This is a genomic window from Oligoflexia bacterium (assembly GCA_034439615.1).
Classification (GTDB): Bacteria; Bdellovibrionota; Bdellovibrionia; order JABDDW01; family JABDDW01; genus JAWXAT01.
In genome coordinates, this window is record JAWXAT010000031.1 from 57,672 (window position 1) to 173,014 (window position 115,343).

Below are 115,343 nucleotides of genomic sequence, written 5' to 3' on the forward strand. Positions count from 1 at the left end.
CAACTATGCTCCCATTAGTGATGCGGTAGCCGCATCGATTAGCTTACCTCCCGTATTTACTCCGTATCCCATTAAAGATCTGACGGGTGACCCGATTTATTATTTTGACGGAGAAATTAGAGACACTCTTTCAACACATGTTGCAAGTGATGTGGGTGCTGATCTTGTTATTTCAAGTTATTCTATTCAACCTTATCACTACACACCTGAAGTCGGCTCACTGAGTAATTTTGGTCTTCCGATTATTATCAACCAAGCATTGTATCAAGTCGTAGAGCAAAAAATAATTAAGAGCATCCAGGCTCGTGAAAATGTGCGCAGCATGATTAATACTGTTGCAGGGTATTTTAAAGAAAATGGGTTGCCGCCAGAACATGCTGAGCGTTTAGTTGAAATACTTGCTAAAAAAGCCAACTTTCGTAGAGAGGTGGATTATATTTATATTCATCCTCAATCACAAAACTACGAAATGTTTTTTGTAGATCATTTCTCACTTAACCCAGAGATATTAAGTCGTATCGTAAAAATTGGCTTTAAAAGCGCTATAAACGCCCTTCGCAAATACGATGTATAAACCCCTATATTTGAATTAGCCCCTAAATCCACCTCAATTGACCGACCAGAAAGTTCCGTACAAGCGTCTATTTCTTAGACGGTTTTAATACCGTTCAAACTAATTAAGTATTTGTAATTGCTGTGTATTTTATTATAACCAATGGCACTGCCCTTGCTCTAATAGGGGGTAACAATGGGGAGTGATTTAATGAGAATTATAAGAGAGTTATTAACAGGTATAATCCTCTACATAGCGATTCCAGCAACCATTCTTTATGGCGCTTTTGTTGTTAGCGATAAAGAGGGTGATCGTATTGCAAATGCATTCACTTTTTTGCAGAGTGATCTCGTTAAGCCCGCACTAGAAAGCGCTCCTATTGCTGAAGCACAAATTGACGCTCGTGAAGTTAAAATTGTTGAGACTGTAAATAAAATTGATATTCAAAAGAAGCTTGATCTTGAAGATGACATTAATAAAATTCCTCTTGAATTTGTTGATCACGCTTTAAATACTGATGACGTTTTAAGTGATAGACTTAATCGCTTATCCCCAGAATTTAAAGTGCCCGCTGTATTACGCGATCGCGTTAAATTCTGGTTTGATATTTACACAAAATATTCTTCAAGATTTTCAGTAATCCATCATCAACAATATCCATGGATCATCTTCGCCGTTGTTGATGCGCGCAATATCTACGCACAACCCACAAGCAGATTCACCAAAGACGCAAACGAAAGAAATTCAATAGCAAACGCAAAAAATAATATTAGAAATCTTTTAACAAACTTAGCGAGCAAAAAGAAATACACAAAACTCTCAGCAGAAGAATTTCGACTTTATAAACTCTTAGAAAGTGTTCCTGGAAAAAGACAACAAGTGTTTAAAACCGCAGCTTATAATGTGCGTGATCAACGTGGTCAGAAAAATTATTACAGAAGTGGCATTGTCCACAGCTCTAAATATATAAATGAAATGGAAGAAATATTTGCCCGCTACGATCTTCCCGTTGAACTCGTTAGATTACCACTTGTTGAGTCAAGCTTTAATGAAGCAGCACAAAGCAAAGTTGGAGCAAGTGGAATTTGGCAATTTATGGTGGGCACTGGCACTTATTACTTAAAAGTTGGCGATCAAATTGATGAAAGAAACTCACCCATTAAAGCAACCGAAGCTGCCGCAAAATTAATGCTCAGTAACTTTAAAATTCTTCGATCCTGGCCGCTCGCCGTTACAGCTTATAACCATGGCCCCGGTGGACTCTTTCGCGCTAAGAAACAACTTCGCACCACAGCGCTCTCTGAGATCATTAAAAAATATAAATCTCCTTCATTTGGCTTTGCATCAATGAATTTTTATTGCGAATTTTTAGCAGCACTTCATGGCGAAAAGTATCAAGATGAAATTTTTGGAACAATGGATAAACATCTCCCCTTAGAGGCAGATACAATTGATCTTAAATACAGCATGCGTGCGCGCACTTTGACAGACATCGTAGGCATCACAATGGAAGAGCTTAAGCTTTATAATCCTGATCTTAAGAACAAAACAATAGCCGCCAATACTTATTTGCCAGTGGGTTACCATATTCGATTACCTGTTGGCCGAAAAGCGCGAATGGAATTGTTTCATCAACAAGCTGAAGACGCACACAGTATTGTTAATGATTTGGATCGCAAGAACCGAAGCTAAGATCTATTTGAATCGCAAAACAGCAATTAAGGTCTAAGCGGCATAGATAGTACGTTTAAAACTCCAGCCTCAGATACAAATATACGTGAAGCGACTATTTCACCTTCAGCTGACGTGATCACCAAGGTGTGAACTCCAGGCTTTAGATTCGTGATGATGAATCCACCACCGCCAGCAACACCCTCAATACTATCAGGTTGAATTTTACCTGTATTATCAAAGTAGAGCGTATTTTCATTTACAGAGTCACTGCTCTTGCTATCTAAGGCGACATGAAATGCCGGGCCATTTACATAGCCAAGGATTATACCTTTTTGTTCATCATATTTTAAACCCATATTTCTAAACTGATCTGAGAGCCAAGATTTTTTAAACATGTACATATCGATTTTTTTACTTTGGGTGCGCGCCACGGCTTCTCGTGAAATAAAATATTCAGGTCCCGCATTAGCATCTACAAATAAAACCGGATCTGTACTTGGAATCTTTAAATTAAATCCATTTTGACCTGAAACCGCTGTCTTTGAAGTACCAACGACACTTACCTGGGCTTGAACTGTTTGTTGTTTTACGGGGTCATAAACACGTCCCTGAATTTGCATTACCTTCATATTTATTTCAGCATACGAAACCATCGTTGGCGCAACACTCACCACTGTTGATGGTAACTCTTGATTTTGAATTTGTGACATCACAACGTGAAGACCAGGTTTTACCTTTATGAATGCATAAAGTCCGTTATCGGATGTTGCTCTCATGTTTTTATCAGGAATGTGTAATGCATTAAAATATATTGGACCAATGGCATCAGGCGATGACAATCCCACTGAAACACCGGCGATTGGTTTGCCCTTACGCTTAACCTTGCCCCAGATTACACCAAGCTCTGTGTTATTTGCTGAATGGCCGGTAATATCAAAAAAGCTTTGAAGCATTTTTTCTGAAAATACAGGAACTCGTGGTTTTTGGTTTCCTTCAACCATGACTCTTGTTCCCCAATGGTCTGGCGCATATCCATCAAGAAAGAATGTCGAATCAGAGCTGAGTCCACCGAGCCTGAAGTTTCCTTTAGCGTCTGCAACTTCTCTTACAGCCGCTGGGGCAAAAAGTTCTGCCTCTTTTACCGGAATGAAATTCTCATCAACACTATACGCGCTAAAGATTTGGCCCTTAATGAGTGAGTTTTGCGGTTCAATGATAATTTTTACGCCCTCAAGCATTCTCTGCCCAGGCTGACCAACATCTGTTAAATCAAAATCACCCCGACCCAAAACTCGCGTTGTATCATCTATTAATGTGGCAATAATTTTACCGGCCTGAAGAGTGGGGGTTTCAATAACGAACTCGCCCGTTGAATAGTCAACCAATGCAGGTCTGGTATGATTACCAGTTTTCCATTGAATATCCAGTTTTGTGCTATTACCAGTTGCCGCTAATCCACCCATAAGTTCTACGCGTCCAACAATTTTATGACTAATCTCTTGAGTAGTCTCTACAGCGGGGGTTGGGGCCTCATCTACTTTTTTTGCGAAGAGTTGGTCATTAACCTTTTCATCGGTTAAAAAACTTGTGTCAGATTTTTTTCCACCATCATTTGATGACGCATCATTTGTTTTATGAATTTCAGGGGCTTTGGGCTGGTTTAACGCTGCAATCCTCCAAACATCTTTTTTGCTAGGCCCATCTATAATGATTTGATCGCTAGAACTTTCAGGTTCTGAAACTTTTGATTTTTTAGTATCAGCGATCTTCTCTGATGTTGTATTTGGAATAATTACTTTAAGTTGTGGATCCACAATCTTCGGTGGCGCCTCTTCACCTGTGGGCAGTGAACGCATCACTGCTGGTGCTTTAAGAGGTTCTTCAACTTCATCGCGAATGGTACGCACTGAGTTTTGTGCATCATTCACAATAGTGGGATTTGCTTGCGCCAATTGAATCTTCTTAATGTCAGCTTTTGGCTCAGACATAATTTCTGTTAAGGCTCTTACTTGCAATAATCTCATTGGCCCCTTAGGCCTAACAACCAATTCTTTTTGTGCAGGTACTGCAACAACCAGTTTGGTGAGATCATTGATGCTTGTGATATTTGTGTCATTAGCGTTTGCTGAATAAGATTTATGGGAAATAGATTTTTGAGAGATGTGCGCAAAAAATCTCGCATAGCGCTTAAGCTTCGGCCAAGCAGCATTTACTCCGGCTATGAGCGCAATGGATCCTTTTTCTACAATAAACTCTTGTGTTGGTTCTGTTTGTACAACGGGGAGTCTTTCATCTTCAAGTGCAGCTAGTGGAGGTGCACTCTTTGAAAATGAAATAGTGAGGCCTTCATCAACATTGAAATGTCTAAAATCATAATTTGCAGTTTTAACAGGAATAGAAAGAAGAACAGAAATGCTCAAGCCAAGCAAAACCGCTGAGCTGTTAAAAGATTTACTTCTTTGATGTACGAGCACTGTTTGCAATCTCTTAACCTTCCATAGTCAGAGAGAAGCTTTGAATATCTATCTATTAATCTTGCTAGAAAGGACGGAAATCGTCAATGAAGTTTTTGTATTGTCCGCGACGTTCAAGAGTAGCCGAGATATTACTTAATAGCTTTTTGGCTAGTCCATTGTCAGAACGAATTCTTGAATAGTCACTATCACTAGGTTGTTCTTTTCCAACTACCTGAGCGCCCTCAATGTCCACAGACACATCTATAGTATAAGGCCTACGATCACCGGAAACCTCGACTTTAGCGCGACCACGCTGACGCACAATATTCCCATCAGATTCATTTTCTTGCTTAACCACAAATGGTCGAGAAAAAAATGTTCGTCCATTTTCACTTTTACGCTGAATACCCATAGTTAATTGCGACTCAACAGCACTATTTATAGCCGCCAAAGAATAGTCTAGTTCTGCTTTTTGTGAAGAGCTACAGGCACATAAGACCAGCATGAACACTGGAGCGAAAAACCTTAAGGTTTTTAACATTTTACTTAGGAACCTTTTCCCAATCTTTTAAGAATAATTGAATGCCTTTGTCAGTTAATGGATGACTTGAAAGTGATTTAATTACAGAGAGAGGCATGGTGGCAATATCTGCTCCTGTGAGAGCTGCATCAAGCACATGAATAGGGCCGCGAACACTGGCAACGAGGATCTCTGTTGAATAGTCATAATTATCAAAAATCTTTCTAATTTGACTAATCAACTGCATACCCACAGCGCCAACATCATCTAATCTGCCAACGAATGGACTTACATAGCTTGCACCCGCTTTTGCACAAAGAAGCGCTTGAAGTGGGCTAAATATCAAGGTGACGTTAGTCTTTATACGATCAGCCGCAAATTGCTTTACCGCTTTTACGCCCTCAATACCCATGGGAATTTTAACTACAATATTGTCATGAATTTTTGCGAGCTCACGGCCTTCGGCTATAATTTTATCTGCTTCAAGACTAATTACTTCCGCAGAAATGGGGCCATTTACCGCATTGCAAATATCTTTAAGCACTTCACGAAAGTCGCGTCCTGTTTTTGCTACAAGTGTAGGATTTGTTGTAACCCCATCACATAGCCCCATGGATAGAGCTTCTTTAATGTCTTTAATGTCTGCACTGTCTATATAGATTTTCATGGCGCCTCCGGCTCAAGCTTTTCGAAGACTTAGATGTAGATTGGCTGGGCTTAAAAATCAAGTAGGGTCTTGCCGTGAGCAAAGAAAGTTCCCCATCCTGGCCAATAAACATCATGAGCTAGGTCTTTGGCATTTTTATTCAAAATCGGGTGATTCCAATCGGGTTTAATTTCAGACAGTGGAATCATAACAAAAGCCCGACTATAAGCGTCGGGGTGGGGGAGAGTTAGTTGGGGCGTCATGATGACCTCTAATTCAAAAGCAATAAGGTCACAATCAATGGAGCTATAGTTAAACCGTTCATTATCTTGGGTATCGGTAAGTTGTCTTTCCGTCTCTTTTAAAAACTGCATAAGCTGAAAGCTATTCATGTCGGTTTCAAGTTCGATGCAACAATTAAGATACGGGTCTCGGCCATCGCCGGCACGTGGATAAGTCTCATAGATTTCACTGATTGATAAAATTTTATTAGAAAAAGAAATGCGCTCTAAAGCTTGCTTAAGCATGTCTTTTCGATCGCCTAAATTTGAACCTAGACTGACGATTGCCCTACCCATTAAAAAGCATATCTTTCATTGAGTACATTCCTGGTTTTTTACCCTTAATCCATTGAGCAGCTTTAAGTGCACCTCGAGCAAAAATCGATCTATCAGTGGCAGTATGTTCAAAACTGAGCCATTCGCCGTCTGCATAAAAATTAACTTTATGAACACCAAAAATTTCACCACCACGCAGACTTACGGGCTCACCAATTTTAATTTTGCGGCCCTTAGGAATACTGGCTTTGACTTCATTTAATAAAAATTTTGCCGTACCACTGGGCCGGTCTTTTTTATGACGATGATGGGTCTCTTCAATTTCTATTTCTGTAGCTGAGAATGTTTTTAAAAATTCTTTAAATACTCCCGCTAGTGCATTGATACCCAAACCCATATTTGCACTTTTAAAAATCGCTGTTTTTTTAGATGCCTTTTGAATTGATTTTTCTTGAGACTCTTTTAGGCCCGTGGTGCCAGTAATAAGGGCTACTTTGTTTTGCGCGCACCATTTGGCGATTTGAACGGTTCCCTCGGGGCTTGAAAAATCGATAACGACATCGGGAAAATATTTTTTAAGATTCCCAAGTGTGACAGCGGATTTTGCATCTATACTGGCGCATAAATTTAATTTTGTTTCTTTACAGATTAGGTTTACGAGTTCTTTACCCATGCGACCTGATCCGCCAAAAACAGCCACCTGTATTTGGGCACTTGTTTTCACAATGACCCCATTTTTCTTAATACATCTAGCATTGGCTTATGAAACTTTTTATCAAGCTCCACTAACGGCAACCGCAGTTCACCTGATTCAATAATTCCCATTTCTTTCATAGCCCATTTCACAGGAATTGGATTTGCCTCACAAAAAAGAAGATCACACACTTCTTTTATCTCACTGGTTAGTTTATCAACCACTTCACTTTTTTTACCCAACTTAAAACTCTCACGCCCAGCTTCTGCAGCCTTCACACACCAGCTGGGTACAACATGCGAAAGAACACTAATTACACCTTGAGCACCGTAAGCCATCGCTTCAGTGAAGGTTCCATCATCGCCAGATAAAATCATAAAATCTTTTGGGCATATTTTTTTCAATTTTTTAATCACCTCTATATCCCCAGCAGCCTCTTTAACACCCACGACATTCTCATTGGCCATTGCAATTTCTAAAACCGTTTCGGGTTCCATCTTAAGCGATGTGCGAGAGGGTACGTTGTATAAAATGATCGGAAGTTTTGTGGATTGAGCAATTGCCGCATAATGTTTCACAAGCCCACGTTGTGGAGGCTTATTGTAATAGGGTGTCACGGTCAGTAGACCACCGGGTTTTATTTTTTCAAATACACTGGCAAGATAAATGCTCTCTTGTGTGCTAAATGTGCCGTTTCCTACAATGACCGGAACTTGGCCTGAAATTTCAGTAATAACAAAATTTAAAAGTTTTGTTTTTTCTTCTAAACTCAAGGTTGTTGATTCGCCGGTGGTTCCGCAAACAACAAAACCTTCAATGCCATTATCAATTTGAAAACGTAAAAGTGTTTTTAGTGAATTAAAATCTATTTCCCCATTCTTAAAGGGTGTAATAAGTGCCGTTGTAACACCTTCAAAAAAATGACTTAAAACACCGCTCACAAAAGTGCCTCCGGCTTAATTTCACCTTCACAAATAAAACGCGCCTCACCGGCTAGTGTGGCAAAACTTAAATCTGAATCTGTATCAACGTGAAGCATGCCACCAGGCACTTTCACTTCTACCGAGCCCTTCATTCCGCCAAGCACGGCCGCAGCAACTGCCGCAACGGCACCGGTGCCACAAGCTAGCGTTATACCCTCTACACCGCGTTCATAAGTTGCAGATTGAATTGTTTTTTCACCGATGACTTCGTAAAAGGTAACGTTGGCTCCATTTGTTTTTTCAAAGAGCTCATGATTACGCAGATAACTACCCATTTCTTTTAGATAGTCTCCCTCCCAATCATCTGTTTGCTTAACGACATGTGGTACACCTGTGTTTACATAAAAAATATCAAGGGAAGCACTTCCTACCGGTACTTGCAAAAATTTTTCTAATATCGCAGGCTTTGGCATTTCAACCTCTACCATTCCGTTGGGCTTCACACGTGCGTTTACTACCCCAGCTACTGTCTCAAAACTTGTTGTACGATCGCTGATGTTTTTTTCAAGTGCGTAGCGAGCAACACATCGAGCGGCGTTGCCACACATGTCAGCCGGGCTTCCATCTGCATTGTAAAAATCCCATTTAAATGCGACGTGCGCTTTTTTAGATTTTTCAATAAATATAATTCCGTCTGCACCAACGCTAAAATGTCTTCGACATAAAGATTGCGCCAGTAATTTACGATCAAATTTGGGGAATGTTTTTTCGCGAGCATCGAAAATAATAAAATCATTTCCCGTACCCGTCATTTTAGTAAAATGAAGTCCGGGGCTAGATTCAGTTTTAGTTTTACTCGTTGTCGTTTTCTTGTTCATCTTTTTGCTCAATTGCTGGCGCTTTGCGCTTTGGAACAATAGACGAATCAACCTCTTCGCCCTTAAACAATGGTTTACCACGCCCAATTTCCGCTGGTGTTGCGGGAGGGACTGGATCACCCTTAACGCCGCATCCGACCAGTGCCGCAACGCAAACACAGATCAAAAATAATTTTTGAATTAACTTCATGGAGCTAACCTCTTCTCAGCCTCTAGCTGCTTCGAACAAAGATTGAGTTCTCGCTCGTACTTCATTGAGCTTTTATCTTTGCAGAGATTCACATATTTCGTCAAAAGTTTCTGCGCCTCGATTTTCTCTTTAATCAGAGATAGATAGTAATACGGCTCAGGAAAGCGTGGATCTTTATGAACGGCCCCTTCAAATGCTTTTTTGGCATCATGTTTAAGCGTTAGCTCGTAAAGTGCATGGCCACGATCTTTTTGAGTCTGGGTTGATGTGTCATTATATTCCTTAGCTAACAAGTCAGCTTGCTCTATGGCTTCTTTCCACTTTTCTTGCGCCACAAGAATCATCAAATAATCTTTTTGTAATTCAATATCAATGGGACACATTTGAATTGCGCGCTTATGTTCAACTAATGCAAGAGCTGTTTTTTTTAATTGTACCTGCGATATTATTAACATGTGCAAAACATCGGTATTTCCTTTTTCAAGTTCATCGGCTTCTTGAAATTTTTCAAGTGCGTCTGCGTATTTTTGTTGAGCGAATAACTCCTTGCCCGATAAATGAGCTCGAAACCCTTCGTCTGTATAAAAGAGTTTTGATAGCTGAAGAAGTTTTTCGCGTAAAACGGGGGTATCTGCTGTTGACGCTTTTTTCAAATTTCTTTGAAGTACGTTACTGGCCAATATTCGATCATGATTAAGCGAAAGATTTTCAGCCTCTCGCAAAATCCGCTGAAGTGGCATTGCCGAATTAGCGCTTGATGACAGAGCCAACACAAGTGCGAAATTAAAAATAAGCATGGCGATTATTTTTTTCATATGACTTATTGTCTTATCACAGTGTGAGAAAAAGATTAGCTAATTTTATTTGCAAGTACTGAGCGTGGCTTACTGCCATTTGAAGGTCCAACAACACCTTCATTTTCAAGAATTTCAATAAGTCTTGCAGCCTTAGGATAACCAAATCTAAATCGCCGCTGGATAAGACTTGCACTGACTTCTCTTTGACTCGTCACAAAAGCTACAACTTCATCATAACCCTCTTCACGATCAGGGTTCATATATTCGTCATCGCTGCCAGCGTTCTCAGCCTCTTCCATTGATAATACCGCCGTAGAATTAAACTGCGGTGTACCCTGTTTCATCCAAAATTCACTAACAGCCGTCATCTCTTCATCACGCAAAAATGCACCGTGATAACGCTGTGGCTGAGATAAACCAGGCGCTAAGTAAAGCATATCTCCAACAGATAAGAGTCTTTCAGCGCCACGTTGATCAAGAACAATGCTTGAATCTACTTTGCTCGCCACTTTAAAACTAATGCGTCCGGGGAAGTTTGTTTTAATCAAACCCGTTAGAACTTCACGTCTCGGACTCTGCATAGCAATTACTAAATGAATACCCGAAGCTCGAGCCATTTGCGCCAAGCGAACAACTGCGGGCTCAACACCACTTCTATCTACCGACATAAGATCTGCAAACTCTTCAATAACAGCAACTATGTAAGGTTGTTGCTCACAATAATATGACTGCATAGCGGTTTGTGGATTATCTTCAAAAGCTTTAATTCTTTCGCGATGTGTTTCAAGCTCATCAGATTTTATTGCGGTGACGGCATCATTGTAAGCTTCAATACTTTTACTGTTAAACCTGCTCATTGATCTGTAACGCTTTTCCATTTCACGAATGAGCCATTTTAATGTGTTCACTGCGGGCTTTGCATCTTTTACCGGTGGCATAAGTAAATGTGGAATTTGATGAAATACAGCCAAATCAACTTGCTTTGGGTCAACAATTATAAGTCTTAGGGTTTTTGGTGAATGGCGCATGATGAGACTTGTAACAAGCGACATTATAAAAACGCTTTTTCCTGAGCCCGTTGTTCCTGCGACCAAGAGATGTGGAATTTTTCTTAGATCAATAATTTTTGGTTCACCACTGACATTTTTACCAAGCGCTACAGGGAGCTTTATATCTTCAGACCAAAAATCTCGCGACTCAAGAAGCTCTTTCATGTAAATCGTATCGCGCTTACTATTTGATGTTTCAATTCCCACCACATCACGCCCGGGTATGGGGGCAATGATTCTGAGTGATTCAGCAGAAAGCGCCAAAGACAGATCATCTGTTAATTTTGTAATGTCATTAATCTTAATACTCGCTGCCGGTCTAAACTCATACATGGTGACTGCGGGCCCGGGTTTTACCTCTACAACTTGCCCGAGCACATCAAACTCTGCGAGCTTTTGCTCAACTAAACGAGCGTTGCGAGAAATTTCTCTTTCATCAATTTTCTTTTGGCCACCGGGAGGGTCGTTTAAAAGATTAAGGTTTGGAAGTTCCCAATTTTCTACGAGCCTTGGCGCTTGGTTAAAAACAGCTTTTAGCTTGTTAGCAATTTTTTCTTTTTTAGCAGCCATGGGATTTCTAATGACTGAGGCAAATGAGCCCGTTTCTTCAGAGTCATCAGCACCACTTGCTTGTGAGTCTAATGAAAATTTCACTGGATTATTATGTATGAGGCCATCTCGCATACCACTTTGCGTAATGACAAGTGCGGGCTTTTCTTTTCGTTTAAATAATTTCAGGGCGGAAATTTTAAATTTTGCTTTCCATGCTACTAAAATAGAAAACGGATTAAACATATTGCGCGGCAATATCTCAGTAAGTCGTTTTTCAGTGTAAAAAATCACAAGCACAACAGCTGACGTCCATAAAATGATGCCAACACCGGCTCGATTAAAAATATTCACAAGGCCCTGACTAACAATAACTCCTACAGCACCGCCCAAAGAAACATGGTTTTGAAATATTCTTGTTTCAGGTAAATAGAGTCCAAAGAGACTTGCAAATACCAAGAGAAGTAACACGCCCCAAAGCATGCGCAGTTTTCCCGCGGGCATGGGCTTACCTTGAAATGCGTGAGCTGATCTTCGAAGTGTGCCGACAATGATTAGCCAAGAAGAAATTCCTAATACTTGATAAAAAATATCACTTAAAAAACTTCCGAAGTATCCGCACAAATTATGAACGGCGAGACCCGCTTTATAATTTTGAGAAACTTTTAAAGCCGAATTAAATGAAGGATCCGCGGGGTTAAAACTTAGGAGTGCTAGAGCTAAAAAAAGCCCAAGTGCGGCCCAAAGAGTGCCCACAATATCACGACGAAACTTTTCAAGTAGAGGAGCCATGATTTAATTGTATATGAAGCCAGCTTTTGGAACCACTCTAACCCTACCTCTAAGTATTTAAAAATATTAGGCTAAAGTCATATATGCTGCGAATTTATCTCGACAAAAGGCCCTGTCGCAGTGCATAAATGGTGCTTTTGATGTATGAAGGGCTCCATGCTTGAAACGAATCACACAGAAAAACAGAATCAAGATCTCTCGTTAAAAATTAATGAGATTTTTTATAGCATTCAAGGGGAGTCAACACTTGCTGGATGGCCCACTGTTTTTGTGCGCACAACGGGCTGTAATATTCGCTGTAATTATTGTGATACAAAATATAGTTATTATGAAGGCACTGAGTTTTTACTTTCACAATTAGAAACAAAAATAAAATCATACAAAGCTCAACACGTTTGCATCACTGGTGGTGAACCTATGGCGCAGAAAAACATTTTACCTTTAATGAAAAATCTTTGTGATCAAGGTTATACCGTTTCTTTAGAAACAAATGGTTATTATGACACAACTCAAGTTGATTCACGCGTTATAAAGGTTATCGATATTAAGACCCCCGATAGTGACGCAGGGAATAGTTTTAATTTCAAAAATCTTGAAGCACTGAATCCACAAGATCAAATTAAGTTTGTTCTGTGCAGCGAAAATGATTATGAATGGGCAAAGCAACTAATATCTGAAAAATCGTTAGAAAAAAAATGCACCGTGTTTATGAGTCCCGCATTTGAAACCATGTCTAATAAAAGCTTAGCTGAAAAAATATTAAGTGATTCTTTACATGTCCGCTTGCAACTTCAACTGCATAAATATATATGGAACCCCAACACTCGAGGAGTTTAGGGGGAATAACACGTGACGCCATCACACGGACAATCAAACAATTTATTTGTTGCTAATTTAAATAAGGTCAGTCTAGAAAAACTTGTTCGCAGCAAACTCGAAGTTATTTTAAAACAAATCGAAGAAGGTGGCCGCGTAAAAAATCTCTATAGCCAAGTTATGGAGCAAGTTGAACGGCCCATGATCGAATTGGCCCTACGCTTACAAGGTGGCAACCAAATTAAAACCGCAGAACTTCTTGGAATCAACAGAAACACTCTCAGAAAAAAAATCACTACCTATAAAATCAAAGTACCAACAGCTTCCAGCAAACAATAGTATTGGGTATGGCACTCAAACCAACAACCTGGATCGCAACATTTATCGCCTTCATCACCCTTGATGCATTGTGGTTTAAACTAGTCGTTGGAGATTTTTTCCACCAACGGCTTTTGCCACTCATTGATTCAGAAAATGGCTCAATTAAATTAAAATATTTTGAAGCAGGTTTTGTTTATTTTTTTCTAACACTGGGCTTATTAACACTCGTAGCAACTCCCAAGAAGGCGACTCTCACTGAAGCGCTCATATACGGAGCAATCTATGGGTTAGTGGTCTACGGCGTATATGACTTTACAAATCGCGCCGTTTTAAAACACTGGCCATGGGATTTCATGCTCGTAGATATAGCCTGGGGCAGTGTCTCATGTGCGCTAGTAAGTGGATTAGCCTTTTATCTTGAGAAACAATCCTAAATTTAACCAATAGTCCACCAGCGGACATAGTCATGAAGTGCATATGATTCAAATCAAGTTTTGCTATTCAATCTAGTGTTTGAAGCCTACAGCTCAAAGAGCCTCGAACAGTTCCATCTAGAGCGCTGTTACTGGTAGATATTCACTAGCTCAAGCTTTAACGAAATACCAGTTTGAAATCGTGCCCTTAAGTGGGGCAATTAACATTTGAGTATTGCCCATTATATGTGTATAATATACCCATGTCGCCGGTTATTTTTGTCTTTGAATCGCTGAAGTTTAAAATCAACGTGAACGATCACAACCCTCCGCATGTACATGTCGAGGGATGTGGAACAGGGGTGCGGATCAACTTACTGACCCTGGTTTTCATGGATGACAAAACGGATTTTTCGCAAGGCACTTTGGACAGGATTATGACTGAAGTCAAAAAACGCAGGGATGAGTTAATAGAAGAATGGGAGAAATATCATGAAAAAAATTAAAACTGGAAAAATAGAAATTGGATCTGATGAATTCAATCCTAAAAAGGGAAAATTTCGCGTGAATATGTTCGTTGACCTTGACGTAGTTGATGAAATTCGCAAGATCGCAGCAAAGCGACATGTTCCTTATCAGACCCTCATTAACCAAAAGCTTAGAGAAGTTTTCATGAATGAGCAAAGCCTTGAAGACAGACTGGCTCGTATGGAGGAAATCGTCCTCAAGAAACGTTCAGGAACCTAATAGTTTCTGACCGATGTTTGTTTCGAAATACAAAGCGAAATAAGTACTACAAGATTACACCTATAGAGTTAGGCTTCTATTAGATACCTAACTTCATAGGGCGATGATTTCTGACTTAAGAAAATGAAGTCCGCAAGCGCGACATAGTCATGAGGTGCATATGATTCAAATCAAGTTTTGCTATTCAATCTAGTGGCGGGTGGTAAGGAGTTAGGCTCGTTTCTTTTTAAGCTCTTCTTTAACAATTTTACGGACAGCTTCCTCAGTAAGTCCTTCTTTTTTTCCGTAGGGAGTGCTCACGTCATGGACGTAGCTTCTGACGATCTTATTTAAAAGAGTCTGATACTTAACTCCTTTTTTCTGAGCAATTTCTTTAAGCCCAGTCAAAGCATCCTCATCAAGCATGGTTGTCACTCGAATTTTGGTATGATTTGGAGGCCTGAATGATTACAAGTTATTTTTTAAATTATTCTTTGCCTAAATCTTCGGGAGAAATTACTTCTTCAATGACAATGCCGCCCTCTTCATCAAATTTATCTTTGGCGTGAATAATTACTTCTCTTAAATATTCGGCAAGGGCAAGGCGTAATTCTTCGAGCGTTACTTCGTCTCGTGCGATGCCTACATTTGATAGTACTTTTGAAAGTTCATTTGCGACTAAATCACTGGGCAGTCCCGTGGCGCCTGTGACAGCTTTAAACAGCTCGTTCCCCATAAATTTCTTCCCCCTATTTATTCGACAGCCTCATTTGAACAAGAGGTTAGTTTTCCATCAACGGTTTTTTGCTAAACCACTTGAATCTGGACCATCAAATTTACAATAAAGTATTTAGGCGTTTGGGAAGGTATGGGTCGTAGGGCCGGGGGCTTCTGCTGTGGGCTGTAAATTAGCAAACGTACCGTATTGAGAAAGCCAAGCCATCTTCACCGCACCCGTTGGGCCGTTTCGTTGCTTGCCTATAATGAGTTCTGCTTGGCCCTTAATTTCAGAATTTTCACGATCGTAATATTCGTCGCGATAGATCATCGCGACCACGTCAGCATCCTGCTCGATTGAGCCGGACTCCCTTAAGTCGGAAAGCATTGGCCTTCGATCTGTTCGACCTTCAACGCCTCGATTAATTTGGGACAATACAATTACCGGAATTTTTAATTCTTTAGCTAACGCCTTCATATTACGTGAAATTTCTGAGATCGCGCGCTCACGACTTTCTACTTTTGTTTTTAGATCCATGATTTGTAGGTAATCAACAATTACTATATCAAGACCTTTTTGAGCCTTTAACCTTCGACACTTTGCGCGAATCTCATAGGGGCTAGAACCAGATGTGTCATCGATATAAAGTGGAGCTTCACTAAACTTACTTGCAACACTTATAAGTTTTGGCCAAACGCTATCTGATACACGTCCAACGCGAAGATCAGAAAGATTAACTCGGGCCTCTGAACCCAACATACGCATCATGACTTGATCTTGACTCATCTCAAGAGAGAAAAACGCTACAGATTTTTTCTCTCTTAAAGCTATGTGTTGAGCAATATTTAAACAAAGAGCTGTTTTACCCATTGAAGGACGAGCGGCGATGATGATGAGCTCGCCAGGCTGAAATCCGCTGGTCATTTTATCAAGATCAGTAATACCTGAAGCCACACCCGTCATTGAACTTTTTTGATTATAAAGATATTCAATGCGATCAAGGCTTGATTTAATTATTAGCCCAGCATGAGTAAGGCCCATGCCTTTTGCTTTTTCAGCAATAGAGAAAATACTTGATTCTGCTTCGTTGAGGAATGCATCAAGATCACTATAACTTTGTTCGTAGGTTTTTTCGATAATGCTATTGCAACTCTCAAGGAGTTTTCGAAGCGTTGACTTCTCTTTTACAATCTCTGCATACGACATGATATTTGCTGATGAAGGAGTTTGATCAATTACAGTTGCAAGGTACGACGTACCACCAACAGCATCTAGAATACCTTCATCGCGAAGCGCAGACGTGACTGTAAGCAAATCCACGGGCTGGTTACGTTGTCGAAGCCCAAGAACTGCATTATATATTTTTCTGTTTGCGGCCTTGTAGAAGTCGTTTTCACTAATGATGTCTATCACGCGATCAAGGGCATTGGGATCAATCATGACCCCACCCATAACCGACTGCTCGGCCTCCAGATTTTGTGGAGGAAGCCTTGTCATATACCCTTACCAGTTCTTAAGCGCGTGTTAGTTAGTAAGCGCTTACTTTTCTCGCTCTACGTTTACTTTAACTTCAGCTTCTACACCAGTAGCAATCCTAACTTTCACTCGGTATTGGCCTAAAACCTTTATAACCTCATCGAGTTGAATGTCGCGGCGCTCAACGTTGAACCCAGCCTTGGTGAGTTCGTTAGCAATGTCACCTGATGTTATAGAACCAAAGAGTTTATCTTGTTCGCCCGCTTGAGCGCGCAATGTAACAGTTTGACCCGAGAGTTTCTCAGCGACTTTCTTTGCAGAGGCTGATGCTTTCTTTTTCTTTGCATCTGCCATTGTTTGTAAGTGCTTGAATTCTTTTACGCGGTCTTCTGTTGCTTCCATCGCGAGTTTGCGAGGAACTAAAAAGTTGCGCGCATAACCATCAGCTACTCTTACGAGATCGCCAACTTTACCTAGGGAACGAACATCTTGTGCTAAAATAACTTTCATTTTTACTCTCCAAAATTACGTGCTGCACTTTTATCTGATTTTTGCCTGTTACGAAATCCCATCCAGAGATCTACGAAACCTAAAAAGGCGACCATCAAAAAGAGCTGCGAAAATATGAAAAAATAAGCCATAGCTCTCCAGAAAACGGAGACCTGCTTCACAATAAAAAAATCGACAATTACTGCTAAACCTTGGAAGAAATAAAGCATAACGGCAACGTTAAAAACATTTGTTGCAAGCCAGTGAACACTTTCAGGTTCAACCTTATTAAAAAAAGTGCCGGCAGCTGCTGCTAGTGCAATCCAAACAAAACTATCTGGCAGCTTCCAATTTCTTAGCTCACTACTTGCAAAAATATGTTTTTGTTTCGTGGGAACCCAACCTAAAAGTTTTTCAACGCGCGAAACAAGAATTGAACTCAGCCAAATTGAGAAAATCACCATTATCAAAAGGGCTGAAGGAATTTGTTTCACCAACGCATCTTTATCAATCTTAATGCCCGCTGGAAGCTTTAGCTGAGCCAACGCGCCATCGATTTGCGCTGTAAAAAAACTTGCAGGTTCAAAACCATTATTTTGAATCACAACGCCAAGTGCAATAGTTCCTAATCCGCTGACGACCAAAAGACTTACAAATGCTGCAGTAGAATAACCAATGTTTTGGTTTTCACACTCACAGAAAACAAAAGTCAAAATGACGGCTGCAGAAAAAAGAACCATTATAGAAGGCGTTCCAAACCAGGCGATAAAGCCTAATCCTAAAAGCGACGCAATAAAGAAGTTTAAACGCCCCCCATTACGACGCACTAGCATGAGCGGTAGTGGCGTCAAGATAACCGTTGTCACCGTGAGCACCAGCGCTATTGCAGAAAGGATAATGGTTGAAAGAATCCCACGAAGATTCATCAGTCGCTCGAAGCTGTAAATCCGACGAGGGCCAATGAACGTGCGCGTTTAACTGCTGTGGTCAAATATCTTTGATGATACGCACAGTTTCCGCTGATGCGACGAGGAACAATCTTCGCGCGCTCAGTGAGAAACATGTTCAAAGTTTTATAGTCTTTGTAATCAATAGACATTTCTTTATCAGTGCAAAACTTGCAGGCTTTTTTTCTGTTAAAATTTTTCTTCGGTAAATTAGCCATTTTTTACTCCTCATCACCTTGAATATCAGCATCTACTTCATGCGCTGATTCGGGTTTTACACGCTCGGAACGATCGCCTCTTTCAGGTCGGTCGCCTCGATCGCTGCGTTCTGGACGATCACCTCTGTCATGAAATCGTCCGCCACCTTCACGAGGGCCGCCTTTGAAACTACCACGATCGGAATTACGTTCAGCGTCTCTTTCGGCGCGTTCTTTTTCTCTTTTTGCATGAGATTCAAGGCGCACTTTATAAGCAGCGATTGCTGCCATTGGATCTACTTTGTCATCAATCTTTACAGTTAAAAAACGAAAGATCTCTTCGTTGATACGCATATTGCGTTCAATTTCTGCGACACATTCATTATTTGCGCTGTAGGTTAGACAAAAGTAGTGCCCTTTGGGCTCTTTGTTAATGGCATACGCCATTTTTTTCTTACCCCAATCATCGAGATTCAAAATTTTACCATTATGATTCTCGATAATTTGTTGATTGCGGTTTTTGATGTCCTGAACTTTTGTTTCAGCCGCGTTGGGGTTGGTAATGAAAACGGTTTCGTAGTTACGGGTCTCCATAATACTATATCCTTTCGGTTAAAGCCCCCATCTCGACCCTCGAGATTAGGAGCAAGGAATTAAAACAATTATTAAAATGTCTGGGGAAGCTAACATAGTGAACGGGACTTTTCAATTGTTGTTCTAAATCTTATACTTAAGGTCAATATGAACCGCCGTTAGGTCTTTCATCAAGGATTACACAGGCCATGTTTATCAAAATCTTGGTAATGAGCGGTCCTCGCAAGGACGATGAATTCGTAATCAAAGATGAAACCCTCATTGGACGCTCTACGGGTGATTTGGCGCTCAGAGATCAAAAAGCTTCTAACCCACATGCTAAAATTTTCAGCCCCTCGATAGGTATCATTGAAGTTGAAGACCTGGGTTCATCTAATGGGATTTTAGTTAATAATGTAAAAGTTGAAAAAATCGCACTCAAAGCTGGAGATACGATAACTATCGGAAAAACCGAGCTTTTAATAAAAGAGCTTGGCGTCACAGCTCAACCAGCAGCCCTTTCTTCCCCTGAAATTGATAAGGGAACTTGGCAAGAAACGGTAGATGCCGTCTTAGCCGTGGCTTCAGATATATTAGAGAAAAAAGGACCCGTGGTTACGCGAATAGCGGTTTTTAATCCCCCATTTAATTTAGAATTTATAGAGGGCATTCAAGTGGGGACATCCCTTACATACGGATTTGGACCTCGGCTTATCGGGGCGCATTGTGTGGAGGGATTACTCTTTGAACCTTCAGCTCCACCCATTGCTTTTGCATTGCTGCCCAATAAAGATGGCTCAGCACAATTTAAATCAAGACACGATACCGTTTTACTCAATGGAAAATCTGTTAAGAATCAAAAACTTCAAGACGGCGACCGCATTTCTGTGGGACAAACAATTATCGTTTTTAGGGACAATAAAGAAACATGAACATCATTAAAAAAACCACAGGATTTGCTACAAGCTTTGATGGAACCCCCATTTTTTATGAAGTGCGCGGGGAGGGGCCACCACTGATTTTGTGTTACGGCATAGCGTGCCTCACCAATCATTGGCATCACCAAGTAAAATATTTTTCAAGCCAATATCAAGTCATCATGCTTGATTACCGCGGCCATCATCAAAGCCCCATACCGCAACAACATGATCAACTAACTATTGATGCTTGTGTGAATGATATTAAAGCTGTTGTTGATCATCTCAAATTAGAAAAAGCTTCATTTTGGGGTCACAGCTGGGGAACTCAACTTCTGGTTCGAGCTTATGATTTATACCCTGAGATGTTTAACAATATTGTAATGATCAATGGCTTTGCGAGTAACCCCATCACGGGAATGTTTGGAACAAATCTTCCCGTCGCAGCATTTGAATTGATGAAAAAAACTTATGAACAATTGCCAGAGACAAGTAATTATCTCTGGAAAAAAATGGTGTACAACCCCATTTCACTTTGGTTTATGCAAGTTTCCGGAGGCTTTAATCCTCACCTAACTGCTGTAAAAGATATTGAAGTGTATTTAAAAGGTGTGGCTTCAATTGATATAAAAGTTTTTCTCACCTTGTTTGAAGCAATGATGAATTATGATGGCCGCTCAGTGCTTGATCGATTTGATGTTCCAACACTTATAATCGCAGGTGAAAAAGACACGGTAACTCCCTTTAAATATCAAGAGGCCCTTCATAAAAGAATTAAAGGTTCAGAACTAACAAAGGTTGCTTTTGGATCACACTGCACGATGCTCGATATGCCTGAGTTCGTAAATCTTAGAATCGAAAAATTTCTTAAAGAGAATAAACTCGGTTCCACAAAATCTGAAAAATAATACCTCACTGTCTGAAACGTCGACAACCTCAACCATTCATTCAGACCCCAGATTCATCCGCAGACGAAGTAACGTGGCACAAAGAATGCTAATGAATTGAAATGCAAAATTTAATTATGGGGTCTGTTTGTTATGAAGAGCTTTTTGTTTTTGCTACTTACGTTGAGTTCTATGATTACATTTGCTGAAGGAATCGATGGATATAGCCCAAGTTTATCTGCAGATCAAAAACGCAGTATGCTTTGGCAACAAATTCAACGAACAGCTTACTCAAATGGACTGCTTCCGAATAAAACACCAAATCTACTCAAACTTTTAGACTGCAAGTCATTACTTGAAACTTTCACTGCGAGTTCAGATTTTTTGCCGAGCAGAAAAGGTAAAGAAAAAGCGATTCACACTTACGGGGCAACAGCGCTCGTCACCTTTGAAGTAAATCCAGAACTCAAGAGATGGACGGGTATGTATGAAACAGGGGGAGGTGGCCTGTTAAGATTTTCATTAGCAAAAGCTGGCTTACCCTATACACCTGGTATCGGATTAAAACTTTTAGTGGATGGTCAAGAGTCAGTAGATTTTCAAGCTATGTATAGCTTAAATGGCCAAGGTGAAAATCAAAATCCATTCGCAAATGATTTTAGAAATATTGTGGATCCGCCCGAGGGGATTGCATTAAAAGGTTTGGGCTTGGTTTTTAAACATTCAATCAGAGCAGTCGTTGCTGCGGGGCTTATTTCCAGCGAAAGAGAGCTGCCGATTTCAAAAGCTGCAACAGTTAATACTGATGGCTCTACCGTACAACTCCCAAGATACCCCTATGAAATTACTTTTGTACCTAATCCAGAACTCACTAAAAGCTTAAGTGCAAATGATCCCACTGACACGCGCATTAAGCTTCAATCCATATCACCAGGTGTCGTTCTCTATTCTGTATTCGGAAGAGAAAGTGCTGCGTCTACTGGTAAGTTTTTTATTGGCGTCATTAAACTTGAGAGTAACTTTATAGCCTCAGCATTTGGTGATCAGGAATTATTTTTTCAACATCACCTTTTAGAAAAAGCCTTAGCTAAATAAATTTATTTTCCTGGGCGAAAACTTTTTAGCATCAACACTTGTCGATCACCGGTTAGCTCCAAAGTGACTTCGTCTTTAACTACGCCAAATGGAATTTTTCCATACCAAATTGTTCGCTGATTCATGATGTCGTTCATAGGAAGGGCACATGTACTAATATTTCCTGCAGGTGTTGGCAGATTTACCGTTTTGCCACCGTAGCTTCGACAGCGACTCAAAATATCGCCAAGTTCTTTGTCGTCCATTAAAACTTCCAAAGAATTTTCTCGCTCAGAAGTTTGAATGCGGCCATCTACCAAACGAACAGAAGTTTTTTCGCGAAATTTTTTGGTAATGGTATTATATGATATTATTTCTTGAGTTACTGTTTCTGAAATTGTTCGATCGCCCTGAATGGTTTGGCGATCGTACTCAATAAAATCACCCACCGTCGGCATGGCAAAAACAACTGAGCTTACCAGCATTGATAATATTACGATGAATTTGTTCATTTTATCTCCCAGCTTATTCCAACGACTCTTCGTATGGGAAGCTAGGTGATTAACGGTGATTGTATCAACTAAAATTTAAAAGAGAGTTGGCCCTCTTTATCTATTAATATTCCTTCATCGCCTGTAATTTCAGTGAGCTTTTGATACTTTAGTGGCAAAGCCACATCGACACCGTAAGCTTGTTTAATAAGATTTTTAATAAACGCTGCTTTAACAGAGTCTTGCGCATCTTTGTTAAAGCCCATCTCTTCCATGAGATCCCCAACGCGTTCCATGGATCCCCCCATTTGGGGCTTTTTATGAACTTAGGATGTGGATCGGTAGCAAAATGAAGCCAGTGTTGCGTTCTATAGAAGTTGTAAAAGCCCTACTCTTCTTAAAGACACCACAGGTAAGGCTTTTAGGTTAGACCAGTTTTATTTTTCTGTTAACAAAACTGTTCCTTTTTTAATTCCAAGAACATCTAAAACAACACAACTAACGGAATAGTCTCGAGAAGGTATAAATCCAAAAATCTTTTTATGTACTACTTGCGCCTTACATTGAAGTTGTAAGCTCATAACTGGTTTTTGATTATCAATAACCACTTGTGCGCCGTCATCAAAATGGTATGTGGCGTTATAAAGCCCGGCCAAACCTAGAAACTTTCCGTCTTGAAGATCGCCCAAGGATTGTATTTGAAGAAGTGTTACTGGTTCTTTGTAATTAAACTCTCTTGAAGTAATTGAGCAGTTATCGAAAAGAAATACGGCGGGTGTTCGATGGGGGCGAAATTGATCATACCCGTTTTTTGGTCTCGAACAACCAGGGCTTGCCTGACCCAGCTCACTGGATAATTCAAAGTGGGTAAGCCCAAGATTAAAGTCGCTAATTCGTTTTGCAATATCTTGAGGGGTTTCATCTTTAAAGGAATTCGTGACGCGGTAGCCGCTCAAGAGGCCCGCAATTAATGCCGCCACAAAAAGTACTACATATGTTTTTTTCACCCTTTCAGAGTTATGGTGCTATAAGGCTTGTGTCAAGGTCCGTTGACAAGACGTTAAAAAAACCTCAATAATAGTCAGATTTTTAAAAAGCGGAGAACACATGAATATTATTGTTTGCGTAAAACAAGTCCCCGATACAGAAACAAAAATTCGAGTGAAGTCAGATGGTTCTGGAATCGAAACTAATGACATTAAATGGGTATTAAATCCCTATGATGAATTTGCCGTTGAAGAATCTCTAAAACTTCGCGACAAACTTGCAGACGGATCAACCGTTACGGTTATTACTCTCGGGCCAAAAACACGGGCCACAGAAGTTTTACGTACCGCACTTGCCATGGGTGCTGACAATGCAACACTCATTGATGGTCCTGAAAATCTTGATTCAAATGCTGTTGCAAAAGCTTTAGCTGAGACAATTAAAAAAGATCCATTTGGAGTTGTTTTCACCGGCAAGCAAGCCATCGATGATGATTGCGCACAAGTCAGTCAACTCCTTGCAGGTTATCTCAACGCTCCTCATTCAACTGTTGTAATTAAATTTGAAATCAGCGGCGATAAATCAAATGTCGTTGTTGAAAGAGAAGTTGAAGGCGGATCAAAAGAAGTTATTGAATTAAAAGTTCCCGCTGTTGTGGGTGCAAATAAAGGGCTTAATACTCCGCGCTATGCAAGTTTACCTGGCATTATGAAAGCTAAGAAAAAAGAAATTAAAGAAATCGCTTACGCAAGTCTTGGCCTTGCAGCCACTGAAGTAAAAATTTCTTATAAAGGTTTTCAACTTCCACCGGGGCGCCAAGCGGGAAAAATGCTTGAAGGCACTGCAAGTGAACAAGCTGTAAAACTCGTACAACTTCTACGTGAAGAATCGAAGGTGATCTAATGGCTAACATTTTAGTTTTTGTTGAGCATAAAGAAGGAAAAATCAAAAAAAGTTCAGCAGAGTTATTAGCTGCAGCCAAAAAAGCCGGAGCAACAGTTCAAGCACTTGCACTCGGCCCCGGCAGTAAAGCATTGTCACTTGAAGCTGGAAGTTTTGGCGCCACAACATTATTTGCATGTGAAGCTGATGTATTAAAAAACTATAACCCCGAGGCCTATGCTGCCGTTGTAAGCCAAGTGATAAAAGAAAAAACTCCGGCAATTGTTTTAGCTTCAGCTACTGTTTTGGGAAAAGACTTATTTCCAAGTGTTGGGGGCCGCGTGGGTTGTGGTGTTGCTAGTGATTGTGTGACACTTACAATTAACGGAGCAGACGTTAGTGCAAAACGCCCCATGTATGCTGGTAAAGTCACAGCTGATGTTGTTTTTAGTAACAGCCCCACAAAGATTTTACTCATGCGACCAAATGCACTTGAAGCCGGAAAACCTGAAGCAGGTAAATCTGCTGAAGTTATTGAAGTTCCAGCGCCTCCAACTGATCTAAAAACAATTATTAAAGAAGTTGTTAAGGGAACATCAAACAAACTTGATCTTACAGAGGCAAATATCATTGTCTCTGGTGGCCGAGGTCTAAAAGGCCCAGAGAATTTTAAGTTGTTAGAAGAATTAGCGAGCACTTTAGGCGCCACTGTTGGCGCTTCACGCGCCGTAGTAGATGCTGGTTGGGTTCCCCATGATATGCAAGTTGGGCAAACAGGCAAAACGGTTTCTCCCACACTTTATATAGCGGTTGGAATTAGCGGCGCTATTCAACATTTGGCAGGAATGAGTTCTAGTAAAGTCATCGTAGCAATTAATAAAGATAAAGAAGCTCCGATATTTCAAAAAGCCACTTACGGAATCGTGGGAGATCTTTTTGAAATTTTACCGGCTTTGACTGCTGAATTTAAAAAACTTCTTAAGGATAATTAAATACCGTGATGCGCACACTTTTTTTGCCGCCATTGATCTCAGCTTTTTATTGGCTGTGGTCAAGCACTTGGCGATTTGAAGTTATTGAGCATCCAGATTTCACAACACTTAGAAAAAAAGGCTCCGTTAGTTTTGCTCATTGGCATGGTGATGAAATGGTCGTCTTACGCCTTGGGCCTCGCTACAAGTGCGCCGCCATGACAAGCACCTCTAAAGATGGCGAGCTCATGACAAGGGTTCTAAAATATTTTGGTTTTGGAATCAGTCGCGGCTCAAGTACTCGAGGCGGTGCGCGAGCACTTCTTGGAATGGTGAAACTTGTAGAGAGTGGCTACAATGCCACTGTTGCAGTCGATGGGCCCAAAGGGCCGCGTCATAAAGTGAAGCCTGGTGTTTGGTATTTAGCCAAACATGCTCAAACGCCAGTTGTACCCACCGGTGTTGCTCGTCAAGGTGCATTGGTATTTCATAAATCATGGAATAAAACTTATCTTCCTTGGCCTTTTGCCAAGGTCATTGTTTACTTTGATAAGCCCTTAGATTTTCCAGAAGCAGTGAGTGAGAATAACATTGCGCAGCTCGAAGGGGATTTAGAATATAAACTTCATATCGCTCGAGGTAAAGCGCAAGCACTTTTGTTGGGGAGACCACTTGATGAAATCTAAATTATTTCGAATGATTTTTATTTTAAGCGCGAGCTTGAGCATCGCTGCATGTACTACAAATCAGAAATCTTCTTCATCAGATGATTTTGTTTCGCAATCAGAAATTGATAGTCCCGCAGCGCATACACCATCTGTTCCGCTCATTCCTGTTGCACGCTCGTATTCTGGCGACAACACGCCTATAGTTAAACATTTTTTACTTAAGAGCGTTGCTGAAAAATCTGGCGTTAGGGTTGGCGATAAAGTTTTGAGTCTTAATGGTTACCCCATAATAACTGCTGCAGAGTTTGATAAAAAAATTAAAAGAGCGCCAAAAAATTCAACTATAGTTGTTTTAAGAGGAAATAATAAAATCAAATTAAATATCGTTCTTTCAGATAAAAAACCAAGATTTGGCGCAGGCTTTGAACCTTCAGGAGTTGTTTTCACAAAAAAAAATTCTCCCTATATTGGAGTTATTCATTTAAAAAATATGACCGTATATGCGCAGGCTTCTGCGACCACAACAAATGAGTTGCGTTTTAATTTCATTATTGAAAGTCATGTAATCGAGGTTGCAGCACCTGTGAAGTTTTCAATCCATGAAAAGGGCGATAAAAAACCCTTAATCTCAGGTAGCGAAACAATTGACGCGCTGGGTGCAGAGCCTCATGTTTTTTCAAAAGTGATCCCAAATGACGGCGATTTAAAACTTCCGATTAGGGCTTCGTTGAATATCTCAAAGAATAACTTTCTTTTTGAGTTTCAATAAGCTGCATGCTAGCGTCAAATGTATATAACATGGAGGTTTTATGCGCTCATTGATGCTCATTTTATGTCTCGTCGCACTGTCTTTCTCGGCCTTTGCACAATCAAACGTTGTGGCAACGGTGGGTGGCAAATCAATTACACTTGATGAATTTAATCGCCGCTACGAAGACGTTCGTAAAAAAGCAGCGAATCCTCCAACTAAAAAAATATTTCTCGACGATCTCATCCGTTATGAAATGGGTGTTCAAGAAGCAGAAAAACGTAATATGGCAAAAGACCCGATCATTGCTGAGCGCATTCGCCAACAGCTTTACGCGGGCCTTATCGAAAAAGATCTCAAAGACAAGTTAGACAATATTGTCGTCTCAGAAGATGAGATGAAATCTTACTACGCATCAAACCCTGAAGTACGAACAAGTCACATTCTCATTGAAATAAAGCCCAGCGCTAATGAAGCCGAACGCGCGGCTGCTCGAAAACGTACTGAAGAAATTAATGCTGAAGTTAAAAAGAGTAAGCGTCCTTTTGAAGAACTTGTAAAACTTTATACAGATGATTTGGCTACAAAAAATACTGGCGGTGATGTTGGTTATCAAGCGCGCCTTTCATTAGTGCCCGGATTTTCACTTGCTACAAGCTACTACGAATCAGCTATTAGACTTAAAAATGGTGAGATTTCAGGAGTTGTTGAAACACCTTTTGGATTTCATATTATTAAAAAAACAGGTCAACACACTTTCGCCGAAGCAAACAAGAGGCTCATTCGTGGCGCTGTTTTTGAGAAAAAGAAAATGACTCTTTTTAATGAATATTTTGACAAAATGAGAAAGAGCTACAAAATCTCCGTCAATAATGACGCCGTTAAGTAAAACTCTTCGGTTATTTTCAGCTCTACTTTTAACTACCGCCATTCTTAGTGGATGCACTAAAAAAGCTCCGCCTGCGGCAAAATCCCCTGTACTTATTGTAAATGGCGAGGCTCTTATAGCCACTGATTTTGCAAAATCACTAGCTCGACAATTAAAAAAATTTGATGCTCTAGCTGCAAAAGACCCAGCAATTATTCGAAAAGCAAAGGAAGCTGTAATTCGAGAGTTTATTGTTTCTACTTTGCTACGGCAGTATGCAACGAGCAAAGACCTTGTTGTCACCCAACAAGATATTGATATTGAGATTGATCGCGTAAGAAAAACTTACCCAGATGATTTTACATTTAAAACAGCCCTGGCCACTGAAGGCTTAAGTATAGATGAGTGGCGTGAGCGCATTACAAAATCTCTGTTAGAGAAAAAAGTTTTTAAAGTAATTGATAACTCCACTGGGACCCAACAAAAAGATTTAGAAGCCGACGCTCAAAAATTTTATGAAGAGCATAAAAGTGAATTTATTCGCCCAGCGCAAGTTCATCTTCAACAAATAGTAGTGACCAAAGAAGACGACGCACAAAGATTAATGAAAAAAATCCGAGAAGGCACGCCGATGTCTGATCTTGCAAAAAGATTTAGCATTTCACCTGACGGAGCAGAGGGTGGTGATATTGGTTATGTCAGTAAAGGTACAACTCCAGCTTTTGATACCGCCTTTAATATGCGCAAAGGCCAACTAAGTGGTGTGATAAAAAGTAATTACGGTTTTCACGTTATAAAGGTCCTTGACAAGAGAGACCAGACGCGTCAGAGCTTTGATCAGGTTAAGAAGCGCCTAATGATGCGACTAGCTATGGAAAGACAGCAAGAAGGCTTTCAAAAATGGCTGGAAACAGAAATTAAAAAAGCTAAAGTAGAGCGAAATGACTCTTTATTAGAGACCATGAAAATACACACTGAGGATGCTCAAAAATGAAGCCTTTATTGATCACATTAGTTTTTCTATTTTCTCTGGCTACGCACGCAGAAATCGTGGAATCAATCGTAGCTATTGTTAATAGCACCATTGTCACGAAATCAGATATTTGGAAATACAAGGAGCGTTTACGCTCAGGCACAATTATCGATGATCTTTTGGGTAACAGCGCCGAAGCTCTCCTCAAAGATGAAAAGGCTTTATTAAAGCATATTATTGATGAGCGCATCGTTGACGATGAAGTTAAAAAACAAAATCTAAGCATCACCTTTGAAAGAGTCGAGCAAGAAGTAAATCAAATACAAGGTCGCAATGGCATTTCGCGCGAACAGCTTAAAGCCGCTCTTAAAAAAGAGGGGACAAATTTTTCAGATTACCAAGAATTTATTAAAAAGCGTATCGAGCGACAAAGTGTAATTGAAAAAGCCATCACATCAAAAATTAAAATCAGCGATGAAGACGTAGCTTCTGCGTATGAAGTAAAAAATAAATCTTCAAGCGCTACAAGTTTTGAATACAAAGTTTCCCATATTTTATTTCGCGAAGGTAAACGCTCTGATTCTGAACAACAAAAAAAAGCACAAGAAGTTTATGAAAAAATAAAAAACGCAGGCAACTTCGAAGCACTTGCCAGTCAATACAGCGAAGACCCAGGTTTTAACGAAGGTGGTTTTTTAGGTACTTTTAGAGCCGGGGAAACACTACCACCCCTTGAAGATTCTTTTAAAACATTGAGTCCCGGCGAAGTGGCAAAACCAGTAAAGACAAAGCTTGGTTATCACATCGTAAAACTTCTTGAGAGACATGTTGTGTCTGACGCTGAGTTTGAAAAGAAAAAAGATGTTATTCGCAACGAACTTTATCAAAAAGCTTTTGTAAAACAATTTCAATTTTGGCTTGATCAAAAAAGGCAAGAGGCCTTCATCAAGATTAATTAGGCGGTCTTCATGTTGCGCCCTTTACGAATCGCAATCACCAGCGGCGACGCCCACGGCATCGGCCCTGAGGTAGTAGCAAAAGCATTAAATAAAATTGGGCCACGAAAAAATGTACAGTTTTTATTGTGGCGAAATTCTGAGTTTCCAAAACGAGATCTTCAGCGAATAAAAAAAGAATTCAAACTTATTTCAACAAATAGTTGGGCTGAAGCACTAACTAAAATGCCAAGCTCAAACAAAGAACTTGTCGACATTTGTTTAAATTCTAATCCCGCAACTTGGGTTGAAGAAGCCGCCTCTGCATGTTTTTTTAAACACCTTGATGGTTTAGCAACCGCACCACTTTCAAAACCAACAATAAAAGCTAGCGGCCTTAAAGACATTGGACATACTGATATTTTAAAACGTATTTCAAAAACACAGAATGTCTATATGACTTTTTTAGGCAGTGAGTTTAATGTCATGCTGGCGACGGGGCATTGCCCAATTAGCCAAGTGAGCTCTAAACTTTCAGCACACAGTATTGAAACAGCGGTTCTCTCTGCCACACGATTTATAAAAACCCTTCATCACCTAGGTGTGAAAAACATAATTAAAAAGCCACTCGGTGTACTTGGGTTAAATCCCCATGCTGGCGATGCAGGACTTATTGGAAATGAAGAATTCGAATTTATTCAGCCGGTTTTAGAGCGACTAAAAGAACAAAAAGTTGCTCTCGAAGGACCCCTTGTACCAGATTCGGCCTTTACTCCAAATCATTGGGCACGATATAGTCTTTATCTTGCTCTCTACCATGATCAAGGGCTTATTCCCTTTAAGACTGTACATGGGCAAAAGGGAGTACACGTAACATGGGGACTTCCCTTTGTTCGAACAAGCGTTGATCACGGAACGGCATTCGATATCGCCGGCCTTGATAAGGCAGATGCTACAAGTATGCGCCTTGCCATAGAGTGGGCGCTAAAACTAAGCTCCGGTCTTGCCCGCGAAGTTATCGAATAAAAATAAAGAGGTTTAATATGATGAATGAAGAAATTTTTAGAGAATATGACATTCGCGGTGTGGTGGATAAAGATTTTGACCCGCAATTTGCAGCGATCTTAGGAAAAGCTTACGCCACATACTTGAAACAAAACAATGTCAAAGCACCTTCCCAAATTTCTGTTGGTTACGATGCTAGACTTTCTTCAACGAATATTTGTGAGTTTCTTTGTAAGGGCCTTACAAGTTCTGGTGTGAATGTTTTAAATCTCGGACTCATCACAACACCCCTTTCATATTTCAGTACGTTTACACTTCCTATTAGTGGCGCAATTATGATTACAGGCAGTCATAACCCACCTGATTATAATGGTTTTAAAATCAGCCTAGGTAAGTCCACAATTTTTGGCGACGAAATTCAAAAGCTTAAAAAAATAATATTAGAAAAAGATTTTATCAAACCCGCTACAGAGGGCACTGTAAAAATTCAACCTATCTTTACTTCGTATGTCGAGCGCTACAGTAATGATTTTAAAATGGGAAACCCCGTAAAAGTTGTTGTTGATTGCGGTAACGGTGCTGCGGGAGTTATTACCAGAAAACTTTTTGATAAACTCGGCATCACTTGTGAAATTTTATTTGAAGAGCCTGACGGAAGATTTCCTAACCATCACCCCGACCCAACTATCGAAGCTAATCTCACGCATTTAAAAAAACGCGTTATTGAAACGGGCGCTGTGTGTGGAATAGGCTTTGACGGTGATGCTGATCGCATTGGCGTTATGGATCACACCGGCCGCCTTCTATATGGTGATGAGCTCATGGTTATTTTCTCACGGTCTGTGCTTGCGAAGTTTCCGGGAACAGCGATCATCGGTGATGTGAAATGCTCTGATCGACTTTATAAAGATATTGAAGCTCACAAAGGTAAGGCTGTGATGTATAAAACAGGTCACAGCTTAATTAAAAGTAAGATGAAAGAAATGGGCTCATTGTTTTCTGGCGAAATGAGTGGGCATGTATTTTTTGCTGATCGCAATTATGGCTATGATGACGCCATCTATGCTGGCGCAAGACTAATCGAGATACTTTCTCAAACGGGCAAAAACATACCTCAACTTTTAGAAGGTTTGCCACCCGCGTTTTCTACTCCTGAAATTAGAATCGATACAACCGAAGTAAAAAAACGCTCAATTGTTGAAGAAATGCGAAAGCAGTTTTGTAGACCGCCGTACATTGTTAATGAAATTGACGGTATCCGCATTTCATTTGATGACGGGTTTGCACTTGTTCGCTCAAGTAATACTCAACCAGTAATTGTTTGTCGCTTTGAAGCAACGTCTCCAACAAGACTTAAAGAAATTCGACAACTTGTTGAGGGAGCCCTAAAGAGTCTTTTGTGATACAGCCCGAAGACGACTTTGTTACTGATTCAGATATTTTAGTTCGTGGAGCGCGCGAGCACAATCTTAAAAACATCAACGTAGATATTCCGCGAAATAAAATTACAGTAATTACAGGGCTCAGCGGTAGCGGAAAATCATCGCTCGCTTTTGACACCATCTATGCCGAAGGTCAAAGGCGTTATGTTGAGAGTCTTTCAAGTTATGCGCGACAATTTTTAGAACAACTTAAAAAACCTGATGTTGATTCAATTACAGGCCTTTCTCCTGCGATTAGTATTGAGCAAAAAACAACAAGTACAAACCCGCGCTCAACAGTAGGTACGGTCACTGAAATTTATGATTATCTTCGTTTGCTCTTTGCTCGCGTTGGTCAGCCTCACTGTTATAATTGCAATCGATTAATCTCAAGTCAAACCGTTGACCAAATGGTCGCACGAATCAAAGAACTTCCTGACAATACAAAGATTCATATTTTAGCTCCTATGATCCGCGGTAAAAAAGGTGAGTACTTAGCAGAATTTAAAAAATGGATGAAGCTTGGCTTTGTTCGTGTACGTATTGACGGCACTGTACTTGAGCTTGCCAATGCCAAGAAGCTTGAAAAAAACAAAGTGCATGACATTGATCTTTTTATTGATCGTCTTATTTTAAAAGACACAGCCCTTTCAAGATTGAGTGAGGGCCTTGAAACAGCTCTTAGAATGACTGAGGGGCTTGCTAAAGTTGAAGTTGTTGATAAAAAAGAATTTATAAACCTTAGCTCAATGAATGCCTGTGTAAATTGTGGCGTAAGTTATCCAGAAATTGAACCGAGAATTTTTAGCTTCAATAATCCTAGGGGTGCTTGTGCAAGTTGTAATGGCCTTGGAATCAAACAACCTCAGTATGACTGGGAATGGAAAGAAGAAGACTACGAAGAGGCAAAGCCGTGCACTGAATGCCACGGGGATCGTCTTAAAAAAGAGCCCCTACATGTTTTACTAGGGGGGAAAAACATAGTTCACCTCAGCCGGCTTACATCAAAAGATTTAAAAGAATTTTTATTGTCTTTAAAGTTTTCTTCTCGAGAAAAAGAAATTGCAGAGAAAGTAAGAAAAGAAATTTTAGAGAGACTTGATTTTTTATCTCACGTTGGAGTTGATTATCTCTCACTTGATAGACCCAGTCGCACACTCAGTGGTGGCGAAAGCCAGCGTATTAGACTTGCAACTCAAATCGGGTCCTCACTCATTGGAGTGCTTTATGTTCTTGATGAACCAAGCATTGGCCTTCACCCCAGAGATCACGCAAGACTTCTGAGAACACTAAGAGATCTTTGTGAACTGGGGAACACCGTCTTACTTGTTGAACATGATGATGAAACTATCAGATCTGCTGATCACATTATTGATCTTGGCCCTGGTGCTGGTAAAAATGGTGGGGCCCTCATTGCAAATGGCACACTTAAAGACATTATTAAAAACAAAGAAAGCCTCACGGGCGCATTTTTAAGTGGCAGAGAGAAGATTGAAATACCAAAGTCTCGAAGACTTGGTATTGGGAAGTCTATTGTTTTAAAAGGTGCCACAGGAAATAATCTTAAAAAAGTCGATCTTACAATTAATTTAGGAACACTAAATGTCATAACAGGTGTTAGTGGTAGCGGAAAATCAACACTCATCATTGACACTTTTTATAAAGCGCTAAGCAAACATTTTTACAACAGCTCAGCCACGCCATCTGCGTATGATTCTTTAACTGGCATTGATCAACTCGATAAAGTGATTGATATTGATCAAAGCCCGATTGGTCGCACACCCAGATCAAACCCCGCAACTTACACCGGCCTATTCACACTTGTTCGCGATTTATTTGCTCAGCTTCCTGATTCAAAAATGAGAGGTTACAAGGCTGGCCGCTATAGCTTTAATGTCAAAGGCGGGCGTTGCGAGGCCTGTGAGGGTGATGGTCTTATTAAAATTGAAATGCATTTTTTGCCAAATGTTTACGTTCAGTGTGATACTTGCCAAGGTCGTCGATATAATCGCGAAACTTTAGAGGTAAAATATAAAAATAAAAATATCGCCGAAGTATTAGCAATGGATGTTGACGAAGCACTTCCTTTCTTTGATAAAATTCCTTCGATAAAACAAAAACTCGCCACACTTTATAGTGTTGGTTTGGGTTACATTGGCCTTGGTCAAAGCTCCACAACATTAAGTGGTGGTGAAGCGCAAAGAATAAAGTTGAGTAAAGAACTCTCAAAACGAAGCACAGGTCGCACTCTCTATATACTTGATGAACCAACTACCGGGCTTCACTTTGATGATGTAAGAAAATTATTAGATATTCTTCAAGCACTTGTTGATCAAGGAAACACTGTAATTGTAATTGAGCATAATTTAGATGTAGCAAAAGTTGCTGATCACATTATTGATCTTGGGCCAGACGGGGGAAGCGGCGGGGGTTATGTCGTCGCAACTGGTACACCTGAAGAAGTCGCCAGCAATAAAGATAGTTATACAGGGCATTTCTTGAAAAAAGTTTTACTCCCAACGTCTAACAAATCAACACCACTTAGCACGGCCACCAAAACCCTCTAGACCTACTTAGGACTAGTTTAATTTTGGATATTTCGTACAACTTCTAATCACCACCATAAGTTAGCCACTTGAAATCAAAGATGTTTTCAATATCTCCCTTCGTCATACCGACAAAAGTAATAGCAAGACCTTGGACTTGTATTAAGGGAGATGCGTGTTTCGATCGTTGTTACTTTTTTTATTCTGCACACTATCAAGCCTTCAATTAAAGGCTCAGTGTCTTCCTGCGGATCAAATTCCAAATCAATACATCATTCGCCTTAAAAAAGTATCAACCATTGTACCCAATCAAAGCCTTAGCGCTAAGAGTCTACAAAACATTCAAATAAGCCGTATAGAAAATGATCTTAAAAATCGCACTCTTTCTTTTCAAAATATTTTTAGCCCCAAGAATATAAAAATTCAAAATTCCTTTGTGGATAATAAGTCCGTAAATCCATCATCACCACCACACACCTTAGTGATTAAAACAAAAAATATTTTTGATTTAGCTTTTCTTCAATCACACCTTGATATTGAAACCGTAGAACAAGACTGTCGTTTGCATTTATTTAATGTAAATTCCCCAGCGAGCACACCACCGAACGACCCCATGTATTTACAGCAGTGGGCATTAGAAAAAATCAAAGCCCCTCAAGCTTGGCAAATCACCAAGGGTAAAAACGATGTCATCGTCGGCATTTCAGACACAGGCGTTGATTATCTTCACGAAGATCTCAATGTGAATATGTGGATAAATCCCGATGAAACTCCCAACAACGGCATTGATGATGATCGAAATGGTTGTATTGATGACATTCATGGTTGCGACTTAGCTGAAGATAACGGCCAACCTATGCCCCCACCAACAAGTCGAAGCCACAGTCATGGCACACATGTCGCTGGCATTGTCGGGGCCGCAACCTCTAATTTCACAGGTATTGCAGGAACTGCTCCCGGTATTAAACTCATGGCCTTAAAAGGATTTAAAAATAATTTAGATGGAATAACTGATGGGTCAGATCTTTTAAAAACAATTTACTATGCTGTTAATAATGGTGCGCGCGTTATTAATTGTAGTTGGGGCCGTAAAGGAACACCAACTTCCGCTGAATTAGATGCCATCAAATACGCAATTGATAATGGCGTTACTATTGTAGCGGCCGCAGGAAACAGCAATCTTGACAGCAGTTCATTCACACCCGCATCAATTCCAGGTGTTATTACAGTGGGCGCTAGTGATTCAAACGATCAAATTGCAAGCTTTAGTAACTGGGGCACTCGCGTTGATATTATTGCCCCTGGCGGAAAAGGATTTGATGCCTTCGGAAATATGGAAGACCCCATTTTATCAACGCTTCCAAGATCACAGGGAATGTACGGAAATTTTATTGGAACAAGCATGTCAGCACCTTATGTCGCAGGAGCCGCAGCACTTATATTAAGCATAAACTCTAACTTAACTCCGGCCGATGTACTTTCTATTCTAAAACTCTCAGGCGACATGGTTCATGTTCGTACATCTGGTGGTAAAGAGTTCGATTACCCCCGGCTTAATTTATATAACGCCGTAAGATTAGCACAAACAACAACACCGAGTTCTAGTTCTAATAATGGTTCATCTGGAAATAATGGCGGGTCAAATTCGCAATCATCATCACAACTAACTCAACCCACAAGTTCAGCACCTGCTACAAATAAAAACGGTGGATGCAACCTCTCTAGCTCACGCCAAATAGATTACCCCACCGGATCATTATTACTTTTATTACTACCGCTGGGACTTATCACTTTACTTAAAAAGTACCGCCCCAACTAAGTTTTAAGCTTTACCTGATAAGTTAAACGCGATGATGAGCGCGTAAATTACTAATGACTCGATAAGAGCCAAACCAATGATCATGGGAACAAAAATTTTCCCTTGAGCCGCTGGATTGCGAGCAATACCGTCAAGTGCCGCTGCTGCAGCTTTACCTTGGCCAATAGCACCACCAAAAGCAGCAATACCGATAGCGAGTGCTGCGCCAATGGCATAAAGACCGCCACCTTTTCCGCCAGCTACTTCCTCAGCGAGAGCCGGTACAGATGCAAGAAGCGTCAATGCGCTGATGAAACTTAGACGAAAAAAATTCTTCATAGGTGAGATCCTCCTCAATTAGTGATCATGCGCCGTGGCCATTTGAATATAGACCATCGACAAAAGTGAAAATACAAACGCTTGCACAAAGCAAACAAACATACCCAAAAGATAAAACACCATCGGAACGCCAACTGGCACTAGATTTAAGAAAATCGTCAAAACCGTATGGTCACCGGTCATGTTTCCGAAAAGACGCAAACCCAAACTCATAGGCCTTACAGCATGAGATATTAATTCAATGGGAAGCATCAGTGGGGCCAGCCAAATTAAGGGCCCCAAAAAATGTTTAAAATAAGCAAGGCCACTTTCTTTAACGCCAAGTGCGTTATACAAAATAAAAACAAAAAGTCCGCAAGCTAAAGTTGTATTTAAATTATCTGTCGCCGGGTTAATACCGGGAAATAATCCGAAAATATTATTTAGAAAAACATAAATAAAAAGTGCTCCGATTATTGGAACATACTTTTCACTGCCGTGGCCCAAAACTGAATCTACAAAACCAGTGAGAGCTTCAACAATAACTTCAAACATATTTCGCAATGTGAATTTTTGAGCCGGAACCAATGCCGCCTCTGGAACCCCAGCAACCGAATATGCCAGCAATGAAAGCGCTGAAATTGCGAGAGTGCAAAAACCCGCCGTTAAAACATGGTCGGGGTAGTGTTCGAGGCCTGGAATAAGATGAAACCAAGTAAAATGCATTTATATCCTTTTATCCGATATTGCAGTTTGTAGCCCAGTAATAAGAAAGCTTCCAACTAAACTTGCTATGCCTACAAAAAGAGGCACTAAAGATAGCTTTAATTCCATTATGTAATAATAAAGAAGCAAACCTAAAATCGCGTATTTAGTTACCAAGATACCAATTGTTATAGCAACAGGTTTTTTATCCAAAATGCGCCGCCAAAGCAGAGAAAGTAGGGCAAAGTTCAATGTTATTAAAAAAGCCCCTGCTAAAAAGCCAAAAATCTGAGATGCATCAACAAAAAACAAGATGATTCCACATACTGCAACCATAAGTGCTTGGGTTTTAAAAACGCCCTTAAGACTGGGCATTATCGTCATTCATGAGGGCTTTAAGACGAACAATAAGGCGTATAAAGCCCAAAATACAACCCGCCACAGCCCCAATTGAAGTATATAGGCTTCCCGCATCAAAATGCGTATCGGCGAGACTCCCCAACCATAAAAGTACAAGTACAGTTACAGCCAGTTCCGTGACGCTTAAAATGATTACTCCGTAAGTTTTAGTCAAAACCTTACTCTCGCTTTCGAGCTTTACGCCTTAAGATGCTTTTTATTTTTAACTCAATAACATCAGGGTGTGGATATGTATTTTTGATTTCTTCAAGCTCTTGAACCGCATTATCCCAATCTTTTTTATCTTCATAGGCCAATGATTTATTTAATTTCACTCTAAAAAGCTCTTCATTGGAGGCAAATTGTTTTTCGATTTGGTCATATATGGCCACGGCGTCATCTATCTTTTTTAAAGCTAAATAGGAATCTGCCTTGAGCATCATCATTTCAAAGACTTTTGGATCCTGGGGATTGTTGTTTAAAAACTCATTCACCTCTGAAATGGCTTGATCAAAATTTGCGAGATAATAATACGAGCGGCCCAATCTTAATCGATAATCAGCGGCCTCTTCTTTAGAGGGAGCCGCCTGAAGAAGTCTTTGATATTCAATAATGGCTTGGGTGTAATTGTTTATCTTTTCATAAAATACTTCGGCCAATTTTTGTTGTGCCCATTTAATTTCTGTACTTTTTTGACTATGTAAAACCAAATGCCTGAAAAAAAACACAGCCTTTTCATAGTTTTTTAAATCATAGAGACAAACACCGGCACCAAGGCGAGCTGCTTCAATGCCCGTGGGTGAATCAGGAGCATACTTAACGGCGCGCTCGTACTCTTCAGCGGCTTCTTGCCAATGCCTGTTTTTTTGAAAGTTTTTTGCAGAAGAAAGAAGGCGTTTTTCTAAAGAAATTTTTGGTAAAAAAAGAACAACTGCAAGGGCGATGATAACTCCAAGTCCCGCAATCAATGCCCTGTGTTTTTTTACTTTTGCTAACATTTATATCAGGCGTGTCCCGCCGTAGTTTCATCTTCTTCTTCTTGATCTTCGATAACCGGAGCAAGACTTACCACTTTTTCGCTCACATCAACTTTTAGAAGTCTCACACCCTGTGTATTACGACCAATAACAGAAATGTTTCTACATGGCATACGAATGACCTGACCACCGTCAGTGATCAGCATTAAATCATCTTCGTCTTTGACCATTCTGGTTCCAATCACGACTCCCACTTTATCAGTAGTTTTTTGAGTGATGATTCCAACGCCACCGCGACTTTGTGTGCGGTACTCATCAATTGTAGTTCGCTTGCCGTAACCGTTTGAAGTAACAGCGAGTACAGTACCTTTGTTGTCTTTATTAAAAATTTCCATACCGACAACACTGTCGTCTTTACCTACATTAATGCCTTTTACGCCCCGTGCAGCGCGCCCCATGGCTCTAACTTCTGTTTCATCAAAGCGAATCGACATACCCTCAGACGTTGAGAGAAATATATCTGATTTTCCATCAGACAATTTAGCGTCAATAAGTTCGTCATCAAGATCAGTAGTGACAGCGATAATTCCGTTGTTGCGAATATTTGCAAATTGTTCAAGCTCGGTTTTTTTGATGATCCCTTTTTTCGTGACCATAACAACGTTTCCACCCTCAGCAAGATTTCTGATTGGTAAAATGGCTTTAATTTTTTCGTTGTTACCAAGATTTAAAACGTTGGCAATGGCTTTTCCTTTTGCAGCTCGAGAAGCTAGGGGAAGCGCATGAACTTTCACGCTATAAACCTTGCCTTTATCGGTGAAGCACAAAAGAAGACTGTGTGTACTTGTAACAAAAAGGCTTGTAACAAAATCTTCTTCTCTTGTTTCCATTCCCTTTGTACCTTTACCACCGCGTTTTTGACTACGATAAAGATCAATGGGGTTTCTCTTGATGTATCCTGTGTGAGTGATCGTAACGACCATCTCTTGATCTTCAATGAGATCCTCGTCTTCAAGCTCTTCAGCTTCAGCAATAATTTTTGTGCGTCTTTTATCGCCAAATCTGTTTTTGATATCAACAAGTTCATCACGAACGATTCCGAAAATAAGTTTTTCATCGCCCAAGATTTCTTTGATCTTTTTAATGAATTCTAAAACCTCTTTATATTCAGCGATGATCTTATCTCTCTCGAGACCCGTGAGGCGTTGTAATCTCATTTCTAAAATAGCATTGGCTTGTACTTCTGAAAATTTAAAACCCGCTTTTAAGGCAATGCGTGCTTCTTCAGCATTTTTTGATTTTTTAATTGCGGCAATGACTTCATCAATACTTTCGAGTGCTAGTTTTAACCCCTCTAAAATATGAGCGCGCTCTTGGGCTTTTTTAAGTTCAAAAATACTTCGTCGAACCACAACCTCACGGCGATGAGCAACAAAAGCTTTGAGCATTCCTTTGAGATCAAAAATTTTAGGTTGGCCATTATCAAGTGCCAACATGATAATTCCAAATGTTGTTTGAAGTTGGGTATGTTTAAACAGACGATTTAATACAACGTTTGCAGCATCACCTTTTTTAATCTCGATGACCATGCGCATACCTTCGCGTGAACTTTCATCGCGAATATCTGAAATACCTTCGATTTTTTTATCTCGCACTTGATTGGCGATATCTTCAATAAGTTTTGCTTTATTAACCATGTAAGGAAGTTCTGTTACAATAATTTGTTCTCGATCGCCCTTACGCTCTTCTATTTCAGCAGCTGCGCGCATGCTGATAATACCTTTGCCTGTTGTGTAGGCTTGGCGGATGCCCTTTTTTCCTGTGATGTAACCTGATGTTGGAAAATCTGGGCCAGGAATAATTTTAAGCAAATTTTCAATTGGTAAATTTGGCTCTTCAATTAAAGCTAAACAGCCGTCAATAACCTCAGTCAAATTATGTGGAGGAATATTGGTCGCCATACCAACAGCAATACCAGAGCTACCATTTACAAGAAGTGTTGGGACTTTAGCTGGCAAAACAAATGGAACTTCTAATGTGTCGTCATAGTTGGGGCCAAAATCTACAGTCTCTTTATCGATATCAGATAAAATTTCTTCGGCAAACTTGGTCATGCGAATTTCTGTGTACCGCATAGCTGCTGCAGAATCGCCGTCGATAGAGCCGAAGTTACCTTGGCCGTCAACGAGGGGGTAACGCATTGAAAAATCTTGCGCCATACGAACAATTGTATCGTAAATTGCGGAGTCACCATGGGGATGATATTTACCCATTACCTCGCCCACGATACGGGCAGATTTTTTAAAAGGTTTGTTATGAAGATTTCCGTGTTCCCACATTCCAAATAAAACACGTCTGTGAACGGGCTTTAGACCATCGCGCACATCTGGTAGTGCTCGGCCTACGATAACGCTCATCGAATACTGAAGATATGCACTGCGCATTTCTGTTTCGATATTTATTGGAACTACATTTGTCCTTACGGGAGTTTTATCGTCCATCGCGTCCTCTTAAAAACCGATTAAATGTCTAATTCTTTTACTTGAAGCGCATTGTCTTCAATAAATTTTCTACGTGGCTCAACGGCATCGCCCATGAGCACGCTAAAAATTGCATCGGAGGCCACAGCATCTTCTATTGTGACCTGCAATAAAGTTCTTCGATCAGGGTCAAGTGTGGTTTCCCAAAGCTGTTCAGGATTCATCTCACCTAATCCTTTGTAACGCTGAATGTATTGTCCGCGCTTACTTTCAGTGATGAGGTATTTTCCAAAATCAAGATAACTTTCAAATTCTGATTCTGTTTCTTTCATTTTAACTTTGACGGGGAGTGGAGAGAATTCCACAAATGACTTCCAAAGATTTCTCATTTCAAGAAACTCTGGTGATTCTAAAAGTTCACTATCAACTGTTGTAATCATATTGACCGCATTTCTAACGGTGGCGATTTCAACTTTTGAACAGCTGTGTTCTTTATCTTCGATCACTTTATAATTAAAATCCGTTAAACCCGGTGCAGTTTTAAGTAGATCGGTTTTCATTTTTAAAAGTGAGCTATCAAGTTTTACTTTATTAGCAAGCACACCTTGTGAATCCCAACCATCACTCACCATGTAGTAAAGCGCATCTTTGTCATAGAGTGCTGAAAGTGCCTTTAAAAGTCTTTCGAATTTCTGAATTTTTGTAGTTATGGTTTTTAACGTCTTTTTATCAATTGCGATTTTAGCTGATTTAATTGTGACGTCTTCAAGACCCGCACTTAAAAGATAATCGGTGAGTTCAACTTCGTTTTTAATATAACGTTCATTTGAACCTTTTTTAACTTTAAACAAGGGTGGTTGCGCAATGTAGAGATAACCGCGCTCAACAATTTCAGGCATTTGCCGATAAAAGAAAGTCAAAAGAAGTGTACGAATATGAGATCCGTCAACGTCGGCGTCAGTCATAATTACAACTTTATGATATCTAATTTTATCGATAGAAAAATCTTCTTTACCAATTCCTGTGCCCATTGCCGAGATGAGCATTTTAATCTCTTCGTTAGATAACATTTTATCAAATCGCGCTTTTTCAACGTTTAAAATTTTACCTTTTAAAGGAAGGACAGCTTGGTTTTTTCTATTACGTCCTTGTTTTGCAGAACCGCCGGCTGAATCACCCTCAACCAAATATAATTCACAAAGTGCTGGGTCACGCTCTTGGCAATCAGCCATTTTACCTGGCAAGCTACCACCATCTAATGCAGATTTTCTTCGCGTGAGTTCACGTGCTTTTCTAGCAGCCATACGTGCACGAGCTGAGTCGACACACTTTTGCGTAATTGTTCGTGCGATTCCAGGATTGCGATCTAAAAAATCTGAGAACTTGTCATTTACAAGCGCTTCAACAAGACCTTTGACCTCGCTGTTACCAAGTTTTGTTTTTGTTTGACCTTCAAATTGCGGTTGAGGAACTTTAACACTTACAACAGCTGCTAATCCTTCACGAATGTCATCACCCTCAAGAGATTCTTTAATGTCTTTAAGTAAGTTTGCTTTTTGAGCATAACTATTCATGCTTCGTGTGATTGAAGTTTTAAAACCAATAAGATGTGTTCCACCTTCAATTGTGTTGATGTTGTTGCAATAAGTAAAAATTGATTCTGAATAAGAATCATTCCACTGCATACAAATTTCAACTTCTACACCATCTTTTGTTCCGCTAAAAAATATCGGTGGATTATGAAGTTTTGTTTTTGATTTATTAATAAATTCTACGAACTCTCTAATCCCACCTTCGTAAAAAAACTCTGTAGACTTTGCAGTTCGCTCGTCTTTGAGAATAATTTTAATTCCTGCATTTAAAAACGCAAGTTCACGGAGGCGATTTGATAAAGTATCTTGATTATATTCAAGTACTGTAAAAATAGTTGAATCAGGCTTGAAGGTGATTTTGGTTCCTGTTTTATCAGTTGTGCCTACTGATTTTAATGGCGCTTGAGGGACACCAATTTTATATTGCTGTTTCCAAACCTTGCCATCGCGTTTGATTTCTAAATTTAAAACTTCAGAAAGTGCGTTTACAACACTCGCACCAACACCATGTAGACCACCTGAAACTTTATAAGTATCTGAATCAAATTTTCCGCCTGCATGAAGTACTGTTAAAACAACTTGTGCTGCAGAAACACCTTCACCTTTATGCATATCTACTGGAATGCCACGACCATCATCTTCACAAGAAATAGAATTATCAGCATGAATTATTACTTCGATATTTTTACAGTGACCAGCAAGTGCTTCATCAATTGAGTTATCAACAAGTTCATAAACTAGATGATGAAGACCGCGCGCTGAAGTATCGCCGATATACATACCCGGTCGTTTTCGTACAGCCTCTAAACCTTCAAGGACTTTAATTGAGTCCGCTGAGTAAGAATTAGGTTTGGGCTCTGTATTTGCCATTTTATTTCTTCCTTTAATCTCTTAGGTCTATCAGTTTCAGGCCATGTTAGGTTTTTAACCGACCCGCCTCTACGTGAAATACTGAACACCCCTGTAGCACCTGTGTATGATCTGTTGTCGTTAAAAAAGTCTGCGCATTGTGAGCTCGTAAAAAATCGACGAGAAAGCGCCTTTTTTTTTCATCAAACTCACTTAAAACATCGTCTAAAAGTAGTAGTGGATAAGACTCAAAAGCCTTCCCATGATACACGATCTCAGCTATTTTGAAAGACAAAATTAAGGCTCTTTGTTGACCTTGTGAACAGAAAATTCGAGAGTCATTCCCATTAAATAAGAAACTTAAATCATGGCGGTGGGGGCCCGTCAAAGTCACCCCCAAAGCCTCCTCACTTATACGCCGCGATGAATCTAAAATTTCATCTTTTAATCTTTGATGAATCGCTTCTAAATTTCGTTCTTTCCAGGGCTCATCATGGCTTTCATAGGCAAACTCTAAAGAACATTTTTCGCCCATAATCAGCGAAAGTGTTTCTTGCGCATGGGGTAAAATCGTATCTAAAAATCTAAGTCTTAAAAAAGTGATTTCAGTAGCAGCCTGTAAAAACCCCGCATCAAGACTTTCTAAGATCCCACGGCCTTTATTAGGAACTATCAGACCCATCTTAATTTGTTTCAGACAGGCATTTCTTTGGCGCAGTGCTTTTGAAAATCGGGTAAACGCTAACGGAGCCTCTGAAGATATTTGATAGACCGCTTGGTCAACCAGTTCTCTTCTTAAATCCGGTCCAAATTTTATAGCTCCCAAACTTTCTGGGCTAAAAACGACTGTTCTTACTTGTCCTACAAACTTACTCGGTGACACTTGTTTTTCATTTAACGTGAGTTGCCGGTGCCCCTTTGATAAGCGAACTTTTAAATTTTTTTGACTAGTTTTACCTGAAATAGAAGAAACATGGGCTTCAAGTTGAGCAGACTCATGGCCTCGTTGAATAAGATCAAGAGTTGTTGCCGTACGAAAACTTCTCAATGTGGATATGTGGAAAATTCCCTCAATTATACTTGTCTTACCTTGAGCATTATCCCCAACAAAATAATTAAGAACAGGCCCAGGTGTAAAATCAATTTCAGTAATATTTCGGAATTGGCGAAAGCTAAGTCGATCTACGCGCACTACTTATTTAAATGCGCATCGGCATTACAACACAAGTATAGCTTGCATCGTTAGCCGGCCTCAAAATTCCAGGGGAGAGTTGATCGTTAAGTTCAATATCAACTTCTTCGTCTTGAATATTATTTAAAATATCCATGAGATATTTTGCATTAAAACCAATTTTCATTGAATCGCCGTTATAACGAACATCAATCTCTTCTTTTGCATCACCAATTTCAGGATTGTTAGAATAAATTTCCATTACGTTTTTTGTAATTGAAAGTGTGATGCCTTTACTTTTTTGATTTGAAAGTAAAGATACTCTACGCAAACTTGAAAGTAGTTCATTTCTTGAAACTGCAATTCGTTTAAGTAATCTAGCAGGAATTAATTGTTGATAATTAGGATATTTGCCATCGATTAATCGAATTAATAAAACTGTATTTTCTCTCTTAACTACAAGATGTGATCCTTCAAAGGCCATCTCTAATGTACCTTCTGCACCATCAAGAAGTTTTCTCAATTCATGGAGACCTTTTTTGGGGATAATAACTCCCTCTGCAGCTTTATTTCCGGGAAGTGATACTTCTACTTTTTTATCAATCAAACTTAAACGATGTCCATCAGTGGCGACCATTCTAAAACTTGTTCCACTGTCGCTTGTTGTTCTTTCAAAATATACTCCATTAAGGTGATAACGAGTTTCGTCATTACTCACTGAGTAAATTGTCTTTTCAATCATATCGTGAAGGATTTGACCTTGAACACGTACGAAATCTTTTGTTTCGTATTGCGGGAATGCAGGAAATTCATCAGCTGCAGAACCAACAATATTAAAAACAGCTTTTTTATTTTTTAGCTCTACCCAGTTATTACTTTTCTTTAAAACCTGAACTGTATTGTCTGAAAGTTCTTTTACTAGATCAAAAAGATTTTTAGCACTTACCGCTACTTTACCTTCAACTTCAACATTTGCACTTACTTCATCTTTTATACTTACCTCAAGATCAGTTGCAAAAATTGAAACTTTACCTTTTTCTGCAACTAATAGTGCGTTTGACAAAATAGGCATCGTATTTCTTTTCTCGATGATATTTTGTGTCTTTTGAAGAAGATTAAGAAAATCACTTTTTTGAATCTCGAACTTCATGCCTTTTTGGCCTCTCTTATATTACTATTAGATGTTAATAAAAAAACTAGTAGTAGTAGTAGTTGCTGTGGAAAACTCCAAATTCATTTAAACACTGAAAACTACATAAAAAAATCGCATAAGTAAAAACTAATATAACAATTTAAGAGCTCTATTTTTGTGTAGAACTTTTCATAAAAGTTTTCCACAAAGCTTATTCACATGCTTATTCACAACTCACAAAAGGTTCCATTGTGAATTGTTTATAAGGGTTTCTAAGCGATTGACATTACTCTTGAAATCAAAATCATCTAGAAGCAAAGTTGAAACCTTCTCTTCGGCATGTAAAACGGTCGTATGATCTCGATTTCCAAACGCTCGGCCGATCTCAGCATAACCAAGCCCTAAATGTTTACGCGCCAAGTACATAGCAATTTGGCGTGGACGAACAACTGTCTTCACCCGGGTTTCTGATTTTAGGTCACGCGCGGTCAGACTAAAATTCTCAGCCACAATGCGCTGAAGCTCATCGATTGTAAGCCCCTTTTTTTGCTGTTGAAGTGTAGCCGCAAAAACCTCTTTAGCTAAATCTGCAGTAACCGCAACACCTCTAAGCTCTGAATACATACGAATGGTTGCAAGATTACCCTCAAGTTCACGAACACTCTTTTTTGATATTTGTGCGATAAGACCAATAACATCGTCTGGAATAAAAACCCCAGTCCTTTCAGCCTTATAACGAAGGATAGCCATTCTAGTTTCAATATCTGGTGGGTGGATATCCACAGTTAATCCCCACTCTAAACGAGTGCGAATACGGTCTTCTAAGCCATCCATTTCGCGTGGCAATTTATCACTTGCTACAACGACTTGTTTTCCAGCGTCGTGAAAAGCATTAAATGTATAAAAGAACTCTTCTTGTGTGGAGTTTGTGCGAGCAATGACGTGGATATCATCCACAATTAAAAAATCATAACGTTCACGATAACGTTGTCTGAATTTATCCATCTGATTGTGGCGAATGCCTGTAACGACATCATTTAAAAAGCGCTCACCAGAAACATAACAAATTCTCATGTGCGGATACTTTTCTCGAACAGCATTTCCCACGGCATTAAGAAGATGTGTTTTTCCTGTTCCTGATGGGCCGCATACAAAGAGTGGGTTTACGTTTTTTCCAGGTTTTTCAGAAATTGAATGACAAGCTGCGTGTGCAAATTGATTTCCTTGCCCAACGACAAATGTACTAAAGGTGTATTCAGGATTTAAAATATCTCGTCTTGGGATACCAGTTTCTTCTGGAGGCTTTGTTTTTTGAAGTTCTTGAAGAGAAACAACTTGTTGAGGGACTTCTTCGTCTTCAGTTTCTGGTTTTAAACAGACAACTAATTCAATACGAAAAGGCGGAGCCACTTGAGAAGACACCGCTTTTTCAAGATCGGGCATGAAATTGGCGTAAATCCAATCTTTATAGATAGGGCCGGGCACGCCGATTTTAAGAGTTTTACCTACAGCAGTCTCGTCGATAGCTTCAAGTGATGTTGTTTCTAGCCACGTATTATATTGGCGCTCATTGGTATTACTTCTTAGAACGGAGTGAACCTTTTCCCATAGTTCGTTATGCGATATCATTATCGACACATCCCCTTAGTTGAGATGGTTCGTAACAGAATTGTGGATAACTTTCAAGAAGCGTCTGGAATGTGGATAAGCGGCTATAAGCTTTGAGAGGCTATGGTCACATCCTTGACAAACCCAAGGGAAACATGGTTTTATCTGCATCCTTCGGTTCATTTTGTTTTTGAGACGTAAATAATATTGTCGTAATCGCAGTTAAGAGGATTTAGTCATGAAACGCACATTTCAACCAAGCAGACGTAAACGTATAAGAACACATGGTTTTTTAGTAAGAATGGCCACTAAAAATGGTCGTGCTGTATTAAGCCGTCGTCGAGCAAAAGGGCGCAAACGTCTTGCCCCAACAATTAGCGCAAAATAAAGAAATTCCAAAACGACACCTTCGAAAAAGAGCCGACTACCTTAAAACGTACAAAGGCTTTAGCGTTCGAAGGCCAATGCTGGCGCTCTATGCAAGATCCAACGGGTTAGCCAGTCATCGCTTCGGGTTCACTGTTCCAAAAGTTACTGGGACAGCGGTTATTCGAAATCAATTCAAGCGATGGAGTCGTGAATTTTACAGAAATACGGATCTTTCTGCGCTTAATGAATCCTTGGACCTCCATGTTTATGTCGGGAACAAGAGAATGAAAAAGGAAGTATATAAAAGTGTTCAGTTTAAAGAATTTCAAGCACAACTCAACCAAGCACTTCAATTTGTTATCAAAAATTTTAAGTAATATGGCCATCGTTTTAATCGACATTTATAGATACGTTTTTGCAGGTCTATTTGGTGGTCGATGTCGCTTCACACCCTCTTGTAGCTGTTACGCGCGTGATGCTTTTTCTGCGTTTGGTTTTTTAAGAGGCCTTTTTTTAACTACGAAACGGTTGAGTCGTTGCCACCCCTGGGGCGGATATGGTTATGAGCCCTTGGTGACGAATAAAGCTGGAGAAAGAGATCATGGAACAAAAATCACCCTTTGATGGAAAAACGATCATCATCATTATTCTCTGCATGGGCATTTGGTGGAGCTGGCAACAACACTTACAAAAAAAATATCCACACATCATGGGCCCGCAAGCTACAAATCAAGCGGCTCCTCAACAGCCAGCAGCACCGCAAAATGCTGGCATAGCTCAAGCACCCGGAGCGCCAACATCTCCAACGGCTGCAAACATTAGTATTCCTGTTTTTACTAAATCCACAGGAATTGAAAAAAAATGGACATACGAAAATGATTTTTGGCGCGTGGTTGTCTCAAGTTTTGGCGGGCGAGTATCTGAAGTTCAATTAAAAAAATATACTGATGGCGCAGGTAAAATGATCACTATCATTTCGCCTGAATTGCCCGGAGTTTTACTAACAAGTATTGATGGTGGTAATTCGATTCCTTCAAACCTTGAATATACAATTAATCCAATCTCTACAGAAAAAGTTGAATTGGTTGGTAAGACACAAAATGCCGTAATTAAGAAAACCTTAACCATGAACCCAGATAAATATGTGGTTAAAGCACGCATTGAAGTGCAAGGTAAGCTTGATGGCGTTAAAAGGGTTAATGTTGATTTAGTTGATTCATCACCATTAGAGGCGTCACTTCCTAATAAAGCGATGTCGTTTTTGACTCCAGGTTCAGGAGCAGAGATTAGAGAATATTTTATTAGTCACGGATCAAAACACGCACGTGATGTGGTATCTCCTGATGAAGCGCCTGAAAACAAATATGAACAAACACATTTTGCAGCATTAGGGACTCGCTATTTTACAGCTCTGTTATTTAATCGCGCTCCTGTTTTGCCCGAAGCTCAAGAGTTTAGAGCGCAAAATAATTCAGTGCTTCGTTTAAGTTATCCGGTTTTAGAACCCTCAAATACACTGACATATGATCTTGATCTATATGCTGGTCCAAAAGCATTAACTGAACTTGGTCAGGTTGATAAACAAGCTACAGAGCTTGTAGATTTTGGAATGTTCTCTTGGATTGCGATTCCACTTCTTCAATTAATGAGATGGTTTTATACTGTTTTTCAAAATTGGGGATTAGCAATCATTGCACTAACAATACTTGTAAGGCTTGTTACATTTCCTTTCACTTACGTGTCTTACAAATCAATGCAATCAATGCAAAAGATTCAACCTGAAATCGCAAGGCTTAAAGAAGTACATAAAGACAACACACAGTTATTAAATCAAGAAATGCTTAAACTCATGCGAGAAAATAAAGTAAACCCCATGGGTGGTTGTATACCAATGCTTTTACAGCTTCCGATTTTTTGGGCACTTTATCAGGTTTTACAAAACTCAATTGAGCTTTATCATGCGCCCTTTTATGGATGGATCCATGATTTGAGCCAAAAAGATCCTTATTATGTATTGCCCGTGCTCATGGGTATTGTGATGTTCATTCAACAAAAAATGACTCCCAATACGATGGATCCCACACAAGCTAAGATAATGCTCATTATGCCAGTGTTTTTTGCATTCATTATGTTGAGCGTTCCTAGCGGATTAACTTTGTATATTTTTATAAGTACACTTTTTGGAATTATCCAACAAATGTCAATGATGAGTGACCGTGCGGGAAACAATCAAGTGGTTGTACGGCGCGTATAAATTTAGAAAGGAAAGATTAATGGCCAATTTTTTTACCAAATTATTCGGAATAGGCAAGAGCGGCGGTTCACCTGAAGAGGCAATTCAAAAAACCTTAGACGGAGTTCTTGACCACGGCGGATTTAATCTTAGTTATGAAGTCGAGGAAACCGAAGAGGGTTTTCTTGTAAACTTCTCTGGCGATGATGCAAAACTACTTACTTCAAAAGATGGGTTGTTGCTTGATTCTTTTCAAGTCTTTATCAAGAGAATGCTCCAACATCGTTTTGCTGATAAAAAAATTGATTTGCTCGTTGATAGCGAGGGTTTTATGGCAACCTCAGCATTAGAGTTAAAAGATTTAGCAGATAAACTTAAAGAAGTGGTTATTGATAAGGGTCAACCTTCATACGTTCGTGCACTTGCCCCTCGTGATAGAAAAATTGTACACAGGCATTTAGCTCTTGATGGCCGTGTAAAATCACAAAGTATTGGTGAAGGGTTTTGTAAGAAAATTAAAATCACCTTGGTACGAGCGGGAGCTAATCCAACCCAAAATAATAGAGCTCAATACGAGTTGTAAATGTTGGGTGATAACGAAACAATTGCAGCCATCGGAACGGCGAAAGGTGTTGGAGCTCTAGGGATCATCAGAGTCTCTGGGCTTCACACGCCTGAAATATTAGCCCGTTGTTTCGCGAGCAAACAATTCAAAGTACAAGAATCTCACACCGCAAGTTTTGGAGTTTGGAAAAACCCACGGACACAAGAACCTGTTGATGAAGTTGTCGTTGTTAATTTCACTCAAGGGCGTGGGTATACTGGCGAAGCCGCGGCTGATATTATTTGCCACGGTGGGGTTCAAGTAACAGAGCTTGTTTTAAATGCAACACTTGATGCTGGCGCAAGACTTGCTCGCCCGGGTGAATTTACTTATCGAGCCGTAATGAACGGGAGACTTGATTTATCTCAAGCAGAAAGTGTCTTAGAAATTATTTCTGCAAAATCACCAAGAGCCGCAGCCCTTGCGTTAAAAAATATTCAAGGCGCATTGTCTGAAAAAGCAACTCACATTGAAGCAGAGCTGATTTATCTTTTGGCAAATCTAGAGGCTTCAATTGATTTTACGACAGAAGATATTCAACCCGTATCCTTGGTTGAAATGAATCAACGTTTAGAAAAAAGTTTAGATATTACAAAGCAACTTCTTAAATCATATGTCTCAACTCAAGTTGTGACCAGCGGGCTTCGCATGGCTATTATTGGTAAGCCTAACGTTGGCAAATCAAGTCTTATGAATTCATTGTTGGGCAAAAAAAGAAGTATTGTGGCCGATCTTCCGGGCACCACACGAGATACAATTGAAGCTGAGTTTTCATTAGACGGATATCTTTTTAAGGCAATTGATACAGCTGGTTTAAGACAATCAGATAATTCTATCGAAAAAGAAGGCATTCAAAGGTCTTTAGATGAAATGACTTCTTCTGATTTAGTTTTGTATATCGCCGACGCAACTGTTGGTCTACAAAACGAAGACATTGAACATCTCAAAAATATTGGTTCAAAAAATGCGATCATTTGTTTTAACAAAGCAGATTTAAAAGGATTAGAAATTTCTCAAGAATTAGAAAAGTCTGGGCTGTTAGAATTTCCGACTGTTAAAACTTCCGCAGTCACAGAAAATGGAATTGATGAATTAAAAAACAAATTACTCTCTCTCATTCATCAATCATCTAATTCAGAAATGAATTCAGTAGTCTCAACACAAAGACAAAAAGAAGCATTAGAAGGTGCGCTTACGCACATGAGTAAAGCAAGTTCACTGATGCGAGAAAATGCATCTCCTGAATTTATTGCGTTTGAATTAAAAGAAGCGCTTTTAAAAACTCAATCGCTCTTGGGCAAAAATGTTGGAGACGATGTTATGGATCAAGTCTTTAAACAATTTTGCATTGGTAAATGACGATGAGTTCAAATCAATTTGATGTAATTGTAGTTGGTGCAGGACACGCGGGTTGTGAAGCAGCTCTTGCGAGTGCACGGCTTGGTTTAAAAACTGCGATTATTACTACTAACATTGATCATATTGCTTACATGTCATGTAACCCAGCTGTTGGGGGCCTTGCAAAGGGTCACATTGTTCGAGAAATAGACGCTTTAGGTGGAGAAATGGGCGTTAATACTGACAAAGCGACCATACAATTTAAACGACTTAATACAAAAAAAGGCCCCGCAGTAAGGGCATCTAGATCACAATGTGATAAGTCGCTTTATTCTCAATTTATGAAAGATGTAATTTTCTCAACACAAAATTTATTTTCACTTCAAGCCGAAGTAAAACGTCTCGCCCTTGATGGTTCAAAATGTGTTGGTATTATTACAGAAAAAAACGAAACCATTTTTGCTAAAGCCACGGTGATTACGACTGGTACTTTTATGAATGGCGTAATGCACGTTGGATTAAAACAAGAAAGCGGCGGACGCGCTGGTGATAAAGCAAGTATCGGGCTTAGTGAACATCTTAAGGAATTAGGGTTTACGGTAACGCGACTTAAAACCGGTACACCGGCAAGACTTCATAAAAGAAGTATTGATTGGAGTAAAACCACTCCACAACCAGGGGACAAAACATTTTATCCATTTAGTCGAAAGACTGCGGGTCTTAATCTTCCACAAATAGAATGTTTTCTTTCTTATACGAATGAAAAAACCCATGAAATTATTCGTAAGAACCTTGATCGATCCCCTCTTTATTGCGGACTCATCGAAGGTGTTGGACCAAGGTATTGCCCGAGCATTGAAGATAAAGTTGTGCGCTTTGCAGACAAAGATAGGCATCAAACTTTTTTAGAACCCGAAGGGCTTGATTCTGATTTGATTTATGTTCAAGGGATGTCTACAAGTTTGCCCGTTGATGTGCAGTATGATTTTTTAAGAACAATTCCCGGTTTAGAAAATGTTGAAATCATTCGCCCCGGTTATGCTGTTGAATATGATTTTATTCATCCAACACAGCTTCAAAAAACTCTTGAAACAAAAGCCATTGAAAATCTTTTTCTTGCAGGTCAAGTGAACGGGACCAGCGGTTATGAAGAGGCCGCGGGCCAGGGCTTTTGGGCAGGTGTGAATGCTGCACAGAAAATTCTTGAAAAAGAATCTATGATTCTTAGACGAGACCAAGCCTATCTAGGTGTACTGATCGATGATCTCGTTACAAAGGGAACTCAAGAACCCTACCGAATGTTTACGTCTAGGGCAGAATATCGACTTTTATTAAGAGAAGATAATACACTTGAAAGACTTTTGTCTGAAGGTAAGCGGCTTGGTCTGGTTTCAGATCGTGAGTTTGAAGCATACGAAAAGGTGCAAACTGAGTTTGATGAAATGAGACAGAAACTAAAATCTACAGTGATTGTTCCTAATGAAGAGAATTTAAAAAAACTCGACGCAATTGATACGCCGCGCATTGTTAAGCCAACTACTCTTGAAGAGCTGTTAAGAAGAGAAGAAATTGTTTTTGAAAATTTAAAAACGTTTGACGCTGAAATTAATGCAGATGGTCAAGTAATCGAGAAGGTTGAAATTGCAGTTAAGTACGAAGGCTATATTAAAAGACAAAACGAATTAGTTGAACAATCTCAAAGACTTGAAAATTTTAAAATTCCTGATAACTTCAATTTTCACAAAGTTACTGGATTTTCAAATGAAGAAAGAGAAAAACTAACGCACATTAAACCGATTACAGTTGGGCAAGCTTCGAGAATCTCAGGTGTTAATCCTTCTGCAATTCAAGCTTTGTTGATACATTTAAAAGGTAAAGAGAAACTTAGAAACATTTCTTCACTTTAAGTAAGTCATCTAAATGAGGTCATTATGGCAAACGCAGCACAATGGAGAATTAGAACTTGGTTTCCAGACCTTGATGAAAGGGCTTGTGAGCGATTACGTATTTTTCAGTTAGAACTAATTCGAGTTCATCAAATTATATCTCTCATCTCTGCAAACACCTCTGAATTTGCAGATCGACTTCATTTTGCAGACTCAATACTAGGATGTCGCCTAATTTTGCCCCAGATACTAAAAGAAAAGGAAATTTGGGATCTTGGTTCAGGTGGTGGATTCCCCGGAGTTATAATGGCAATCTTGCGACCCGATCTTCGCGTACTATGCATTGATACAGATGAGAAAAAAACCGAGTTTATTAAAAACACAGCTAAAAGACTTGAACTAGACAATCTGACTGCGCGTAAATCAAGAGTAGAAGATATTGAAAAAGGCTCGATCTCTTGTGCGATGGAGCGTGGACTTGGATCAGTTGAGCGAAACTTAGGATTTGGTACAGAGCCATTTAGTTTAAACTGTCTTTTCTTTCATTTTAAGGGTTTAGAGTGGGAAAAAGAGATCTTAATTCAACCAAAAGTGATTTCCACGTGGAACATTTCAGTTTTAGGGCACTATAACCTACCCACAGGAGATGAGACTCCTAAGTATCAAGCTCCTGACGTCAAAACCATTGTATTAACTAAAAAAATTAAATAATTCGAATTAATGTGAAGCAGATGTTGGTAGTCTTTTTTTGATTCGATTTTGTGGATCCCACTCCCGAGGAGCATTTTTTAAGCGTTTTTCTACTAAATATAGGCTGTATTCATCAGTATCGGGCCACGGTTTTTTCTCTTCAAAGACTTTAGGATAGATTTTTCGAACCTCTTTTAAGCGCGAATTCGTTTTTATGGCTAAATAGCGGTAATTCTCTTCCATTTTATCTAATTTATTGAGGAATCGATAATAATCACTATGCGCATCTTGCTTCTGCTTAGAACGAATTGGCGCAGTCTCGTATTCTTGCTTAGTTTTAGCTAATTCTTTTTGTTCGGATCTAATTTTCTGCAGTAAAGCATCTTTATCTTTTTTGAGATCTATATAAATAGGATCTACGCTCTCAGGGTGCGAAAGCGGTCTATTACAACCTGTACATAAAATTAAAATGGCTAGAGCCATTAATAATGAACGGTTCATTCCATTTAATTAATCGGTATTTCAATTTTAAAACTTTATAGGACCAAGGAATGTTCCACGTGGAACAAATTGAGGTATTCAGACTCCAACCGACTCCAATCGGTAACGAAATGATGAGAATTTGGATATTTATCATTAGAAAAGTTGCATTTAATTTCTACCCTGTAATAATGGATTCAGATTAAACGCCAAAAAAGCCACAGGAGGGTGAATGAGTAGAACAATTTGCATAGCCAATCAAAAAGGTGGCGTAGGCAAAACAACCACTTCGGTTAACCTTGCAGCGTCACTAGCCAAATCTGGTAAGTCAGTACTACTCATAGATTTAGATCCACAAGGAAATGCCTCCAGTGGGTTAGGCATAAAACGCCATGAATTCAATGATAAGAACATTTATCATGTACTCATTGGCCAAATGAGTATCAACCAAGCCAAAACAGCCACTTCGGTGGCTAACCTCGATCTAGTAGTCGCAAATAGTGATCTAATTGGAGCAGAGATTGAACTTGTTGACGCGGAGAGTCGCGAATACAGATTAAAAAACGCCTTAGTTGAAGTGGCAAACGCCTATCAATTTGTAATTATAGATTGTCCGCCCTCATTAGGACTACTCACTGTAAATGCATTAACTGCCGCAAATACATTTTTGGTTCCACTTCAGTGTGAATACTACGCGCTTGAAGGTTTGAGCCAATTACTCAATACAGCGGGCCTCATTAAGAAGAAATTAAATCCTGACTTACGAATTGAGGGCATTGTACTCACAATGTTTGATGCTCGTAATAATTTAAGTCACCAAGTTGTGAGCGAAATTCAAACTCATTTTGGCGATAAAGTTTTTAAATCAATCATTCCTCGTAACGTACGTTTAAGCGAAGCCCCTAGTCACGGAAAACCAATTTTAGATTATGACGAAAAATCAATCGGTGCTCGTCGTTATTCAGAACTAGCGGATGAACTTGTCCGTCGCATTCAAGGAGTACAACTCAATGGCTGAATCAAAAGAACCTCAAAAGCGCTCATTGGGCCGTGGATTAAGTAGTCTTTTTGGAGATGACGTTGTTGATGAATTTCGAAGCACACCTCCGGGAACGCCGCTTGTGGCGCCACTTTCAGCGCCTATTAAACAAGCATTAACTGCGGAGTTTGCAGATAATATTCCTGATAATCAACGAGTATGGCAAATCGATATTGAGAAACTGGCTGCCAATGTTTATCAACCACGTAAGCAGTTTGTTTCTGAAAAAATTCAAGAACTCGCAGCATCTATTAAAGAAAAAGGAATTTTACAGCCAATCGTTGCTCGTAAAATCGGACAAGATCAATTTGAAATTATCGCAGGCGAAAGACGCTGGAGAGCGGCACAATTAGCTGGATTACAAAAAGTTCCTGTTATTTTAAAGGAAGTACAAAATCAAGAAAGCTTAGAACTGGCACTTATAGAAAATCTTCAGCGCCATGATTTAAATCCCATTGAAGAAGGCGAAGCTTTTCAGCAACTTTGCGATGAATTTGGTCTTAGTCAGCAAGAAGTTGCACAAAAAGTCGGAAAAGATCGTGCAACTGTTGCAAATACGCTGCGTCTTCTTGGTCTTTCTCCAGAGGTAAAGCAAATGCTCGCGCAAGGTGAAATTTCAGCCGGCCATGCAAAAGCACTTTTAGCTTTAACGGATCCGATTAAACAAAGAGAGTTAGCGAAAAAAATAACAAGTGAAAAACTAACTGTAAGAGCCGCTGAGAAGCTTGTCCAAACCGCCACAAAACGCTCGGCCAATGCACAAGGGTTAGAGGTAAATGTTGCGGCCAAGCTAGTCAAAGGTCTTCAAGATGACCTCGCAAAGACCCTAGGAACAAAAGTTGAAATCGCCTACAATAAAGGCCAGGGTACGATATCAGTGAAATTCTACAGCGATGAAGATCTGACTCGCATTATTGAACGCATCAAAAGATAGGAATTAAATTGGCCCACTTTCATATTGTAAAACCACCTCAACCGCCCGAACCAGAAACTGGAACCATTAATGCTGTTTTAGATAAAGGTGCGGAATTTGAAGGAAAGCTTACTTTTGAGGGTACCGTTCGTATTGGTGGAAAATTTAAAGGCGAAATATTTACAAATGACGTGCTTGTGATCAGTGAGGGCGCTGAAGTAACAGCGCAAATTGACGCAGCGGTGGTGATCGTTTCTGGCGTCGTAAACGGAAATATCTTTGCTCGTGAACGTGTTGTTGCGCATCCTCCTGCAGTAATTAGGGGGACAGTTACAACGCCCCGTCTCAGAATTGATGAAGGAGTTGTTTTTGAAGGTTCAACCAGTATGCCTCGAGATAATTAATCACATCTAAGCTCTTGGAAGTTTATAAGAAATTTAGTTGACCGCACCCGCCCTTCCTATGTAAAACCGCAGCCAAAAGCACACACGCTTAATAACCCTTTAACGAAAACGACGGATGGAAATACTCGCACAACTTGGCGTTAACCAAACTCTATGGATACAGCTGGCATTTTTTATTGTCGCCTATCTAATGCTTTCCAATTTTTTATTTAAGCCTTATCGGCGCAATCTAGAATACAGAAAAAAGAATACGAGCGGCACTGTTGAGGAAGCCACAAAACTTACAGCTTCAACAGAAGGTTTGGCGATGGATTATCAAGGTCGCATGAAACGTCATAATGAAAGTGCGGCTGATATATATAATGTTCTAAAGAGCGAGGGTCATGCAGAAGAAGAAAAACTTCTTCTGCAAGCGCGTGAACGTGCAAATTTATTAATTGAGCAGGCTAGAAAAAAAATCAGCACAGACATGGTCACAGCGCGTGAAGGTTTGAGAGCGCAGGTTCCACAATTAAGCAGCACCATAGCTAGTCAAGTATTGGGTCGGGACATCAAGTGATAAAAAATAAAAACAAAGACCGTATTTTTTTACTAACACTTCTCACAGCGATGATTGTTGTTAGCCTTGCAGCATTTGCTGAAAGTGGTAGCCATGCAAGTGGTGCAAATCACGGCGTACCAAAGATTGTTTATTACCAAGCGCTTAATTTTTTTGGTCTTCTAATCATTTTATATTTCGTCGTAAAAAATAAAGTCAGTGGTTATTTTTCTGCTCGTCATAAAACGTTGACTGCGGCGATCACAGAAGCCCAGCGCATGAGAACTGAAGCGGCGAAAATGCATGAAGAGTATTCTGTTAAAATTCAAAATCTTGAGCGTGAAGCCGGGCAAATGCTAGAGCAGATGAAGCTTGAGGGTAAAGAAGCAAAACAAAGATTATTAGATGAAGCGAAAAAACTTGTAGAAAATATCGAGCGTGAAGCAAAAAGAACTGCACAAAATGAACTTGATAGAGCAAAAGCAGAACTTTATGACGACGTACTTCAACAGGCCTTAGATGGTGCTCGCACACTGCTTACCAACACGGTCGTTGATAACGATCAACGACGACTTCAAAAAGAATTCGTAGAGAAAATTGAGGCTGTGCAATGAAATCACAAGAAGCATCACAGCGATATGCTCGCGCGCTCTATAAGCTTGCCGCTGAAACCAAACAAGTAGAGTTAATACTTAATGAAGTTCGCGAATTTAACTTAAGTTTGGAAAAAGACACAGAAGTGCACTCTTTTTTTACGGGGCCTTCGGTGCGATCAGAAAATCAGAAAAAAGTTTTAGACGCACTTTTTGAAAAGAAAAATTTCTCAGAAGCTGTTCGTGGATTTTTATTACTACTCGCAGACAAAAGACGATTTTCTTTATTGCCAGGAATAGTTGCATCTTTAGAGGCTGCGGTTGATGCCTCAAGTGGAATTTCTCGAGGCAGCGTAGAGAGTGCAACTACATTATTTCCTGAGGAAAGACAAAAACTCGAAGCAACAATTTCACGCTATACGGGTAAAAAAGCAGTTTTGGAATACGACGAAAATAAAAAACTCCTTGGCGGCCTTGTCGCTCAAGTGGGTAGCTTTAGATTTGATGACAGTCTTGAGACGCAATTGCGTCTTATGAAAGATGCTTTAAAAAATAGGAGAGCCAACTAAATGGAAATTCGTGCCGAAGAAATCAGTCGCGTTCTTAAAGAACAAATTCAGCACTACCATAAAAAAATCGAGGTTTCAGAAACCGGAACTGTATTAACAGTAGGTGACGGAGTTGCTCGTGTTTATGGATTAGATAACGCAATGGCTGGTGAACTTGTTGAGTTTCCCCATGATGTATACGGTATCGTTTTGAATCTTGAAAAAGATAACGTCGGTATCGCGCTCTTCGGCGAAGATCGTCACGTAAAAGAAGGCGACACCGTAAAACGTACAAAGAAAATTTTTGAAGTACCAGTTGGCGATGGAATGTTAGGGCGTGTTGTAAATCCCCTTGGTATTCCTATTGATGGTGCGGGCCCATTAAAGGAACCACATCTCGTAAAGTAGAAATCAAAGCGCCAGGAATCGTTGGTCGACAATCTGTAAAAGAACCCCTTCAAACTGGAATTAAAGCTATTGATGCGATGGTACCAATTGGTCGTGGACAACGCGAATTAATCATCGGTGATCGACAAACAGGAAAAACAGCCGTTGCTATTGACACAATTATTAATCAGCGCGGGCAAAACGTTGTTTGTATTTATGTGGCTATCGGACAAAAGAAATCCACAGTAGCGCAAGTTGTAGAAAAACTTAAAAAACATGGCGCCATGGAATATACAATTGTTGTTTCAGCAACAGCTGCTGACCCAGCTCCACTTCAATTTATTGCGCCCTATACAGGCGTTACAATGGGTGAGTATTTTCGCGATAACTCAAAGCATGCATTAATTGTATATGATGATTTAACAAAACAAGCTCAGGCTTATCGTCAATTGTCACTGCTCCTTCGTCGCCCACCAGGTCGCGAAGCGTATCCAGGAGACGTATTTTATTTGCACAGCCGACTTTTAGAGCGTGCTGCAAAATTGAGCGATAAATTGGGCGGTGGAAGTTTAACGGCACTTCCAATTATTGAAACTCAAGCCGGTGATTTGTCTGCGTATATTCCGACAAACGTTATTTCTATCACTGACGGACAAATCTTCTTAGAAACAGATTTATTTAACTCAGGTATTAGACCCGCTATTAACGTAGGGCTTTCTGTTTCTCGCGTAGGTGGTAGTGCTCAGATTAAAGCAATGCGATCTATTTCAGGCACACTTCGATTGGATCTTGCGCAGTATAGAGAGTTAGCCGCGTTTTCACAGTTCGGATCAGATTTAGATAAAGCGACACAAAATCAATTAGCCCGTGGTGAGCGATTAGTTGAATTACTTAAGCAGGGTCAATACGAGCCAATGCCAGTAGAAAAACAAATCATCATCATTTATGCAGGTACACAGGGCTATGTAGATGAAGTGCCAACAAAATTGTTGCTTCGTTATGAGACCGAACTTTTTGAATTTATCGAGAGAAAATATTCTCAGTTTTATGGCGAGATCGCAGCTAAGAAAGTTTTGTCTGACGATCTTAAAAAAGCACTCAATGAAGCATTGAAAGAATTTAAAGTAATTTTTGATACAACCAAAAAAGCGTAAGGACTAATCCGTGCCAAACATGAAGGATATCCGTAAAAAGATATCGAGCACAAAAAACACGCAGCAAATTACAAAGGCCATGAAAATGGTTTCTGCTGCAAAGCTTCGACGAGCGCAAAATGCGATCGTGAATGCTCGTCCTTATGCATATAAGTTGCACTCAGTTATTTCGCGACTTGCATCGAGTGGAAGTTTTGGACACCCATTAATGGCGCAAGTTGAAAATCCGAAAAAACTTTTACTAGTTGTTTTAACCTCAGATCGTGGACTTTGCGGCGCATTTAACAGTGGTATTATCAAGTTCACAGAGCGTTATCACAGAGCTAATAAATCAAAATATGAAATAATTAATTTCATATTTGTAGGCCGTCGTGGACATGATTATTTTAGGAAGCGAGATATTCAAGCGGTTGATACAATTACAAATCTTGTGAGCCAAATTAAATTTGATTTAGCATCAGATCTTGCAGATCGTTTGATGAATGAATTCACAGCCGGTGGTTACGACGAAGTAAAAGTGGTTTACAATGAATTTAAATCTGCAATTAGTCAAAAAGTCATTGCTGAGACACTACTGCCTATTCAGCCTTTAAAAGCGGAAGAGACTATAAACGCAAATTCTGAAGATATAATTGAGAGTGAAGATGCTGTTTTAGCGGCTAATTATATTTTTGAACCATCACCTGAAAAAATTCTAACTCAACTTTTACCAAAGCATTTCGCTATTCAAATTTACAGAGCAATGCTTGAGAGTATTGCAAGCGAACATGGTTCACGAATGTCAGCTATGGATGGGGCGACTCGCAATGCGGGTCAAATGATTAAAAAACTGACACTCAGTTATAATAAATTAAGACAAGCAGCTATTACTAAAGAATTGATGGAAATTGTCAGCGGCGCTGAAGCCCTGAAATAATGGTGCGGGGTTAGTTAGCCCCTACCCAGCTAAGGAGATTTTTAAATGGTCGAGGGACGAGTAAAACAAGTTTTGGGTCCCATTGTGGACGTTGAGTTTGAAAGCGGACAATTGCCTGCGATCTTTAATGCTTTAAAACTCACTAATCCGGGCATTGATAATCGCCCTGACAATCTCGTTTTAGAAGTTGCGCAACATCTTGGCGAAAACACCGTGCGCACAATTTCTATGGATTCAACTGAGGGTTTGGTTCGCGGTACAAAAGTAAAAGATACCGGAAATCAAATCATGATGCCTGTTGGTCGTGAAACATTGGGTCGAATTTTAAACGTTATCGGCGAACCTGTTGATGAAGCAGGCCCCATTAATGCAAAAAAACATAATCCTATTCATCGAGAAGCACCCACATTTGAAGAGCAATCCACAGAAGTTCAAATGCTTATGACCGGTATCAAAGTTGTTGATCTTTTAGCGCCGTATAGTCGCGGTGGTAAAATTGGTCTGTTTGGTGGCGCGGGTGTGGGCAAAACAGTTTTGATTCAAGAGCTCATTCGTAACATCGCAACTGAGCATGGTGGTTTCTCTGTATTCGCAGGAGTCGGAGAGCGAACCAGAGAAGGTAATGATTTATGGATGGAGATGAAAGAATCAGGCGTTTTAGCTAAAACCTCACTTGTATTTGGTCAGATGAACGAACCGCCTGGAGCGCGTGCTCGAGTTGCTTTGAGTGCATTAACTGTTGCTGAATATTTTCGCGACGAAGAACGTCAAGACGTACTCCTTTTCGTAGATAATATCTTTCGATTTACTCAAGCCGGTTCTGAGGTTTCTGCACTTTTGGGTCGTATTCCATCAGCTGTAGGTTATCAGCCCACATTGGCTACTGAAATGGGTGAACTTCAAGAGCGTATTACAACAACAAACAAAGGTTCTATTACTTCTGTTCAAGCGGTTTACGTTCCTGCGGATGACTACACTGACCCCGCACCCGCAACAACATTTGCCCATTTAGATGCGACCACTAACTTAAGTCGTCAAATTGCAGAGTTAGGAATTTACCCTGCGGTTGATCCTTTGGCTTCTACATCAAGAATTTTAACTCCAGATGTTGTGGGTGAAGAACATTACCGCGTAGCTCGCGAAGTTCAAAAAACACTTCAAACATACAAAGACCTTCAAGATATTATTGCGATTTTGGGTATGGATGAATTGAGTGAAGAACAAAGATTGATTGTTAATCGCGCCCGTAAGATTCAGCGCTTTTTAAGTCAACCGTTCTTTGTTGCTGAGCAATTTACCGGTATCCCGGGGCGTTACATCGATATTAAAGACACAATCAGAAGTTTTGCTGAAATTCTTGAAGGTAAACATGATCATTTGCCGGAGCAGGCGTTTTACTTGGTCGGCACCATTGAAGATGTTCAAGAAAAAGCAAAGAAGTTGGGATACTAATGCTGCAATTGTCTTTGGTGACACCCTCTAAGAAATTGTTAACAGATGTCGAAGTGGAGTCTGTGTTCGTGCCCGCTCATCGAGGCGAACTTAATATTTTAGAAGGACACGCTCCACTCATGTCTACTCTTGAAACAGGAATTCTTCGTTATAAGTTACCAAATGAAAATAAATTTAACTTAGTGGCAATTAGTTGGGGATATCTTGAAGTATCTAAAGACAGAATTGCGGTTTTAGCTGAAACGGCGGAGACAGTAGAAGAGATTGATGTTGAGCGTGCGCGAGCGGCACTATCAAAAGCAGAAAAAGCGCTTACAAGTACGGATCTTGAGCAAGGTGATTTTAAAAAACAACAACTTAAACTTCAAAGAGCCATCATTCGTACACAACTTACGGGTGGAGATGACATGACTGCGGCTGCTGAGAAAAAAGGTCACTAAACCATTACTCTTCTTTGTTTGGACATACAAAAACTTCCCACTCAGCAAGAGATCCACTACTCACTGAGTCTAAAAGTTGGAAAAGCAAACGCGTTATTCACATTACAAAAATCTGGACGACAACTTGAGCTTTCATCAGACATAAAAGCAACAGCTTTAGGGTTTTCACTGTTTCAATTCGCTCAAAAAGCAATTTGGACAGAAAATACTTTTGCTCCTCAGAGTTACGAAGAAGCCGATATTAAAAAGAAAAGAAAAAAGATTTGGCGTTGCGAAGATAAAAACTCAGTATTTTCTGCTTTTGAAAATGGGCAACAAACAAAACAAAACTCTTTTGAGTTAACCCCAATGAGCTCTGAATATGAAAATCAGCGATACAGCTTTCTAGACCCGTTAAGCCTTATTTGCGCGCTTCAATGTTCTGAACTTAAAATAGAATCAAAGTTTGTAATACAGGTAATGGCAAAAAATGCATTGGTTTTTTTAGAGCTTAGTTTTTCACAAGAAAAAATCTCATTAGTAAAAGCTCTCCACCGAGAACCTTCCACGCAGCTTCGTTTAAAAATAAAACTATTAAGCGGCGAAGTTGGGCCGAGCTTTTCAGTAATCAACGAAGGGCTAATTCAAGTGTGGGTTGATCAACCCACAGGTATAATCTCAGAGTTTGGTGGGCAATATGGAAGTTACTCACTTGGAACCGGATATTTAGAAAAATATATTAGTAGTTAAACTGTATAAGTAATTAAAATTATTTTGGTTCCATACGGACTTTGATTTTACCATCAACTTGAACAATTTTTATGCTCAGCTCTTTTCCGCCAGATTTTTCTTGGGCTGTTTTGTATGCAGCAGAAAGTTTTTCTTTAAATTCATGAAGATGTTCTTTGGTGGCCTGGTGTCCAAGCCCCTTAAGTACCGCTGCATAAGATTCAATGGCTATATCTGCTTCGTCAATATTTTTTGATGTCACTGTGCCCCCTGCGGTGCCGTAGTTTTCTAGGTTTTTTTCAATTTTCTTCCAAACTGTAAGTATTGTTTGAAGTGATTGTTTAAGGTTTTCAAGCCCAAACTTTGTACCAGCATTATGGATTTCAAAAGTTTTTGATTTTTCAATAAAAGCCAATAGGGTTTTTTGATCAGCCTGAATGTGTCTAATTGTTTGCGCGCGCTCTTTTGGTGGCAGTGTTTTGAAATTATTTGAAAATATTGTCAGAGTTTTTTTTAAAACCGCCGCAAAGGTTTTCATTTTACCAATATCGCGATCAATTTCGTTATCTGATACAACGGCCATAGTTTTCCCGACAAAGGTCAGAGGCACATAAGTCGAACTTCACTCTCAATTGTACATCATAACTTCCATGGAGCGGCGTCCAGATGTTACACTTTTATAATGAGCAGCAAAGGTCTGAGTTTAATATTTTTAGTGCAAGTCATTATATTTTTCTCTCCGATGCTTTTTGCACAAGAAAAAGTAGAAGAAAATACATCTGAAGAAGAAATTGCTGCTGAGCAAGATATCACAGAACAAGAAACCGCCGAAGAGCAAACTAGCAATGAAGAAGTTTCAGAGGCCCCTCAAGAAAAAATTAAAATAACAGAAGCTGTTCCTGAGAGTGACGTTATTGTTGATGAAAACCCGACGAACAATAAAAAATATTCTAAACATTGTAATTGCACATATACAGCCGACACTCCCTACCCACTTAGACGTACTCGTTGGGGTGGATATTTTGGCGTACAATCCGGGCTTTATACACCGGCTAATTACCTTCCAGATTTTAAACCGGGCCAAACGTTTTCTGCTTATTATGGAGATGAAAAAACACCACTCGGTGAAATTACGTTTGGCTTAAAACTTAATTTTTTTCTTGGAAGTCTTTCTACAAATTTCACAGGTGGTTACTTTTCGGCTAAAAACTCAAGAGATAATTCAGCTCTAGTTTTGTATCCCCTTACTGGTGGATTACTTTTAGCTTTGGATAATATTTTTGATGAACCCTATGTTGTTCCCTATGGTTTATTTGGAGCGTATACAGTTTTTTATAATGAAAAAGTTGGTGGTTTATCAGTAAGCGGAAATTCAGCAATGGGAATGTTTTATGCCGCCGGCTTAATGTTTCAATTAGATTGGATCGATCAAGACAGTGATTACCATGGCTATGATGATTACGGTTTGGAGAATACATTTCTCTTTGTTGAAGCAAGAAGCTTTCTTACCTCGTCAAATTCGAGAGATCCTGATCTCTCAACGCCAATCCAAATTGGTGGCGGACTTAAAGTTGAATTTTAAAAAGCGATAAACAAATATCTGTAGTAGGCTCGTCTCCGGCATCATCACTATCGGGATCTCTTGTTGTATCTGCGAGGCTAATTTGAGAAATTACAAGTAGTGACGTAAAAACCGAAGCTAAAACCACTAAGCGGTATTTGTTTATCAACCTTCGCACCAACGTACCCATACTAATATTATACCGTTAAAACAGAATTTTTTTAAGCCCCTTTAACTCTTCTAAAATAGGCGGCCAACCTACTGAATTCATGCGGATTATTAGCTTCTGATCGGGAGTAATTTGATATTTTTTAGAATCGTTTATAGCAAGCTTTATAACCGCTTCTGGCTTCACTTTGGTGGCATTGGTAAATACAAGGGAGAGGTTTTTAGGTCCACTAGAAATGTCTCTTACGCCAAGGTCTTTACAGAATTTGCGTATAAGCATAACACCAAAAAGATTAGTTACCTGCTCAGGCATTTGACCGAAGCGATCTACAAGCTCTAATTCGATTCGATCTAAATCACCTTCATCTGTGATTTCGCTAAGGGCCTTGTAATACGCAAGTCTAATGCGAATATCTTCAATATATGAATCAGGAAATAACGCGGGAATTCGAAGGTTAATTTCTGGTTCTATTTCTTCTTCTTGAGATTCACCCTTGGCCTCTGAAAGCGCTTGTTCTAAGAGCTCCATATAAAGTTCATAGCCCACAGCTGCAATGTGGCCAGATTGATCATCGCCTAAAATATTGCCACTGCCTCTGAGTTCTAAATCATGATGAGCGATGTGAAAGCCACTTCCAAGATCGGTGTATTCTTGAATAATTTTTAATCTTTCAAGTGCGGTTTTATCTACCACGCCTTGAGGCGGAATAAGTAGGTAAGCATAGGCGCGTTCTTTACTTCGCCCCACGCGCCCTCTGAGTTGATAAAGTTGAGAAAGACCAAAGGTATCTGCGCGGTCTATAATGATGGTATTAGCGGTTGGAATATCGAGACCCGATTCAATAATGGTTGTGCAAATTAGTACGTCAAATTCATGGTTGTAAAAATCAAGCATCGTGCGCTCAAGTTCATCATCTGGCATTTGTCCGTGAGCAACGCGCATTTTTACATCTGGAGCAATTTGTCTGATTTGATCAGCAAAACCATAAATAGATTGAACGCGATTATGAATGAAAAAAACCTGGCCACCACGTTTTACTTCTCCAGTGATTGCTTTTCGAATTGTTTCGTCATCAAAGCGACTAATAAACGTTCGTATACTCATGCGATCTTCTGGAGGTGTGTTAATGATTGAAAGATCTCTTATTCCCATGAGTCCCATATTGAGTGTGCGAGGTATTGGTGTGGCACTCAAAGTAAGTACGTCTACTTGAGAGCGCATGCGTTTGATTTTTTCTTTATGGGTGACGCCAAATTTTTGTTCTTCATCAACAACGAGAAGCCCAAGATCTTTAAAAGAAATGTCTTTTGATAAAAGTCTGTGGGTACCGATGAGTATGTCGAGCTTTCCCTCTTGAAGGTTGAGTAGGTCTTTTTTCACCTGTGCCGGTGTTGAGAATCGACTGATCATTCCTACGGATACTGCTACGTCTTGAAATCTTTTTTTGAAATTTTGGAAATGTTGAAAAGCTAAAATAGTTGTTGGCACAAGGACAGCGACTTGTTTTTTATCTTGCACAGCCTTATATGCCGCTCTGATGGCGACCTCAGTTTTTCCAAATCCAACATCTCCACACACGAGGCGATCCATGGGGCTGTTTTTTTGCATGTCATCAAGTACGTCTTCGATAGCCTTTGCTTGATCAGGAGTTTCATCAAAAGGAAATGTCGCTTCAAATTCTCTAAAGTCATCATCTGGCTGTGAAAAAGAATAACCTGGAGTAGACGCGCGTCTCGAGTAGAGGGCCAAGAGATCACTAGCAAGATCTTTAAGCGAGCTTCTAACTTTGATTTTAGCTTTTTGCCAAGAAGTTGAACCCAGCCTGTCAATAATTGCGGAGCCACCGACGCCTGAAAATTTTTGAATTTGAGCGATGCGATAGACGGGTAGATAGAGTTTGTCGTTATCTTTGTATTTAAGTTGAATGAATTCGTTTTCAACTCCTTGAACGGCGATTTTTTTAAGCCCCTCGTAAACACCAACCCCATGAAGTGTGTGGGCGATTAAATCCCCAGGATTTAGATCTCCAAAACTTAAAGATCTTGTTCTTTGATCAAGAGTTCCTTTAGATTTTTTTTGTTCACGATGAACCCGTGATCCAAAAATATCTTCTTCTCGTAAAAAAATTAGTTTCTCATCAACAAAGCGGGCGCTACTTGTAAGAGGGCGTGAAATAATATGAATTAGATTTTGTTGGGCACTTTGCATTTTACGCCAAGTGCTCCATTGAATTTCTTGATCTTCAATGATTTCTGCAGCAGCCCCATGACTTTCAAAAAGATATTTAATTCGTTGAGCTTGGGTTTGAGTTCCTGTCCAGAGAAAGCAGTGGTAACCATCGTTTTTCCAGCTAAGAATTTTATCTACAGCGGGTTGAATGAAATCTTTTTTTGATTCCCGTGCGGCCCTAACAACGGTTGAGAGTTCTGAAACATCAAATACCTTACAAGAAATAACTTCTGTTTCAGCAGAGGTTTGATCTTCGAGATGTACTTGATTAATTTTTATTGAGATGTTTTGTGTGAGAGTTGTAAAGCTCTCAAGTGAAACGTAAAGATCAGTTGGGTCAGGAGCTGCGTTTTGGCTTTTGATTTGTTCGCGAAATTTATCGCGATACTGTTCAAAGAGACCATCGGCTGATCTGGTGATTTCCATCGCATCTAACCAAAAAACTTGAGGCGTCGGTTTAAACACCTCTAAAGGACTTTGCGCATTTTCATAAAAACTAGAAACCCAGTAATCAATGCCGTGGGGGAAAATACCCTGATCTAGTGGCAATGTGAGAGATTCACGAATATCTTTTTTAACACCGTGTTCATCACAGAGAATTTTGATATTTTTCTTGGCACGCTCAATGGAGTCTTTTGACAAAATGATCTCGCGAGCGGGTGTTACGACAGCAGTTGGGGCTTCTTCTTCAGAGCGTTGTGATTGAATATCAAAAAATCTTATACTCTCAATTTGATCTCCAAAAAGCTCAAGACGAATTGGATGTGCATGTGCAGGGCTAAATATATCAAGAATATCACCGCGCCTTGAAAAAGTTCCACCATCTTCTACTAGTGGTGTGGCTTCATATCCACATTCACCAAGTTGCCTACACAACGTATCAAGATCTATTTCTTCACCTTTTTTAAGGACGACTTCATATTTAGAAAATATTTCGATAGGTACTGTTTTTTGAAGAAGCGCTTCAATGCCTGAAATAAAAACTTCATTTGCTTTTGCTTTTTGAGCGCGCCATAAAAAATGAGTGCGCGATTGTATACAAGTGTTACTTGGGTAAAGCCCTGAGTATGGAGATTCATCAAAGGGTTCAAGTAAAATGGGTTTTTGATTTGGAAATAGCGCTGAAAGATCATGTGCCAAGGCCAGGGCGATCTTGTGGTTCGGGCAAATAATAAGTCTTGATTTTTGAGGCTTATGATCTTGACCTAAAAGCCAGGCCAAAAAAGTTGGTTGTGTGCAACCAACCATACTGATCTGAGATTTGTGAGAGTCCAAAGCTCTATTGAGAGATGATAAGATGGGGCTTAGCTCAGTCGAACTCATGGCGCAATTCTCTATTCATTAAACCCATGAGCGCATCTTTTGGAGCAAGATGTTTATTTACGATGGCGTTGATGGTTTCTAATATGGGCGCTCTGATTTTTTTCTTTTGGCAAAGTTTATGAGCTACTTCTGTTGTCCACAAACCCTCAACGGTACCTAATGCAGATAAAAGATCTTTAGAAGTAAGGTCTTTTGCTAAACCCAAACCGTAACGAAAATTACGGCTTTGTGGACTCGAACATGTCAAAACGAGATCGCCAACACCTGCGAGTCCAAAAAATGTCAGATGTTTTCCACCAAGTGATTTGCCAATGCGGCTCATTTCTGCAAGTGATCGGGTAATTAATGCGGCCTTTGCATTGCTTTGAAGTCCCAGTCCGGAAGCCAGGCCAGTCGCAATTGCGTAAATATTTTTAAAGGCTCCGCTTATTTCAACGCCCAAAGGATCATTACTTTTATAGAGTCGCAATTGAGGTGTTGAAAGCTTTAATGCAAGCTTGTCGGTTATAGATTTTTGTTTTCCGGCCAAGACTAGCGCTGTTGGTTGGCCCTTTAAAAGTTCAGAGGCAAAGGATGGGCCGGATAAAGCAAAAAGTGGCGGGTGAGATTTTCCAAGGTTTTTATGCAAATACTGAGTGGCTGTAGAATTGTCTTCGCGCACCAAACCCTTTGCTGTTGAGACTATGGCGTTTACAGACTTGAGAGATGCACCGCGTTGCTCTAAGAGTGTGGGTAACATTTGTGTGGGTACACATATGATAACGATTTTTTGGATTTTAGAAGACGACGATAGGGTGGGCCAAGGGTCGTTTTCGCGAACTCGAAATACACGGGTGCCTTTGTGATTTTCATAAATTTGAGCAAGAGCAGATCCGAACTGCCCAATACCAATGATAACAATCTCCACGCTGACTCCTTGACAAGTACATGACAAGATTGAGTTAATCTATGAGTTCAGAGTAAGTTTACGCAATTCAAATATTGAGGCCGCATGGTTTATATTTTCGGGTACATTCTAGCATGCTTCGTTACCGTCGTCGGTCTCTGTTATGCGCTTGCGAGTCTTTATAGTAAATCTCAATTACAGCCAAAGTTGCGAATTAAAAAAAAGCCGCCTTCACTCAGTTCACGGGTCATCATTTCATTTTCAGTTATATTGCCTTTTTCAGCGTTGTCTTTTGTCTTTATGAACTTCACCGCGATGAAAATGGCTCAGAGCTTGGCTCGTGAGGGTCATATAGAATTTGTTTTAGCCTCACTTATTATTCCTTCAGTATGTTTTTTATTGGGGTATTTGTACTTTAAGCGTGTGGTGCGCCTATGAATCCAGAGTCATTTGTTCAAGGGTTTTTGGGCTTTTTTAAAGTTACAAGCTTGCTGCTTATTATTTTAGAAATAAGTTTATTGATCGAAGAGTTTTTTAAAAACCGCATTGAATTTCGCAAAGGTTTCACAGGAACTAAATCTAGCATTGCAAAAACACTTCAGCGTCACGCCCTTAAGGTGTTGCGTATGGAGGGAGATCTTAAGGCTCATTTCGGTACAGCGCTGGGTTGCACTTTTATTTTTTTAACTGCTGGTTTGTTGCCTGTTTGGTCAAATGAAATTGTATTGCATGCTCCCCATTCACTTTGGGTTTTTTTAGGCATGAGTATGATTGGCCCCACGTTAGCGCTGATTTTTCAATGGACTCAAAAGAGTGGCTCTGGTTGGCCTTTTGTTCTTAGTCATGCAGAGCGATCAATTGGCAGTGCAACAGTATTATTTATTCTAGGAATAGCACTTGTAGCAATGACAGGTTCTGACTCATTTTCTGAAATTCAAAAGTCACAAGAAGCAGGTGGAGGGCTTGTTTTTCAATATCCATTAAGCATTATTCTTATGTTTGCACTGGTTGTAATTAATTTATTTCTTTCATTTCAAACGATGTTTTCAAAATCAGACACAGAAGTAAAACACCATGGGTGGACACTCGACGATCTTATTCCCCACCTGAGGCGTACGATCTGGAGCCTTTTTATTGTTGATACTTTTTTAGGTGGTGCCCATGGAGTTATGGGAAATGGATTATTAATTCTAAAATGCGTTATTCTAAATGTGAGTTCTGAAGTTTTGTCGTGTTTATTTGTGAGGCTTCGCGAAGATCAGGCTGAATCATTTATTTTGTGGAAACTCACGCCTATTTCAATATTAATTTTAACCCTCTCACTTTTCTTGCCGAGTGGGTGTACATGAAAAAATCAACATATATTCTAGGTTGTATACTCATGGTTATCGACGTGGTGATCAATGTCATCATTATGGTTTATGAATCGACAATTTTGGGAATGTTTTCACTTATAGCGGGGATATTGGTTTTTTCTTGTGGAATGATTTGGCTCATTCATCGCGATGATGAGGAGTTGCATATAAAAAATCTATTTCTTATTTTTCCTATGGGTTTACTTTGTTTTGCGTTTGTAAAAATGCTTGAACAGGGGGGTCTTACCTTTCAATCGAATCCAGAGAGCCTTCAAGAGGTTGGAAGTATCTTTATGGCGCAGTATCAGGCGGGTTTGTGGTTGTCGGCCGCCATTTCGCTTATGGTTTTTGTAATGGCGGGAGCCCTCATGGTGCGGAGGCGGGGATGATTTTATTCATCGTAATTGTGATGATGGTTGCTTTGGGAGTTATATATTGCGTGCGCCATTTTTTCGTACAATTGATAGCCTTAAAGCTTTTTATAGACTCACTTGTTTTTGTACTTATGAGTTTAAAAAAACCGGAGCAATATAATTTCAACTCGCAAGCGGCCGCATGGTTTATTGCAGCATTTGGTTGCATGATGATTTTTGTATTAATGGCCGCGGGAACAAAACGGTTTTCACATTCAGAGAATCTAGATCTAGAGAGTGACAGTGAGTGAGTTAGGAATTTTATTCAGTTTTATACCATTATCTGGTCTAGCCTTCTTCCGCGGAGAAAAGCCTCAAGCGGCATTGCTTTGGTGTGCTGTTATTGTTGCGGTTATTGCAAATGCACTTTTGCTTTACCCCCATCTTCAAGAGCCTCAATGGTGGCTACCCTATACTACTTTTTTAGCTGTAGTGCTTTTTGACGGGGCAATTAAAAAAAAATTGAAACCACTTCATATTATCGCCGCCTTGTTTGTTGGCCAAGCGCTTTTAACAAAAGATATTGCATCGATCATAATTTTATTAATATTTTCTGATGCCCTTTTTAGTGCTGAGAGAATTTCTAATTTAGAACTCGAGAGTTTTTTAATATCTTTAACATCACTACTTCCCACAACTATAGGGGTGCTCTTAGGCCTTACGGACAGTGAACTAATTTATTGTGTGGCCGCTAGTATAGTTTTACGTCTCTCTTCGTGGCCGTTTTTGAATTTAGCCGTTTATTTAGAAGATAATCGCGACCGATTTCTCACGTGTATGAGTTTAATTTCTATTTTTGTATTATGGCGCACCCAAAGTATACAAGACTCGGATTTATGGGCAGTAATTTGGATGGCAATGGCCTGCATTTTAAGTATTGGCGCAAGGCCTGTTGAGCTTTTGGGTTTTTTAAGTTTGGGCTTATTTTCTATTTCGCCTGTTTGGGGAATATTGGGCACAAGTTTTTGGGCATTGAGTTTGTATCAAGGGAAAAACATTTATCTTTTAGCAATATTAATGGCGGCAAGTGGAGCTTTTGTTGCCGGTGATCTTCCAAAAACATTAATACCTGAGGTTGCAATTGCATTGGCAGCACTTTTTGGAATTCTATTTGCGCGAACATTTGTTAATCTTAAAGAAGTTAAAACTAACTGGGTTATCGAGGTGGTGGGGGTATTCATCGCGTTGACCGTTGGTGTAAGTGAGTTTTTACTACATCCAGAATTAGAAGTTTCATTAGACACCGCAAGTGCAGTTTTATCGGGAAGTTTTGTTGTTTTTTATGTAATTGGCAAAATATTACAAAAAACAAAACCCAGATTATTTAAGCCAATGAAAAGCATGGGTCGTCTTGCGCTTCCACGGTTTAAGCGTGTAAGTGCGCGCCAATCAGAAGTAATCGAGCAAGCTATGTCTGGTAAGGTTACTGTTATATCCGCTCGCTTTTTTAATGCACTCGACAGTGAGGCTTCCATAATAGTTTTGCTGGGTATCTTGGGGTTGCTTTTATTTGGGAGATTGCCATGAGAATTAAATTCCCAATTGTCTTAATAGGGATGTTGATTTTATTTTCAGCATCAATAGCTTTAGGAGAAGTCTCAAGAGTACCCTGGTTGGTTGTCTGTGGATTAAGTTTTATTGGAATATTTATTTTTGATACCGAAAACGCAATTACAAAAAATATCGCAAACAGCACCCTTTTTCTCACGGTTTTTGGCTTAGTTTTAAAATCTATATTAGAACCATCTGTTGAATATTTCTGGAGAGATGTGGCTGGAGCTGTATTTTTAATTGCACTTGGTTTTGAGCAAAACTCAGAATCTTGGGATGGCCACATTCTGTTGCGCTCGATGCTTACGCCGGCTGTATTGTTTTTTATCTTGGTGATGGGGCAAAGCTTGCCCGCTTTGCCTGCCGAAGCCACACTGATTTGTTCATTGGCGGGAATTTTTTTACTTGCACTCTTAGAGCTTTTTTCAATGCTACGTAAGCAAGGTGATGTGCAAACAACAGCCTTTATGTCTGCCACGCGCTCAGCCACTAGTAGCATTGTTAGTCTTTTTTATTGCGCAACATTTTTACCAAACCTTATTCATGAAGCTCCTTTTATCAACATTCAACTCTTGGTGCCGGTGATGGGGGTTTGTCTCGCAATGTTGGGATTTTTTCTTCGTAAGTCGAGAGAGAGATACATTTTGTTTTGCAGTGGATGGTCATTATTTATTTTATGGACTGCGCTGAGCTTTGAACAAAATCGCATTTTTGCAGGAATTGGTGGAGCGGTGGCTGGAGCCTGGTCGACAGTTATTGTAAGTCGAGCGCCAATTAGAGGAAATGATCTTCGATATATATTCTTGAAAATATCTGGTTGGGGAATTCCAGGGTCGATTTTATTTACATTCATACTCTTGGGCCTTCTACCCTCCACAAATATGAATTTGCGTATCGGAAGTGTTATTTGGTTACTTGGTTTTTTCATTTATTGGTCAGGCCTTGTTGGCAATGCAGATAGTGATCGCAGCACCCCCGAGCAAAGTTGGGGATGGAGGCAAAGTATTGCGCTTGCGTTAACTATTGCAAGCACAGCTTTACTTTCAGAGCCTGGAATGCTTGCTCGCGCAATGTCTGTCTGGTGGGGTGGTGGTAAATGAATTTTTATGAGTTGTTTATTCCCCACGCGACACTTCTGTTGGGTGTTTTTATTATTAGTGCTTTAGAAATTTGGGGAGAAGAAGATCGCCTCAGTCATCAATGGATAGTTCATACCTTTGTACTCTTGCTAGCAACAATTCAACAGGTTTTGCTTTATCGAGTTCCCTCTACAGTTTTTGGGCGTGGGGGTTTGGTTCTTGATGGCGTAAGCCAAACACTTAGTATTTCAATTTTGCTTTTAGGTATTGTAGTTCAGCTCTGGAGAAGGGGTGAGTACACACAGCTCACGCCCCAGGCCAATCTTCTCACGCTCGGAGCCACGCTCTTTGCACTTTTTAGTGTACAATCGAATCGTATATTTTTTGGTATACTGGCGATTATCGGACTTCTATGGGCTATACAAGGGGCATTAGCGGCCGAAGGCCACAGAAAAAATCAGCCCGCGTTAGTACACTCAGCTCTCGTGCGATCGTTAATCATTTTTCTTGTTGGCGGATTACTGAGTCTATTATGTTTTTCTGTATTCACCGAAACGCGTATTGATGAAATGCAAAGAGTAATTGCGAGACCAAACTTAAGTGTTTCTGGGCTCATGTCTATTCAAATACTCACATTATTTTTAGGGGCCCTTGTCATGGGGATTCCGCCTTTTCAAGGATTGTTGGGGTATTCTCGACGACAAACCTCGTGGCCTTTGGCAGTTGGTGCAACCACACTTTTAGCAATAGTGGGTTTAAATATTTTTCTTCGCTGGGTTATTTTGATTTTTTCGCGACCAAATATTGGAGCCCTTGAACTCGAAGCGCTGGGTACAATTAATGTTTTCTTAGATGTGCGTATTGTTTCTGTTGTCGGACTTGTATTGGTGCCACTTTTAGCGCTTTTCAACAATGATCTTAAAAGTAGTTTTCTTGTTTTTATATTAAATCCATTTGTTCATGCTCTATTTGCTTTTTCATTTGGCCAAAGAGAAACCTTTGGATTTGCTATGAGCCAAATATTAGTTTCAGTTTTTGTTATGGGTCTTTTAATCTCCGCCATTGAATCTTTACAATTGCCACCACAGTTTTCTTGGAAAGAGTGGCGAGGCATGGGCCGAAAAGATCTTATAAGTTCGCTCCTTGTAATAATGAGCCTCGTTGCGGCTGCGGGCTTGTCGCCCTTTTATGGGAGTATACTTTTATACAAAACGCTATGCATCAATTCTTGGTTTGGACTTTTTTTACTTCTAAATGTGGCTTTAAGTGGTTACTACGTGATGCGTCTTACAGCTTTGGCATTTCAAAAAGGCGCGACAAGTGCGACGCGCGTACGTGAACTTACAAAAAATCAACGACTATGGGGATTAGGCCAACTTGCCCTTCTGATTTTCATGGGAATCTTTTGGGAATCTTTGTATAAATATGGAGCATTTTCAATTCGCAATTTCTTTGGTGATATTTAAAGGACGTCAGTGATGATTCAACAACTTGCGCCGGTTCTTGTGCTCATCGTTGTGGTTGTGGGTTTTGTAGTAGTGAGTTTGAGCCTAACCTTCTTGGCTGGGCCAAAAAGAAAACCTACTGCACAAAAACAAATGCCATATGAATGTGGAATTCCTGGCATTGATAATCAAACTACAAAATTCTCGGTTAAATTTTATTTAACAGCGATACTTTTTATTCTATTTGATATCGAGGTTATCTTTCTTTATCCGTGGGCGTTGATATACACAGATTTTTTAAACTACGGTCCATTCATTTTCGTCGAAATGATGGTTTTCATGGCGATTCTTACATTTGGCTTTATTTATGTGTGGAAGGCCAATGCCTTAGATTGGGATTAATCAGTGGGATCAGGACTACTTGAATTCATTATCAATACATTAAAGATTGCCCTTATTTTCGTAGGTATTGTGAGCACTGTTCCACTCCTTGTTTGGGTAGAAAGACGCGGATCTGCATTTATGCAAAATCGTCTTGGGCCCAACCGCGTTGGCCCTCTAGGGCTTTTACAATTGGCCGCAGATGCGGTGAAATTTATTTTCAAAGAAGAGTTTATTCCTCAAAAAGCTGAAAAAGTTCTCTATTTTATGGCTCCGGGGCTTGCGCTCTTGCCTGCGGCATTAACCTTTGTAGCTGTTCCACTTTCAACTCCAGTAACGGTCATGGGTCATACGATCAATATGCAAATGGCCGACATCAATGTGGGCATTATTTATATATTTGCCGTAGCATCACTTGGAGTTTATGGAATTTTAGCTGCCGGTTGGTCTTCAGGAAATAAATACTCATTACTTGGTGCGCTGAGAGCTTCATCACAAATGATCAGCTATGAACTTGCGATGGGTTTGAGCATTGTTGGAATACTCATGATCTTTCGAACGTTCAGTCTTAATGAAATGATCACAGCACAAACGGGGCATTTGAGTTTTATCTGGCAAGGAAGCACCACAACAGTTTCTTGGCTTCCTAATTGGGGAATCTTCTTTCAACCCGTAGCTTTTGTTTTATTTATCACATCTGGATTTGCAGAAACAAATAGATTGCCCTTTGATTTACCAGAGGGCGAAGCAGAACTCGTCGCGGGTTACCATACTGAGTATGGTGGTTTTAAATTTAATATGTTTTTCATGGGCGAATATGGCCACATGATCACATCGTCGGCGTTGATAACCACTTTGTTTTTTGGTGGTTATGCAATTCCGTTTATGTCACCTGATGAAGTTTTAAAATTTTGGATGGGGCATGCTCAAGGTATGGCGGGGTTGATTTCTTTATCTGCCGCTGATATCGCCAGCATTTTAACCACACTTACACATCTAGTTTCATTTTTATTAAAAACTGGTTTTTGGCTTTTTGTTTATATTTGGGTGCGTTGGACGCTCCCTCGATTTCGTTATGATCAACTTATGGATTTAGGATGGAAGACGCTGCTTCCATGGGCGCTGGCCAATCTCGTTATAACAACGGTGTTCATGTTTTTTGCGCGAGTAAAGATGTAAAGGAAACTTATGCTAGGAATTACACCAGAAGACATGTTGTTTCATACATTCGCTGGCATCGCCACGATCGGTGCGATTCTTGTCGTCTTAGTACGAAATCCAATTTATTCAGCTTTGTTTTTAGCGCTCACAATGTGTGTTCTTGGCGCCATATTTTTTACACTAGAAGCATATTTTGTCTCAGTGGCTCAAATCACAGTTTATGCGGGCGCCGTAATGGTACTCTTTGTTATGGTGCTGATGCTTTTTGATTTAAAGCACGAGCATGAAGATATTTTTAGAATCACACCTTTGAATTTATCAAAGATTTTAGCGGTAGCCGTGATGTGCGGATTCTTAGTCGGCACAGGTTGGCTTGCTGTAAGTGCTGTGAATGGAAATCCAGGTGCTCATGTAGCACCTCAAACAGTAGCGCAAGATCTTGAGAAAAAAGAGTTGCCAAATGAGCTTCCCGCTAAACAAACACACATCAATCCAGACGAAGATTTTACCAATGCCGAAGACGCCGCACTTATTGATGAAGCTAAAAAAGAAGAAGTCGTGTTACCGGATCCTAACGTTGTGGCAAGTACATCTGATGCTGAATTTGGATCAACCGTAAGCTTAAGCCGTAGACTGTTTTCAAAGTACGTATTTGCGTTTGAGGCTGTGAGCCTTTTACTTTTAGTTGCAATTGTTGGCGCTGTCGCTCTTGCAAAGTCAAAAGGAGGGACTCATCATGGCGGTTGATTTTAATTCCATTATACATGTCGGTTTAAATCACTATTTGATATTAAGTGCTGTTTTATTTTCTATCGGTGTCTTGGGTGTATTAATGAGGCGAAACGCCATCGTCATTCTTATGAGTATTGAACTTATGCTCAACGCTGTGAATTTAGTTTTTGTGGCGTTTTCAAAATACAATCAAAACATCGACGGTCAGATAATGGTATTTTTTGTAATGACTATTGCTGCTGCAGAGGCGGCCGTGGGTTTAGCAATCGCAGTTGCAATTTATAAACGATTTAAAGAAGTGAACATCTCGCGTTTTGAGAATTTGAAGGGATAACAATGAGTACAAGCCTTCTAATATCAGTTTTATTGTTATCACCATTAGTCGGTTTTTTGATTAACGGTTTATTCGTAAAACAAAATAATAAAAATTATAAACTTGCAGGTTTTATTGCAACGCTGGCAAGCACAGTTTCTTTTGTATGTGCAGCCTTGCTTTACTGCCAACTATTAAAACTTGAGCCCCAAGCTCGTAAAATTCACGAAGTGTTTTTCAATTGGATCAATGTTGCAGATTTTAAAGCCAACATGGGTTTCATGGTTGATCCGATTAATGCCATAATGATTATGATTATTACTGGCGTTGGTTCACTTATTCATCTTTACAGCGTGGGCTACATGAGCCACGACGCAAAACCCGCAAAATTTTTCGCATACCTCAATCTATTTTTATTCAACATGCTCATTCTCGTTTTGGGCGACAACCTACTTGTTATGTTTGTGGGCTGGGAGGGTGTTGGTCTTTGTTCTTACTTACTCATTGGTTTTTGGTTTCAAGATCCAGAAAAAGCCGCAGCCGGTATGAAGGCGTTTATAACAAATAGAATTGGCGATGCCGGGTTTCTTTTAGGGTTATTTTTAATTTTCACAACATTTGGTACGATTGATTTTCAAGAGCTCGCCAAAATTACTTATCAAACTGATATGGGTTGGGGCGCGCTAACTTTAGCAACTTTGTTTTTATTTGTTGGTGCCACAGGAAAATCAGCACAAATACCTCTGTACGTATGGCTTCCAGATGCGATGGCAGGTCCTACTCCCGTTTCAGCACTTATCCATGCTGCGACTATGGTGACAGCAGGTATTTATATGATCGTACGCTTAAACTTTATGTTTGTAGCAGCGCCAAACACAATGATGATCATTGCATGTGTGGGTGCGGCAACGGCATTGTTTGCTGCGACAATTGGTTTATTTCAATACGACATTAAAAAAATATTAGCTTACTCCACTGTAAGCCAATTGGGTTTTATGTTTTTAGCAGTTGGTGTGGGTGCTTTTGGCGCTGGTCTTTTTCATCTCATGACCCATGCTTTTTTTAAAGCACTCATGTTTCTTGGTGCTGGTTCAGTAATTCATGGCATGCATGAAGAACAAGATGTGAGAAAAATGGGTGGTTTAGCTAAAAAAATGCCCATTACTTACATTACTTTTCTCGTTGGCTGGCTTGCAATTATAGGAACCCCCTTATTTTCTGGCTTCTTTTCAAAAGATGAAATTCTTTGGAAGGCGTATTCTTCGCCGCTCGGTTCAAAAGCACTCTGGGTTGTTGGTGTACTAGCGGCTATGTGTACAGCGTTTTACATGACAAGACTTATGGCGCTTACATTTTGGGGCAAGAGTCGCGTGAATGCTTCAGTACATGTACATGAGTCACCACTGGTGATGACCATACCGTTAATAATTTTAGCTATTCTCTCACTTGTTGGTGGTTGGGTTGGAATACCCGCAGTTATTGGCGAACATTTTCATATTCCAAATATATTAGAACATTGGTTACACCCAGTGATTGCTGAGGTCTCAGGTCACGGCTCACATCTTGAGGAGTGGCTGACCATGGGGGCCTCCGTTTGTTTGGCGGCACTTTCTGCTGGAACAGCTTATTACTTGTACGTAAAGCGTCCTGAGTTAACGGCAGTGAAGCCAAACTTAAAAGCAGTTCATAATATTATTCATAATAAATATTTTGTTGATGAGGCCTACTTCGCAACAATCATTAAACCACTTGTACAATTAAGTCGCGGTCTTTGGGCTTTTGTTGACGTAAAAATTGTCGATCGTACAACTTATCTAATAACTGATTTTGTTAAAGGCACAGGTAACGGCCTTCGTTTAATGACAAATGGTAACGTGCAACAATATGCGCTCTATATTATTTTTGGAATCGTAGTTTCCCTAGCTTTTGTATTCATGAGGTAAGAGATGTTACTTACAGTAATTACATTTTTCCCATTAGTTATAGGCGCGCTCTTATTTTTCATTCCAAATGATAAAATGGCAAGAGTCGTAGCCTTGGTGGCCACATTAATTGAATTTGTATTAAGCCTTTTAATTTTTAACCACTTTGACGCTTCATCGGCACAAATGCAGCTTGTAGAAAAGCAAAGTTGGATACCGGCATTTGGAATAAATTATTTTTTAGGAATAGACGGTATCAGCCTTTGGCTTGTGATTTTAACGACGATTTTAACTCCTATTACAATTTTGGGAAGCTGGACTTCCATTGATCAAAAAGTAAAAGGTTTTCTTGCATGTATGTTGATTTTAGAAACAGCCATGATTGGAACATTTTTATCTTTAGACGCAGTTTTATTTTATTCCTTTTGGGAGCTCATGCTTATCCCAATGTATTTACTTGTTGGAGTATGGGGCGGGGAAAGACGCATATACGCCTCGGTAAAGTTCTTCATTTATACAATGTTGGGCTCTGTGTTTATGCTCGTGGCAATCATTGCATTGATGTATTACGCAAAAGAACAAACGGGTGTAATCTCAGCAAGTTTTCTTGATTTTTATAAGCTTAAACTTCCCTTTAACGCCGAAACATTTTTTAATCCACAAACACTCATGTTTTTTGCTTTTGCTTTGGCATTTACGATTAAAGCTCCGATGTTTCCGTTTCATACTTGGTTGCCCGACGCCCACGTTCAAGCGCCCACAGCGGGTTCAGTAATTTTAGCTGGTGTGCTTTTGAAAATGGGCACTTACGGTTTTCTAAGATTTGCTATTCCACTTTTTCCAGATGCTTCAGCTCAATATGCTTGGCTCTTTATAGCCCTTGCAGTTTTTGGAATTATCTATGGTGCATTGGTGGCAATGGTACAGCCTGATATGAAAAAACTTGTGGCATACAGCTCCGTAAGTCATTTGGGATACGTTGTGCTTGGACTTTTTGCTTTTAATACCGAGGGTGTTACCGGTGGTCTTTATCAAATGCTCAATCACGGTGTAAGTACTGGTGGTCTTTTTCTTTTAGTTGGAATGATTTATGAGCGAACACATTCTAGAGAAATTTCAAAATACGGGGGGCTAGCAAAAGCACTTCCTATTTTTTCAATCATCTTTTTTATTATTACACTTTCAAGCATTGCCGTTCCGGGTACAAACGGTTTTATAGGAGAGTTTTTAATTCTACTGGGCGCATTTAAGGAAAATAAACTGGCCGCAGCCTTAGCTCTTACGGGTGTTGTTTGGGGCGCAGTTTACATGTTGTGGCTTTATAAAAGAATTTTCTTTGGCCCAGCGGGTGAGCTTGTGCCTGAGGTGGTCGACGATCATGGCCACGGCCACGGCCACGGTCACGGGGGCGAATCTCATGCACAGGCAGATCATAAAAAACATCCACTATTTGATTTAAATGTGCGCGAAATCGCGGTCATGTTGCCGCTCTTGGTACTTGTTTTTTGGATGGGTTTATTTCCAAATCACTTTTTAGATAAATCAAAAGCCTCAATTGAGTTTTTTGTTAATAATAGAACTCAATATCACTTAACTGTGTACGATGAAAAACCCTCACAAGAAAAAGTTGTCGCCGATAGTGCAACAACTTCGAAGGAATTTTAAATGGATCAGTTTTCATTACCAACATTAGCCGAGGCGATTTTTCTATTACCCATGACTGTGCTAACAATCTTTGCATGTATTCCGATCACGATTAAAGTGTTTAGCAAAAATCAAGAGCCCGCTAATTTACTCACCTTAGGATTTTCGGTTGTAGGAATTCTTTTGGCGGCAGTCTTAACAATTTATCAAGGTAAAGCTCCACCTCAAACTGTCTTCTCTGGCGCCCTTATTTTTGATCGTATGGCTATTTACGTAAACCTTGGGGTACTTGCCATCACACTGTTCACACTTTTTTTATCAATCAATAACGTCAATACCAAAGGAAATAGTTTTGCAGAGCACACCTTTTTAATTCTGCTAAGTGCTGTTGGAATGCTAACGCTGACGAGCTCTGGTGATTTGATGGTAGCTTTTATTGGGCTAGAGATTATGTCCATCGCACTTTACGTTTTAATTGCACTAGGGCATGAACAGCTTTTTTCAAAAGAAGCGGCTTTTAAATATTTTATATTAGGAAGTTTTGCCTCAGCGATTTTTCTTTACGGTGTAGCATTTATTTTTGGCACCACAGGCTCTACACAACTTGGCCCGTTAGCAGCACAGGCATTGATCTTATCGTCGACAAATCGACTTTTTTTAACAGGCCTTGTACTTTTAATTGTAGGGATCGGTTTTAAAGTAAGTCTTTTTCCGTTTCACGCTTGGACGCCTGATGTTTATCAGGGGGCCCCCACTTCTATTTCTGCTTTTATGGCAACAGGCGTAAAGCTTGTAATGTTTACGATTTTTTTACGCCTTGCTGTATTACATGTTTTTGAGGCCGACGAGAAACTACTTTTAATTCTTCAGGTAATAGCTGTGGCAACGATGACTATCGGAAATATTACAGCCATTGTTCAAGAAAACATTAAACGCCTGATTGCATACTCAAGTATCGCCCACGCAGGATATATTTTATTGGGGATAATAGTAGCAGCAAAAAGTAATAGTCCAGATGCCGGAGGCGCTACATTGTTTTATCTTCTCGCATACAGCGTGATGAATATCGGGGCCTTTGCAATTGTTAGTATTTTTGAAAAAGAAGAGCGCGGAAATCTCAATGTAACAGATTACGCAGGGCTTGGATTTCGTTATCCACTTTTAGGAATTAGTCTCACAGTGTTTATGCTTTCACTTGCAGGTATTCCACCAACGGCTGGGTTTATTGGTAAGTTCTATATTTTTGCAGCGGCAGTTAAAGAGGGATACATCTGGCTTGCAGTATTTGGGGTGATCAATAGTTTGTTGTCGGTTTATTATTACTTACGTATTCTTGTTTATCTCTACATGAAACCAGAAATTTACGATGTAAGACCTCAGCCAGCGAATTTATCGCGGTTTGTGGTTGCCGCTTCGGTGATTCTAACTTTGGTTATGGGAATTGCTTCGACGCCGTTTTATCGTCCAGCGTTAAAGAGTGTGCTCGCCCTTTTCTAAGCGGCAAAAAGAATCAGTTGATCAATTTGACCCATCTAAAATAATTTTAAACTTTAATCTGAGTCAAATTGACAAGATTTAGCTCCAATTTAAATAAAGAGAATATAAAGCTGTGTATATTTCTTGCACAACGATCTCCTGGGTAAATCAACACACAGGAGAAACTAATGAATATAAATAGTGGCTTTATAAAAGCATTGGCAGTTATTGCTTTAGCATTTGTTCCCGTTACTGCGTTTAGTTCAATAGATGGTATTAATGAAGCAGGCGATTTGATTATCGTCACGGGCACGGGCCAAATTGTTGTAGACCCTGATTTAGCTAATGTCGACATATCAGTCGTAACAAAAGCTACAACCGTGACCAAAGCCCAAGAGTTAAACAGCATAAGATCAAAAAATTTAGTGACGTCCGTTGTGTCTAAATTTGAACTTCAAAAAGATGATTATAGAACTACAAATTATTCAGTTCATCCTGAGTATACAACTCAAGGAAACACACAGGTTCTCACTGGATACTCTGTTACCAACTCATTCTTATTTACCCTAAGAAATCTTTTAAGACTTGGAGAGTTTCTAGATGTAGCGGGCGCTACAGGTGGCACTCATATTGGAAATATTTCTTTTGGAATATCAAATCTTAAAGAATTACAACTCCAAGCGCTGAGTCTTGCAATGAATGATGCGCGCGTTAAAGCGGATGTGATTGCTCAAACTGCAGGCCGCGCTGTGACTCGCGCTGTGAAAGTTATAGTAGACGATTATCAAGTCGAAGCTAAGCAAGTAAGGGCCGCTGACAGAAGAGAATCAACGGTGATTTATGCAGGAAAACTTTCAGTTTCGAGCAGCTTAAAGGTTGAGTTTGAATTTTAATATTAAAAATGAAACATACTTGAAAAACTAACACCTGAATAAAGTTCTTTGGTGATGGCGCCTGTATTTTTGTTGGCCAGAATCATTTCTGTACTAACAAGAGAGGCGCCAATATTTAAAAGATAAATTTCTAAAAACCCACCATAGGTAAAGCGTTGCATTTTCCATGTGCTCTGAAGGGCATTAATGTCAGATTCTAAAGTTGTCTGATATTCAACGCGTCCTCCTAAAAAATTTAATAGATAAAGTTTGGCCTCAGCCCCTAGATAAGTTGCGTAATGGGAATATGAATTTTGTGTGTTTGACCACAGGCCCGTTTGATTCATAGACATATAGCCTGCTTTTACAAGAAGACCCGTGTCTTGTGAGCTGCGACCAATGGGGCGAATTAAAAGTGCCGCACCCATTTCATTATATGTGTGTGAATTTTGAGTGGAAGGAGGTTCAACTAAAAAAGAAGTTGTTTGTGAGTAAAAACCCTCAACTCCTAAATCAATGTTTAAAGATCGAGTACGATTACCCTTAGTAAATAGATCGTCGAGTAAAAATTGAAGTCGTCCTGAAGCGCGAGTGTCTTTTCCTAATTTATCGCCATTACGCGTCACGGGCCCTGAATCTTGAGAGTATGTGAGAACAAAATCGGTATATGGCCCACTTGAGCTTCCACCACCGCGTCCGTATTTAGAATCTTGAGCGCTTGTGGCTTCTTTTTGTTTGCGAATAAAATCTAAAATGTTGAATCGTTCCGATGACCTACGGCTTTGAGTCTGGCCCACGCTTGACCCTCCACCTGCACTCGCACCCCCACCACCTTGGGTATAAGCCAGGGACGGTAAAATCAATAAAGTCGCCATAATCAATATAATTTGTCTAGACAACGAGAGCCCCCACTGTTTAATTACGCCCGATAAGCCGTCATTATACAAGGGTTGAGTTTGACGTGCCGCAAAAACAGCTGTAATTAATTGTAGTGGGTTTATAGAATTAACTTGAATCAATAACACAACGCTTTTCTAATTATTTAACTTCACCTTGAGGAGAAAAACCAATGGCAGACGTATTAGTCGTAACCAGTAAAGTAAAAAAGTATATTAAAGAAAAGGGCGATTGCAACACCAGCTCTGAGACAATCGATATCTTAAGCAAAGCAGTAGAGCGTCTTTGTGAAAAAGGTATGGAGCATGCAAAAAATGATGGCCGCAAAACCGTAATGGCGCGCGATATCATCATCGATCACATTTAATCGCGATTTAATTTAATCTATATTTTTATAAGGCACTATTTGCTTAGGTAAGTATGTGCCTTTTCTTTTGTCTAAAATTATCGAGGCATAGTTGGTGGAGCAATTGGTGGCGGTGCATCGTCTGAGTTTGGTCCTGGCGCAGTTGTTTTGGAGTCGTCTGTAGTGGGTGTTTCTGCATTATCTGATGAAGAATTTGCAGGCGCTGCGGGTGATGATTGTGGTTGAGTTGCTCTTGGTGTTTCTTTAATCACAAATCGAAGTGGGTCTTGTTTACATTTATAAGAACCATCACGCAAAATGGTGCATCGATCAGAAGCAAGTGCATCGGCAGTAACGGTAGAGCTAAGTGTTTTTGGTCGCTCGCTCAGACGATAGGCGATACATTCTTTAAGCCTTTCATTCTTGTCACAATATAATCGTTTTTTCTTTAGACACAGATCGTATTTTAAAACCTCTGTAGGAATAGACATATCAATTGGGCGTTTGCAAATCGGTATGGTGGCAGTACTTGGTTTGGTTTCAGCGAAGGCTGAATTCATCATAGAAAATATAATCAGATATACGAAAGTCCACATTGGCATCTTCCTTAGAGCATGGTCGAGCTCACTTAGTTCTGTCAACGGCCTTGTCTGAAAGGGCCATTACCGTTAGCCTAATAGTATGCCAGCTTTTCGAAGAGTCCTGATTTTGATTTTTCTCATGCTATTTGCGGCAAGTGCCTTTGCCCGCGATGAGCTTATTGAAACGGCAGAAAAACTTTATCGCTCAGGAAGAGTTCCAGAAGCAAAGCGCATGATTGCCAATTTCATTACCAATAATGAAACGGCAAAAGGGTATGTCGAAATAGGGCATCTTTATTCACGAATGCGTAAATGGCCAGAGGCGGTTCATTATTTAAGTATTGCAACAACACGAGAACCAAAAGATGCACAGATTTGGTACGAGTTGGGTTTGGCCCAACATCAAAATAAAAATGTGGATGAATCAATTGAAAGTATCAGGCGATCAATAAGTTTGAATCCTAAAAAGTCACATTCGGTTTTTGCACTTGGTGAAATTCTTGAGTATGCCCATGACCGTTATGAAGCGCGGCAAATATATATTGCTGCAATTAAAAAATTAGGTAACCAAGCAGCAATTCGGGCCAAACTTTGTTGGGTGAATTATCAAGATTCATTTTTTGCTGAAACTATTCGGCAATGTTCAAAAGCGGTTGAATTAAATCCAAAAGATGATGTGTCTTGGGGCCTACTTGGAAAAACATATTTTGACAGCCAGGTAAGAGATAAGGCTTTTAAGACTTTTAAAAAGGGTTTAAGTTTAAATCCAAACTCTGCACCCATTCACCGTGCACGTGGGCTTGTATATTTTGAAGAAAAAAGTTGGGAGCAAGCCGCAGTCGATTTGGGAAAAGCTTTTGGAATTGATCCCCTTGACGATGAAGCCGGTGTTTATTTAGCGCGCGCACTCTTTGAAACCGGTAGTTATGAACATGCACTTCCTATTTTTTCTGAAGCTTGCCGGTTGAATCGATCTTATCGATTTGATTTTTTAGCCAAGCAAAGAGATCTCATGAGAAAAAATTTAGACGAAATAGCAAGTAGGTATCAAGAGGTTTTAGACACCTTATGATTTTGCGGCTAATTTTTTAAGCTCTTCAAGTGAGATGATTTGAACACCAAGGTCTTGAGCTTTTGTGAGTTTTGAGCCTGCGTCTTCACCACATAAGAGATAATTTGTTTTCTTACTTACTGATGAACTCACGGTTCCCCCGTGAGCTTCGATAAAATCTTTTGCCTCATCACGAGACATTTCACCAAGTGAACCCGTGATTACAAAGGTCAGGTTTTCAAGTGTGGATTTTTGCTGAGTGGTTGAGTTGCTTTTTTCAGCGGCGGCTAATGTAACGCCTTGTTTTAATATGGCGCGCATCTCTTGAGAAAAAGTTTTTGACTTAATACTTTTAAGAATGCTCTGGGCAACTTTTTCACCCACCTCTTCTACATCGAGAAGTTCTTCTTCTGATGCGCTTAAAAAGTTTTCAAGATTTTTAAAGTGACGAGATAAAAGTTTTGCGGTTTGCTCTCCAACAAATCGAATTCCCATTGCATAGATGAGGCGCGCAAGGGTTGATGATTTAGAGCGATCAATACTCTCTAAAAGATTTTGGATAGATTTATCCCCCTGTCTTGGAAGGGTTTCTAATTTTTCTTTATCAAGGCGATAGAGATCAGAAAATGTTTTTACCAAGTTATTATCCACAAGTGCATCGACGATTTTATCACCTAGTTTTTCAACATTTAAAGCTCTGCGGCTTACAAAATGTTTCAGTGATTCTTTAAGCCTAGCTTCGCAAAGTAAATTCTCACAGCGAAGTACCGCTTCCCCCTCTGGTTTGACAGCCTCTACACCACAAGCGGGGCATTTTAACGGAAGTTTAAATGGTTTACTTTCACGAGGTCTTTTATCTAAGTCGACACTTACAATTTCAGGAATAACATCACCCGCTCTTTGAATAACAACGGTGTCACCCACACGCACATCTTTTCGATCTATCTCATCTTGATTATGAAGTGTGGCATTTGTAATGGTCACGCCACCCACAGTTACCGGGTGCATAATGGCAACCGGTGTGAGGGCTCCGGTTCTTCCAACTTGCACATCGATTTTTTCAATAACTGTTTTGGCTTGATCGGGCGGATATTTGGCCGCCGCTGCCCAGCGTGGGCTTCTTGCTATAAAACCTAAATCTCTTTGAAGATTAAGATCATCAACTTTAATTACAATGCCGTCGATATCGTACTCAAGTGCGTGGCGTTTTTTCTGAAGTGATTCATAATATTTAATAACTTCTTCAGCACCCTCACATGTTTTACCTAAAGGATTAACTGGAATGCCCCACTCAAGAATAAGTTTTTCTAAGGACTCATGTTTTGATGGTTTTTCTTTTGCAGCCTTTCCCCATTCGATGGTTCCAAAACCGTAAAAATATGCTCGCAGTGGTCGTGAAGCTGCGATTTTAGGATTGAGTTGGCGAATACTTCCAGCTGCCGCGTTTCGTGGATTCGCAAAGGGCTCATCACCATCTTCAACTTGTTGAGTGTTGAGATCTGCAAAATCTTTTTTAAATAATAAAATTTCGCCTCTGACCTCTAAAATTTGTGGTGGGTTTTTTGTTCGAAGTCTTAGTGGAATAGTTTTAATAGTGCGAACATTTGCAGTCACCTCTTCACCTGTGACGCCATCACCGCGCGTAAGTGCTTGAACCAACACGCCGTCTTCGTAAATAACTTCTATGGCAAGGCCATCAAGTTTTGGTTCAGCTAAATAAATGATTTTTTTCTCAGCGGGTGCATCTAAAACTTTAAGTACTCTTTGGTCAAAGTCTCTAATCTCTTCAGCTGAATATGTATTTGAAAGTGAAAGCATGGGTTGTCTGTGTGCAACTTTTTTAAACTGACTTAAGGGTTTGCCGCCAATTCGTTGAACCGGGCTATCAATACTTTTTAGCGTGGGGTAGAGCTCTTCAAGTTTTTCTAAAGCTTTTAGTAATTGATCGTATTCAAAGTCAGAAATCACGGGTCTATCGAGTGTGTGATATTTATAGTTGTGATCATCAAGATCTGAGGCTAACTGCTCCATAAGCTTTTGTGCGTCTTCGTTATGCTTCTTTGGAGTGCACTCCAAAGAAGTAATTTTTTTCAGAACTTCTTTTGAAGTCATTTGTTTTGTGGACATGCTCACCAAATAACCCAACTCTTATATTTAATCCACATTTCCCACACATTACACCGCGCGTTAAAAGCAGAAGGTGATTGATTAGATCTCTGTTTTCTTCTAGTTTCTAGTGTTCGTTTTTAAAACAAGTGCGTCGATTACAAAAAGTAACGGCGTACCTAATTGGAGGTTTTTTGTATGTCGTTGTCCGAAGAAACAATTAAAAAAATTGCTGATTTGGCGCGGTTAGAGCTTACTCCAGAAGAGCACACCCTTTATTCAAAACAACTTACAGCAATTGTTGATTTCATTTCGCAATTATCAAAAGTAAACACTGATGGCGTAGCCCCGCTTGTAACACCCACTGAAATGGCGCAATCATTTCGCGAAGATGTTGTGGGAAAAGGTTTTGAACCCGGCGCCGCTACAAGCAATGCACCCCAAAATTCTGGAAACCTCTACAAAGTGCCGCCCGTTTTATAAGAAATCGAATTAAGGAGTATAAGAAGTGGATTTGAGTGAATTAACAATTAAATCTTTACGCGACAAAGTTCGAAGTGGCGAAATCAAAGCGCGAGCTGTGGTTGAAGACTCACTTAAAAGAGCCAAAGACACACAAGGTAAGCTTAACGCCTTTATTACGATTTGTGAAAAAGAAGCGCTCCTTCGTGCTGATCAAATAGATAAAACAGTAAGTTCAAAAAAAGATCCGGGTGCACTCGCGGGAGTTTGTGTCGCCGTAAAAGATCTACTTCTCACTAAAGGTGTTAAAACAACGGCTGCATCAAAAATATTAGCAGATTTTATTCCCCCCTATTCTTCAACTGTTGTTGAAAAACTTGAAGCTGCTGGTGCGATCATAATTGGAAAAACAAATCTTGATGAGTTTGCTATGGGTGCGAGTAACGAAAACTCAGCATTTGGCCCTGTGAAAAACCCCTGGGATCTAACTCGTGTGCCTGGTGGGTCAAGCGGTGGTTCTGCAGCAGCTGTTGCTGCACGCATTGCTCCAGCCTCTATTGGCACAGACACGGGCGGAAGTATTCGTGAGCCCGCAAGTTTTTGTGGAGTAGTTGGAATAAAACCAACCTATGGAAGAGTATCACGCTACGGTGTTGTGGCTTTTGCGTCGTCACTTGATCAAGTCGGGCCCATGGCTCAAAATGTTGAAGACGCCGCATTAATGCTTGAGGTGATCTCAGGAAAAGACAAACACGATTCCACATCAGCAGATGTTTTGGTTCCTGCGTTTAGCGAAAAAATTATCGATAATATGAAAGGCCTTAAAGTTGGTCTTCCAAAAGAATATTTTGTAGATGGAATTGAACCTGAAGTTCGTAAAGCTGTTGATCAGGCGGTGAGTGTTTTAAAAGCTCAAGGTGCAGAAGTGGTTGAGGTTTCTTTGCCACTTACTGAATATGGAATCGCAGTTTATTATTTAATAGCACCTTGTGAGGCAAGCTCAAATCTTGCTCGTTATGACGGCGTACGATTTGGTCATCGCACATCAGAGGCAAAAGATATTCATGAGCTTTACAGGCGCTCACGTGGTGAAGGTTTTGGAGCAGAGCCAAAGCGTCGGATTATGCTTGGCACTTATGCACTATCAAGTGGGTACTATGATGCGTATTACAAAAAGGCCTGTCAGGTACGAAGACTTATTCGCGATGATTTTTTAAAAGCATTTTCAAAATGCGATGTAATTGCAACACCCGTTGCAACAGGCCCCGCATTTAAATTAGGTGAAAAAGCCACTGATCCACTGGCCATGTATCTCAATGACGTTTTTACTTTAAGCCCATCACTTGCGGGTATCCCCGGTTTAAGTGTGAATTGTGGTTTTACAAAAGAAGGTCTTCCAATCGGTTTGCAGCTTTTAAGTAAACACTTTGATGAAGAAAAGATCATTCGCGCCGCTTATACGGTTGAAAAACATTCTGGCTTGCCCGTAAGGAGACCCCATGGCTTTTGAAGCAGTAATTGGTCTTGAAGTTCACGCGCAATTATTAACAAACACAAAAATATTTTGCTCATGCTCTTCTTCATTTGGAGCAGGAGATAATGAAAACACATGTCCCGTTTGCACCGGAATGCCAGGAGCCCTGCCCGTTTTAAATAAGCAAGTTGTGGATTACTCAATATTGACGGGCCTCGCATTGGGTTGTGAAATTCGAGAGAACAATGTTTTTTCACGAAAAAATTATTTTTATCCAGATTTACCCAAGGGTTATCAAATTTCTCAATACGACGAACCCATTTGCATTAAAGGAAAAGTTACTTTTTTAGTAGATGGCGTTGAAAACACAGTTGGCATCACACGGGCTCACATGGAAGAAGACGCGGGTAAAAGCACTCATCATGGTGATTTTAGCCTCGTGAATCTTAATCGTAGCTCTGTCCCACTTTTAGAAATCGTAAGTGATCCTGATATTAGATCGGCAAAACAAGCGGGTGAGTATTTAAGAAACCTCAGATCAATTTTACTTTATCTTGGTGTTTGCGATGGAAACATGGAAGAAGGCAGTCTTCGCTGTGATGCAAATGTGAGTGTGCGGCCTGTAGGGCAAAAAGCTTTTGGAACACGAGTGGAGCTTAAAAATATCAATAGCTTTCGTTTTGTAGAAAAAGCTATCGAGTATGAAATTGGTCGGCAAGTAGATGCAATTGAGCAAGGGCAAAAAATTTCACAAGAAACACGGCTGTATGACCCAGATAAAAATCGCACAATGCCTATGCGATCAAAAGAAGAAGCTCATGATTATCGGTATTTTCCAGATCCAGATCTTTTAACTCTAACAGTTGATCGCGCATGGGTTGAGAAGGTGAAGGCTCGATTGCCTGAGCTTCCATTGCAAAAATTAAAGCGGTTTGTAAGTGAATATCAAATTCCTGAATATGACGCGCAAATTCTTACAACCTCTAGGCCACAAGCCGAATTTTATGAAGATGTGGTTAAACAAGGTGGAAACCCCAAAGCCGCGAGTAACTGGATCATGGGTGATCTTTTACGCATCTTAAATGAACAAAAATTAGAAATCACACAATCGCCCATTACAACAACACAACTCGCAGATCTTTTGAAGCACATGGATGCCGGAAAAATTTCCGGAAAAATCGCAAAAACAATTTTTGAAGATTTAGCTCAAAAGAAATATGTAGGTCTTAGTGTTGAAGAGATTATTCAAAAAAACAACCTCACCCAAGTAACAGACACAAAAGCTATTGAAGTTGTCATAGATAAAATCATGACAGCAAACCAAGGCCAAGTAGATCAATTTCGAGCTGGTAAAGAAAAAGTTTTTGGATTTTTTGTAGGACAAGTGATGAAAGAAATGAAGGGCCAAGGCGCCCCGCAAGTCGTCAATGATTTGTTGAAAAAGAAATTAAAGGGAGAATGACCTTATGCTTAAGAAGCTGTTAATTTTCGTTGGTGTTCTCGTGGGTCTATTTGTTTTGGCCTTGGTTTTGGTTCCGCTTTTTGTAGACGCTAATAAATTTCGTCCACAGATTGTAAAAACTGTTGAAGATAATTTGAATGCTGATCTTGAGTTGGGCAACCTTAAGCTTTCACTTTGGGGTGGTGTTAATATCCAAATTGAAAAACTTGTACTTTCAGAAAAAGGTTCACAAGGTAAGGCCATTGTATTTGCAATGACTGATGCAAAATTAAAAGTTCCTTTTAGCTCAATACTTTCTGGCAACCCATCGGTGACACTCGTTGTTCAAAAGCCCCAAATTCGAGTTGTTTCAGGCCTTGATGGTAAACTTAATGTTTCAAAACTTATGAAGCCAGCAGCTCCAGGCTCTGAGGCAGCTAAAGCACAAGAACAGGCTAAAGCTGACGCTGCTGCAGGTAAAAGCTCAGGTGGAAGTGGTGCGCTACCTGTTGAATTGAGTTTTAATATTGTAGATGGTCAAGTGACATACCTAGATGAAAAAGCAAATACTAAAACTGAAATCACAGGTTTTGATTTTGATTTGTTACGTTTTGGTGTGAACAAACCTTTTAATTTTAAAATGAAATCAAATTTAAATGTTCAACAAATGAAAGAGCTTACTCTAAAGGGTTCATTCACTCTTGAGGGTAAGGCTGGCATTTACATGGCCTCAAATGGATTTGAAAAACTAGATCTTGATGCTGATGCTGACATGACTGATCTTGTTGTTCGCTACACAACATTGATGAATAAAACTGATAAAGTTCCATTAAAGTTGGGTGTTACGCTAACAACAACTGATAAAAATTTAAAAATCACACGAGGGCATTTGCAAATTGCTGACGCGGCCGTTGATTCTGTTGGTACGATTGATAACTTTGATGCGCCAGTCGTAAATATGACCCTCACCGGAAAAAACTTTAATTTTGAACATTGGCAACAAGCCCTTGCTCCTTTGAAAGATTTCGACATGAAGGGTGGAGCTGAGTTTAATATTAAAATTTCAGGGCCTGTTTCTAAGTTGGTATTTGATGGTAAGGCAAATGTGAATAATGCCAGCCTTCAAGCACCGGGAATCGTTCCACGCGTGACTGACATGAACGCAAATCTTAATTTCACAAGTGATACGGCTGCAATTAGTAAGGCCTCACTAAAAATTGGTGCAAGTGATTTATCAATGGATGGAACGATTAGAAATTTTTCTAAGCCTGTAATCGTCGTAAATGTGAATAGTAAACTTTTAGACGTAGACAGCATGCTTCCTCAAAAAACACCTGAACAGAAAAAAGCTGATGCAGCCGCCGCAAAACAAGAAGAACAAGCGCAGCAAGCTTCGGGTCAAACGGCACCTGATGCTGAAAAATCAGCAAGTGGCCCTATTAGTGTGATGAAGAAAAATCCAACAGCGCGCGCTGTTGATTTTACGGGTCGAATGAAAGTTGCAAAAATTATTGTGAATAAGGCCGAACTCACAAGCCTTGATACAGAATTAACGTTTAAAGATCTTGTCATGGCATTAAAGAAAGCAAGTGCCAGTGCATTTGGTGGAAATTTGAATTTTAATTCCACAATCGATTTTAGAGGTGTTGACCCCACATACTCCGCAAGTGGTGATGTCTCAGCTCTTGATATAAATGCCGCGATTACAAACCAAATGCCTGTGATGAAAGATACGGTTTTGGGTAAAGTCTATAGTAAGTTTGCCGTAAACGGTTCGGGGCTTTCAAAACCTAAAGTGAAACAATCAATGAAGGGTAACGGAAATTTTAGGATCGAAAAAGGTACTTGGTCAGCTCTTAAGGCCATGCAGGGTGTGGGTGAAAAACTTAAAAGCATTCCTGGTGCAAAAGATAAATTGGGCGCTGTGGATATTTCAGGAAAATTTAAACAATTAAAATCTGATTTTACTATTTCAGATGGCAAGTTTAATATTGTCGGCATGATTGCAGATATGGAAGAAGGAAACACTGGGGTTAACGGGAATGGTTTTGTAGATTTTGATATGAATCTTTCTCTAGCTGGTAAAATTTTAATTCCCGGTGGTGGTGATGTTCCAGGAGAGCTTAAGAACAGCGACGGTAGAACAGCTATTCCCTATGAAATGGGATGCTCAGCTACTTCACCGTGTTTGAAAATGGATGGTCCTGCGCAAATTGTGGCCAAAGCCTATTTGAAAAAAGAAGGTGGAGCTGCGGTGAAAAAAGCGCTTGAAAAAATCGATAATCCTCAAGTTAAGGAATTGCTTAAAAAATTACCGTTCTAAAAAGGACTGTCATGAAAATCGCTGCGGTTGATCTTGGCACAAACACCTTTCTCTGTCTTATTGCGGAGGTGATAGGTCAATCGCCTACGCGATCGCTCAAAGTTATTGAAGACGTTGCGCGCGTTGTGCGTTTGGGTGAAAAAGTTCATGAAAATCGTGCTTTTTTACCTATTGCGCTTGAACGCGCAGCTCGTTGTCTCACAGAGTTTCAAGAGCTGATTAAAGAAAATAAAGTCGATAAAGTAATTGCCACAGCGACTAGTGCAGCACGCGATGCAACTAACGGGCATAAGCTTATTCAATTGGGTCGTGGTCGTGGGATTCCCATTCACATTATTGAGGGTCGTCGAGAGGCATCATTAAGTTTTGCTGGTGCTGTGTCTGCAGTACCCGATGCACACAAAAGAAAAATACTTGTAATTGATGTGGGCGGTGGTTCAACGGAGCTTATTTTTTCTGAAAATGGAAACACGCTTAAAGAAAGAAGTTTTGATGTGGGGTGTGTTCGCCAAACAGAAATCTATCTTAAGAAAGATCCCATTGATTTTACAGAATATGAAAACATGAAACAAGTTGTTCTTAAGGTGTTAAAAGAATATGGGCGTGTTGATCCAGATCTTATTATCGCAGTTGCCGGTACACCCACTACTTTAGCGTGCATTGATCAAAAAATTTCTTTTGATGACAGTAAAGTTGAGGGGCATGTTTTGACAAAATCACGTATTCAAGAACTTGCTAAAGAATTAGGGAGCCTTACTTTAGAAGAAAGAAAAAAGGTAAAAGGCTTAGAGCCGTTGCGAGCCGACGTTATAGTCGCAGGTTGTGCACTTCTTGAGTGTGGTCTTGATGTTGCTCAGCAATCAGAACTTCGCGTTTCGACTAGAGGGCTTCGTTACGGTGTTGCTTTGAATTACGAGAGTTTCAAGTGATTCCATTCCTGCTATTATTTTTTATTGCCGACGTACATGCAGATTTAATATTCAAAATGAAAAAAATAACGTTAAATCAAACAGAATTACTGGTTGAAGTGGCTGATAATCCAGAGTTATCATCTCAGGGCTTAATGTTTAGAACTTCTTTAAAAGATGGAGAGGGAATGATTTTTATTTTCCCTCGTTCTCAAGAACTTGGTTTTTGGATGAAAAACACGTTGATCCCATTAAGCATCGGCTACTTTGATGAAAAAGGAATTCTTTTTCAGATCACAGATATGGAGCCGGCTAGCCCCATGGATCAAAAACCAAAAACATATTCCAGTATAAAGCCTGGTAAATACGCTCTTGAGGTGCCCAAGGGGTGGTTTGTGCGAAAAAATATTAAACTTGGCGCAAAACTAAAATTATAAATTTAATTTAATCAGAAACTTTTATAGGAAGTTGGTTTGATAAAAATTTTTTTAAAGTTTCTTTTTTAACTCTAATGCGAGTTCTCTAAATTCAGTTTGTTCAATTCTATGTTGAGGATCATCTTTCATATTTAAAACAGCCTCAATCTGTGGCCGCGCAAGATCTTTATTGCCTGTATGTTTTAGTTCTGCCTGCGCATAGTAAATGCGATTTCCATAATGTTCAGGGGCTAGAGCAACGGCTTTTTTCATATGCTCTAATGCTTTAGGAAAACTTCCAAAACTGAAGGGCCAGCCTGGTAGTTCATAATAGAGTCTTCCCATAGCTCTGTGGGCACCCGCTTGTTCAAATTTTTCATCGATACTTAAAATAATCTCTAAATGTTTTTTCATTGCAGGTGCGTTGCCAAAGGCTTTGCTGATTCCGATATCTAAGCCCTGCTTGCCAATTGCGGCGGCTTTCCAAAAATTTGCAGTTATGTTTTTTGTATTCAGTGCCAAGCTTTTGTCGGCGGCATCAATTGCTTTTTGATAGCGTTTAATGCGCTCATCTTTTTTGTCGTGATCAACAGCATAGAAAAAATTTACTCTCGATAATTGTGCGAAACACTCATCGTCTTTACCATCTGCTAAGCACACATCTTCAAGCCACTTCGATGTTTTAAGTACTTCATCCACCGCGGTTTCATGAATTTCTGCAATACGATCCACTCGTTTTAACTGGTCTAATGTCAGTGCTTGAATAGTTATTGTCTTCATGAGGAAAACAGAAAAAATAATTGCAGCAAAAGTTTTATGTACCAAGGTCTTGGTTTTCATATTCAAAAGCTCCTTTTACACACCAAAGTAGAGGATAAATCTACCATAGTAGTCAAGCCCTCGGTCTCACAATTAATTTCTATTTCGAGAGTGGCACAGAGTGTGGTTAAATAGTAATAGGAGCTTAGGAAAGGCTCACACGCTGTTAACAACACCGAAGGATTGGATCATGAGGAAGACATCAGTTGTTTTGCATTTACTCCTTTCAGCTCTGCTTTTCACAGTTGTATCTTGTAGCTCAAGCGACGAACAAGCAGAAGAAGGTTCATCTGACGTAGCAGAAGCTTCAGCAGATGACGGAGCTCCCGTCGAATCAGGCGATAGCTCAATGACAGCTGGTGGTGAGCAATCACCTCCGCCAGAATCAGCTGAGGGTGAAGTAGCTGCCGCACCTACTGACGGTGAACAACCTTCAACTGATGGAGTTGCAACAGAACAAGCGCCCACAGACTCTGCATCAACAGATACAGCCGCAGCTCCTACTGAATCAGCTCCAACTGAGACAGCTCAAAATGATTCAAACTCTGGAGATTTATTTGGAGCAGGTACAACGGATAGTTCTGGAGAACCACCGGCTCCTAGAAAAAAACTTCCGCTCACACATATTAAAGATGTGCCTTTTGAAAAAGGCGGACAATTACTTAATACAGTTTATCTCGCTAGAGAAGGCGATGACCTAGCAGGTATTAGTCAAAAACTTTTCGGCGAAGACAAATCAAAACAACTTAAAAAAGCTAATCCACATTTGAAAAAGGGTGTGAAGACGGGTGACAAAGTTTATTTCAACTCACCTACAAGACCTGACGATCGCGAAAAACTTATTACAGTATATGAAGATCAAGGTTTACCAGCATCGACTTACACCACCAAAGAAGGTGATACACTTAAGACTTTAGCTTCTGAGTGGTATGGCGCTGAAGGTTCATATCGTGAGATTTTTTCAATAAATAAAAATCTTGCTGCTCCTACTGATTTACCTCCTGGAACAGAACTTCAATACTGGCCACCAGCTGCAACAATTGCTGCTTATGGTGCGAAGCCAGGAACAGAAGTTGCACAAGCTCCACCACCACCACCAGTTGAAGAACCCGTGGTTGCAGCACCACCAACAAACACAGTGCCAACACCGGTGCCTGCGATTGGTGCAATTGACCCAAATATTCCACCCGTGTCTCCTCCCACCGATTTAAATGCTCCACCACCACCACCCATCGCAAAACGTAAAAAAGAAAAAGATGGAATGGATAAAGACACAGTTATGTATGCAGCTGTGGGCGGAGTATTACTTATTGGTGGCGGTGCATTGGTCGCAATCAGACGCAGAAATGCCCGTAAGAGCCAGGGCCTCACACAAGTTTGATTAAATTAAAATTTAATTAAGCAACTTTACTGAGAATTGATTCTAACAAGTCTTTGTTAGAAGAAGATTTTTCGGTGGCGTAATAAATAATATCATCCACGATTTGAAGATCGCGATTATTAAAAGGCTGAAATTGTAAACCAGCACCTTTATCGCCAACCCATACTACAGTAGCTACCACTTTACGTGTGCGTCCGCTTACTGATAAAAATACATGAATTTTTTCAGAGAGTTTTAAGGGTTGTTCAGTTTTAACCAGAGCACCAGTTAAAGAAATGTTACGAACTTCAGCCTTATTGGTCTGACGTGCATAATTTCTCTTAATCTCAAATGCAAGCTCGACATTAAAGCGCTGTGCAGGTGTTTCTGTTTGCTCTGTGGTGTTAGTTTGGTTTTCCATATTACGACCCTCTCCTCTAATATACTTCTCGGAGTCCCCCACAAAGACTTGATGAAAAAAGTCAAAATTTTGGCGGTATATTTCATAAATGCTATCAGGTATTTAGGCGAGTTAGACCTATGGGTAGGTAAAAAGAAACCCTCTATTGCACTTAGAGGGCCTCTGCAAGTGGTTGATTTTACACGTTATTGGAGGGTGAAATCGGCTCTATCAACTCTAAAATCAGATTCACAAATTCCATAATCAGGTGATGTTACAGTGGCTGCTAATCGGTAACGAGCAGGTGGAGTAGCATTGTTACGTGACCGTGGCGCACCTACTTCGATATGTGTAATATGTTGGGGATTTATTTGTTTCAAAACATGAATGCGACCAACTAAACCTGGAAAACTTGCAATGAGAGTTCCCGCACCTGGGTTACCAGTATTAAATCCGCTATCAAAATAAGGATTGTTTGGTTGATGGGCTGCTGGATTAGGATTTTGTCCAATTTGGAAATCAGGATTAAATCCACCCGAACCTAAATCACTATTTCCATAGTTGCCATTTCCAAAGAGGGGTTCGTTATCCCAACTTCCATTAAAACCACCGTCGATTGAAGCATTGATATCAATGTTGATGTTGCGATCACGGCGATTGCGTGAGCGATCGTCACGGTCGTCTCTTGAATCAAATCTTCGGCGTTCTCTTTCTTGAAGAGCAGCTAAGCGAGCAGACATTTCTTGTTGTTTACTTACGTAAACCATACTGGGGGAACCTTCTAATGCGAAGCGATTGATTTCAATAGTCTGTGAACCACGATTAAGTTTGTACTGAATGGGCTGGCTGTTTTTCAACATACCAATGGGAGTTACCATGACAATGTTGAGATTTCCTTGGGCATCGAAGTTCAAATTAATGTCATAAACATTGCGAGCAAAACGACCTTTTCTTCTTTCGGGTCTTGGGGAATCATACAAATCTCTGACATTGCATGATTCAAGTGATGTCTCTTCAAATGTTCTTGATTGAGCTGGCTGAACAAAAAGCGTGCGATTGCTAATGCGTCCACCAGCAATGTGTACTTGTTGAAAATTAACGGGCCCTTGACCTTGAACATTATTCCAAGGCTGACCTGTTTGTGGATTTAAACCATTATGTACACCGGGGGGCACACCTTGGCCGTTATTGTCGCTGCTTTTATTACAAGCAACGAAACCTAACGCTAAAATTACGACTACAGCAGTTTTCATTGAGGGGCGCATGTCAACTTCCTCCAAATACAAAAGGACACGTTCGAACTTAATGATATTCAACTTATGGGCCAGAGAATGACGACTTAAGGTGCAATTAGCTTGAAATGAGGGAGCTTTTTTAAAAAATCGGTGACGATTCTGAGCTTCAGTGACTGAAATTGGCTTTAAAAAGCTATTGACATTAAAGCCAATAACCGTAAATTAGGGTTGTTCCAAAGGCGAAAACCATTAACCACTTAAGAAACTAATAAGAATTTCCTGAAACAAAACCCCACACATTTTAAATCTTATTTAAGGAGCTGTTTTCCTCATGAATCTCAAAGAACTAAAAGACAAAAAGATTAGCGATCTTAATGAGCAGGCCAAATCTCTCGGTATCGAAAACGGAGCGGGGCTTAGAAGACAAGATCTGATCTTTGAAATCCTCAAGAAACAAGCCGAAAAAGGCGAAATTTATGGTGAAGGTGTTCTTGAGATTTTACCCGATGGTTTTGGTTTCTTGCGCGCTCCAGATTACAATTATCTCCCGGGCCCTGACGATATTTACGTTTCACCCTCACAAATCAGACGTTTTAACTTAAGAACTGGTGACACTGTTTCAGGTACCATTCGCCCACCTAAAGAGGGTGAGCGTTACTTTGCTCTCTTAAAAGTTGAAGTTCTCAATCACGAAGCTCCTGAAAAAGCTCGCGATAAAATTCTCTTTGATAACTTAACTCCGCTTTATCCCCAGCGACGCATCAACCTTGAGTACAAGCCTTCAAATTACTCCACTCGAATTTTAGATATGCTTGTTCCTATGGGGATGGGTCAGCGAGCTTTAATTGTCGCGCCTCCCAGAACTGGTAAAACAGTTTTACTCCAAGACATGGCAAATGCGATTTCAACGAACCATCCTGATATTGTTTTGATTGTACTTCTGATCGACGAGCGTCCTGAGGAAGTAACAGATATGCAACGTAACGTTAAGGGTGAAGTAATTAGCTCTACATTTGATGAGCCCGCAACTCGTCACGTTCAAGTTGCTGAAATGGTTATTGAGAAAGCAAAGCGTCTTGTTGAGCATAAAAAAGACGTCGTTATATTGCTTGATTCCATCACTCGTCTTGCTCGTGCGTACAACACGGTTGTACCACCATCGGGTAAAATTCTATCAGGCGGTGTTGATTCTAATGCTCTTCATAAGCCTAAGCGCTTCTTCGGGGCAGCTCGTAATATTGAAGAAGGCGGAAGTCTTACGATCATTGCTACAGCCCTAATCGATACTGGTTCACGTATGGATGAGGTAATTTTTGAGGAATTTAAAGGAACTGGTAACTCTGAGGTTCATTTAGACCGTAAACTCATGGAAAAACGTATATTTCCATGTCTTGACATTAATAAGTCAGGAACCCGTAAAGAAGAGCTCCTAGTGGGTAAAGAGACAGTAGGGAAGGTTTGGATCCTGCGTAAAGTCCTGCAGCCCATGAACGTAGTGGATAGCATGGAGTTTTTGCTGGATAAAGTATCGGCCACGAAGACTAATTCTGAGTTCATGCAAAGCATGAACGCCTAAACCCTGAAAAGGGCTTGCCAAAAGGCTCTTAGGTTTGTTAAAAACATTCTTTAATTTCGTAACGGTTTTAAAGAGTTGGCGCAAAGCGCATAATTGAGGTTTGAAAAATGCAAGATGGAATTCACCCTGAATATTACAAAGTAAAAGTAAACTGCGTTTGTGGAGCAAGTTTTGAATTGAATTCAACCAAGAAAGAATTTGGTACTGATATCTGTTCACAATGTCATCCGTTCTTCACAGGAAAACACAAACTCATGGATACGGAAGGCCGCATTGATCGTTTCCGTAAAAAATACGCTGGCAATACTGCAGCCGTCAAAAAATAAGTTTTCTCTGAGAACAACCAACTTTTTAAAACACAGCTGGTTGATGGCCACAACTATGGCCGTTGGCGGACAAGCCGTTATTGAAGGCGTAATGATGCGCTCACCAAATTCAATGGCTGTCGCCGTTCGTCGTCCAAGTGATAAAAAAATCATTGTTAAAGAATTTCAGTGGGTCAGTCTTTCTGAGAAACATCCGTTTCTTAAAAAACCAATTCTTCGCGGCATGACCATTCTTGTTGAATCAATGATGAATGGAATAAGTGCTTTAAGTTTTTCAGCAGAACTTGCCTCACTTGAAGAACAAAAAGCCGATCCAACAAAACAAGCAGATAATAAATCTGAAGCGCTGACAAAGGGCGCTATCGTTGCAAGTATCGTGGTGGCTTTTGGAATGGGAATTTTCATGTTCGTAGTACTCCCGCATTTACTCACAGAGCTTTTTGGAAGATTTTTTCTAAATTCATTAGCTGTTGATACGTTTTCTTTTCATTTCATTGATGGACTCATAAAGATGTCGATTTTTATTGGGTATGTCATGGCCATTTCATTAATGAAAGATATCAAGCGCGTTTTTCAGTATCACGGTGCTGAACATAAAAGTATTTTCGCTTTTGAAAAACAATTACCATTAGTTATTGAAAATGCTCGCATTCAATCAAGATTTCATCCGCGATGTGGAACCAGTTTTATTTTAACTGTCATTTTAGCGTCGATACTTATTTTTAGTGCTGTGTTTCCACTTTTACCGCGCCCTGATCTTTCGCCTGTTTTGACAAGTCTATTGTTTGCATTAATCAAAATTCCATTGATGCTCCCCATTGTTGGATTGTCATATGAATTTATTAAGCTCATGGGTAGTGATTCATGCCCAGCATGGTTAAAAACATTAAGTAAGCCTGGGCTTTTTATGCAAAATCTCACAACACGTGAACCTGATGATGAGCAAATTGAAGTAGGTCTTGCTTCTCTCAAGGCATGTTTGTGGAGAGAAGAGAATTTATCGAAAGATCCTAAAAAGAAACGTGAAAGTTTAATTGAATTTGAATCTATTTCTTCACCTGTTTTTGAACAGCGTCTCGCTGAACAAGCCTAGCTCATGGAAACTTTGAATGTTTAAAAAACTACACGTCTTTGAGGCGCGCTATACTGAGCTGGGTTCACTTTTATCTGATCCTAATGTTACGAGTAATCCAAAAACATATACGGCTTATATGAAGGAGTACGCTTCACTTCAAGAGTTGGTGGATTCTTATCGCGAGTATAAAAAAATTAAATCCGATTTTGAATCTACAAAACTCATGATGGATACAGAAAAAGATCAATCGCTTCAAGAGATGGCAAAACTTGAACTACCAGGCATTGAAGCAAAACTACACAAGCTTGAGGCAGAATTAAAACTTCATCTTCTGCCAAAAGATCCAAACGATGATAAAAATATTTTTGTAGAGATTCGATCGGGAGCTGGTGGTGATGAGGCCGCTTTATTTGTTGAATCGCTTTATACAATGTATATGAAGTTTGCGCAAAAAAATGGTTGGCAAATTGAAATGATGTCCATGGCCCCTGGTAACATGGGTGGATTTAAAGAAATTATCATGGGCATTAAGGGCAAAAAAGTATTTAGTAAGCTTAAATACGAAAGTGGTGTTCATCGAGTTCAGCGTGTTCCAAAAACTGAAACACAAGGTCGCATTCACACATCAACAGTTACTGTGGCTGTTTTACCCGAAGTTGAAGAGGTTGATATTAATATTAACCCCTCAGATTTAAAAATCGATGTTTTTAGAAGTGGTGGCCCTGGAGGGCAAAGTGTTAACACGACTGACTCTGCTGTTAGAGTAACTCACGTTCCTTCGGGTGTGGTTGTTGTCTGCCAAGATGAGAAATCACAAATTAAAAACAAAGCTAAAGCACTTAAAGTTTTATATGCACGCATGTATGATGCTGAAATTCTTAAAGCGCAAAATGAATTATCTTTTCAAAGGCGCGGGCAAATTGGCACGGGTGATCGCAGTGAGCGAATTCGCACGTATAATTTTCCACAAGGTCGTGTGACGGATCACCGCATTGGTCTTACGCTTTATCAAATAGATAAAGTGATCGCTGGTGATCTTGAAGAAGTGATTGAGCCGTTAATTGCACATCACCAGTCTGAAGCGTTAAAGAGTCAATGATGACTGTTATGAGGGTGTTTAATTGAGTACTGCTGAAGCATGGACAATTCAAAAAATCATTGATTGGACGACTAAACATTTTGTCTCAAAAGGCATTTCATCAGCGCGTCTGGATACTGAGCTTTTACTTGCGCGAGCACTTAGTTGTCGTCGATTAGATCTTTATCTCAAATTTGATCAGCCGCTTAAAAATGAAGAGCTCAGTACTTTTAAAGAAATGGTAAAGCGTCGAAGTCAAAAAGAACCGGTTGCATATATTCTTGGTGAAAAAGAATTTTACGGCCGTGGTTTTTCTGTTGGCCCTGGTGTTTTGGTTCCAAGGCCAGAGACTGAGCATTTGATTGATGAAGTTCTAACTTGGGTGAAGCAAGGTGGTTTTACTTACAACGAACTTCGCATTTTAGATGTAGGCAGTGGTTCAGGTTGCATTGGTTTAACATTAGCAGCGGAACTTCCAAATGCCCGTGTAGTTTTATTAGATAGTTCACAAGTCGCGTGTAGTTTTACAGAAAGTAATGCACTTAAGCTTGGTGTTTCTGAAGTCGTTGAAGTTATTAATCAAGACTTTGAGAGTTATGCACAATCCACAACAGAGCAGTTTGACATTGTGGCTAGTAATCCCCCTTACATTGGCACCCTAGTTAAGTCTGAACTGCAAGAAGATGTGCGTCGCTATGAGCCAGAACAAGCACTCTTTGGTGGAAGTCGAGGTGATGAACTTATAAATCGCTGGATGCCTTCGTACATTAAACTTTTAAAACCATTAGGACTTTTAGTTTTTGAAATTGGCTCAGACCAAGGTGAAGTTGCTAAAAAAATTCTGGCTGATTCAAAAGATCTAGACCAGGGCCGCTTGGCCGCAGATTATTCTGGCCACCCGCGAATCGTGCGTGCCATCAGAAAAGAAAATCTGTAAAATAAACATATAAAGTGTGAATTGCAGCACCAGTACAACAACAAGGTAAAATAAAATGGATAAAATCATAGTTGAAGGTGGTCACGTTCTTGAAGGGACCGTTCGTGTGAGTGGTGCGAAAAACTCAGCACTTCCCATATTGTTCGCCTCACTTCTGGCTTCAGGAAAACATACATTTAAAAATGTTCCCCATCTTAAAGATGTGGAATCAACATTAGAACTTTTGGGAAGTCTTAATTGCAAAACTTCATTAGCTGACAACACAGTTATTATTGAAAGTGAAGAAGCAAAAAATCTTGAAGCACATTATGATCTTGTTCGAAAAATGAGAGCCAGCGTTTTATGTCTTGGCCCACTTATTTCTCGCTACGGTTTCGCGCGCGTGAGTCTTCCGGGAGGTTGTGCCATAGGTGCGAGGCCCATTAATCTTCACCTTGAAGCTTTAGAAAAAATGGGCGCGACTATTAAAATTGAAGAGGGTTATGTCGAAGCCACGTGTAAGAAACTTCAAGGCACGACTATTATTTTTGACACAGTAACTGTTACGGGAACTGAAAACATAATGATGGCCGCTGTTTTGGCCGAGGGTACAACTCTTTTAGAAAATGCTGCTAAAGAGCCAGAGATCGTAGATCTTGCTGAGTATCTCAATAAAATGGGCGCAAAAATCACAGGTCATGGCACAAGCATTATCACTATTAAAGGTGTGGGAAGTCTTAAGGCTACACAACACGAGGTGATGCCTGATCGTATTGAGGCGGGCACACTTGTGATTGCGGGTGCCATCACAGGTGGTGAAGTAACGGTTGAAGGGTTTAACCCGGTAATTATTGAATCACTTATTATGAAGCTCTCTGAAATTGGATTTAAAATTCAATCACTCACTGGGAAAGCTTCGGGCGTTCGTGTTTCATCATCCGGAAAATTTTTCCCCGCTACCGATATTACAACCCAACCATATCCTGGTTTTGCCACAGATCTTCAAGCGCAGTTCATGGCATTAATGTGTGTTGCTCAGGGGACAAGCATTATTACTGAAACTATTTTTGAAAATCGATTTATGCACGTAACAGAACTTTCACGATTAGGCGCAGATATAGCACCAAAATCAAGAGTAGCGATCGTTCGCGGAAAACCAAATGGCCTCACCGGCGCGCCAGTAATGGCAACCGATCTTCGAGCCAGCGCTTCACTTGTGCTTGCAGGTCTTGTGGCAAAAGGAAAAACCCAAGTCAGTCGCATTTATCATTTAGATCGCGGCTATGAAAACCTAGAAAAGAAACTTCAAAGCTTAGGCGCATCGATTCAGCGAGTTCCTTAAATTTTGTCGGAGGGCATAAAAAAACCGTCTCAGTTTCGATGGGGATGGAGCCTGAGACGGCTAACTTCAATACAAAACAGGGGATTGGTTACTTGAGTGCTGCGCTGACACTCATCGGAACGATGGCTGGGGAGCCATTGTTCTGAACAACAACATAACCGGAAATTCTTACGAGGTTACCTTGGAAGTGCTCAAGAGGTAATCGAGGGGCGATTACCTGAAGTGTTTCACTGCCATTTTTAATAACGTATCCGCGATCTGTGTAGTAGGCTAAGTTGCCTTTAAAACTTTGTTTTAAGGAAGTTAGTTCCTCATCTTCTTTTTTTACATGTGGAGCTGTGTACTTAAGATTAACCTCTTCGCCGACATAATTTTCAAACTCTAATGTATATGTGCGGCCGGGAATCGCGCGAACAGATTGTAAGTCATAAACTAAATCGAAATCTTGAATGACTTGTGCGCAAATTCCAGTGTTAGGTACTGTTAAAACTGCGAGTTGTATAACGTGGGAATACGCATCTACTTTAAGTATTCGTACCAAAGCTTTTTCATGACACGGATTCGGCGCTGTTGCATGAATTGAGAGAACACCTCGTTCAGCATCTAATTTAACACTCTCTATATGTGCAGTGCCGTGATCGACTTTGTGGTCTGCAGCCTTTGCGAAGCCTGAGATTGCTAGTACGGTTGCGATATAAACTAAGATCAATATTCTTTTTGTTGCCATTTTCTTTACCCTCACGGGTACTCACTAGAGCAACCGCTGTGCCAATAATTTACACACTTAATGAAGAATTTATTTGATTTGGCGCGTGACGCACTGCTTTAGTGGTTCCAGAGTTGGTTTGAATTAAACTTGTGCCTAGTTTCAATTTGGAACTTTGCACGCACGGAGGACCCATGTCGGAACTAGAGAATTGTCTGTTTTGCAAGATCGTGAAAGGGCTGATTCCCTCTCAGAAGGTATATGAAGATGAGAAGATCCTAGCGTTTAAAGACATCTCAGCTCAAGCCCCCATTCATTATCTTTTTATTCCAAAGAAGCACTACCAAAGTCTTGCGGATGTACCACTTAGTGAAATGTCAATAATGACGGAGCTCTTCACAGCTATGCGTAAGGTTGCTGATCAAGAGGGTGTTTCTGTAGGTGGTTTTCGAAACGTTATTAATACCCGGAAACAGGGTGGCCAGACTGTGGACCATCTGCACGTGCACCTGTTGGGCGGACGCTTAATGGGGGGGGATATGACGGGAGCTTAAAAGGTTTTCTCACCAACTCTTTTCTAAAAGTAAAATGCAGGCGATCACAAAACTCTAATAAATGAATGAAATGCTTGCGGCCAATTTTAAAAAAGTCACGAGCATGATCAAGGGTGAGTTCTTCGTGTTTTTGAAAGTGAGATTCAAGCCAATTTAAAAGTTCATTGTAATGATCATTATGTAAAAAGTGATTTGCCTTCACATGTTTTACAAAATGAGCCTTCACTAATGTATGGGCTCGATCTAGTTCATCTTCTTTAACAAAACCTTCCCATTTTTTTTCTTCTAGTTCACGAAGAAGTCTTTCATCAATCATTTTGGGTTTTTCGGGTTTCACTTGTGGAATATTTTTTCGAAATAGATCGACGTATTGTTTTACTTCTTCATTGGGTAGGCCAAGTCGTAATGCCCAATCTTCAAGATCATATTTTTCTGAGCCTTCACTCTCACGACACCATTTAATAAACTCACGTGTATCTTGTGGTGGTGCGCTTTTAATTTGTCTAGTTGGAAGATACGCATCAAGTACATTACCCGCGGCAACTGTTTGGCCAAGACCTTCGATTCTCTCAGGTAAACGAACCACGAGTTTATCACCACGCATAATGGGTGCTGGCATTTCTAGATACGCGCGCCAAAAACCTTTGGGGTGTAATCGTAATTTTGCTTGTAGGCATAAGGTGCCCACTTGAATTGTAGCTGTGAATTGTTTTTTCTGTTCAATCGCCCAATCGAGATTAAGCGCAAGGCTTCGTGCAAGGGGAGGTAGTTTTTCTTGAAATAATAAAACACTTCCACGCGGAACTTCTTCGGGTGAAACGCCATCTAAACCAAAAGCTACTCTACCCGCTGTTAACCATTTCTGTGGAGCAAAGTGTTCATGTCTTATGGTCTTAACAACTACGGGGCGTGGCTTTTTATTATTTGAGAGCCAAATAAGGCCGCGAGTTCCTGTTTCAATTTCACCCTCAGAAAATGAACCAGTAACAATAGAGCCCGCACCGTTGATGGTGAATATACGATCAAGAAAGAAGCGGTTATAAAAATGATTTGTGATTTGGCGAATTGGTTTAAAAAAAGTTTTTATTTTATTAATAGCATCGTGACGCGGAATATGATGAGAGACCAAAAGAAGTTCAGTTCTTACGTCGGGTAAAAAAAGCTTTTGGGCTTGTTCATATATTTCACTGGCTTGGTACTGAGCATCTTCTTTGGTGTCGGTGAGATCAGTTTTTGTCACAACGATCATGACTTGTTTTGTGCCTAGCCAATTTAGAATGCGAATATGCTCTAGGGTTTGTTCTTGGATTCCTTCATTCATTGCGATGATCAGACAGGCGCCGTCTACAGCACTTTGTCCAGCTACGAGGTGTTTAATGAAACTTTCGTGACCGGGACAATCAATAAATGAAATTCCAGGCACAGAAGCAAAACCAAGGTCTAGTGTCATGCCGCGAGTTTTCTCTTCGGGCAGACGATCGGGATCAAGGCCAGTTAGATATTTAACAAAGGTAGACTTACCATGATCAACGTGACCCGCTGTGGCAAGTATTAGGGATCTCACAACAATCATTGAACACTCCAGGTGCATACCATAAACTTGAGTGAATGGTAGCACAAGTCAAAAAATGGATTGTTAGAAGTTCTGACGGGCATATCTACGGCCCTTTTGAGGCGCACAAAGTTGGAGAACTTTTAGGCAAGGGTGTATTTTCTGGAGAAGAACAAGTTGCGATTTATCCAGCAGGTGATTGGATACCAATGTCTTCTGAAACAGAACTTTATAATTTAGTTCTGCAAGCACTGAGTGGAAGTTCGCCTAAAGCTCCACAATCTCAAAATCCACCAACTCAACAAAATCCAAAAGATCCAATAACACAAACCGGGACACAAACCGGAACAGGAAGTGTTTCTACAAGGCGGCTTAAAAATACTCAGCGCACAAAAACTGTAAAAATTGCAGATGAAGATGTAAGTCGCATCGATGTGCCACCATTTAAAAAACCCCAAGTCCCTACAGGGCAAAATAATCAACAACATAAAAATCAGCAGGTAAATCATCAGCCCATTGAATTGAGTGATAAGAAAAAAATAAAACGAAAACAAGTTACTCTTGTTCCTTTAATATTTTTAGCTCTTGCGGGTGTGCTCTTTTATTTTGCGTTTAATTATCCAAAATTAAATTCAAAGCGAAGTGCCATAAGCTTACTTCGACCGCAGATTTCAAAAAACAATGATCCTGCAAAATCAAAAGAGTTGGTAAATAAGGGTTGGGGGTATTTTTATAAAGATACCTATACAAATTATGTGCGTGCAGCTGAATCATTTGTTTTGGCGATTGAGGCTTCGCCCGCAAATGCTGAGGCGATATTAATGCTTCTCATGGCTGATCTTGAGCTCTGGCCGTTTGCAAAACAAGACAGTGGTGATCAAAGTACTGTCCAGGGTTTGTTGCAACTTATTGCTAAGGCTGATCCCTACGGTACACAAAGAAGTATTGCTGCAGCGATTGTTGATATTATTCTGAGTCGCGACGCAGAGGCGGGTGCAAAGATTGATGCAAGTCTTCAGACTCAGCCGGGGGAGGGGCGACTTTATGCGCTTAAGGGCCATCTCTTTTTTAACTCAGGTGAGTATCAACAAAGTATCGCCTACTACCAAAAAACTGCGTCACTACTTACGAGTTGGGTTAAATCAAATTACATGACGGGTGTTAATCATAGTAAGGCGGGTCTTGCTGGGCCTGCTCAGCAATTTTTAATTCAAGCATTAAAAATGAATCCAAGTCATGCGGCTGCGCGATTGGAGCTGGGAATAGTTGAAGCGAAGTATTTTAATCACGATGAAAAAGCACGTGAGTATTTAACTGTTGCACTTGATTCTAACGAAAAGATATTGCCCGCAAACGAAGCTCGTGGGCGTATTTATTTGGCGATGCTTCTTGCGAAGTCAGGTGATAAAACGCGCAGTAAAAAAGAAGCAGAAAAAGCCTTGGCATTAAGTCCGTCTGATCCAGAGATTAAAGATCTTGTCTCTCGTTTTGCTGGGGGTGGTGTTAGTCCGGTATCATCGGGTGATGATCGTCAGCACATGAATATTGGTGATCAATATATGCGCACGAATAATTATTTGGCTGCACAAGCGCAATTTAAATCAGCATTTTCTCTAAATCCAAAAAATGCAAGAGCTGCTGTTCGTGCAGCCGAAGCCCTTTGGGGTCTTCATCAAAGCGCTGGAGCCATTGAGTATTTGCAAAAAGCAATTGCTGCGGATCCGAAGTTTATTACAAGTTACACTTTGCTTTCTGATTATAAAGCTCAGAGATTTGATTTTGACGGAGCTACACGTGCTTTAGAAATGGCTTTAAGAGTTAATCAAAAAAGCTATGAAGTATATCGTGGGTACGCACAGTTATTTTTAAGGCGTGCTGATTATTCTTCTGCCGAAGTTTATGCCAATCGTTCGCTCCAACTTTATGAGACCGACGTAAAAACAAATGAAATGATGGGTAGAATTCAATTAGCAAAAAAAGATGTTGTGAAGGCCCTTCAATACAGTAAACGCGCTATTGATTTAGATCCAAGTAATGCTGAGGCTCAGGTTGAGTATGCAAGAGCAAAAGCGACATATGAAGGTGTGAAAGGTGCGTCTAATTATTTAAATCAACTTATTGAAAAATATCCGATGCAACTTACATATCGTGTGGGTTTAGCGGAAATACTTTTAACTGATGAACAATATGCACCCGCAAGACAAATTCTTGAGCAAGTAGTAGCTGCTGATAATATGCATAAAGAAGCTTATTTGTTATTGGGTGATGCACTTTTTTTATCAAATGAACTTGAGGCAGCCCTTTCAAATTATCTTTCTTCCGCAAGAGTTGACCCCTCAGACCCGGCGGGATTATTTAGAGCGGGGGAGCTTTATCTAAAAGCAAAGAGACCAGCAGATGCTGAAAAACAATTTAAGCTCGTTATTCAGATCAATCCATTATTTCCAAGAGCGTATTTTAATATGGCCCGGGCTCATTATGATATGGGCACTGGAGATCTTGCACTTAAAGATTTAGAACAAGAAAAAAAGATGAATCCTAAATTGGCGGATCCCTATGAGTTTTCAGGAGACATCTTGCTTGCTTCGCGTAAGTATCAATTAGCCACGAAAGATTATCAAAAAGCTGCTGAGATTAGACCTCTGGGAGCTGCAATTTATGTGAAACTTGCAAAGGCCTATAGGGGGCAGGGTTCTCTAGATGCAGCCCTTGCAATGTTAAGACTCGCATCGGCAAAAGAATCAGGTGTGGCTGAGATTTATAAAGAACAGGGCGCTATTTTTGAAACTAAGGGTATGGCCTCTGAGGCAGTTTCTAGTTATAAAAGATATTTGCAACTAGACCCCAGCCCACCTGACAAAGAAGCGGTTTTAAGTAAAATAAGAGAGTTAGAATAAAACTTGGAGAAACTAAAATGCTAAAGAAAATGCAGGGACGTTTTAAAGAATCAAGTCGAGGATTAGGCCTGGCGTTATTAAAAATTTTTTCAGGATTCATAATCGGCTTAACGTTTGCACTTATTTTTAAGCAGCTCTTAGATGTGGGTAATTTTGTATTTACCTTTATCATTGTGCTTTTTATTGGGGTGTTCTTTAAGCTCAGTGGCAAATGGCAATATACGGGGGTTTTGCTTTTCAATCTTTTTTGTGTAATGACTGCCATGCTTCTTAGAATGTATATTGTTGTAGCGCCAGGCCAATAAAGGCACGGTAAAGGAATCAAAAAATGTTAGATTTAAAATCCCTGACCGTGAATCCAGAGCGTTTTCGAAAAAGTCTTTCAAGTCGTGGCGGTGACCCTACAGAGATCGATCGTATTTTAGCGGTCAATGATGAGCGTAAAAAAGTAATTTCCAAAGCTGAAAATCTCAAAGCTCAACAAAACAAAGTTAACCAAGAAATTGCAATGCTTAAAAAAAATAAACAAGACGCAACTGAGCTTTTAAATCAGATGAAAGAACTTAGTGTTGAGGTAAAGCGCTTAGAGGCAGAAGCCGGTGTTGTTGATGAACAAGTGCGTGATTTACTGATGCGCATTCCAAATGTTTGTCATGACTCTGTTCCTGTGGGTTCGCCTGAAGCAAATAAAGTGGTTCGGCAATGGGGCGAAAAACAACAAATCACGGGTAAAGCTTTAGAGCATTGGGAGTTAGGTGAAAAATTAGGAATTCTTGATTTTGAGCGCGCAGCACGTGTGACGGGTGCAAGGTTTACGTTTGTGCGTAGTTATGCTGCAAAAATTGAGCGGGCATTAATTAATTTTATGCTCGATACGCACACAAAAGAGCATGGCTATGAAGAGATGATACCGCCATTTATTGTGAATCGTGCAAGTATGACGGGCACAGGGCAGCTTCCTAAATTTGAAGAAGATTTATTTCATTTAAAAAATGTAGATTATTTTTTAATCCCAACAGCAGAAGTGCCTGTTACAAATTATTTTCGTGAAGAAGTATTATTAGAATCACAATTACCAATCGCGTTCACAGCATATTCACCGTGCTTTCGAGCAGAGGCGGGATCATACGGCAAAGACACAAAGGGCCTTATTCGGCAGCATCAGTTTAATAAAGTTGAGGTTGTGCGTTTTGTAAAACCAACAGAATCATATGAGCAACTAGAGCTTCTCGCGGGGCATGCTGAGATTATTTTACAAAAATTAGGACTTCATTACCGTACGATGGCTTTATCAACACAAGATATTGGTTTTGGTTCTGCGAAAACATATGACCTTGAAGTTTGGCTTCCGGGTCAAAATGCGTATCGCGAAATTAGTTCGTGCAGTAACTTTGAAGACTTTCAAGCCCGCAGAGCCAATATTCGCTTTAAGCCCAATGGCGGCGGAAAACCTGAATTCGTGCACACCCTCAATGGTTCAGGCTTAGCGGTTGGACGCACTTTAGTGGCGATCTTAGAGAATTTTCAACAACCTGACGGCAGCGTGCTTATTCCAAAGGTTCTTCAGTCTTATTGCGGGTTTGATAAGATTCCAGCTTCTAAATAGCCTTGATTTTCTAGCGGTAAAATCTTAAATTGCACAATCAAACAAAGTTCGCTCATACACGGAGAGGTGGCAGAGCGGTTGATCGCACCAGTCTTGAAAACTGGAGACCCTTCACGGGGTTCGTGAGTTCGAATCTCACCCTCTCCGCCATTCTTTATTTTCCTGCCAGGAAGCCAATCTCGCGACCGAACTAATTCTTGTAGGCGCTTCAGCCCAGGCCTTTTCTCAGTGCTGCCAGAGAATCCGTGGTCGACAACTTCCTCGCATACTTCAAAACCTCGAGCCTCACAGTATCTTCTCAGTTCTTCGACTTGAACTTCTGGTCTCTGATCGTGCTGGGTTGTCGAGCACCGTGCATAAATTAAAACTTTCTTAGCTGCAGCAGGTTTCAAAAAGCCTCCGGGCTCAAAAACGCCCTCCACTTTTTCAAATTTTGCTTCTGCGCGTTCAATAAAGCTTCTGAATTGTTCTTGGAGTGGAACAATACTTGTTCGAAAGAATCGAAACCTACGCGCACCAGGAGACAACGCTAAAGTACACGCACATTTATCAACAATCAGCGAATACGGCTCGTAAGAAGAGACAGAAGATTAAGTTGATTGACTAAAATTAAACCGAGGATAAATCCTTGTACAGCGAACGATTGGAGTGAAGATATGGATGAAGATTTGAACTCAAAAACAAAAGACGAATTGATCCTGGAGGTAACACGTCTTCGCGATGGAATTCGTGAACACAGGAATAGTTCGGGTCATAACTTATGCGGGCACCATCCTAAATTATGGTCCTTACTGCCTGAAAAAATGGCTCCGAGCATTGAGGTTCCAGAGTGGCCGCAATTCTTAAGTGGTTGCATTAAGTATCGCCAGTCTTTGGATGAACAACTGCAGGGTGCGCCGAGAACGGAAAAAGAATTTGATCGGAAAAGTTAACTGAGGCGGTCAGACAGTTCTCTTGAAATAAGTCCGGTAAATATCCCACCAAGAGAAATTTGGAAATCCGGCATATCGACGTGTACTGGATAAATATGTTGATTATCAATATAAAGCGAAGTGGGGTTTGAATGCGAAGGACTTTGATGCATGCGCCATGAAGGGAAAAATCTTGCCGATCTTCATTTCTCATTGATGCTCTCGTTAAGAAAGTTTGTGGCGGGAAATGAGCCTTTTGTTAGAAGCCTGACCCCACAGCAAATGATGGTACTGATAATCCTAGATATGAATGGATCAATAAGGCTTTCCGATCTTTCAAAGAGAGCGATGGTCACGCACGGAACTATGGTAGTGGCGATACAAAAATTAGTAAAAAAGGGGCTCATTCTCAAAAAGAAAGACCC

118 protein-coding genes, 1 tRNA gene and 1 pseudogene (2 of these 120 cut by a window edge) are annotated in these 115,343 nt (G+C 40.1%); 77 read left to right on the forward strand and 43 right to left on the reverse strand.

What is annotated here, in order from left to right; translation table 11 throughout:
- Positions 1 to 574 carry the final stretch of a patatin-like phospholipase family protein gene (locus SGI74_06995; protein ID MDZ4677243.1) on the forward strand. Its footprint begins 623 nt before the window's first position, so the window shows 574 of its 1,197 coding nt (coding positions 624-1,197); its start codon lies beyond the left edge, outside the window; the stop codon is at positions 572 to 574.
- 189 nt (positions 575 to 763) lie between these two features.
- Complete coding sequence (locus SGI74_07000; protein ID MDZ4677244.1) at positions 764 to 2,245, forward strand: lytic transglycosylase domain-containing protein; 1,482 nt, start codon at positions 764 to 766, stop codon at positions 2,243 to 2,245.
- A gap of 26 nt (positions 2,246 to 2,271) precedes the next feature.
- On the opposite strand, the gene SGI74_07005 is transcribed toward SGI74_07000, so the two are convergent.
- The 10 genes from SGI74_07005 to SGI74_07050 all read right to left on the reverse strand — a co-directional run bounded on the left by SGI74_07005 (position 2,272) and on the right by SGI74_07050 (position 12,278).
- Positions 2,272 to 4,701 (reverse strand): hypothetical protein, encoded by a 2,430-nt coding sequence (locus SGI74_07005; GenBank protein ID MDZ4677245.1) that lies wholly within the window; start codon positions 4,699 to 4,701, stop codon positions 2,272 to 2,274.
- 64 nt (positions 4,702 to 4,765) lie between these two features.
- On the reverse strand, positions 4,766 to 5,224 hold the full coding sequence (locus tag SGI74_07010) for a hypothetical protein (GenBank protein ID MDZ4677246.1): 459 nt from the start codon (positions 5,222 to 5,224) through the stop codon (positions 4,766 to 4,768).
- A 1-nt stretch (position 5,225) separates the two neighbouring features.
- Positions 5,226 to 5,870: a fructose-6-phosphate aldolase gene (gene fsa, locus SGI74_07015; GenBank protein ID MDZ4677247.1), complete on the reverse strand. Its 645-nt coding sequence runs from the start codon at positions 5,868 to 5,870 to the stop codon at positions 5,226 to 5,228.
- 50 nt (positions 5,871 to 5,920) lie between these two features.
- The gene (gene folK / locus SGI74_07020; GenBank protein ID MDZ4677248.1) at positions 5,921 to 6,427 is read right to left on the reverse strand and encodes a 2-amino-4-hydroxy-6-hydroxymethyldihydropteridine diphosphokinase; all 507 of its coding nucleotides are present in this window, start codon (positions 6,425 to 6,427) and stop codon (positions 5,921 to 5,923) included.
- Positions 6,420 to 7,130, reverse strand: coding sequence for a 4-hydroxy-tetrahydrodipicolinate reductase (dapB, locus tag SGI74_07025; GenBank protein MDZ4677249.1), 711 nt, complete (start codon positions 7,128 to 7,130; stop codon positions 6,420 to 6,422). The genes folK and dapB overlap by 8 nt, the downstream gene beginning before the upstream one ends.
- On the reverse strand, positions 7,127 to 8,041 hold the full coding sequence (gene dapA / locus SGI74_07030; GenBank protein ID MDZ4677250.1) for a 4-hydroxy-tetrahydrodipicolinate synthase: 915 nt from the start codon (positions 8,039 to 8,041) through the stop codon (positions 7,127 to 7,129). Before dapA ends, dapB begins: the two co-directional genes overlap by 4 nt.
- On the reverse strand, positions 8,038 to 8,901 hold the full coding sequence (dapF, locus tag SGI74_07035) for a diaminopimelate epimerase (protein ID MDZ4677251.1): 864 nt from the start codon (positions 8,899 to 8,901) through the stop codon (positions 8,038 to 8,040). The genes dapA and dapF overlap by 4 nt, the downstream gene beginning before the upstream one ends.
- Positions 8,876 to 9,091 carry a lipoprotein gene (locus SGI74_07040; protein MDZ4677252.1) on the reverse strand — a complete coding sequence of 72 codons (216 nt, stop codon included), beginning with the start codon at positions 9,089 to 9,091 and terminating at the stop codon, positions 8,876 to 8,878. Before SGI74_07040 ends, dapF begins: the two co-directional genes overlap by 26 nt.
- Positions 9,088 to 9,906, reverse strand: coding sequence for a hypothetical protein (locus tag SGI74_07045; GenBank protein ID MDZ4677253.1), 819 nt, complete (start codon positions 9,904 to 9,906; stop codon positions 9,088 to 9,090). Before SGI74_07045 ends, SGI74_07040 begins: the two co-directional genes overlap by 4 nt.
- A 35-nt stretch (positions 9,907 to 9,941) precedes the next feature.
- A complete protein-coding gene (locus tag SGI74_07050; protein ID MDZ4677254.1) occupies positions 9,942 to 12,278 on the reverse strand; it encodes a DNA translocase FtsK 4TM domain-containing protein in 2,337 nt (778 codons plus the stop codon).
- Between the two features lie 156 nt (positions 12,279 to 12,434).
- On the opposite strand from SGI74_07050, the gene SGI74_07055 reads away from it, so the two are divergent.
- From SGI74_07055 to SGI74_07075, 5 genes are all read left to right on the forward strand, one after another.
- On the forward strand, positions 12,435 to 13,115 hold the full coding sequence (locus SGI74_07055; GenBank protein MDZ4677255.1) for a radical SAM protein: 681 nt from the start codon (positions 12,435 to 12,437) through the stop codon (positions 13,113 to 13,115).
- A gap of 12 nt (positions 13,116 to 13,127) precedes the next feature.
- Complete coding sequence (locus tag SGI74_07060; protein ID MDZ4677256.1) at positions 13,128 to 13,433, forward strand: helix-turn-helix domain-containing protein; 306 nt, start codon at positions 13,128 to 13,130, stop codon at positions 13,431 to 13,433.
- Positions 13,434 to 13,441: 8 nt separating this feature from the next.
- Positions 13,442 to 13,849: a DUF2177 family protein gene (locus SGI74_07065; GenBank protein MDZ4677257.1), complete on the forward strand. Its 408-nt coding sequence runs from the start codon at positions 13,442 to 13,444 to the stop codon at positions 13,847 to 13,849.
- 242 nt (positions 13,850 to 14,091) lie between these two features.
- Entirely contained in the window at positions 14,092 to 14,334 is a 243-nt protein-coding gene (locus SGI74_07070) for a DUF4160 domain-containing protein (protein ID MDZ4677258.1), read from the forward strand.
- Positions 14,321 to 14,575 (forward strand): hypothetical protein, encoded by a 255-nt coding sequence (locus tag SGI74_07075; GenBank protein ID MDZ4677259.1) that lies wholly within the window; start codon positions 14,321 to 14,323, stop codon positions 14,573 to 14,575. Before SGI74_07070 ends, SGI74_07075 begins: the two co-directional genes overlap by 14 nt.
- Positions 14,576 to 14,785: 210 nt before the next feature.
- Here the strand turns inward: SGI74_07075 and SGI74_07080 are convergent, their stop codons facing one another.
- The 7 genes from SGI74_07080 to rpsF all read right to left on the reverse strand — a co-directional run bounded on the left by SGI74_07080 (position 14,786) and on the right by rpsF (position 18,975).
- Positions 14,786 to 14,989 (reverse strand): hypothetical protein, encoded by a 204-nt coding sequence (locus tag SGI74_07080; GenBank protein MDZ4677260.1) that lies wholly within the window; start codon positions 14,987 to 14,989, stop codon positions 14,786 to 14,788.
- A 52-nt stretch (positions 14,990 to 15,041) separates the two neighbouring features.
- Positions 15,042 to 15,290: a hypothetical protein gene (locus SGI74_07085; protein ID MDZ4677261.1), complete on the reverse strand. Its 249-nt coding sequence runs from the start codon at positions 15,288 to 15,290 to the stop codon at positions 15,042 to 15,044.
- A 114-nt stretch (positions 15,291 to 15,404) separates the two neighbouring features.
- Complete coding sequence (gene dnaB / locus SGI74_07090; protein MDZ4677262.1) at positions 15,405 to 16,769, reverse strand: replicative DNA helicase; 1,365 nt, start codon at positions 16,767 to 16,769, stop codon at positions 15,405 to 15,407.
- Between the two features lie 42 nt (positions 16,770 to 16,811).
- The gene (gene rplI / locus SGI74_07095; protein ID MDZ4677263.1) at positions 16,812 to 17,258 is read right to left on the reverse strand and encodes a 50S ribosomal protein L9; all 447 of its coding nucleotides are present in this window, start codon (positions 17,256 to 17,258) and stop codon (positions 16,812 to 16,814) included.
- Between the two features lie 2 nt (positions 17,259 to 17,260).
- Entirely contained in the window at positions 17,261 to 18,163 is a 903-nt protein-coding gene (locus tag SGI74_07100; protein MDZ4677264.1) for a DUF2232 domain-containing protein, read from the reverse strand.
- Positions 18,163 to 18,402, reverse strand: a complete 240-nt coding sequence (gene rpsR, locus SGI74_07105) for a 30S ribosomal protein S18 (GenBank protein ID MDZ4677265.1) — start codon at positions 18,400 to 18,402, stop codon at positions 18,163 to 18,165. The genes SGI74_07100 and rpsR overlap by 1 nt, the downstream gene beginning before the upstream one ends.
- Positions 18,403 to 18,405: 3 nt before the next feature.
- A complete protein-coding gene (rpsF, locus tag SGI74_07110) occupies positions 18,406 to 18,975 on the reverse strand; it encodes a 30S ribosomal protein S6 (protein ID MDZ4677266.1) in 570 nt (189 codons plus the stop codon).
- Positions 18,976 to 19,163: 188 nt separating this feature from the next.
- On the opposite strand from rpsF, the gene SGI74_07115 reads away from it, so the two are divergent.
- The 3 genes from SGI74_07115 (at position 19,164) to SGI74_07125 (ending at position 21,853) form a co-directional block, all read left to right on the forward strand.
- Positions 19,164 to 19,886 carry an FHA domain-containing protein gene (locus SGI74_07115; GenBank protein MDZ4677267.1) on the forward strand — a complete coding sequence of 241 codons (723 nt, stop codon included), beginning with the start codon at positions 19,164 to 19,166 and terminating at the stop codon, positions 19,884 to 19,886.
- Complete coding sequence (locus SGI74_07120) at positions 19,883 to 20,779, forward strand: alpha/beta hydrolase (GenBank protein MDZ4677268.1); 897 nt, start codon at positions 19,883 to 19,885, stop codon at positions 20,777 to 20,779. Before SGI74_07115 ends, SGI74_07120 begins: the two co-directional genes overlap by 4 nt.
- 132 nt (positions 20,780 to 20,911) lie before the next feature.
- Positions 20,912 to 21,853: a hypothetical protein gene (locus SGI74_07125; GenBank protein MDZ4677269.1), complete on the forward strand. Its 942-nt coding sequence runs from the start codon at positions 20,912 to 20,914 to the stop codon at positions 21,851 to 21,853.
- 2 nt (positions 21,854 to 21,855) lie between these two features.
- Here SGI74_07125 and SGI74_07130 read toward each other — a convergent pair whose 3' ends face one another.
- From SGI74_07130 to SGI74_07140, 3 genes are all read right to left on the reverse strand, one after another.
- Entirely contained in the window at positions 21,856 to 22,344 is a 489-nt protein-coding gene (locus SGI74_07130) for a hypothetical protein (GenBank protein ID MDZ4677270.1), read from the reverse strand.
- Between the two features lie 68 nt (positions 22,345 to 22,412).
- Positions 22,413 to 22,619, reverse strand: a complete 207-nt coding sequence (locus SGI74_07135) for a hypothetical protein (protein MDZ4677271.1) — start codon at positions 22,617 to 22,619, stop codon at positions 22,413 to 22,415.
- A 141-nt stretch (positions 22,620 to 22,760) separates the two neighbouring features.
- Positions 22,761 to 23,330 carry a hypothetical protein gene (locus SGI74_07140; protein ID MDZ4677272.1) on the reverse strand — a complete coding sequence of 190 codons (570 nt, stop codon included), beginning with the start codon at positions 23,328 to 23,330 and terminating at the stop codon, positions 22,761 to 22,763.
- 100 nt (positions 23,331 to 23,430) lie between these two features.
- Here SGI74_07140 and SGI74_07145 point away from each other — a divergent pair, with 100 nt between their 5' ends.
- The 11 genes from SGI74_07145 to SGI74_07195 all read left to right on the forward strand — a co-directional run bounded on the left by SGI74_07145 (position 23,431) and on the right by SGI74_07195 (position 36,146).
- Positions 23,431 to 24,213 (forward strand): electron transfer flavoprotein subunit beta/FixA family protein, encoded by a 783-nt coding sequence (locus SGI74_07145; protein ID MDZ4677273.1) that lies wholly within the window; start codon positions 23,431 to 23,433, stop codon positions 24,211 to 24,213.
- Complete coding sequence (locus SGI74_07150) at positions 24,213 to 25,184, forward strand: electron transfer flavoprotein subunit alpha/FixB family protein (GenBank protein MDZ4677274.1); 972 nt, start codon at positions 24,213 to 24,215, stop codon at positions 25,182 to 25,184. Before SGI74_07145 ends, SGI74_07150 begins: the two co-directional genes overlap by 1 nt.
- Positions 25,185 to 25,192: 8 nt before the next feature.
- Entirely contained in the window at positions 25,193 to 25,849 is a 657-nt protein-coding gene (locus SGI74_07155) for a lysophospholipid acyltransferase family protein (protein ID MDZ4677275.1), read from the forward strand.
- Positions 25,839 to 26,600, forward strand: a complete 762-nt coding sequence (locus SGI74_07160) for a site-2 protease family protein (protein ID MDZ4677276.1) — start codon at positions 25,839 to 25,841, stop codon at positions 26,598 to 26,600. The genes SGI74_07155 and SGI74_07160 overlap by 11 nt, the downstream gene beginning before the upstream one ends.
- Before the next feature lie 40 nt (positions 26,601 to 26,640).
- Complete coding sequence (locus tag SGI74_07165; protein ID MDZ4677277.1) at positions 26,641 to 27,468, forward strand: peptidylprolyl isomerase; 828 nt, start codon at positions 26,641 to 26,643, stop codon at positions 27,466 to 27,468.
- Positions 27,452 to 28,441, forward strand: a complete 990-nt coding sequence (locus SGI74_07170) for a peptidyl-prolyl cis-trans isomerase (protein ID MDZ4677278.1) — start codon at positions 27,452 to 27,454, stop codon at positions 28,439 to 28,441. Before SGI74_07165 ends, SGI74_07170 begins: the two co-directional genes overlap by 17 nt.
- Positions 28,438 to 29,379 carry a peptidylprolyl isomerase gene (locus tag SGI74_07175; GenBank protein MDZ4677279.1) on the forward strand — a complete coding sequence of 314 codons (942 nt, stop codon included), beginning with the start codon at positions 28,438 to 28,440 and terminating at the stop codon, positions 29,377 to 29,379. The genes SGI74_07170 and SGI74_07175 overlap by 4 nt, the downstream gene beginning before the upstream one ends.
- 9 nt (positions 29,380 to 29,388) lie before the next feature.
- Positions 29,389 to 30,381: a 4-hydroxythreonine-4-phosphate dehydrogenase PdxA gene (locus SGI74_07180; GenBank protein ID MDZ4677280.1), complete on the forward strand. Its 993-nt coding sequence runs from the start codon at positions 29,389 to 29,391 to the stop codon at positions 30,379 to 30,381.
- Between the two features lie 17 nt (positions 30,382 to 30,398).
- A complete protein-coding gene (locus SGI74_07185; protein ID MDZ4677281.1) occupies positions 30,399 to 31,763 on the forward strand; it encodes a phosphomannomutase/phosphoglucomutase in 1,365 nt (454 codons plus the stop codon).
- Entirely contained in the window at positions 31,760 to 34,348 is a 2,589-nt protein-coding gene (gene uvrA, locus SGI74_07190; protein MDZ4677282.1) for an excinuclease ABC subunit UvrA, read from the forward strand. The genes SGI74_07185 and uvrA overlap by 4 nt, the downstream gene beginning before the upstream one ends.
- A 154-nt stretch (positions 34,349 to 34,502) precedes the next feature.
- Complete coding sequence (locus SGI74_07195) at positions 34,503 to 36,146, forward strand: S8 family peptidase (protein ID MDZ4677283.1); 1,644 nt, start codon at positions 34,503 to 34,505, stop codon at positions 36,144 to 36,146.
- 3 nt (positions 36,147 to 36,149) lie between these two features.
- On the opposite strand, the gene SGI74_07200 is transcribed toward SGI74_07195, so the two are convergent.
- The 10 genes from SGI74_07200 to dnaA form a co-directional block, all read right to left on the reverse strand.
- Positions 36,150 to 36,464 carry an ATP synthase F0 subunit C gene (locus SGI74_07200; GenBank protein MDZ4677284.1) on the reverse strand — a complete coding sequence of 105 codons (315 nt, stop codon included), beginning with the start codon at positions 36,462 to 36,464 and terminating at the stop codon, positions 36,150 to 36,152.
- A gap of 18 nt (positions 36,465 to 36,482) precedes the next feature.
- Positions 36,483 to 37,169 (reverse strand): F0F1 ATP synthase subunit A, encoded by a 687-nt coding sequence (gene atpB / locus SGI74_07205; protein ID MDZ4677285.1) that lies wholly within the window; start codon positions 37,167 to 37,169, stop codon positions 36,483 to 36,485.
- Positions 37,170 to 37,523: an ATP synthase subunit I gene (locus SGI74_07210; GenBank protein MDZ4677286.1), complete on the reverse strand. Its 354-nt coding sequence runs from the start codon at positions 37,521 to 37,523 to the stop codon at positions 37,170 to 37,172. It lies immediately after the preceding gene.
- Positions 37,510 to 37,722: a hypothetical protein gene (locus tag SGI74_07215; GenBank protein MDZ4677287.1), complete on the reverse strand. Its 213-nt coding sequence runs from the start codon at positions 37,720 to 37,722 to the stop codon at positions 37,510 to 37,512. Before SGI74_07215 ends, SGI74_07210 begins: the two co-directional genes overlap by 14 nt.
- Before the next feature lie 4 nt (positions 37,723 to 37,726).
- A complete protein-coding gene (locus SGI74_07220) occupies positions 37,727 to 38,545 on the reverse strand; it encodes a tetratricopeptide repeat protein (protein MDZ4677288.1) in 819 nt (272 codons plus the stop codon).
- A 5-nt stretch (positions 38,546 to 38,550) separates the two neighbouring features.
- Complete coding sequence (gyrA, locus tag SGI74_07225; protein ID MDZ4677289.1) at positions 38,551 to 41,025, reverse strand: DNA gyrase subunit A; 2,475 nt, start codon at positions 41,023 to 41,025, stop codon at positions 38,551 to 38,553.
- Positions 41,026 to 41,045: 20 nt separating this feature from the next.
- On the reverse strand, positions 41,046 to 43,466 hold the full coding sequence (gene gyrB / locus SGI74_07230) for a DNA topoisomerase (ATP-hydrolyzing) subunit B (protein ID MDZ4677290.1): 2,421 nt from the start codon (positions 43,464 to 43,466) through the stop codon (positions 41,046 to 41,048).
- Positions 43,467 to 43,512: 46 nt separating this feature from the next.
- Positions 43,513 to 44,637 (reverse strand): DNA replication and repair protein RecF, encoded by a 1,125-nt coding sequence (gene recF / locus SGI74_07235; protein ID MDZ4677291.1) that lies wholly within the window; start codon positions 44,635 to 44,637, stop codon positions 43,513 to 43,515.
- A 7-nt stretch (positions 44,638 to 44,644) separates the two neighbouring features.
- Positions 44,645 to 45,766, reverse strand: a complete 1,122-nt coding sequence (dnaN, locus tag SGI74_07240) for a DNA polymerase III subunit beta (GenBank protein ID MDZ4677292.1) — start codon at positions 45,764 to 45,766, stop codon at positions 44,645 to 44,647.
- A gap of 216 nt (positions 45,767 to 45,982) precedes the next feature.
- The gene (gene dnaA / locus SGI74_07245; protein ID MDZ4677293.1) at positions 45,983 to 47,377 is read right to left on the reverse strand and encodes a chromosomal replication initiator protein DnaA; all 1,395 of its coding nucleotides are present in this window, start codon (positions 47,375 to 47,377) and stop codon (positions 45,983 to 45,985) included.
- Between the two features lie 217 nt (positions 47,378 to 47,594).
- Between dnaA and rpmH the strand changes: the two genes are divergently transcribed.
- Genes rpmH through SGI74_07285 form a run of 8 tightly spaced genes read left to right on the forward strand, consistent with a single transcriptional unit; the run spans position 47,595 to position 54,497 of the window.
- Positions 47,595 to 47,744: a 50S ribosomal protein L34 gene (gene rpmH, locus SGI74_07250; GenBank protein MDZ4677294.1), complete on the forward strand. Its 150-nt coding sequence runs from the start codon at positions 47,595 to 47,597 to the stop codon at positions 47,742 to 47,744.
- Positions 47,719 to 48,102: a ribonuclease P protein component gene (locus SGI74_07255; protein MDZ4677295.1), complete on the forward strand. Its 384-nt coding sequence runs from the start codon at positions 47,719 to 47,721 to the stop codon at positions 48,100 to 48,102. The genes rpmH and SGI74_07255 overlap by 26 nt, the downstream gene beginning before the upstream one ends.
- Before the next feature lies 1 nt (position 48,103).
- Entirely contained in the window at positions 48,104 to 48,349 is a 246-nt protein-coding gene (gene yidD / locus SGI74_07260; GenBank protein MDZ4677296.1) for a membrane protein insertion efficiency factor YidD, read from the forward strand.
- Positions 48,327 to 49,979, forward strand: coding sequence for a membrane protein insertase YidC (yidC, locus tag SGI74_07265; GenBank protein MDZ4677297.1), 1,653 nt, complete (start codon positions 48,327 to 48,329; stop codon positions 49,977 to 49,979). Before yidD ends, yidC begins: the two co-directional genes overlap by 23 nt.
- Positions 49,980 to 49,998: 19 nt before the next feature.
- Positions 49,999 to 50,541 carry a hypothetical protein gene (locus SGI74_07270; protein ID MDZ4677298.1) on the forward strand — a complete coding sequence of 181 codons (543 nt, stop codon included), beginning with the start codon at positions 49,999 to 50,001 and terminating at the stop codon, positions 50,539 to 50,541.
- Positions 50,542 to 51,921, forward strand: coding sequence for a tRNA uridine-5-carboxymethylaminomethyl(34) synthesis GTPase MnmE (gene mnmE, locus SGI74_07275; protein ID MDZ4677299.1), 1,380 nt, complete (start codon positions 50,542 to 50,544; stop codon positions 51,919 to 51,921).
- 2 nt (positions 51,922 to 51,923) lie between these two features.
- Positions 51,924 to 53,807, forward strand: a complete 1,884-nt coding sequence (gene mnmG, locus SGI74_07280; GenBank protein MDZ4677300.1) for a tRNA uridine-5-carboxymethylaminomethyl(34) synthesis enzyme MnmG — start codon at positions 51,924 to 51,926, stop codon at positions 53,805 to 53,807.
- Positions 53,808 to 53,831: 24 nt separating this feature from the next.
- Entirely contained in the window at positions 53,832 to 54,497 is a 666-nt protein-coding gene (locus SGI74_07285) for an RsmG family class I SAM-dependent methyltransferase (GenBank protein ID MDZ4677301.1), read from the forward strand.
- A gap of 6 nt (positions 54,498 to 54,503) precedes the next feature.
- Here SGI74_07285 and SGI74_07290 read toward each other — a convergent pair whose 3' ends face one another.
- Positions 54,504 to 54,977, reverse strand: a complete 474-nt coding sequence (locus SGI74_07290) for a hypothetical protein (protein MDZ4677302.1) — start codon at positions 54,975 to 54,977, stop codon at positions 54,504 to 54,506.
- 211 nt (positions 54,978 to 55,188) lie between these two features.
- On the opposite strand from SGI74_07290, the gene SGI74_07295 reads away from it, so the two are divergent.
- From SGI74_07295 to SGI74_07345, 11 genes and pseudogenes are all read left to right on the forward strand, one after another.
- Entirely contained in the window at positions 55,189 to 55,974 is a 786-nt protein-coding gene (locus SGI74_07295) for an AAA family ATPase (protein MDZ4677303.1), read from the forward strand.
- The gene (locus tag SGI74_07300; protein MDZ4677304.1) at positions 55,967 to 56,929 is read left to right on the forward strand and encodes a ParB/RepB/Spo0J family partition protein; all 963 of its coding nucleotides are present in this window, start codon (positions 55,967 to 55,969) and stop codon (positions 56,927 to 56,929) included. The genes SGI74_07295 and SGI74_07300 overlap by 8 nt, the downstream gene beginning before the upstream one ends.
- Before the next feature lie 8 nt (positions 56,930 to 56,937).
- Positions 56,938 to 57,312: a polymer-forming cytoskeletal protein gene (locus SGI74_07305; GenBank protein MDZ4677305.1), complete on the forward strand. Its 375-nt coding sequence runs from the start codon at positions 56,938 to 56,940 to the stop codon at positions 57,310 to 57,312.
- 115 nt (positions 57,313 to 57,427) lie between these two features.
- Positions 57,428 to 57,871: an ATP synthase F0 subunit B gene (locus tag SGI74_07310; protein MDZ4677306.1), complete on the forward strand. Its 444-nt coding sequence runs from the start codon at positions 57,428 to 57,430 to the stop codon at positions 57,869 to 57,871.
- The gene (locus tag SGI74_07315; protein ID MDZ4677307.1) at positions 57,868 to 58,464 is read left to right on the forward strand and encodes an ATP synthase F0 subunit B; all 597 of its coding nucleotides are present in this window, start codon (positions 57,868 to 57,870) and stop codon (positions 58,462 to 58,464) included. The genes SGI74_07310 and SGI74_07315 overlap by 4 nt, the downstream gene beginning before the upstream one ends.
- On the forward strand, positions 58,461 to 59,012 hold the full coding sequence (gene atpH, locus SGI74_07320; GenBank protein ID MDZ4677308.1) for an ATP synthase F1 subunit delta: 552 nt from the start codon (positions 58,461 to 58,463) through the stop codon (positions 59,010 to 59,012). The genes SGI74_07315 and atpH overlap by 4 nt, the downstream gene beginning before the upstream one ends.
- Positions 59,013 to 60,532: pseudogene (gene atpA, locus SGI74_07325) on the forward strand (F0F1 ATP synthase subunit alpha). It abuts the gene before it with no gap.
- A 10-nt stretch (positions 60,533 to 60,542) separates the two neighbouring features.
- Entirely contained in the window at positions 60,543 to 61,448 is a 906-nt protein-coding gene (gene atpG / locus SGI74_07330) for an ATP synthase F1 subunit gamma (protein MDZ4677309.1), read from the forward strand.
- 45 nt (positions 61,449 to 61,493) lie between these two features.
- Positions 61,494 to 62,900, forward strand: a complete 1,407-nt coding sequence (atpD, locus tag SGI74_07335) for a F0F1 ATP synthase subunit beta (GenBank protein MDZ4677310.1) — start codon at positions 61,494 to 61,496, stop codon at positions 62,898 to 62,900.
- Entirely contained in the window at positions 62,900 to 63,340 is a 441-nt protein-coding gene (locus SGI74_07340) for a F0F1 ATP synthase subunit epsilon (protein ID MDZ4677311.1), read from the forward strand. Before atpD ends, SGI74_07340 begins: the two co-directional genes overlap by 1 nt.
- A gap of 18 nt (positions 63,341 to 63,358) precedes the next feature.
- A complete protein-coding gene (locus tag SGI74_07345; GenBank protein ID MDZ4677312.1) occupies positions 63,359 to 64,069 on the forward strand; it encodes a hypothetical protein in 711 nt (236 codons plus the stop codon).
- Between the two features lie 19 nt (positions 64,070 to 64,088).
- Here the strand turns inward: SGI74_07345 and SGI74_07350 are convergent, their stop codons facing one another.
- Positions 64,089 to 64,631: a hypothetical protein gene (locus SGI74_07350; protein MDZ4677313.1), complete on the reverse strand. Its 543-nt coding sequence runs from the start codon at positions 64,629 to 64,631 to the stop codon at positions 64,089 to 64,091.
- A 99-nt stretch (positions 64,632 to 64,730) separates the two neighbouring features.
- Between SGI74_07350 and SGI74_07355 the strand changes: the two genes are divergently transcribed.
- Positions 64,731 to 65,630 (forward strand): hypothetical protein, encoded by a 900-nt coding sequence (locus SGI74_07355; GenBank protein MDZ4677314.1) that lies wholly within the window; start codon positions 64,731 to 64,733, stop codon positions 65,628 to 65,630.
- Here the strand turns inward: SGI74_07355 and SGI74_07360 are convergent.
- From SGI74_07360 to SGI74_07370, 3 genes are read right to left on the reverse strand one after another with little or no spacing between them, the layout of a single operon-like run.
- Complete coding sequence (locus SGI74_07360) at positions 65,614 to 65,799, reverse strand: hypothetical protein (GenBank protein ID MDZ4677315.1); 186 nt, start codon at positions 65,797 to 65,799, stop codon at positions 65,614 to 65,616. The two genes, SGI74_07355 and SGI74_07360, sit on opposite strands and share 17 nt — an antisense overlap.
- Before the next feature lie 15 nt (positions 65,800 to 65,814).
- A complete protein-coding gene (gene mfd, locus SGI74_07365; protein ID MDZ4677316.1) occupies positions 65,815 to 69,330 on the reverse strand; it encodes a transcription-repair coupling factor in 3,516 nt (1,171 codons plus the stop codon).
- On the reverse strand, positions 69,317 to 70,237 hold the full coding sequence (locus SGI74_07370; protein ID MDZ4677317.1) for an NAD(P)H-dependent glycerol-3-phosphate dehydrogenase: 921 nt from the start codon (positions 70,235 to 70,237) through the stop codon (positions 69,317 to 69,319). Before SGI74_07370 ends, mfd begins: the two co-directional genes overlap by 14 nt.
- A 413-nt stretch (positions 70,238 to 70,650) precedes the next feature.
- Here SGI74_07370 and SGI74_07375 point away from each other — a divergent pair, with 413 nt between their 5' ends.
- From SGI74_07375 to SGI74_07440, 14 genes are all read left to right on the forward strand, one after another.
- The gene (locus tag SGI74_07375) at positions 70,651 to 71,565 is read left to right on the forward strand and encodes a hypothetical protein (protein MDZ4677318.1); all 915 of its coding nucleotides are present in this window, start codon (positions 70,651 to 70,653) and stop codon (positions 71,563 to 71,565) included.
- A complete protein-coding gene (locus SGI74_07380) occupies positions 71,562 to 71,960 on the forward strand; it encodes a hypothetical protein (GenBank protein MDZ4677319.1) in 399 nt (132 codons plus the stop codon). Before SGI74_07375 ends, SGI74_07380 begins: the two co-directional genes overlap by 4 nt.
- Positions 71,957 to 72,235 (forward strand): hypothetical protein, encoded by a 279-nt coding sequence (locus tag SGI74_07385; protein MDZ4677320.1) that lies wholly within the window; start codon positions 71,957 to 71,959, stop codon positions 72,233 to 72,235. Before SGI74_07380 ends, SGI74_07385 begins: the two co-directional genes overlap by 4 nt.
- Positions 72,228 to 73,511 carry a hypothetical protein gene (locus SGI74_07390; protein ID MDZ4677321.1) on the forward strand — a complete coding sequence of 428 codons (1,284 nt, stop codon included), beginning with the start codon at positions 72,228 to 72,230 and terminating at the stop codon, positions 73,509 to 73,511. Before SGI74_07385 ends, SGI74_07390 begins: the two co-directional genes overlap by 8 nt.
- The gene (locus SGI74_07395) at positions 73,508 to 74,635 is read left to right on the forward strand and encodes a hypothetical protein (GenBank protein ID MDZ4677322.1); all 1,128 of its coding nucleotides are present in this window, start codon (positions 73,508 to 73,510) and stop codon (positions 74,633 to 74,635) included. Before SGI74_07390 ends, SGI74_07395 begins: the two co-directional genes overlap by 4 nt.
- A complete protein-coding gene (locus tag SGI74_07400; GenBank protein ID MDZ4677323.1) occupies positions 74,632 to 76,080 on the forward strand; it encodes a hypothetical protein in 1,449 nt (482 codons plus the stop codon). The genes SGI74_07395 and SGI74_07400 overlap by 4 nt, the downstream gene beginning before the upstream one ends.
- A 12-nt stretch (positions 76,081 to 76,092) precedes the next feature.
- Entirely contained in the window at positions 76,093 to 76,461 is a 369-nt protein-coding gene (locus tag SGI74_07405) for an NADH-quinone oxidoreductase subunit A (protein ID MDZ4677324.1), read from the forward strand.
- A 3-nt stretch (positions 76,462 to 76,464) separates the two neighbouring features.
- Entirely contained in the window at positions 76,465 to 77,619 is a 1,155-nt protein-coding gene (nuoH, locus tag SGI74_07410) for an NADH-quinone oxidoreductase subunit NuoH (protein MDZ4677325.1), read from the forward strand.
- 9 nt (positions 77,620 to 77,628) lie between these two features.
- Positions 77,629 to 78,348: an NADH-quinone oxidoreductase subunit J gene (locus SGI74_07415; protein ID MDZ4677326.1), complete on the forward strand. Its 720-nt coding sequence runs from the start codon at positions 77,629 to 77,631 to the stop codon at positions 78,346 to 78,348.
- Entirely contained in the window at positions 78,338 to 78,667 is a 330-nt protein-coding gene (gene nuoK / locus SGI74_07420) for an NADH-quinone oxidoreductase subunit NuoK (GenBank protein MDZ4677327.1), read from the forward strand. The genes SGI74_07415 and nuoK overlap by 11 nt, the downstream gene beginning before the upstream one ends.
- A 2-nt stretch (positions 78,668 to 78,669) precedes the next feature.
- The gene (gene nuoL / locus SGI74_07425; GenBank protein MDZ4677328.1) at positions 78,670 to 80,589 is read left to right on the forward strand and encodes an NADH-quinone oxidoreductase subunit L; all 1,920 of its coding nucleotides are present in this window, start codon (positions 78,670 to 78,672) and stop codon (positions 80,587 to 80,589) included.
- 3 nt (positions 80,590 to 80,592) lie between these two features.
- Positions 80,593 to 82,233, forward strand: coding sequence for an NADH-quinone oxidoreductase subunit M (locus SGI74_07430; GenBank protein ID MDZ4677329.1), 1,641 nt, complete (start codon positions 80,593 to 80,595; stop codon positions 82,231 to 82,233).
- A complete protein-coding gene (locus tag SGI74_07435) occupies positions 82,234 to 83,709 on the forward strand; it encodes an NADH-quinone oxidoreductase subunit N (protein ID MDZ4677330.1) in 1,476 nt (491 codons plus the stop codon).
- 167 nt (positions 83,710 to 83,876) lie between these two features.
- Positions 83,877 to 84,581 carry an SIMPL domain-containing protein gene (locus tag SGI74_07440; protein ID MDZ4677331.1) on the forward strand — a complete coding sequence of 235 codons (705 nt, stop codon included), beginning with the start codon at positions 83,877 to 83,879 and terminating at the stop codon, positions 84,579 to 84,581.
- Positions 84,582 to 84,583: 2 nt separating this feature from the next.
- Here SGI74_07440 and SGI74_07445 read toward each other — a convergent pair whose 3' ends face one another.
- Positions 84,584 to 85,459 (reverse strand): hypothetical protein, encoded by an 876-nt coding sequence (locus tag SGI74_07445; protein ID MDZ4677332.1) that lies wholly within the window; start codon positions 85,457 to 85,459, stop codon positions 84,584 to 84,586.
- Positions 85,460 to 85,629: 170 nt separating this feature from the next.
- On the opposite strand from SGI74_07445, the gene SGI74_07450 reads away from it, so the two are divergent.
- A complete protein-coding gene (locus SGI74_07450) occupies positions 85,630 to 85,824 on the forward strand; it encodes a hypothetical protein (protein MDZ4677333.1) in 195 nt (64 codons plus the stop codon).
- 77 nt (positions 85,825 to 85,901) lie between these two features.
- On the opposite strand, the gene SGI74_07455 is transcribed toward SGI74_07450, so the two are convergent.
- Positions 85,902 to 86,399: a hypothetical protein gene (locus tag SGI74_07455; protein ID MDZ4677334.1), complete on the reverse strand. Its 498-nt coding sequence runs from the start codon at positions 86,397 to 86,399 to the stop codon at positions 85,902 to 85,904.
- 85 nt (positions 86,400 to 86,484) lie between these two features.
- On the opposite strand from SGI74_07455, the gene SGI74_07460 reads away from it, so the two are divergent.
- On the forward strand, positions 86,485 to 87,456 hold the full coding sequence (locus SGI74_07460) for a tetratricopeptide repeat protein (GenBank protein MDZ4677335.1): 972 nt from the start codon (positions 86,485 to 86,487) through the stop codon (positions 87,454 to 87,456).
- Here the strand turns inward: SGI74_07460 and ligA are convergent.
- Positions 87,451 to 89,562, reverse strand: coding sequence for an NAD-dependent DNA ligase LigA (ligA, locus tag SGI74_07465; protein MDZ4677336.1), 2,112 nt, complete (start codon positions 89,560 to 89,562; stop codon positions 87,451 to 87,453). The two genes, SGI74_07460 and ligA, sit on opposite strands and share 6 nt — an antisense overlap.
- A 177-nt stretch (positions 89,563 to 89,739) precedes the next feature.
- Between ligA and gatC the strand changes: the two genes are divergently transcribed.
- From gatC to SGI74_07495, 6 genes are read left to right on the forward strand one after another with little or no spacing between them, the layout of a single operon-like run.
- Positions 89,740 to 90,024, forward strand: a complete 285-nt coding sequence (gene gatC / locus SGI74_07470; protein ID MDZ4677337.1) for an Asp-tRNA(Asn)/Glu-tRNA(Gln) amidotransferase subunit GatC — start codon at positions 89,740 to 89,742, stop codon at positions 90,022 to 90,024.
- A 25-nt stretch (positions 90,025 to 90,049) separates the two neighbouring features.
- Positions 90,050 to 91,513 (forward strand): Asp-tRNA(Asn)/Glu-tRNA(Gln) amidotransferase subunit GatA, encoded by a 1,464-nt coding sequence (gene gatA, locus SGI74_07475; GenBank protein ID MDZ4677338.1) that lies wholly within the window; start codon positions 90,050 to 90,052, stop codon positions 91,511 to 91,513.
- Positions 91,503 to 92,939, forward strand: coding sequence for an Asp-tRNA(Asn)/Glu-tRNA(Gln) amidotransferase subunit GatB (gene gatB, locus SGI74_07480; protein ID MDZ4677339.1), 1,437 nt, complete (start codon positions 91,503 to 91,505; stop codon positions 92,937 to 92,939). The genes gatA and gatB overlap by 11 nt, the downstream gene beginning before the upstream one ends.
- Positions 92,940 to 92,943: 4 nt before the next feature.
- On the forward strand, positions 92,944 to 95,241 hold the full coding sequence (locus SGI74_07485) for an AsmA family protein (GenBank protein ID MDZ4677340.1): 2,298 nt from the start codon (positions 92,944 to 92,946) through the stop codon (positions 95,239 to 95,241).
- An 11-nt stretch (positions 95,242 to 95,252) separates the two neighbouring features.
- Positions 95,253 to 96,170, forward strand: coding sequence for a Ppx/GppA family phosphatase (locus SGI74_07490; GenBank protein MDZ4677341.1), 918 nt, complete (start codon positions 95,253 to 95,255; stop codon positions 96,168 to 96,170).
- 56 nt (positions 96,171 to 96,226) lie between these two features.
- On the forward strand, positions 96,227 to 96,586 hold the full coding sequence (locus tag SGI74_07495) for a DUF192 domain-containing protein (GenBank protein MDZ4677342.1): 360 nt from the start codon (positions 96,227 to 96,229) through the stop codon (positions 96,584 to 96,586).
- A 51-nt stretch (positions 96,587 to 96,637) separates the two neighbouring features.
- Here the strand turns inward: SGI74_07495 and SGI74_07500 are convergent, their stop codons facing one another.
- A complete protein-coding gene (locus SGI74_07500; GenBank protein MDZ4677343.1) occupies positions 96,638 to 97,405 on the reverse strand; it encodes a TRAP transporter TatT component family protein in 768 nt (255 codons plus the stop codon).
- A gap of 169 nt (positions 97,406 to 97,574) precedes the next feature.
- Here SGI74_07500 and SGI74_07505 point away from each other — a divergent pair, with 169 nt between their 5' ends.
- Positions 97,575 to 98,765: a LysM peptidoglycan-binding domain-containing protein gene (locus SGI74_07505; protein ID MDZ4677344.1), complete on the forward strand. Its 1,191-nt coding sequence runs from the start codon at positions 97,575 to 97,577 to the stop codon at positions 98,763 to 98,765.
- Positions 98,766 to 98,781: 16 nt separating this feature from the next.
- Here the strand turns inward: SGI74_07505 and SGI74_07510 are convergent, their stop codons facing one another.
- Together SGI74_07510 and SGI74_07515 are read right to left on the reverse strand one after the other, a co-directional pair.
- Positions 98,782 to 99,165, reverse strand: a complete 384-nt coding sequence (locus tag SGI74_07510; protein ID MDZ4677345.1) for a PilZ domain-containing protein — start codon at positions 99,163 to 99,165, stop codon at positions 98,782 to 98,784.
- A 185-nt stretch (positions 99,166 to 99,350) separates the two neighbouring features.
- The gene (locus tag SGI74_07515; protein MDZ4677346.1) at positions 99,351 to 100,397 is read right to left on the reverse strand and encodes a hypothetical protein; all 1,047 of its coding nucleotides are present in this window, start codon (positions 100,395 to 100,397) and stop codon (positions 99,351 to 99,353) included.
- A gap of 313 nt (positions 100,398 to 100,710) precedes the next feature.
- Here SGI74_07515 and rho point away from each other — a divergent pair, with 313 nt between their 5' ends.
- The 6 genes from rho to murA all read left to right on the forward strand — a co-directional run bounded on the left by rho (position 100,711) and on the right by murA (position 106,692).
- A complete protein-coding gene (gene rho, locus SGI74_07520; GenBank protein MDZ4677347.1) occupies positions 100,711 to 101,955 on the forward strand; it encodes a transcription termination factor Rho in 1,245 nt (414 codons plus the stop codon).
- 107 nt (positions 101,956 to 102,062) lie between these two features.
- Positions 102,063 to 102,281: a 50S ribosomal protein L31 gene (gene rpmE / locus SGI74_07525; protein MDZ4677348.1), complete on the forward strand. Its 219-nt coding sequence runs from the start codon at positions 102,063 to 102,065 to the stop codon at positions 102,279 to 102,281.
- Positions 102,282 to 102,324: 43 nt separating this feature from the next.
- The gene (locus SGI74_07530; protein MDZ4677349.1) at positions 102,325 to 103,374 is read left to right on the forward strand and encodes a DUF1385 domain-containing protein; all 1,050 of its coding nucleotides are present in this window, start codon (positions 102,325 to 102,327) and stop codon (positions 103,372 to 103,374) included.
- 16 nt (positions 103,375 to 103,390) lie between these two features.
- Positions 103,391 to 104,455 (forward strand): peptide chain release factor 1, encoded by a 1,065-nt coding sequence (gene prfA, locus SGI74_07535; protein ID MDZ4677350.1) that lies wholly within the window; start codon positions 103,391 to 103,393, stop codon positions 104,453 to 104,455.
- A gap of 22 nt (positions 104,456 to 104,477) precedes the next feature.
- Positions 104,478 to 105,371: a peptide chain release factor N(5)-glutamine methyltransferase gene (gene prmC, locus SGI74_07540; protein ID MDZ4677351.1), complete on the forward strand. Its 894-nt coding sequence runs from the start codon at positions 104,478 to 104,480 to the stop codon at positions 105,369 to 105,371.
- Between the two features lie 55 nt (positions 105,372 to 105,426).
- Complete coding sequence (gene murA / locus SGI74_07545) at positions 105,427 to 106,692, forward strand: UDP-N-acetylglucosamine 1-carboxyvinyltransferase (protein MDZ4677352.1); 1,266 nt, start codon at positions 105,427 to 105,429, stop codon at positions 106,690 to 106,692.
- A gap of 88 nt (positions 106,693 to 106,780) precedes the next feature.
- Here murA and SGI74_07550 read toward each other — a convergent pair whose 3' ends face one another.
- Complete coding sequence (locus SGI74_07550; GenBank protein MDZ4677353.1) at positions 106,781 to 107,419, reverse strand: hypothetical protein; 639 nt, start codon at positions 107,417 to 107,419, stop codon at positions 106,781 to 106,783.
- A 173-nt stretch (positions 107,420 to 107,592) separates the two neighbouring features.
- Between SGI74_07550 and SGI74_07555 the strand changes: the two genes are divergently transcribed.
- Positions 107,593 to 107,952 carry a histidine triad nucleotide-binding protein gene (locus SGI74_07555; GenBank protein ID MDZ4677354.1) on the forward strand — a complete coding sequence of 120 codons (360 nt, stop codon included), beginning with the start codon at positions 107,593 to 107,595 and terminating at the stop codon, positions 107,950 to 107,952.
- Here the strand turns inward: SGI74_07555 and SGI74_07560 are convergent.
- Positions 107,858 to 109,516, reverse strand: coding sequence for a SelB C-terminal domain-containing protein (locus tag SGI74_07560; GenBank protein ID MDZ4677355.1), 1,659 nt, complete (start codon positions 109,514 to 109,516; stop codon positions 107,858 to 107,860). The two genes, SGI74_07555 and SGI74_07560, sit on opposite strands and share 95 nt — an antisense overlap.
- 44 nt (positions 109,517 to 109,560) lie before the next feature.
- Between SGI74_07560 and SGI74_07565 the strand changes: the two genes are divergently transcribed.
- The 6 genes from SGI74_07565 to SGI74_07590 all read left to right on the forward strand — a co-directional run.
- Positions 109,561 to 112,401 (forward strand): tetratricopeptide repeat protein, encoded by a 2,841-nt coding sequence (locus SGI74_07565; protein MDZ4677356.1) that lies wholly within the window; start codon positions 109,561 to 109,563, stop codon positions 112,399 to 112,401.
- Between the two features lie 17 nt (positions 112,402 to 112,418).
- Positions 112,419 to 112,706: a hypothetical protein gene (locus tag SGI74_07570; protein MDZ4677357.1), complete on the forward strand. Its 288-nt coding sequence runs from the start codon at positions 112,419 to 112,421 to the stop codon at positions 112,704 to 112,706.
- Positions 112,707 to 112,729: 23 nt separating this feature from the next.
- Entirely contained in the window at positions 112,730 to 114,007 is a 1,278-nt protein-coding gene (serS, locus tag SGI74_07575) for a serine--tRNA ligase (protein ID MDZ4677358.1), read from the forward strand.
- Between the two features lie 60 nt (positions 114,008 to 114,067).
- A tRNA-Ser gene (locus SGI74_07580) sits at positions 114,068 to 114,157 on the forward strand.
- Between the two features lie 506 nt (positions 114,158 to 114,663).
- Positions 114,664 to 114,939 carry a hypothetical protein gene (locus tag SGI74_07585; GenBank protein MDZ4677359.1) on the forward strand — a complete coding sequence of 92 codons (276 nt, stop codon included), beginning with the start codon at positions 114,664 to 114,666 and terminating at the stop codon, positions 114,937 to 114,939.
- Positions 114,940 to 115,089: 150 nt separating this feature from the next.
- Positions 115,090 to 115,343, forward strand: partial view of a MarR family transcriptional regulator gene (locus tag SGI74_07590; GenBank protein MDZ4677360.1) — the 5' portion only. 196 nt of this gene lie beyond the right edge of the window; the window shows 254 of its 450 coding nt (coding positions 1-254); the start codon lies at positions 115,090 to 115,092; its stop codon lies off the right edge, out of view.

What these genes read in the sequence shown, in the direction of transcription:
- SGI74_07450 (MDZ4677333.1), top strand. Translation starts at nt 85,630, where the DNA reads ATGGCAGACGTATTAGTCGTAACCAGTAAAGTAAAAAAGTATATTAAA.
- SGI74_07070 (MDZ4677258.1), top strand. Translation starts at nt 14,092, where the DNA reads ATGTCGCCGGTTATTTTTGTCTTTGAATCGCTGAAGTTTAAAATCAAC.
- folK (MDZ4677248.1), bottom strand. Translation starts at nt 6,427, where the DNA reads ATGGGTAGGGCAATCGTCAGTCTAGGTTCAAATTTAGGCGATCGAAAA.
- SGI74_07185 (MDZ4677281.1), top strand. Translation starts at nt 30,399, where the DNA reads ATGATGAATGAAGAAATTTTTAGAGAATATGACATTCGCGGTGTGGTG.
- atpB (MDZ4677285.1), bottom strand. Translation starts at nt 37,169, where the DNA reads ATGCATTTTACTTGGTTTCATCTTATTCCAGGCCTCGAACACTACCCC.
- SGI74_07550 (MDZ4677353.1), bottom strand. Translation starts at nt 107,419, where the DNA reads ATGGCAACAAAAAGAATATTGATCTTAGTTTATATCGCAACCGTACTA.
- rplI (MDZ4677263.1), bottom strand. Translation starts at nt 17,258, where the DNA reads ATGAAAGTTATTTTAGCACAAGATGTTCGTTCCCTAGGTAAAGTTGGC.
- SGI74_07455 (MDZ4677334.1), bottom strand. Translation starts at nt 86,399, where the DNA reads ATGTGGACTTTCGTATATCTGATTATATTTTCTATGATGAATTCAGCC.
- SGI74_07405 (MDZ4677324.1), top strand. Translation starts at nt 76,093, where the DNA reads ATGATTCAACAACTTGCGCCGGTTCTTGTGCTCATCGTTGTGGTTGTG.
- SGI74_07510 (MDZ4677345.1), bottom strand. Translation starts at nt 99,165, where the DNA reads ATGGAAAACCAAACTAACACCACAGAGCAAACAGAAACACCTGCACAG.
- SGI74_07310 (MDZ4677306.1), top strand. Translation starts at nt 57,428, where the DNA reads ATGGAAATACTCGCACAACTTGGCGTTAACCAAACTCTATGGATACAG.
- SGI74_07170 (MDZ4677278.1), top strand. Translation starts at nt 27,452, where the DNA reads ATGACGCCGTTAAGTAAAACTCTTCGGTTATTTTCAGCTCTACTTTTA.
- SGI74_07290 (MDZ4677302.1), bottom strand. Translation starts at nt 54,977, where the DNA reads ATGAACCGTTCATTATTAATGGCTCTAGCCATTTTAATTTTATGTACA.
- SGI74_07220 (MDZ4677288.1), bottom strand. Translation starts at nt 38,545, where the DNA reads ATGTTAGCAAAAGTAAAAAAACACAGGGCATTGATTGCGGGACTTGGA.
- gyrA (MDZ4677289.1), bottom strand. Translation starts at nt 41,025, where the DNA reads ATGGACGATAAAACTCCCGTAAGGACAAATGTAGTTCCAATAAATATC.
- gatC (MDZ4677337.1), top strand. Translation starts at nt 89,740, where the DNA reads ATGTCGTTGTCCGAAGAAACAATTAAAAAAATTGCTGATTTGGCGCGG.
- SGI74_07155 (MDZ4677275.1), top strand. Translation starts at nt 25,193, where the DNA reads ATGCGCACACTTTTTTTGCCGCCATTGATCTCAGCTTTTTATTGGCTG.
- SGI74_07415 (MDZ4677326.1), top strand. Translation starts at nt 77,629, where the DNA reads ATGCTAGGAATTACACCAGAAGACATGTTGTTTCATACATTCGCTGGC.
- dnaB (MDZ4677262.1), bottom strand. Translation starts at nt 16,769, where the DNA reads ATGACAAGGCTTCCTCCACAAAATCTGGAGGCCGAGCAGTCGGTTATG.
- SGI74_07175 (MDZ4677279.1), top strand. Translation starts at nt 28,438, where the DNA reads ATGAAGCCTTTATTGATCACATTAGTTTTTCTATTTTCTCTGGCTACG.
- mfd (MDZ4677316.1), bottom strand. Translation starts at nt 69,330, where the DNA reads ATGAGTTCGACTGAGCTAAGCCCCATCTTATCATCTCTCAATAGAGCT.
- prfA (MDZ4677350.1), top strand. Translation starts at nt 103,391, where the DNA reads ATGTTTAAAAAACTACACGTCTTTGAGGCGCGCTATACTGAGCTGGGT.
- nuoK (MDZ4677327.1), top strand. Translation starts at nt 78,338, where the DNA reads ATGGCGGTTGATTTTAATTCCATTATACATGTCGGTTTAAATCACTAT.
- SGI74_07350 (MDZ4677313.1), bottom strand. Translation starts at nt 64,631, where the DNA reads ATGGCCGTTGTATCAGATAACGAAATTGATCGCGATATTGGTAAAATG.
- yidC (MDZ4677297.1), top strand. Translation starts at nt 48,327, where the DNA reads ATGGAACAAAAATCACCCTTTGATGGAAAAACGATCATCATCATTATT.
- SGI74_07125 (MDZ4677269.1), top strand. Translation starts at nt 20,912, where the DNA reads ATGAAGAGCTTTTTGTTTTTGCTACTTACGTTGAGTTCTATGATTACA.
- mnmG (MDZ4677300.1), top strand. Translation starts at nt 51,924, where the DNA reads ATGAGTTCAAATCAATTTGATGTAATTGTAGTTGGTGCAGGACACGCG.
- atpD (MDZ4677310.1), top strand. Translation starts at nt 61,494, where the DNA reads ATGGTCGAGGGACGAGTAAAACAAGTTTTGGGTCCCATTGTGGACGTT.
- SGI74_07210 (MDZ4677286.1), bottom strand. Translation starts at nt 37,523, where the DNA reads ATGCCCAGTCTTAAGGGCGTTTTTAAAACCCAAGCACTTATGGTTGCA.
- SGI74_07355 (MDZ4677314.1), top strand. Translation starts at nt 64,731, where the DNA reads ATGAGCAGCAAAGGTCTGAGTTTAATATTTTTAGTGCAAGTCATTATA.
- rpmE (MDZ4677348.1), top strand. Translation starts at nt 102,063, where the DNA reads ATGCAAGATGGAATTCACCCTGAATATTACAAAGTAAAAGTAAACTGC.
- SGI74_07200 (MDZ4677284.1), bottom strand. Translation starts at nt 36,464, where the DNA reads ATGAAGAATTTTTTTCGTCTAAGTTTCATCAGCGCATTGACGCTTCTT.
- SGI74_07065 (MDZ4677257.1), top strand. Translation starts at nt 13,442, where the DNA reads ATGGCACTCAAACCAACAACCTGGATCGCAACATTTATCGCCTTCATC.
- SGI74_07565 (MDZ4677356.1), top strand. Translation starts at nt 109,561, where the DNA reads ATGGTAGCACAAGTCAAAAAATGGATTGTTAGAAGTTCTGACGGGCAT.
- SGI74_07530 (MDZ4677349.1), top strand. Translation starts at nt 102,325, where the DNA reads ATGGCCACAACTATGGCCGTTGGCGGACAAGCCGTTATTGAAGGCGTA.
- dnaN (MDZ4677292.1), bottom strand. Translation starts at nt 45,766, where the DNA reads ATGAAGTTCGAGATTCAAAAAAGTGATTTTCTTAATCTTCTTCAAAAG.
- yidD (MDZ4677296.1), top strand. Translation starts at nt 48,104, where the DNA reads ATGGCCATCGTTTTAATCGACATTTATAGATACGTTTTTGCAGGTCTA.
- SGI74_07440 (MDZ4677331.1), top strand. Translation starts at nt 83,877, where the DNA reads ATGAATATAAATAGTGGCTTTATAAAAGCATTGGCAGTTATTGCTTTA.
- SGI74_07270 (MDZ4677298.1), top strand. Translation starts at nt 49,999, where the DNA reads ATGGCCAATTTTTTTACCAAATTATTCGGAATAGGCAAGAGCGGCGGT.
- SGI74_07375 (MDZ4677318.1), top strand. Translation starts at nt 70,651, where the DNA reads ATGAATCCAGAGTCATTTGTTCAAGGGTTTTTGGGCTTTTTTAAAGTT.
- rpsR (MDZ4677265.1), bottom strand. Translation starts at nt 18,402, where the DNA reads ATGGCTAATTTACCGAAGAAAAATTTTAACAGAAAAAAAGCCTGCAAG.
- SGI74_07490 (MDZ4677341.1), top strand. Translation starts at nt 95,253, where the DNA reads ATGAAAATCGCTGCGGTTGATCTTGGCACAAACACCTTTCTCTGTCTT.
- SGI74_07040 (MDZ4677252.1), bottom strand. Translation starts at nt 9,091, where the DNA reads ATGAAGTTAATTCAAAAATTATTTTTGATCTGTGTTTGCGTTGCGGCA.
- SGI74_07400 (MDZ4677323.1), top strand. Translation starts at nt 74,632, where the DNA reads ATGAATTTTTATGAGTTGTTTATTCCCCACGCGACACTTCTGTTGGGT.
- SGI74_07430 (MDZ4677329.1), top strand. Translation starts at nt 80,593, where the DNA reads ATGTTACTTACAGTAATTACATTTTTCCCATTAGTTATAGGCGCGCTC.
- SGI74_07100 (MDZ4677264.1), bottom strand. Translation starts at nt 18,163, where the DNA reads ATGAATCTTCGTGGGATTCTTTCAACCATTATCCTTTCTGCAATAGCG.
- SGI74_07515 (MDZ4677346.1), bottom strand. Translation starts at nt 100,397, where the DNA reads ATGAAAACTGCTGTAGTCGTAATTTTAGCGTTAGGTTTCGTTGCTTGT.
- SGI74_07340 (MDZ4677311.1), top strand. Translation starts at nt 62,900, where the DNA reads ATGCTGCAATTGTCTTTGGTGACACCCTCTAAGAAATTGTTAACAGAT.
- SGI74_07075 (MDZ4677259.1), top strand. Translation starts at nt 14,321, where the DNA reads ATGAAAAAAATTAAAACTGGAAAAATAGAAATTGGATCTGATGAATTC.
- SGI74_07000 (MDZ4677244.1), top strand. Translation starts at nt 764, where the DNA reads ATGAGAATTATAAGAGAGTTATTAACAGGTATAATCCTCTACATAGCG.
- SGI74_07085 (MDZ4677261.1), bottom strand. Translation starts at nt 15,290, where the DNA reads ATGGGGAACGAGCTGTTTAAAGCTGTCACAGGCGCCACGGGACTGCCC.
- SGI74_07150 (MDZ4677274.1), top strand. Translation starts at nt 24,213, where the DNA reads ATGGCTAACATTTTAGTTTTTGTTGAGCATAAAGAAGGAAAAATCAAA.
- SGI74_07485 (MDZ4677340.1), top strand. Translation starts at nt 92,944, where the DNA reads ATGCTTAAGAAGCTGTTAATTTTCGTTGGTGTTCTCGTGGGTCTATTT.
- SGI74_07495 (MDZ4677342.1), top strand. Translation starts at nt 96,227, where the DNA reads ATGAAAAAAATAACGTTAAATCAAACAGAATTACTGGTTGAAGTGGCT.
- SGI74_07300 (MDZ4677304.1), top strand. Translation starts at nt 55,967, where the DNA reads ATGGCTGAATCAAAAGAACCTCAAAAGCGCTCATTGGGCCGTGGATTA.
- SGI74_07435 (MDZ4677330.1), top strand. Translation starts at nt 82,234, where the DNA reads ATGGATCAGTTTTCATTACCAACATTAGCCGAGGCGATTTTTCTATTA.
- SGI74_07165 (MDZ4677277.1), top strand. Translation starts at nt 26,641, where the DNA reads ATGCGCTCATTGATGCTCATTTTATGTCTCGTCGCACTGTCTTTCTCG.
- dnaA (MDZ4677293.1), bottom strand. Translation starts at nt 47,377, where the DNA reads ATGATATCGCATAACGAACTATGGGAAAAGGTTCACTCCGTTCTAAGA.
- SGI74_07180 (MDZ4677280.1), top strand. Translation starts at nt 29,389, where the DNA reads ATGTTGCGCCCTTTACGAATCGCAATCACCAGCGGCGACGCCCACGGC.
- rho (MDZ4677347.1), top strand. Translation starts at nt 100,711, where the DNA reads ATGAATCTCAAAGAACTAAAAGACAAAAAGATTAGCGATCTTAATGAG.
- SGI74_07360 (MDZ4677315.1), bottom strand. Translation starts at nt 65,799, where the DNA reads ATGGGTACGTTGGTGCGAAGGTTGATAAACAAATACCGCTTAGTGGTT.
- SGI74_07285 (MDZ4677301.1), top strand. Translation starts at nt 53,832, where the DNA reads ATGGCAAACGCAGCACAATGGAGAATTAGAACTTGGTTTCCAGACCTT.
- nuoL (MDZ4677328.1), top strand. Translation starts at nt 78,670, where the DNA reads ATGAGTACAAGCCTTCTAATATCAGTTTTATTGTTATCACCATTAGTC.
- SGI74_07380 (MDZ4677319.1), top strand. Translation starts at nt 71,562, where the DNA reads ATGAAAAAATCAACATATATTCTAGGTTGTATACTCATGGTTATCGAC.
- SGI74_07055 (MDZ4677255.1), top strand. Translation starts at nt 12,435, where the DNA reads ATGCTTGAAACGAATCACACAGAAAAACAGAATCAAGATCTCTCGTTA.
- fsa (MDZ4677247.1), bottom strand. Translation starts at nt 5,870, where the DNA reads ATGAAAATCTATATAGACAGTGCAGACATTAAAGACATTAAAGAAGCT.
- SGI74_07385 (MDZ4677320.1), top strand. Translation starts at nt 71,957, where the DNA reads ATGATTTTATTCATCGTAATTGTGATGATGGTTGCTTTGGGAGTTATA.
- murA (MDZ4677352.1), top strand. Translation starts at nt 105,427, where the DNA reads ATGGATAAAATCATAGTTGAAGGTGGTCACGTTCTTGAAGGGACCGTT.
- rpsF (MDZ4677266.1), bottom strand. Translation starts at nt 18,975, where the DNA reads ATGGAGACCCGTAACTACGAAACCGTTTTCATTACCAACCCCAACGCG.
- SGI74_07585 (MDZ4677359.1), top strand. Translation starts at nt 114,664, where the DNA reads ATGGATGAAGATTTGAACTCAAAAACAAAAGACGAATTGATCCTGGAG.
- SGI74_07120 (MDZ4677268.1), top strand. Translation starts at nt 19,883, where the DNA reads ATGAACATCATTAAAAAAACCACAGGATTTGCTACAAGCTTTGATGGA.
- SGI74_07145 (MDZ4677273.1), top strand. Translation starts at nt 23,431, where the DNA reads ATGAATATTATTGTTTGCGTAAAACAAGTCCCCGATACAGAAACAAAA.
- SGI74_07500 (MDZ4677343.1), bottom strand. Translation starts at nt 97,405, where the DNA reads ATGAAAACCAAGACCTTGGTACATAAAACTTTTGCTGCAATTATTTTT.
- SGI74_07570 (MDZ4677357.1), top strand. Translation starts at nt 112,419, where the DNA reads ATGCTAAAGAAAATGCAGGGACGTTTTAAAGAATCAAGTCGAGGATTA.
- SGI74_07050 (MDZ4677254.1), bottom strand. Translation starts at nt 12,278, where the DNA reads ATGGCTCCTCTACTTGAAAAGTTTCGTCGTGATATTGTGGGCACTCTT.
- atpH (MDZ4677308.1), top strand. Translation starts at nt 58,461, where the DNA reads ATGAAATCACAAGAAGCATCACAGCGATATGCTCGCGCGCTCTATAAG.
- SGI74_07130 (MDZ4677270.1), bottom strand. Translation starts at nt 22,344, where the DNA reads ATGAACAAATTCATCGTAATATTATCAATGCTGGTAAGCTCAGTTGTT.
- gatB (MDZ4677339.1), top strand. Translation starts at nt 91,503, where the DNA reads ATGGCTTTTGAAGCAGTAATTGGTCTTGAAGTTCACGCGCAATTATTA.
- SGI74_07160 (MDZ4677276.1), top strand. Translation starts at nt 25,839, where the DNA reads ATGAAATCTAAATTATTTCGAATGATTTTTATTTTAAGCGCGAGCTTG.
- ligA (MDZ4677336.1), bottom strand. Translation starts at nt 89,562, where the DNA reads ATGTCCACAAAACAAATGACTTCAAAAGAAGTTCTGAAAAAAATTACT.
- SGI74_07505 (MDZ4677344.1), top strand. Translation starts at nt 97,575, where the DNA reads ATGAGGAAGACATCAGTTGTTTTGCATTTACTCCTTTCAGCTCTGCTT.
- SGI74_07295 (MDZ4677303.1), top strand. Translation starts at nt 55,189, where the DNA reads ATGAGTAGAACAATTTGCATAGCCAATCAAAAAGGTGGCGTAGGCAAA.
- serS (MDZ4677358.1), top strand. Translation starts at nt 112,730, where the DNA reads ATGTTAGATTTAAAATCCCTGACCGTGAATCCAGAGCGTTTTCGAAAA.
- SGI74_07010 (MDZ4677246.1), bottom strand. Translation starts at nt 5,224, where the DNA reads ATGTTAAAAACCTTAAGGTTTTTCGCTCCAGTGTTCATGCTGGTCTTA.
- mnmE (MDZ4677299.1), top strand. Translation starts at nt 50,542, where the DNA reads ATGTTGGGTGATAACGAAACAATTGCAGCCATCGGAACGGCGAAAGGT.
- SGI74_07555 (MDZ4677354.1), top strand. Translation starts at nt 107,593, where the DNA reads ATGTCGGAACTAGAGAATTGTCTGTTTTGCAAGATCGTGAAAGGGCTG.
- SGI74_07460 (MDZ4677335.1), top strand. Translation starts at nt 86,485, where the DNA reads ATGCCAGCTTTTCGAAGAGTCCTGATTTTGATTTTTCTCATGCTATTT.
- SGI74_07115 (MDZ4677267.1), top strand. Translation starts at nt 19,164, where the DNA reads ATGTTTATCAAAATCTTGGTAATGAGCGGTCCTCGCAAGGACGATGAA.
- SGI74_07135 (MDZ4677271.1), bottom strand. Translation starts at nt 22,619, where the DNA reads ATGGAACGCGTTGGGGATCTCATGGAAGAGATGGGCTTTAACAAAGAT.
- rpmH (MDZ4677294.1), top strand. Translation starts at nt 47,595, where the DNA reads ATGAAACGCACATTTCAACCAAGCAGACGTAAACGTATAAGAACACAT.
- dapF (MDZ4677251.1), bottom strand. Translation starts at nt 8,901, where the DNA reads ATGAACAAGAAAACGACAACGAGTAAAACTAAAACTGAATCTAGCCCC.
- gyrB (MDZ4677290.1), bottom strand. Translation starts at nt 43,466, where the DNA reads ATGGCAAATACAGAGCCCAAACCTAATTCTTACTCAGCGGACTCAATT.
- SGI74_07395 (MDZ4677322.1), top strand. Translation starts at nt 73,508, where the DNA reads ATGAGAATTAAATTCCCAATTGTCTTAATAGGGATGTTGATTTTATTT.
- SGI74_07045 (MDZ4677253.1), bottom strand. Translation starts at nt 9,906, where the DNA reads ATGAAAAAAATAATCGCCATGCTTATTTTTAATTTCGCACTTGTGTTG.